The organism is Maritimimonas sp. 2405UD52-3 (assembly GCF_056591715.1).
The window spans coordinates 346,029-461,371 of sequence record NZ_JBWQOL010000003.1 but is presented as its reverse complement, the minus strand read 5'-3'; the positions used below and the strand labels follow the sequence as shown (position 1 = coordinate 461,371).

Annotated in this window: 111 protein-coding genes and 2 pseudogenes (2 of these 113 cut by a window edge); 44 read left to right on the top strand and 69 right to left on the bottom strand. The window is 33.7% G+C overall.

What is annotated here, in order from left to right; genetic code table 11:
- Nucleotides 1-636, bottom strand: the 5' portion of a protein-coding gene (locus AC1EU5_RS10115; RefSeq protein ID WP_480192265.1) for an Atg14 domain-containing protein. 702 nt of this gene lie to the left of the window's left edge; only the first 636 of its 1,338 coding nucleotides appear in the window; it begins with the start codon at nt 634-636; its stop codon lies beyond the left edge, outside the window.
- Between the two features lie 175 nt (nt 637-811).
- Here AC1EU5_RS10115 and AC1EU5_RS10110 point away from each other — a divergent pair, with 175 nt between their 5' ends.
- Nucleotides 812-2,455, top strand: coding sequence for an acyl-CoA carboxylase subunit beta (locus AC1EU5_RS10110; RefSeq protein WP_480192264.1), 1,644 nt, complete (start codon nt 812-814; stop codon nt 2,453-2,455).
- On the opposite strand, the gene AC1EU5_RS10105 is transcribed toward AC1EU5_RS10110, so the two are convergent.
- The gene (locus AC1EU5_RS10105; protein ID WP_480192263.1) at nt 2,452-4,569 is read right to left on the bottom strand and encodes a TonB-dependent receptor plug domain-containing protein; all 2,118 of its coding nucleotides are present in this window, start codon (nt 4,567-4,569) and stop codon (nt 2,452-2,454) included. The two genes, AC1EU5_RS10110 and AC1EU5_RS10105, sit on opposite strands and share 4 nt — an antisense overlap.
- Before the next feature lie 114 nt (nt 4,570-4,683).
- Here AC1EU5_RS10105 and AC1EU5_RS10100 point away from each other — a divergent pair, with 114 nt between their 5' ends.
- The 6 genes from AC1EU5_RS10100 to AC1EU5_RS10075 all read left to right on the top strand — a co-directional run bounded on the left by AC1EU5_RS10100 (nt 4,684) and on the right by AC1EU5_RS10075 (nt 9,319).
- Nucleotides 4,684-5,592 carry a DUF2167 domain-containing protein gene (locus AC1EU5_RS10100; RefSeq protein WP_480192262.1) on the top strand — a complete coding sequence of 303 codons (909 nt, stop codon included), beginning with the start codon at nt 4,684-4,686 and terminating at the stop codon, nt 5,590-5,592.
- Nucleotides 5,593-5,723: 131 nt separating this feature from the next.
- A complete protein-coding gene (locus AC1EU5_RS10095; protein ID WP_480192261.1) occupies nt 5,724-6,443 on the top strand; it encodes a YebC/PmpR family DNA-binding transcriptional regulator in 720 nt (239 codons plus the stop codon).
- A 2-nt stretch (nt 6,444-6,445) separates the two neighbouring features.
- Nucleotides 6,446-6,853 carry a tRNA (adenosine(37)-N6)-threonylcarbamoyltransferase complex ATPase subunit type 1 TsaE gene (gene tsaE / locus AC1EU5_RS10090; RefSeq protein WP_480192260.1) on the top strand — a complete coding sequence of 136 codons (408 nt, stop codon included), beginning with the start codon at nt 6,446-6,448 and terminating at the stop codon, nt 6,851-6,853.
- Nucleotides 6,854-6,864: 11 nt separating this feature from the next.
- Nucleotides 6,865-8,067: an alanine dehydrogenase gene (locus AC1EU5_RS10085; RefSeq protein ID WP_480192259.1), complete on the top strand. Its 1,203-nt coding sequence runs from the start codon at nt 6,865-6,867 to the stop codon at nt 8,065-8,067.
- Nucleotides 8,067-8,441, top strand: coding sequence for a hypothetical protein (locus tag AC1EU5_RS10080; protein WP_480192258.1), 375 nt, complete (start codon nt 8,067-8,069; stop codon nt 8,439-8,441). Before AC1EU5_RS10085 ends, AC1EU5_RS10080 begins: the two co-directional genes overlap by 1 nt.
- A 143-nt stretch (nt 8,442-8,584) precedes the next feature.
- On the top strand, nt 8,585-9,319 hold the full coding sequence (locus AC1EU5_RS10075; RefSeq protein WP_480192257.1) for an energy transducer TonB: 735 nt from the start codon (nt 8,585-8,587) through the stop codon (nt 9,317-9,319).
- 188 nt (nt 9,320-9,507) lie between these two features.
- Here AC1EU5_RS10075 and AC1EU5_RS10070 read toward each other — a convergent pair whose 3' ends face one another.
- Complete coding sequence (locus AC1EU5_RS10070; protein ID WP_480192256.1) at nt 9,508-10,182, bottom strand: DUF2490 domain-containing protein; 675 nt, start codon at nt 10,180-10,182, stop codon at nt 9,508-9,510.
- A 63-nt stretch (nt 10,183-10,245) separates the two neighbouring features.
- Entirely contained in the window at nt 10,246-11,199 is a 954-nt protein-coding gene (locus tag AC1EU5_RS10065; protein ID WP_480192255.1) for an ROK family protein, read from the bottom strand.
- Nucleotides 11,200-11,386: 187 nt separating this feature from the next.
- On the opposite strand from AC1EU5_RS10065, the gene AC1EU5_RS10060 reads away from it, so the two are divergent.
- From AC1EU5_RS10060 to AC1EU5_RS10035, 6 genes are all read left to right on the top strand, one after another.
- Complete coding sequence (locus AC1EU5_RS10060; protein ID WP_480192254.1) at nt 11,387-12,169, top strand: universal stress protein; 783 nt, start codon at nt 11,387-11,389, stop codon at nt 12,167-12,169.
- A 19-nt stretch (nt 12,170-12,188) separates the two neighbouring features.
- The gene (locus AC1EU5_RS10055; RefSeq protein ID WP_480192253.1) at nt 12,189-14,027 is read left to right on the top strand and encodes an SLC13 family permease; all 1,839 of its coding nucleotides are present in this window, start codon (nt 12,189-12,191) and stop codon (nt 14,025-14,027) included.
- 32 nt (nt 14,028-14,059) lie between these two features.
- On the top strand, nt 14,060-15,688 hold the full coding sequence (pckA, locus tag AC1EU5_RS10050; protein WP_480192252.1) for a phosphoenolpyruvate carboxykinase (ATP): 1,629 nt from the start codon (nt 14,060-14,062) through the stop codon (nt 15,686-15,688).
- A 59-nt stretch (nt 15,689-15,747) separates the two neighbouring features.
- The gene (locus AC1EU5_RS10045) at nt 15,748-17,022 is read left to right on the top strand and encodes an acetyl-CoA hydrolase/transferase family protein (RefSeq protein WP_480192251.1); all 1,275 of its coding nucleotides are present in this window, start codon (nt 15,748-15,750) and stop codon (nt 17,020-17,022) included.
- A gap of 76 nt (nt 17,023-17,098) precedes the next feature.
- The gene (locus AC1EU5_RS10040; RefSeq protein WP_480192250.1) at nt 17,099-18,982 is read left to right on the top strand and encodes a CBS domain-containing protein; all 1,884 of its coding nucleotides are present in this window, start codon (nt 17,099-17,101) and stop codon (nt 18,980-18,982) included.
- Nucleotides 18,982-20,151 carry an aspartoacylase gene (locus AC1EU5_RS10035; protein ID WP_480192249.1) on the top strand — a complete coding sequence of 390 codons (1,170 nt, stop codon included), beginning with the start codon at nt 18,982-18,984 and terminating at the stop codon, nt 20,149-20,151. The genes AC1EU5_RS10040 and AC1EU5_RS10035 overlap by 1 nt, the downstream gene beginning before the upstream one ends.
- 5 nt (nt 20,152-20,156) lie before the next feature.
- On the opposite strand, the gene AC1EU5_RS10030 is transcribed toward AC1EU5_RS10035, so the two are convergent.
- A complete protein-coding gene (locus tag AC1EU5_RS10030; protein ID WP_480192248.1) occupies nt 20,157-20,891 on the bottom strand; it encodes a VIT1/CCC1 transporter family protein in 735 nt (244 codons plus the stop codon).
- 115 nt (nt 20,892-21,006) lie between these two features.
- Between AC1EU5_RS10030 and hemN the strand changes: the two genes are divergently transcribed.
- Nucleotides 21,007-22,371: an oxygen-independent coproporphyrinogen III oxidase gene (hemN, locus tag AC1EU5_RS10025; RefSeq protein ID WP_480192247.1), complete on the top strand. Its 1,365-nt coding sequence runs from the start codon at nt 21,007-21,009 to the stop codon at nt 22,369-22,371.
- Between the two features lie 71 nt (nt 22,372-22,442).
- Here the strand turns inward: hemN and AC1EU5_RS10020 are convergent, their stop codons facing one another.
- The 4 genes from AC1EU5_RS10020 to AC1EU5_RS10005 all read right to left on the bottom strand — a co-directional run bounded on the left by AC1EU5_RS10020 (nt 22,443) and on the right by AC1EU5_RS10005 (nt 24,446).
- Nucleotides 22,443-22,874 carry an antibiotic biosynthesis monooxygenase family protein gene (locus AC1EU5_RS10020; protein ID WP_480192246.1) on the bottom strand — a complete coding sequence of 144 codons (432 nt, stop codon included), beginning with the start codon at nt 22,872-22,874 and terminating at the stop codon, nt 22,443-22,445.
- An 11-nt stretch (nt 22,875-22,885) separates the two neighbouring features.
- Nucleotides 22,886-23,419, bottom strand: a complete 534-nt coding sequence (locus tag AC1EU5_RS10015; protein ID WP_480192245.1) for a cytochrome b — start codon at nt 23,417-23,419, stop codon at nt 22,886-22,888.
- 57 nt (nt 23,420-23,476) lie between these two features.
- A complete protein-coding gene (locus AC1EU5_RS10010) occupies nt 23,477-23,911 on the bottom strand; it encodes a MarR family winged helix-turn-helix transcriptional regulator (RefSeq protein WP_480192244.1) in 435 nt (144 codons plus the stop codon).
- A 94-nt stretch (nt 23,912-24,005) separates the two neighbouring features.
- Entirely contained in the window at nt 24,006-24,446 is a 441-nt protein-coding gene (locus tag AC1EU5_RS10005; RefSeq protein WP_480192243.1) for an RrF2 family transcriptional regulator, read from the bottom strand.
- Nucleotides 24,447-24,559: 113 nt separating this feature from the next.
- Between AC1EU5_RS10005 and AC1EU5_RS10000 the strand changes: the two genes are divergently transcribed.
- The 10 genes from AC1EU5_RS10000 to AC1EU5_RS09955 all read left to right on the top strand — a co-directional run bounded on the left by AC1EU5_RS10000 (nt 24,560) and on the right by AC1EU5_RS09955 (nt 33,289).
- Nucleotides 24,560-25,135: a fasciclin domain-containing protein gene (locus AC1EU5_RS10000; RefSeq protein ID WP_480192242.1), complete on the top strand. Its 576-nt coding sequence runs from the start codon at nt 24,560-24,562 to the stop codon at nt 25,133-25,135.
- Between the two features lie 30 nt (nt 25,136-25,165).
- The gene (locus AC1EU5_RS09995) at nt 25,166-25,690 is read left to right on the top strand and encodes a c-type cytochrome (protein WP_480192241.1); all 525 of its coding nucleotides are present in this window, start codon (nt 25,166-25,168) and stop codon (nt 25,688-25,690) included.
- Between the two features lie 17 nt (nt 25,691-25,707).
- Nucleotides 25,708-27,675, top strand: coding sequence for a Sec-dependent nitrous-oxide reductase (gene nosZ, locus AC1EU5_RS09990; protein ID WP_480192240.1), 1,968 nt, complete (start codon nt 25,708-25,710; stop codon nt 27,673-27,675).
- 100 nt (nt 27,676-27,775) lie between these two features.
- Nucleotides 27,776-28,369: a hypothetical protein gene (locus AC1EU5_RS09985; protein WP_480192239.1), complete on the top strand. Its 594-nt coding sequence runs from the start codon at nt 27,776-27,778 to the stop codon at nt 28,367-28,369.
- A 2-nt stretch (nt 28,370-28,371) separates the two neighbouring features.
- On the top strand, nt 28,372-28,821 hold the full coding sequence (locus AC1EU5_RS09980; protein ID WP_480192238.1) for a nitrous oxide reductase accessory protein NosL: 450 nt from the start codon (nt 28,372-28,374) through the stop codon (nt 28,819-28,821).
- Complete coding sequence (locus AC1EU5_RS09975; protein ID WP_480192237.1) at nt 28,811-29,098, top strand: cupin domain-containing protein; 288 nt, start codon at nt 28,811-28,813, stop codon at nt 29,096-29,098. The genes AC1EU5_RS09980 and AC1EU5_RS09975 overlap by 11 nt, the downstream gene beginning before the upstream one ends.
- Nucleotides 29,099-29,119: 21 nt before the next feature.
- Nucleotides 29,120-30,544 carry a nitrous oxide reductase accessory protein NosL gene (locus AC1EU5_RS09970; RefSeq protein ID WP_480192236.1) on the top strand — a complete coding sequence of 475 codons (1,425 nt, stop codon included), beginning with the start codon at nt 29,120-29,122 and terminating at the stop codon, nt 30,542-30,544.
- A gap of 27 nt (nt 30,545-30,571) precedes the next feature.
- Nucleotides 30,572-31,810 carry a nitrous oxide reductase family maturation protein NosD gene (locus AC1EU5_RS09965; protein WP_480192235.1) on the top strand — a complete coding sequence of 413 codons (1,239 nt, stop codon included), beginning with the start codon at nt 30,572-30,574 and terminating at the stop codon, nt 31,808-31,810.
- The gene (locus tag AC1EU5_RS09960; RefSeq protein WP_480192234.1) at nt 31,807-32,514 is read left to right on the top strand and encodes an ABC transporter ATP-binding protein; all 708 of its coding nucleotides are present in this window, start codon (nt 31,807-31,809) and stop codon (nt 32,512-32,514) included. Before AC1EU5_RS09965 ends, AC1EU5_RS09960 begins: the two co-directional genes overlap by 4 nt.
- The gene (locus AC1EU5_RS09955; RefSeq protein ID WP_480192233.1) at nt 32,507-33,289 is read left to right on the top strand and encodes an ABC transporter permease; all 783 of its coding nucleotides are present in this window, start codon (nt 32,507-32,509) and stop codon (nt 33,287-33,289) included. Before AC1EU5_RS09960 ends, AC1EU5_RS09955 begins: the two co-directional genes overlap by 8 nt.
- Before the next feature lie 23 nt (nt 33,290-33,312).
- Here the strand turns inward: AC1EU5_RS09955 and AC1EU5_RS09950 are convergent, their stop codons facing one another.
- From AC1EU5_RS09950 to AC1EU5_RS09920, 7 genes are all read right to left on the bottom strand, one after another.
- The gene (locus tag AC1EU5_RS09950; RefSeq protein WP_480192232.1) at nt 33,313-34,149 is read right to left on the bottom strand and encodes a universal stress protein; all 837 of its coding nucleotides are present in this window, start codon (nt 34,147-34,149) and stop codon (nt 33,313-33,315) included.
- Nucleotides 34,150-34,162: 13 nt separating this feature from the next.
- Nucleotides 34,163-35,005, bottom strand: a complete 843-nt coding sequence (locus tag AC1EU5_RS09945; RefSeq protein WP_480192231.1) for a universal stress protein — start codon at nt 35,003-35,005, stop codon at nt 34,163-34,165.
- 163 nt (nt 35,006-35,168) lie between these two features.
- A complete protein-coding gene (locus AC1EU5_RS09940; protein ID WP_480192230.1) occupies nt 35,169-36,005 on the bottom strand; it encodes a universal stress protein in 837 nt (278 codons plus the stop codon).
- Between the two features lie 16 nt (nt 36,006-36,021).
- Nucleotides 36,022-36,324, bottom strand: a complete 303-nt coding sequence (locus AC1EU5_RS09935) for an HPF/RaiA family ribosome-associated protein (RefSeq protein ID WP_480192229.1) — start codon at nt 36,322-36,324, stop codon at nt 36,022-36,024.
- A 22-nt stretch (nt 36,325-36,346) separates the two neighbouring features.
- A complete protein-coding gene (locus AC1EU5_RS09930) occupies nt 36,347-37,186 on the bottom strand; it encodes a universal stress protein (protein ID WP_480192228.1) in 840 nt (279 codons plus the stop codon).
- A 79-nt stretch (nt 37,187-37,265) separates the two neighbouring features.
- Nucleotides 37,266-38,315 carry a response regulator gene (locus AC1EU5_RS09925; RefSeq protein ID WP_480192227.1) on the bottom strand — a complete coding sequence of 350 codons (1,050 nt, stop codon included), beginning with the start codon at nt 38,313-38,315 and terminating at the stop codon, nt 37,266-37,268.
- Nucleotides 38,293-39,555: a PAS domain-containing sensor histidine kinase gene (locus AC1EU5_RS09920; protein ID WP_480192226.1), complete on the bottom strand. Its 1,263-nt coding sequence runs from the start codon at nt 39,553-39,555 to the stop codon at nt 38,293-38,295. Before AC1EU5_RS09920 ends, AC1EU5_RS09925 begins: the two co-directional genes overlap by 23 nt.
- Nucleotides 39,556-39,671: 116 nt before the next feature.
- On the opposite strand from AC1EU5_RS09920, the gene AC1EU5_RS09915 reads away from it, so the two are divergent.
- The 4 genes from AC1EU5_RS09915 to AC1EU5_RS09900 all read left to right on the top strand — a co-directional run bounded on the left by AC1EU5_RS09915 (nt 39,672) and on the right by AC1EU5_RS09900 (nt 41,861).
- A complete protein-coding gene (locus AC1EU5_RS09915) occupies nt 39,672-40,076 on the top strand; it encodes a hypothetical protein (protein ID WP_480192225.1) in 405 nt (134 codons plus the stop codon).
- A 16-nt stretch (nt 40,077-40,092) separates the two neighbouring features.
- Nucleotides 40,093-40,392: a thioredoxin gene (gene trxA / locus AC1EU5_RS09910; protein ID WP_480192224.1), complete on the top strand. Its 300-nt coding sequence runs from the start codon at nt 40,093-40,095 to the stop codon at nt 40,390-40,392.
- 3 nt (nt 40,393-40,395) lie between these two features.
- On the top strand, nt 40,396-41,097 hold the full coding sequence (deoD, locus tag AC1EU5_RS09905) for a purine-nucleoside phosphorylase (RefSeq protein ID WP_480192223.1): 702 nt from the start codon (nt 40,396-40,398) through the stop codon (nt 41,095-41,097).
- A 131-nt stretch (nt 41,098-41,228) separates the two neighbouring features.
- On the top strand, nt 41,229-41,861 hold the full coding sequence (locus tag AC1EU5_RS09900; RefSeq protein WP_480192222.1) for a universal stress protein: 633 nt from the start codon (nt 41,229-41,231) through the stop codon (nt 41,859-41,861).
- 204 nt (nt 41,862-42,065) lie between these two features.
- Here AC1EU5_RS09900 and AC1EU5_RS09895 read toward each other — a convergent pair whose 3' ends face one another.
- From AC1EU5_RS09895 to AC1EU5_RS09865, 7 genes are all read right to left on the bottom strand, one after another.
- Nucleotides 42,066-43,763 (bottom strand): glycosyl hydrolase, encoded by a 1,698-nt coding sequence (locus AC1EU5_RS09895; RefSeq protein WP_480192221.1) that lies wholly within the window; start codon nt 43,761-43,763, stop codon nt 42,066-42,068.
- A 260-nt stretch (nt 43,764-44,023) separates the two neighbouring features.
- The gene (locus tag AC1EU5_RS09890; RefSeq protein ID WP_480192220.1) at nt 44,024-44,281 is read right to left on the bottom strand and encodes an acyl-CoA-binding protein; all 258 of its coding nucleotides are present in this window, start codon (nt 44,279-44,281) and stop codon (nt 44,024-44,026) included.
- A gap of 393 nt (nt 44,282-44,674) precedes the next feature.
- Entirely contained in the window at nt 44,675-45,103 is a 429-nt protein-coding gene (locus tag AC1EU5_RS09885) for a hypothetical protein (RefSeq protein ID WP_480192219.1), read from the bottom strand.
- A 154-nt stretch (nt 45,104-45,257) separates the two neighbouring features.
- On the bottom strand, nt 45,258-46,055 hold the full coding sequence (locus AC1EU5_RS09880; protein ID WP_480192218.1) for a nucleotidyltransferase family protein: 798 nt from the start codon (nt 46,053-46,055) through the stop codon (nt 45,258-45,260).
- Nucleotides 46,056-46,233: 178 nt separating this feature from the next.
- Complete coding sequence (locus AC1EU5_RS09875) at nt 46,234-46,668, bottom strand: DUF1801 domain-containing protein (protein ID WP_480192217.1); 435 nt, start codon at nt 46,666-46,668, stop codon at nt 46,234-46,236.
- Nucleotides 46,669-46,839: 171 nt separating this feature from the next.
- Nucleotides 46,840-47,631, bottom strand: coding sequence for a hypothetical protein (locus AC1EU5_RS09870; RefSeq protein ID WP_480192216.1), 792 nt, complete (start codon nt 47,629-47,631; stop codon nt 46,840-46,842).
- Between the two features lie 103 nt (nt 47,632-47,734).
- Nucleotides 47,735-48,193 (bottom strand): winged helix-turn-helix transcriptional regulator, encoded by a 459-nt coding sequence (locus AC1EU5_RS09865; protein WP_480192215.1) that lies wholly within the window; start codon nt 48,191-48,193, stop codon nt 47,735-47,737.
- A gap of 151 nt (nt 48,194-48,344) precedes the next feature.
- On the opposite strand from AC1EU5_RS09865, the gene AC1EU5_RS09860 reads away from it, so the two are divergent.
- On the top strand, nt 48,345-48,878 hold the full coding sequence (locus tag AC1EU5_RS09860) for a hypothetical protein (protein ID WP_480192214.1): 534 nt from the start codon (nt 48,345-48,347) through the stop codon (nt 48,876-48,878).
- A 199-nt stretch (nt 48,879-49,077) separates the two neighbouring features.
- On the opposite strand, the gene AC1EU5_RS09855 is transcribed toward AC1EU5_RS09860, so the two are convergent.
- The 10 genes from AC1EU5_RS09855 to AC1EU5_RS09810 all read right to left on the bottom strand — a co-directional run bounded on the left by AC1EU5_RS09855 (nt 49,078) and on the right by AC1EU5_RS09810 (nt 59,264).
- On the bottom strand, nt 49,078-49,785 hold the full coding sequence (locus tag AC1EU5_RS09855) for a sulfite exporter TauE/SafE family protein (protein WP_480192213.1): 708 nt from the start codon (nt 49,783-49,785) through the stop codon (nt 49,078-49,080).
- 198 nt (nt 49,786-49,983) lie between these two features.
- Nucleotides 49,984-50,433 (bottom strand): FixH family protein, encoded by a 450-nt coding sequence (locus AC1EU5_RS09850; protein WP_480192212.1) that lies wholly within the window; start codon nt 50,431-50,433, stop codon nt 49,984-49,986.
- Between the two features lie 172 nt (nt 50,434-50,605).
- Complete coding sequence (ccoG, locus tag AC1EU5_RS09845) at nt 50,606-52,024, bottom strand: cytochrome c oxidase accessory protein CcoG (protein ID WP_480192211.1); 1,419 nt, start codon at nt 52,022-52,024, stop codon at nt 50,606-50,608.
- Nucleotides 52,025-52,142: 118 nt separating this feature from the next.
- On the bottom strand, nt 52,143-52,988 hold the full coding sequence (locus tag AC1EU5_RS09840) for a cbb3-type cytochrome c oxidase N-terminal domain-containing protein (protein WP_480192210.1): 846 nt from the start codon (nt 52,986-52,988) through the stop codon (nt 52,143-52,145).
- Nucleotides 52,978-53,169: a CcoQ/FixQ family Cbb3-type cytochrome c oxidase assembly chaperone gene (locus tag AC1EU5_RS09835; protein ID WP_480192209.1), complete on the bottom strand. Its 192-nt coding sequence runs from the start codon at nt 53,167-53,169 to the stop codon at nt 52,978-52,980. Before AC1EU5_RS09835 ends, AC1EU5_RS09840 begins: the two co-directional genes overlap by 11 nt.
- A 5-nt stretch (nt 53,170-53,174) precedes the next feature.
- Nucleotides 53,175-55,367, bottom strand: coding sequence for a cytochrome-c oxidase, cbb3-type subunit I (gene ccoN, locus AC1EU5_RS09830; RefSeq protein ID WP_480192208.1), 2,193 nt, complete (start codon nt 55,365-55,367; stop codon nt 53,175-53,177).
- A 2-nt stretch (nt 55,368-55,369) separates the two neighbouring features.
- The gene (gene ccoS / locus AC1EU5_RS09825; protein ID WP_480192207.1) at nt 55,370-55,549 is read right to left on the bottom strand and encodes a cbb3-type cytochrome oxidase assembly protein CcoS; all 180 of its coding nucleotides are present in this window, start codon (nt 55,547-55,549) and stop codon (nt 55,370-55,372) included.
- Nucleotides 55,550-55,613: 64 nt separating this feature from the next.
- Complete coding sequence (locus tag AC1EU5_RS09820) at nt 55,614-57,986, bottom strand: heavy metal translocating P-type ATPase (protein ID WP_480192206.1); 2,373 nt, start codon at nt 57,984-57,986, stop codon at nt 55,614-55,616.
- 156 nt (nt 57,987-58,142) lie between these two features.
- Nucleotides 58,143-58,556 carry a VOC family protein gene (locus AC1EU5_RS09815; protein ID WP_480192205.1) on the bottom strand — a complete coding sequence of 138 codons (414 nt, stop codon included), beginning with the start codon at nt 58,554-58,556 and terminating at the stop codon, nt 58,143-58,145.
- Between the two features lie 36 nt (nt 58,557-58,592).
- Nucleotides 58,593-59,264, bottom strand: a complete 672-nt coding sequence (locus AC1EU5_RS09810; protein ID WP_480192204.1) for a TrmH family RNA methyltransferase — start codon at nt 59,262-59,264, stop codon at nt 58,593-58,595.
- Nucleotides 59,265-59,318: 54 nt separating this feature from the next.
- Here AC1EU5_RS09810 and AC1EU5_RS09805 point away from each other — a divergent pair, with 54 nt between their 5' ends.
- Both AC1EU5_RS09805 and AC1EU5_RS09800 read left to right on the top strand, forming a co-directional pair.
- The gene (locus tag AC1EU5_RS09805; protein WP_480192203.1) at nt 59,319-60,005 is read left to right on the top strand and encodes an SIR2 family NAD-dependent protein deacylase; all 687 of its coding nucleotides are present in this window, start codon (nt 59,319-59,321) and stop codon (nt 60,003-60,005) included.
- A complete protein-coding gene (locus AC1EU5_RS09800) occupies nt 59,998-60,582 on the top strand; it encodes a hypothetical protein (protein WP_480192202.1) in 585 nt (194 codons plus the stop codon). The genes AC1EU5_RS09805 and AC1EU5_RS09800 overlap by 8 nt, the downstream gene beginning before the upstream one ends.
- Before the next feature lie 17 nt (nt 60,583-60,599).
- On the opposite strand, the gene AC1EU5_RS09795 is transcribed toward AC1EU5_RS09800, so the two are convergent.
- From AC1EU5_RS09795 to rpsF, 5 genes are all read right to left on the bottom strand, one after another.
- Nucleotides 60,600-61,076 carry a DUF6495 family protein gene (locus AC1EU5_RS09795; RefSeq protein ID WP_480192201.1) on the bottom strand — a complete coding sequence of 159 codons (477 nt, stop codon included), beginning with the start codon at nt 61,074-61,076 and terminating at the stop codon, nt 60,600-60,602.
- Nucleotides 61,077-61,159: 83 nt separating this feature from the next.
- Nucleotides 61,160-64,324: a TonB-dependent receptor gene (locus tag AC1EU5_RS09790; RefSeq protein ID WP_480192200.1), complete on the bottom strand. Its 3,165-nt coding sequence runs from the start codon at nt 64,322-64,324 to the stop codon at nt 61,160-61,162.
- A 129-nt stretch (nt 64,325-64,453) separates the two neighbouring features.
- Nucleotides 64,454-64,909: a 50S ribosomal protein L9 gene (rplI, locus tag AC1EU5_RS09785; RefSeq protein ID WP_480192199.1), complete on the bottom strand. Its 456-nt coding sequence runs from the start codon at nt 64,907-64,909 to the stop codon at nt 64,454-64,456.
- A 14-nt stretch (nt 64,910-64,923) separates the two neighbouring features.
- On the bottom strand, nt 64,924-65,220 hold the full coding sequence (rpsR, locus tag AC1EU5_RS09780; RefSeq protein WP_480192198.1) for a 30S ribosomal protein S18: 297 nt from the start codon (nt 65,218-65,220) through the stop codon (nt 64,924-64,926).
- Nucleotides 65,221-65,223: 3 nt separating this feature from the next.
- Nucleotides 65,224-65,562 (bottom strand): 30S ribosomal protein S6, encoded by a 339-nt coding sequence (gene rpsF, locus AC1EU5_RS09775; RefSeq protein WP_480192197.1) that lies wholly within the window; start codon nt 65,560-65,562, stop codon nt 65,224-65,226.
- 116 nt (nt 65,563-65,678) lie between these two features.
- Between rpsF and AC1EU5_RS09770 the strand changes: the two genes are divergently transcribed.
- A complete protein-coding gene (locus AC1EU5_RS09770; protein ID WP_480192196.1) occupies nt 65,679-66,566 on the top strand; it encodes a sterol desaturase family protein in 888 nt (295 codons plus the stop codon).
- Between the two features lie 40 nt (nt 66,567-66,606).
- Here AC1EU5_RS09770 and AC1EU5_RS09765 read toward each other — a convergent pair whose 3' ends face one another.
- The 3 genes and pseudogenes from AC1EU5_RS09765 to priA form a co-directional block, all read right to left on the bottom strand.
- Nucleotides 66,607-69,840, bottom strand: coding sequence for a T9SS type B sorting domain-containing protein (locus tag AC1EU5_RS09765; RefSeq protein WP_480192195.1), 3,234 nt, complete (start codon nt 69,838-69,840; stop codon nt 66,607-66,609).
- A gap of 1 nt (nt 69,841) precedes the next feature.
- A pseudogene (locus tag AC1EU5_RS09760) lies at nt 69,842-70,789 on the bottom strand (PorP/SprF family type IX secretion system membrane protein).
- Between the two features lie 85 nt (nt 70,790-70,874).
- Nucleotides 70,875-73,325 (bottom strand): replication restart helicase PriA, encoded by a 2,451-nt coding sequence (gene priA / locus AC1EU5_RS09755; protein WP_480192194.1) that lies wholly within the window; start codon nt 73,323-73,325, stop codon nt 70,875-70,877.
- Between the two features lie 268 nt (nt 73,326-73,593).
- Between priA and AC1EU5_RS09750 the strand changes: the two genes are divergently transcribed.
- From AC1EU5_RS09750 to AC1EU5_RS09740, 3 genes are all read left to right on the top strand, one after another.
- Entirely contained in the window at nt 73,594-74,907 is a 1,314-nt protein-coding gene (locus tag AC1EU5_RS09750; RefSeq protein ID WP_480192193.1) for a hypothetical protein, read from the top strand.
- Between the two features lie 197 nt (nt 74,908-75,104).
- Complete coding sequence (locus AC1EU5_RS09745; protein ID WP_480192192.1) at nt 75,105-76,097, top strand: hypothetical protein; 993 nt, start codon at nt 75,105-75,107, stop codon at nt 76,095-76,097.
- Nucleotides 76,098-76,272: 175 nt separating this feature from the next.
- Complete coding sequence (locus tag AC1EU5_RS09740; RefSeq protein WP_480192191.1) at nt 76,273-76,788, top strand: DUF4468 domain-containing protein; 516 nt, start codon at nt 76,273-76,275, stop codon at nt 76,786-76,788.
- Between the two features lie 48 nt (nt 76,789-76,836).
- On the opposite strand, the gene AC1EU5_RS09735 is transcribed toward AC1EU5_RS09740, so the two are convergent.
- On the bottom strand, nt 76,837-77,244 hold the full coding sequence (locus AC1EU5_RS09735; protein ID WP_480192190.1) for a DUF2177 family protein: 408 nt from the start codon (nt 77,242-77,244) through the stop codon (nt 76,837-76,839).
- Nucleotides 77,245-77,376: 132 nt separating this feature from the next.
- Between AC1EU5_RS09735 and AC1EU5_RS09730 the strand changes: the two genes are divergently transcribed.
- The 5 genes from AC1EU5_RS09730 (at nt 77,377) to AC1EU5_RS09710 (ending at nt 80,422) form a co-directional block, all read left to right on the top strand.
- On the top strand, nt 77,377-77,820 hold the full coding sequence (locus AC1EU5_RS09730; protein ID WP_480192189.1) for an SRPBCC family protein: 444 nt from the start codon (nt 77,377-77,379) through the stop codon (nt 77,818-77,820).
- Between the two features lie 3 nt (nt 77,821-77,823).
- On the top strand, nt 77,824-78,435 hold the full coding sequence (locus tag AC1EU5_RS09725) for an alpha-ketoglutarate-dependent dioxygenase AlkB family protein (RefSeq protein ID WP_480192188.1): 612 nt from the start codon (nt 77,824-77,826) through the stop codon (nt 78,433-78,435).
- A 173-nt stretch (nt 78,436-78,608) separates the two neighbouring features.
- On the top strand, nt 78,609-78,980 hold the full coding sequence (locus AC1EU5_RS09720; RefSeq protein WP_480192187.1) for a VOC family protein: 372 nt from the start codon (nt 78,609-78,611) through the stop codon (nt 78,978-78,980).
- Between the two features lie 18 nt (nt 78,981-78,998).
- Entirely contained in the window at nt 78,999-79,898 is a 900-nt protein-coding gene (locus tag AC1EU5_RS09715; RefSeq protein ID WP_480192186.1) for a haloalkane dehalogenase, read from the top strand.
- The gene (locus AC1EU5_RS09710; RefSeq protein WP_480192185.1) at nt 79,895-80,422 is read left to right on the top strand and encodes a hypothetical protein; all 528 of its coding nucleotides are present in this window, start codon (nt 79,895-79,897) and stop codon (nt 80,420-80,422) included. The genes AC1EU5_RS09715 and AC1EU5_RS09710 overlap by 4 nt, the downstream gene beginning before the upstream one ends.
- Here AC1EU5_RS09710 and AC1EU5_RS09705 read toward each other — a convergent pair.
- On the bottom strand, nt 80,419-81,066 hold the full coding sequence (locus tag AC1EU5_RS09705; protein WP_480192184.1) for a rhomboid family intramembrane serine protease: 648 nt from the start codon (nt 81,064-81,066) through the stop codon (nt 80,419-80,421). The genes AC1EU5_RS09710 and AC1EU5_RS09705 overlap by 4 nt on opposite strands.
- A gap of 63 nt (nt 81,067-81,129) precedes the next feature.
- Here AC1EU5_RS09705 and AC1EU5_RS09700 point away from each other — a divergent pair, with 63 nt between their 5' ends.
- On the top strand, nt 81,130-82,011 hold the full coding sequence (locus tag AC1EU5_RS09700) for a lysophospholipid acyltransferase family protein (RefSeq protein ID WP_480192183.1): 882 nt from the start codon (nt 81,130-81,132) through the stop codon (nt 82,009-82,011).
- A 9-nt stretch (nt 82,012-82,020) separates the two neighbouring features.
- Here AC1EU5_RS09700 and AC1EU5_RS09695 read toward each other — a convergent pair whose 3' ends face one another.
- The 4 genes from AC1EU5_RS09695 to AC1EU5_RS09680 form a co-directional block, all read right to left on the bottom strand.
- On the bottom strand, nt 82,021-82,332 hold the full coding sequence (locus AC1EU5_RS09695; RefSeq protein ID WP_480192182.1) for a hypothetical protein: 312 nt from the start codon (nt 82,330-82,332) through the stop codon (nt 82,021-82,023).
- Between the two features lie 36 nt (nt 82,333-82,368).
- A complete protein-coding gene (locus AC1EU5_RS09690; protein WP_480192181.1) occupies nt 82,369-83,337 on the bottom strand; it encodes a PorP/SprF family type IX secretion system membrane protein in 969 nt (322 codons plus the stop codon).
- A 30-nt stretch (nt 83,338-83,367) separates the two neighbouring features.
- A complete protein-coding gene (locus AC1EU5_RS09685) occupies nt 83,368-86,664 on the bottom strand; it encodes a T9SS type B sorting domain-containing protein (protein ID WP_480192180.1) in 3,297 nt (1,098 codons plus the stop codon).
- 114 nt (nt 86,665-86,778) lie between these two features.
- Nucleotides 86,779-87,489, bottom strand: coding sequence for a CDP-alcohol phosphatidyltransferase family protein (locus AC1EU5_RS09680; RefSeq protein WP_480192295.1), 711 nt, complete (start codon nt 87,487-87,489; stop codon nt 86,779-86,781).
- A 167-nt stretch (nt 87,490-87,656) separates the two neighbouring features.
- On the opposite strand from AC1EU5_RS09680, the gene AC1EU5_RS09675 reads away from it, so the two are divergent.
- The gene (locus AC1EU5_RS09675; protein ID WP_480192179.1) at nt 87,657-89,516 is read left to right on the top strand and encodes a DNA topoisomerase IV subunit B; all 1,860 of its coding nucleotides are present in this window, start codon (nt 87,657-87,659) and stop codon (nt 89,514-89,516) included.
- On the top strand, nt 89,513-92,155 hold the full coding sequence (locus tag AC1EU5_RS09670) for a DNA gyrase/topoisomerase IV subunit A (RefSeq protein WP_480192178.1): 2,643 nt from the start codon (nt 89,513-89,515) through the stop codon (nt 92,153-92,155). The genes AC1EU5_RS09675 and AC1EU5_RS09670 overlap by 4 nt, the downstream gene beginning before the upstream one ends.
- Before the next feature lie 108 nt (nt 92,156-92,263).
- Here the strand turns inward: AC1EU5_RS09670 and AC1EU5_RS09665 are convergent, their stop codons facing one another.
- From AC1EU5_RS09665 to AC1EU5_RS09635, 7 genes and pseudogenes are all read right to left on the bottom strand, one after another.
- On the bottom strand, nt 92,264-92,668 hold the full coding sequence (locus tag AC1EU5_RS09665; RefSeq protein ID WP_480192177.1) for a 3D domain-containing protein: 405 nt from the start codon (nt 92,666-92,668) through the stop codon (nt 92,264-92,266).
- Nucleotides 92,665-93,519: a 5-oxoprolinase subunit C family protein gene (locus AC1EU5_RS09660; RefSeq protein ID WP_480192176.1), complete on the bottom strand. Its 855-nt coding sequence runs from the start codon at nt 93,517-93,519 to the stop codon at nt 92,665-92,667. Before AC1EU5_RS09660 ends, AC1EU5_RS09665 begins: the two co-directional genes overlap by 4 nt.
- The gene (gene pxpB, locus AC1EU5_RS09655; protein WP_480192175.1) at nt 93,512-94,246 is read right to left on the bottom strand and encodes a 5-oxoprolinase subunit PxpB; all 735 of its coding nucleotides are present in this window, start codon (nt 94,244-94,246) and stop codon (nt 93,512-93,514) included. Before pxpB ends, AC1EU5_RS09660 begins: the two co-directional genes overlap by 8 nt.
- Before the next feature lies 1 nt (nt 94,247).
- Nucleotides 94,248-94,967 (bottom strand): 5-oxoprolinase subunit PxpA, encoded by a 720-nt coding sequence (gene pxpA / locus AC1EU5_RS09650; protein ID WP_480192294.1) that lies wholly within the window; start codon nt 94,965-94,967, stop codon nt 94,248-94,250.
- A 57-nt stretch (nt 94,968-95,024) separates the two neighbouring features.
- Entirely contained in the window at nt 95,025-96,245 is a 1,221-nt protein-coding gene (locus AC1EU5_RS09645; RefSeq protein ID WP_480192174.1) for an Nramp family divalent metal transporter, read from the bottom strand.
- A gap of 14 nt (nt 96,246-96,259) precedes the next feature.
- The gene (locus tag AC1EU5_RS09640; RefSeq protein ID WP_480192173.1) at nt 96,260-97,120 is read right to left on the bottom strand and encodes a DUF6438 domain-containing protein; all 861 of its coding nucleotides are present in this window, start codon (nt 97,118-97,120) and stop codon (nt 96,260-96,262) included.
- A 78-nt stretch (nt 97,121-97,198) separates the two neighbouring features.
- Nucleotides 97,199-97,309, bottom strand: a pseudogene (locus AC1EU5_RS09635) (magnesium chelatase subunit ChlI family protein); the annotation flags it as partial.
- Nucleotides 97,310-97,518: 209 nt separating this feature from the next.
- On the opposite strand from AC1EU5_RS09635, the gene AC1EU5_RS09630 reads away from it, so the two are divergent.
- Entirely contained in the window at nt 97,519-98,355 is an 837-nt protein-coding gene (locus tag AC1EU5_RS09630) for a hypothetical protein (RefSeq protein ID WP_480192172.1), read from the top strand.
- Nucleotides 98,356-98,386: 31 nt separating this feature from the next.
- On the opposite strand, the gene AC1EU5_RS09625 is transcribed toward AC1EU5_RS09630, so the two are convergent.
- The 15 genes from AC1EU5_RS09625 to AC1EU5_RS09555 form a co-directional block, all read right to left on the bottom strand.
- Nucleotides 98,387-99,925, bottom strand: a complete 1,539-nt coding sequence (locus tag AC1EU5_RS09625) for a YifB family Mg chelatase-like AAA ATPase (protein ID WP_480192171.1) — start codon at nt 99,923-99,925, stop codon at nt 98,387-98,389.
- On the bottom strand, nt 99,926-100,996 hold the full coding sequence (locus AC1EU5_RS09620; RefSeq protein WP_480192170.1) for an MFS transporter: 1,071 nt from the start codon (nt 100,994-100,996) through the stop codon (nt 99,926-99,928).
- A 91-nt stretch (nt 100,997-101,087) separates the two neighbouring features.
- On the bottom strand, nt 101,088-102,185 hold the full coding sequence (locus AC1EU5_RS09615; RefSeq protein WP_480192169.1) for a hypothetical protein: 1,098 nt from the start codon (nt 102,183-102,185) through the stop codon (nt 101,088-101,090).
- 29 nt (nt 102,186-102,214) lie between these two features.
- A complete protein-coding gene (gene flxY, locus AC1EU5_RS09610; RefSeq protein ID WP_480192168.1) occupies nt 102,215-103,501 on the bottom strand; it encodes a flexirubin biosynthesis putative acyl-CoA ligase FlxY in 1,287 nt (428 codons plus the stop codon).
- Nucleotides 103,491-105,161: a C45 family autoproteolytic acyltransferase/hydolase gene (locus AC1EU5_RS09605; protein WP_480192167.1), complete on the bottom strand. Its 1,671-nt coding sequence runs from the start codon at nt 105,159-105,161 to the stop codon at nt 103,491-103,493. Before AC1EU5_RS09605 ends, flxY begins: the two co-directional genes overlap by 11 nt.
- Nucleotides 105,155-106,687 (bottom strand): phytoene desaturase family protein, encoded by a 1,533-nt coding sequence (locus AC1EU5_RS09600; protein WP_480192166.1) that lies wholly within the window; start codon nt 106,685-106,687, stop codon nt 105,155-105,157. The genes AC1EU5_RS09605 and AC1EU5_RS09600 overlap by 7 nt, the downstream gene beginning before the upstream one ends.
- Entirely contained in the window at nt 106,684-110,379 is a 3,696-nt protein-coding gene (locus tag AC1EU5_RS09595; RefSeq protein ID WP_480192165.1) for an MMPL family transporter, read from the bottom strand. The genes AC1EU5_RS09600 and AC1EU5_RS09595 overlap by 4 nt, the downstream gene beginning before the upstream one ends.
- Nucleotides 110,372-111,574, bottom strand: a complete 1,203-nt coding sequence (locus tag AC1EU5_RS09590) for a DUF2062 domain-containing protein (protein ID WP_480192164.1) — start codon at nt 111,572-111,574, stop codon at nt 110,372-110,374. Before AC1EU5_RS09590 ends, AC1EU5_RS09595 begins: the two co-directional genes overlap by 8 nt.
- Nucleotides 111,575-111,591: 17 nt before the next feature.
- Nucleotides 111,592-112,047, bottom strand: coding sequence for a hypothetical protein (locus AC1EU5_RS09585; RefSeq protein ID WP_480192163.1), 456 nt, complete (start codon nt 112,045-112,047; stop codon nt 111,592-111,594).
- Nucleotides 112,048-112,088: 41 nt separating this feature from the next.
- Nucleotides 112,089-112,448 carry an ApeI family dehydratase gene (locus AC1EU5_RS09580; protein WP_480192162.1) on the bottom strand — a complete coding sequence of 120 codons (360 nt, stop codon included), beginning with the start codon at nt 112,446-112,448 and terminating at the stop codon, nt 112,089-112,091.
- A 12-nt stretch (nt 112,449-112,460) separates the two neighbouring features.
- A complete protein-coding gene (locus AC1EU5_RS09575; protein ID WP_480192161.1) occupies nt 112,461-113,021 on the bottom strand; it encodes an outer membrane beta-barrel protein in 561 nt (186 codons plus the stop codon).
- A 57-nt stretch (nt 113,022-113,078) separates the two neighbouring features.
- The gene (gene lolB2, locus AC1EU5_RS09570) at nt 113,079-113,645 is read right to left on the bottom strand and encodes a flexirubin biosynthesis protein LolB2 (RefSeq protein WP_480192160.1); all 567 of its coding nucleotides are present in this window, start codon (nt 113,643-113,645) and stop codon (nt 113,079-113,081) included.
- A 34-nt stretch (nt 113,646-113,679) separates the two neighbouring features.
- Nucleotides 113,680-114,306 (bottom strand): flexirubin biosynthesis/transport protein LolA2, encoded by a 627-nt coding sequence (lolA2, locus tag AC1EU5_RS09565; RefSeq protein WP_480192159.1) that lies wholly within the window; start codon nt 114,304-114,306, stop codon nt 113,680-113,682.
- Complete coding sequence (locus tag AC1EU5_RS09560) at nt 114,299-115,075, bottom strand: polysaccharide deacetylase family protein (RefSeq protein ID WP_480192158.1); 777 nt, start codon at nt 115,073-115,075, stop codon at nt 114,299-114,301. The genes lolA2 and AC1EU5_RS09560 overlap by 8 nt, the downstream gene beginning before the upstream one ends.
- A protein-coding gene (locus AC1EU5_RS09555; RefSeq protein WP_480192157.1) for a beta-ketoacyl synthase N-terminal-like domain-containing protein crosses the window boundary here: on the bottom strand, nt 115,069-115,343 show its end. It continues 790 nt past the right edge of the window; the window shows 275 of its 1,065 coding nt (coding positions 791-1,065); its start codon lies off the right edge, out of view; it ends in the stop codon at nt 115,069-115,071. Before AC1EU5_RS09555 ends, AC1EU5_RS09560 begins: the two co-directional genes overlap by 7 nt.

Below are 115,343 nucleotides of genomic sequence, written 5' to 3'. Positions count from 1 at the left end.
TGCTTTAGTATGATTATTACTAGCTTCAACAATGGCCGTCTTAAGGCTTTCTTCTACTTCTTTTATCTCAAGCTCCCTATCTTTTAAGCGTTTAATTGCTGCTTGACTTTTAAAAGACAACTCATTCAAAAGTGTTTGCACATCTGCAGTCTCTATACGTTGCTGAAACATTGCCTTTGCTTTATTGTCGGCAGCATCGCGCTCTTTTTGTGCACTATTTAATTCTTCTTCAGCTTTTCTAATTTTACTTTTTCTACCCCAAAGGTTATTCCACCAAGTATCAGGCTTGTTATTTGCGTCTTCCAGTTCAACTTTAGCACGTTCTAAACGCTTAATAGCATCATCTATCACCTTTTGTTCTTCAGCATTTAAAGCTGAAAAACCTTCAAACATAATACCTACTTCATCTTGATAATCGGTAAGATCTTTAATGGCATCTAGTAGTGTTGATCTATCTTTCTCAGCCATATCAACAACATTGTCTAATGTTGCATTCAAGATTTTCTGACGACTTTCAGGATCGTCTTCTTGTGCTAATTTAGACTTCATTTGGTCTATGGCTTTCCCCCAATTAACATCTACTTTTTCGGTTTTTTCGTTAGAACTTGTTTCTAGTAAGTCAAAATCATCAGACATATTGTGAATTTTATTTGGTTGAACATTTTAAGATTAAGTGAAGCAATTTCGCTAAAAAAATGGAATTAAAAAACAGAATCGCTTTAAATATATGTATATCATACTGCTAAATTGTTACAAGTATATTCTTTGGCTTTTCGTATTTTAGCCACAATATAAAACACCATTCAACTTCATGGATATCAACTTCAATAAAAACGAAGATCACAATAAATTGCTTGTTTCAGAATTACGGAAGAGATTAGCTAAGGTAAAATTGGGCGGAGGCCAAAAGCGAATTGAAAAGCATCATGAAAAAGGAAAATTGACAGCACGTGAACGCATTGATTTTTTATTGGATGATCAAAAACCTTCTATTGAAATAGGTGCTTTTGCCGGTGAGGGTATGTATAAAGAACATGGCGGATGCCCTTCGGGAGGTGTAGTAGTGAAAATTGGATACGTACAAGGAAAACAATGTGTGGTAGTTGCCAATGATGCTACTGTAAAAGCAGGTGCCTGGTTTCCCATTACTGGAAAGAAAAATTTACGCGCTCAAGAAATTTCAATAGAAAATAGATTACCTATTATCTATTTAGTTGATTCTGCCGGCGTATATCTCCCCATGCAGGATGAAATATTTCCTGACAAAGAGCATTTCGGACGTATTTTTAGAAATAATGCAGTCATGAGTAGTATGGGTATTACGCAAATTGCTGCTGTAATGGGCAGTTGTGTAGCGGGCGGTGCTTACTTACCTATTATGAGTGATGAGGCTTTGATTGTAGATAAAACAGGAAGTATTTTCCTTGCCGGAAGTTATTTAGTAAAAGCCGCTATAGGTGAAGATATTGACAATGAAACCTTAGGTGGTGCCACAACACATTGCGAAGTATCTGGCGTTACCGACTATAAAGCTTTAGATGATAAAGATGCTTTAACTACCATACAGAACATCATGAGTAAGATGGGTGATTTTGAAAGGGCAGGGTATAACCGCATTGTTTCAACCAAACCATCAGAAGATGAAAAAGAAATCTATGGAATCTTGCCAAAAGAGCGCCATGAGCAGTATGACATGTATGAGATCATCAAGCGATTGGTTGATAATTCAGAATTTGATGAATATAAGGCAGGTTATGGTCAAAGTATTATAACCGCATATGCACGCATTGATGGCTGGGCCGTTGGTATTGTAGCAAATCAGCGTAAAATTGTAAAAACTACGAAGGCTAAAACCAAACCTAGCGAGATGCAGTTTGGTGGTGTTATCTATTCAGATTCTGCTGATAAAGCAACACGATTTATTGCAAACTGTAATCAGAAGAAAATCCCATTGGTGTTCCTACAAGATGTTACTGGTTTTATGGTAGGTAGCAAATCAGAACATGGAGGTATTATAAAAGATGGGGCAAAAATGGTAAATGCCGTTAGCAACTCTGTAGTCCCTAAGTTCACGGTGGTTATTGGTAATTCCTATGGCGCCGGAAATTATGCCATGTGTGGAAAGGCGTATGATCCTAGATTAATTGTTGCATGGCCTAGTGCTGAGTTGGCAGTTATGAGCGGAAATTCCGCAGCTAAAGTTCTGCTGCAAATAGAAACGGCGGCATTGAAGAAAAAAGGAGAACAAATCACTAAAAAAAAGGAAGAAGAACTCTTCAATAAAATTAAATCCCGGTACGATGCTCAGGTTTCCCCCTACTATGCAGCGGCCAGAATCTGGACTGACGCAGTTATAGATCCATTAGATACACGTACTTGGATCTCTATGGGAATAGAAGCTGCTAATCATGCCCCTATTGAGAAACCATTTAACTTAGGGGTACTACAAGTCTAATCTACATTAAATGCTAATACATTTTCATTCTCTCCTATTTTCTTAGAAGAAAATAACACATTTTTTTCGGTTTGATTAGGTCTTCCAAAATTAGAATACAAAGTTATCTGAAAGTAATTAGGAATATTGCTCTTATTACCTAAATCTTTAATATTCATTAACCATTTCCCTTTAAGTTCTTTTATATCACCATCTATGTGAAATTCTTCAGTGAAATAACCCTTAGAAATTTCATCTTTCAAGCGTTCTGAATTCTCACTTTGTGTATGATTCCAAGTAATAAACCTTTTTAATGGGTTTACAAATTGGATTATAAATTCGGCATTCGGGTTGTTCCATTTTATTACTATTCGTGCATCGTACTCTGTATTATGTAAATATTTGGGGTTTACTTTCTCTAAATCTAAATATGGTTTGTTTTTTCTAATAAAAGATCTAAAATCATTACTAACCGTTTTATTTAATCCTATGAAATTTAGGTTTGTAGGAAGTGCATTATTGGTGATCTTTTTAAATAGATCTAATGATTCTTTATATTTTCCATTCTTAGCAAAAGAAAGTGTTAAGTCTAAATATGATTGAGGATCACGAGTTTTTAAATTTGATATTCTGTTATATATTTTTAACGCCTTTTCATACTCTTCTAAATCATCATATGTATATGCCAATAATCTAAGTGAAGGAATATCCTCAGGAAATAGTTCAATTATATTTGAAGCAATTCTATCTGCAATACCTTTATTTTTTCGTTCAAAATAAACATAAGCATTCACAAAATAAACAGGATTATTTAAATATAATAATCTTTGATTCAAATAATGCTTATAGGCCTCAGATGTTTTTTTTATTTTTTTTAGTTCTTTAATGTATCCCATATCTTGGGCCTTAGGTAAACTAACAACTTCTTCATTATAAATATTGTCGTTAGAAATGTTAATTTTCGATTTATTGTTTTTATCATCAAATGAAGCTGTTTTAGTGGTAATTAGTAGAACTCCATTATTTCCCAGACTACCATATCTATTGGTAGCAGCCAATCCTTTCAAAACAGTTACACTCGCTATATTATTAGGGTCTAAATAACTTGTACCTCTTATGCCTAGACTTCCTTCACTTGAATTTGACCTTGGCATTGGTACACCATCTAAAACAATAAGTCCGAAATTACTTGAAAGCATTGAACTTGGTCCTCTCATTATTACTTGACTTAAATCATCATTTTGCCCTAGGGTTATACCTGAAAATTTTCCCTGTACTGTCTGTGTTGCATTCGTAGCAATTGGTGAAAAATCTTTATCATATATTGTTTGTATAGCATATCCTATGTTTTTTTTATTTTTTTCACCAAAAGGCGTTATCACTTTTTCATCATAATCAAACCTACCCTTAGCAATGACGGTAACCTCATCTAGAGCTTCAGCTTTACTAAAAAATGTAACAAGAATATTTTTAGTATCCTCTACTAAATATTCAACAATATCAAAACCTACGTATTCAAATAACAATTTATCACCTTTCTTGGCATCAATTATAAACCTCCCTGAAATATCTGTAGTTACAGATATTTGTTTGCTAACTTCAGTAACTTTAACATTTTTCAAAGGAGTTTCATCATTATATACGAATCCGGAAATTTTATTTTCACTATTAACTTTTCTGGTTACCGGTGTTTCAACAGAATTAATTACAAAATCATTTGAATCTAATACTATTGATGATTTAAATGCATCACTTTGTCCATCCGTAAAAAATAATATCTCGTCTTCTTTGTTTATAAAAGAACTTAAGCCTTTATAATTAGTAGAACCATCATAAATTACGTTTCTCAAATAATCTTTGAGTTTTTCCCATGAGCCATTAATTATATTGAAGTCTTTTTTATCTATAACTGTATTATTAAAAACGGTAACCTTTATAGTAACGTTTGGAAAATCTTTAAAATAATCAGATAAAAAAATAAAATCTTTTTCAGTATTTCTATTCATCATAGACAAAGATGCATCCCAAAAAATTCGAACTTTTTTAACACTCTTATCCATTTCTTGACTACCACCCAAACTAGTAAAAAAACTAAGGCACATAAAAATGATTAACTTCTTATATAGAGTGTTCATACTCGCTCGAATTAAAATTTACCTAAATTTAAAAATAGATTTAAAAAAAACAACACTTCATGTACTCAAAATGAAGTAAGGGCGTTATATACTAATCAAAAATCAAAACCAATTATGAAAAAAATTGCAGTATTACTTATTGTATTGTCTTCTTGTATAGCAATAGCTCAAACAGAAGAAGAACCTATTCTTAGTGAAAAAGTCTTAAAAGAATATCAGCGGGTCATGGATAGCATAGAAAAAACCTTTACCTATGAGCATGGCATCATTAACTTAGATAATGGATTAGCTACATTAAATGTTCCTGAAGGTTATAAATTCTTAGATGGCCCTCAAAGTAAACGTGTTATTGAAGATATTTGGGGAAATCCTCCAGGGTCTAGCCCTTTAGGCTTATTATTACCCGAAAACACATCACCTGTAAGTGATAATTTTACCTATGCTGTAGAAATTGAATATCTAGAAGAAGGTTATATTGAAGATGAAGATGCTGAAGATTTAGACTACGATGAGCTTTTAGAAGAAATGCAAAAAGAAGCAGAAGCTTCTAATGAAGAACGACAAAAATTAGGTTATGGCTCTATAGAACTCGTAGGATGGGCAGCCGAGCCTTTTTATGATACTGAAAATAAAAAACTACACTGGGCCAAAGAATTGAATTTTGATGAGAGTGAGATCAATACTCTGAATTATAATATTAGAGTTTTAGGTAGAAAGGGGTATCTAAATTTAAATGCTATTGGAGACATAAATGTATTACCACAATTTCAAAAGGACGTCAATGGTATTTTAGCGAGTGTAAACTTTAATGATGGTTATAAATACAGTGATTTTGATGCCAGTATAGATAAAGTTGCAGCATATGGTATTGGCGGACTAATTGTAGGTAAAGTTTTAGCGAAGGCTGGTTTTTTTGCATTACTCCTAAAATTCTGGAAGTTTATTGCTATTGGGGCAGTTGCAGCTTTTGCAGGAGTACGTAAATTCTTTTTTAACAATAAAGATGAAAAGCAAACATCTTAATCCGTTTTAAAAATATAAGGTAAAAGCATACTCATTTGAGTGTGCTTTTTTGTTTTTGACAACTTGGGGTAAATAAGTATTTTTGCCAAACTCATAAAATTTTAAACAAAAAAAGACTTACAAATAAATATATGGGAAGAGCATTTGAATTTAGAAAAGCACGTAAAATGAAGCGTTGGTCTGCTATGGCCAAAACCTTTACCAGAATAGGTAAAGATATTGTTATGGCGGTGAAAGAAGGTGGCCCAAACCCAGAAACCAATTCTCGTTTGCGTGTAGTGATTCAAAATGCTAAGGCTGCCAATATGCCTAAGGATAATATTGAGCGTGCTATTAAAAAAGCGTCTGATAAAAACACAGAGAATTTTAAAGAAGTACTTTTTGAAGGATATGCACCTCATGGAATTGCTGTATTGGTAGAAACGGCAACTGATAATAATAATAGAACCGTTGCCAATGTGCGTGCTGCATTTAATAAATGTGAGGGTAATTTAGGAACTTCGGGCTCCGTAGCGTTTATGTTTGATCATACAGTGAACTTTCGCATTGATGAAGATTCATTAAATATGGATTTAGAAGAGTTTGAACTAGAGATGATTGATTATGAAGTTGAGGAAGTCTTTAAAGATGAAGACGGTATCTTGATCTATGCACCCTTTGAACAATTTGGTGCTATTCAAAAATATCTTGAGGATAGTAATATTGAGATCTTATCCTCAGAATTTGAGCGTATTCCAACTACTACTAGCAAACTTTCGGAAGAACATCAGGCCGACGTAGAAAAACTTTTAGAAAGATTAGAAGAAGAGGATGATGTGAACAATGTCTATCATTCAATGGAAATCAGCTAATAATGCACGCTTCCTACACATTAGAACGGCTTTCTAATATTGCTGATCTTATAATTCAAGACGTTTCGGATAAAACATTACTATTTTATGGCGAAATGGGCGTTGGTAAAACTACACTTATAAAAGAACTGGTAAAACAATTAGGTTCTAAAGATATCGTCTCCTCTCCTACCTTCTCTTTAGTTAACGAATACCAAACTCTCCAAAATAAGACAATTTACCATTTTGATTTTTATAGAATTGAGAATGAAGAAGAAGCTTTAGACATGGGCATAGAGGATTATTTCTACGATGATGACTGGTGTTTGATAGAATGGCCTGATAAAATCAAAAATTTACTACCTTTAAATGCTGTTGCTATTCATTTATCAATTAATGAAGATGGAACGCGCTCAATTTCAATCAAGTAATCAACAACTTTATGAGTAAACGACAATTTTCGCCTTTCAGTAAAGAGGAGCTAATGCCCAAACCTGAAATGTTAGAGGTGAAAAAGCAAAAAGGTGAATTGTTTATAGGTATTCCAAAAGAAACACATTTACAAGAAAAACGTATTTGTCTCACACCAGATGCAGTTGCAGCACTTACAAATCACGGACATAGAATTGTAGTAGAATCTGGTGCAGGTGAAGGCACTAATTACTCTGATAATGAGTACTCTGAAGCCGGTGCAAAAATATCTTATAGCCCTGAAGAAGTTTTTGGGTGCAACATTATTTTAAAAGTTGAGCCTCCTTCTTTAAAGGAAATAGAGTGGATAAATCCGCAAAGTGTATTATTTTCTGCATTGCAATTAAAAACACAGAACAAAAAATACTTTGAAACACTCGCCAAAAAAAGAATCACAGCAATAGCATTTGATTTTATTACTGATGAGCACGGGGTATATCCTGTGGTAAAATCATTGAGCGAAATTGCGGGGATTTCATCAGTGCTGATTGCTGCTGAATTAATGAATAATACTAATGATGGTAACGGCTTACTTTTCGGTAACATAGGAGGCGTGCCACCTTCTGATGTAGTGATATTAGGAGCAGGTACTGTGGGTGAATTTGCGGCACGTTCGGCCATAGGATTAGGAGCTCGTGTAAAGGTATTTGACAATTCTATTACTAAATTGAGACGCTTACAAGAAAGCCTAAGCCATCCTGTATACACATCAACAGTACAGCCAAAAACCTTACAAAAAGCATTAATGCGCTGTGATGTAGCTATAGGCGCTGTTCGAGGAAAGACAAGAACACCTGTTTTAGTCAGTGAGGAAATGGTGGAACAAATGAAAGACGGTGCCATTATAGTTGATGTGAGTATTGATAGTGGAGGTTGTTTTGAAACATCAGAAATTACTACGCATAATAATCCAACATTTTTAAAGCATGGTGTTATTCACTATTGTGTGCCTAATATTCCCTCAAGATATGCAAGAACGGCATCACTTTCTATAAGTAATATTTTCACGCCATACCTCTTACATATTGCTGAAGAGGGTGGGATTGAAAACGCAGCCAGATTTGATAAAAGCCTACGAAAAGGGATGTATTTTTACCATGGTATTTTAACGAATAGAGCTGTAGCTGATTGGTTTGGACTTCCTTACAGAGATATTAACCTACTTATTATTTGATGGATATAAAACGGCGCTTTGCCTTTTTTGGATTTGGTTTTGTTTTGGGAATTATTGCACTTATGTTCTTCTTAAATGGAAAGAACGCCTCGTGTAATTACCTGCCGAATGCTAGAATGCTAGAAATTCTCAGAAATAAAGAACGTTCTTATACCGATGAAGCTCAAAAAATAATGTTGCAACAAAAAATAGATTCTACAGAAATTGCACTATTCCTAAGTCATGGTGATATTGATTTTTCAAAGAGTAAACCCAGACAAGAACCCTGCAGGTATTATTGGATAGATGGTTTCATTAAAGAAAAAGAAGCATCTATCTACGTGGAGAACTGTGATTCGTTAGTCACTATTCAACAGATAAATTACACTCCTTAAAATTACTTATCAGTTTTACTTTTTATTGCCTTTACTATATACTTAGTTATGAGGGTAATGATATGACAATTGTCATTCTTTTTGGTTAAAACACAACATACCTTTACTATGTAAAATGAGATTTTAACCTAAAACTTAAAGTCATGGACATTAAGAAAAGTGACAAAGCTAGACTAGAGAATTTCAGTACACTCTTTTTTCAGTTAGGCTTAGTATTATCCTTGTCAATAGTCTATTTTTCAATGGAACATAAGGTACAAGAGCGTAGCTTAGAAAAATTGATGAAAATTACCACGCAACAAGAAGTAATTGAAGAAATACCCATCACAAAAAGAGTTGAAGTATTAAATCAAACGCCACCTCCCTCACCACCGGCTCCCGAGCGCATTGAAATAGTTGATGATCAGCAAGATGTGGAAGAAACCGTTCTAGAAGCTACAGAAATTGATCAAAATCAAGCCGTGAATATTACTAAGATTGAAGAAATTACTGAAGAAGTTGAAGAGGAAGTCATTGAAGAAGATATAACATTTCTAAAAATAGAAGATGCTCCTATCTTCCCTGGTTGTAAAGGAACTAGAAGTGAAATGAAGCAATGTTTGAAAGATAACATCACAAAATTGGTAAATAAAAATTTCAACAATGAACTATCACAAGAATTAGGATTAACACCTGGTATTAAACGAATTTTTGTGCAATTTAGAATTGATAAGACAGGTAGCATATCTGATATAAAAGTTCGTGGACCACATGTACGGTTAGAAAAAGAAGCGGTTCGAGTTGTAAAAATGATTCCAAAGATGACGCCAGGTAAACAACGCGGAGTACCTGTTGGTGTTCGCTATATGTTGCCTATAACGTTTAAAGTACTAGAATAATGGAGCGCATAAATTTTACAATAAGAACAATCGAAAAATAAATTGCCGTTAAGTTTTACAGCAAGGTAATTGGTCTGCATGAAACTCAAAACTCTAAAGATAAAACCCTGTTTAAAGGAATAAACTACAATATAGAGATTAACTCATAGTTTTCGGCAAGGTTAGGTTAATTTTAAGAGCAGATAGACTTATTTTTGTTTATCTGCTCTTCTTCGTAGATCTGTTTTAAAGATCAGTGCTATTCTAAAACGATCATAGTACTTTGGGTTAAAATGATTTTTTAAATAACCTGCCTCCAACTTCACATTCTTGGCAATAGATGTTCCTAAACCTATAAAAAACCTATTTTGATCAAATAGTTTTGATTCATTAAGATCAAAAAACAGCTCATTAAATATTTTAGTATATAGTTTGACATTGTAAATTGGAACGGTAAATTGTAATCTGTGACGTATTCTCAAATTAAAATCATTAGAATTCAATCTGTCTATCCAACGGTTTTCTAAACGCAACCTATTTGCCATGGTTATTGATGACAACTTTGTTTTTAAAGCAGCTTGCTGATATATCCAAAACTGTGTATTTGCTCTAGATTCTTTCGTTTCCTTGAAACCCTTAAAGTCTAGAAAAGCCACTCCAAGGGTAAAATTTATCGCTTTCTTGTTGGTATAGGTAATGCCAGTTCTAAAAAAACCAAATTCATAGTGATCAAAAAGCTCGTAATTCCTTAAAATACCAATGGTGGGTATACTCCATTGGTCAGCAATCTTATGATTACCACTTACAACCAACCATGAACCCAAACCTTGTTCTCTTTCCGTTTGTGAAAAACCCAAATGACTGTTAAGTATTCCAATAGACATTAGTAAAAGCCAGAAATAGAACCTCTTATGTTTCATAGTAGCTATAAAAATGTGAATGAGAAACTATTGCTGTTCCCAGATAAGAGCAGCAGCGCCGCAAATGGCTGCTGTTTTATTAGATAAACCTGAAGTCATCAGTTTTACTTTTCCTTTATAAATGTCTAGCAAATATTGATTAAAGTATTTTTCGAGTGGATCTAATATCCATTTACCGCTGTTGGTAAGACCTCCCATTAGAATAAAGGCTTCTGGTTGTGTAAAAGTTGTGAAATTAGCCAATGCTAAGCCCATAATGTTTGCTGTAAAGTCAAACGCTTTTATTGCTATTGCATCACCTTCTTCAGCAGCTTGTGTAATTTCTTCTCCATGCAAATCATTGTAAGCAATGCCCCTGAACCTGCTATCATTCATATGTTTGCTCATCATAAATAAGATAGTACGTTTTAGGCCAGTAGCAGATACATATGCCTCTAACCCACCTCTAACACCCAATCCGGTTAAACGACCATCGCCTATAGTCATATCTACATGCCCTAATTCACCTGCAAAACCTGTATGACCATCTATCAATTGACCATTAGCTACAATGCCGGCCCCAAATCCAGTACCTAAGGTAACCACGATAAAATCTTTCATTTTCTTTGCATTACCAAAGAGCATTTCGCCTAAGGCTGCAGCACTGGCATCATTCATAATGCGCATAGGCATAGGTAGTTTTTTTTGTAATCTTTCTAGAATAGGTACAGTACCTTTCCAAAGCAGATTACTAGCATTTTCAATTGTACCATTTTTGCTTGATGCATTTGGAGCTCCTATCCCACATCCAATAATAGTAGGATTATGATCTAACCCTTTTACCAAGTTATCAATACTATTTACTATTTTATCTAAATAGTCATCAAGATCTGGATATTCCTTTGTTCTGAAGAAAGTTTTAGTAAGGCATTTTCCTTGTTGATTTACCAAACCAATTTTTGTTTTGGTTCCACCTATATCTATACCAATTACTAAATCCATACTTTAAAATTTATGCGCTCAAAAATACGAGGGCAACCTACTTCTTTTTATGATAAAAATCATAAAGCTAAGACACAATTATTTTTTTTAAAACTGACATATATCATCATAATATTAAGCTTTAGTATAGACCTTTGTAAAGTAATGATTAGTTGTTAACTCGCTTTAAGTATAAAACTTATTAGTTATGAACATTGTTAAGAAAATTTTAATTCCATTCAACTTTTCTGAAACTTCTTTAAATGCATTGCAATATGCTGTCAACTTCGCAAATGATGAAGATACTATTGAAATGACAGTACTACATGTGGTTTCAGATAATCTTGAATCAAGAAGAGAAGCTATTGAGGAAAATATCGAAAATCAGATAGCTCCTTTTAAAGAGGCTTCTGGAAGTTCTATTAGTTATAAGATAGATCAAGGTGAATTGGTAGATACTATTGTAAAACATCAGAAAGAACTTGAGGTTGATCTTATTATCATGGGTACACATGGTACCAATGAAGAAGAAAGTACCAATACTTCTAAACTGATTAAGATGGCACATTGTTCTATGATAGTAGTGCCCAAAACGCATAATGGTAAATTCAAATTGAAAAGAATTGCTGTCACTTTAGATAAGAAACGGATAGAGGATTCTAAAGTGTTAAATATTCTATTAGATACCACTAGAAGGTTTGGCTCACAAGTACATGCTCTTACTGTACTAACAGATGAAAGTAGTTATTCTGAAGCTGATGAAAGTAATGAGAGTACTTTAGAGTATTATTTAGAGAGTTTTTACTCGCACCATTCATTTCCGAAAGGTACAGATATAGAGAAAAGCATTTTTAACTATGTAAAAAAGCATAAAATTGATATGTTATCGATTCTTCCGAGGCATCATTCTGAAAAAAGCGAACCTTCAAAAGGTAAGTTGGTAAGCGCGCTTGCAAAGCATGCTAAACTTCCATTGCTAATATTAGATTGATCTTGTAAATAGAATAGCGATGACTGTACTTTTGGTTATACTAACCGTTACTATTGGTTTATTCATTTGGGGAAAACTTCCACCAGACGTGGTAGCATTATTATCGATGATCTCTTTATATCTTTTTGGTATTCTTGACTTACCGGAAACCCTCAGCGGTTTTAGCAATTCAACAGTAATTATGATTGCAGCACTATTTATTATAGGTGAGGGCCTCTCAAGAACGGGCTGGACAGCCCAGGCCGGTAAAAAATTTATTGAATGGTCTGCTAATAGTGTGCCTAAGTTGCTTGTTCTGGTAACTCTTGGCTCAGGATTTTTATCTGGATTTGTAAGTAATACAGGTACGGTTGCTACCTTGTTACCTGTAACCATTTCAGCTGCCTGGAATATGGGAACCTTACCTTCTAAATTACTAATGCCAGTGGCATTTGGATCTAATACGGGGGGGCTTCTTACACTTACGGGTACACCCCCAAATATTATTGTAAGTAATGAGCTAACACAGCAAGGATTTGAGGGGTTTTCTTTCTTTGAGTTCGGTTATATAGGTTTGCCGCTTTTAATTATAGCATTGCTTTATTTTAAGTATGTTGGTTTTAAATTACTTCCATCGCATAGAACAAAAAACAGACCTATAAATATAGATTCAGAAATGCATGATTGGATCAAGAATTATAGTATAGATAAAAACTACTTTAAGCTGCGCATACGTTCTCTTTCACCTTTAATTAATACCACTATTGGTGAATGGAACTTTGAGAAAGAATTTAACGTTTCTATTATTCGCCTAAAGCGGAGACGCCCGAAACCCTTTAAAGGCGTTATGCCTTATATAGAATTTCCTGAACCTGAAACGATTATGCAATATCACGATATCATAACAGTCAAAGGAGATACCGCAGCTATTAATAAACTAATGATCAAGTTTAGGTTAGGTCTTTGGAGGTTAGATCCTATGGAAGAAGAACTGAAAAGCAACCTAATTACTCAAGAGGTGGGAATGGCAGAAGCTATTGTAACCCCAAAATCACTGATGGTAGGAAGAACCATTAAACTAGGTGAATTCTTAGAAAGGTTTGACATTCAATTACTGGCCGCTTCAAGAAATAACAAACCTATAGAAAATAAAGAGATTAGAGTCAAGGCTGGCGATGCTTTTTTGATCAGAGGAACCTGGGAAAATATTGGTGAGTTGAAAAATCTCTATAAAAATATTGTAATTCTTGGTAGCCCTGAAGGGATGGCAAAAGATGTAGATGAGTTAACACCTAAATCATACATAGCTCTAGGTTCATTGCTATTAATGATTGCCTTTTTAGTTTTCGGATGGTTACCAGGGCCCATCGCAGCACTTATTAGTGCAGGTATTATTTTAGTAACAGGTTGTGTACCTATATCAAAAGCATACAATGGCATAAGTTGGACGAGCGTAGTAATGATTGCGGCTATGATACCTATGGGGATTGCATTACAAAAAACAGGTGCAGCTCAAATGGCGGCCAATGGTTTGGTAGAATATCTAGGGAGTTATCACCCAATCGCCTTGCTTGGTGGTATTTTTTTACTCACAGCTGGTTTTAGTCAAACGATTAATAATTCAGCAACCGCTGTATTAATGGCCCCTATTGCAATTCTAGCTGCCACAACATTGGGAATAGATCCAAAACCATTATTGATATGCGTGGCGATCAGTGCTTCTACAGCATTTTTAACTCCTGTGGGTACTACTACTAATGCCATGGTGATGACCGCAGGTGGATATAAATTCATGGATTATGTAAAAGTAGGAGGACCGTTATTACTGCTCTTCTTCATAACAACATTAATACTAGTGCCATTATTATGGCCATTTTAATAAAAAGATAAGTAAAACTAAAATTTAAAATTATGAGTGACATTGCAACTTCAAATTCTATGAGTCTTAAAAAGTACGGGCTTACAGATGTAACCGCTAATTGGAATCTTTCTTCAAAAAGGTTACAGGAAATTACCCTTGAAAAAGGGATGGGACGAGAAACAACTAATGGTACGCTGGCTATAAACACCGGTAAGTTTACAGGAAGGTCGCCTCAAGATAGATTTTTGGTGAAAGATGAGTATACTAAAGATAAGATCTGGTGGGGTAAAATCAATAAGCCTATCTCTCCAGAGAATTTTGATAAACTACAAGAGGAAATAGTAAATTATATGTCTGGAAAAGAATTATATGTTCATGACGGGTATGTATGTGCTGCTCCTGAATATAGAACCAATATTAGGACAATTACAGAGTATCCTTGGTCTAACTTGTTCGTTCATAATATGTTCCTACGTTTAAATAAGTCTGAATTGGCTGATTTTGATGAAGACTGGTTGATTTTATGTGCTCCAGGGTATGAAACGCCTCATCCAAAAGAGGTAGGCATCCGTCAAGGAAACTTCTCTATATTGAATTTTGCTAAAAAGATTGCCTTAGTAGGTGGTTCAGCCTATGCTGGTGAAATGAAAAAAGGTGTTTTCACAGCATTGAATCTAATTCTTCCGATTGAACGAAATGTATTACCAATGCACTGTTCAGCTAACGTAGGTGAAAAAGGAGATACAGCTATTTTCTTCGGCCTTTCAGGTACCGGCAAAACAACCTTATCAGCTGATCCAGATAGAAAATTAATTGGTGATGATGAGCATGGCTGGACAGCAGATAACTTAATTTTTAACTTTGAAGGAGGATGTTACGCCAAAGTAATTGATCTTACCGAAGAAAAAGAGCCAGATATCTACAGAGCTATTAGACCTGGAGCTATGTTAGAAAATGTGATCTTTAAAGAAGACGGTGATATAGATTACACAGATAGTAGCATTACTCAAAATACACGCGTAAGCTACCCTATTGATCATATAGATAATATTCAAATACCTTCTTACGCTAAAAATCCTAAGAATATATTCTTTTTAACTTGTGATGCTTTTGGTGTATTACCTCCGGTTTCTAAATTAACACCAGGTCAGGCAGCATATCATTTCATTTCTGGTTATACAGCTAAAGTTGCAGGTACAGAAGCTGGAATTACAGAACCAGTACCTTCGTTCTCTGCTTGTTTTGGTGAACCATTTATGCCTTTACATCCGGCAGAATATGCTGAAATGTTAAGTAAAAAGATGGAAGAGGCGGGTGTAAATGTATGGTTGATTAATACTGGATGGAGCGGCGGTCCTTATGGTGTAGGTAGCCGTATAAAACTAAAATATACACGCGCCATGATCACAGCTATTTTAGAAGGTCAACTTGAAAGTGTAGATTATGAGCAACATCCTATATTTGGGTTATTCATGCCTAAATATTGTCCTGGTGTTCCTACAGAAATTTTAGACCCAATGAACACATGGTTACAAAAAGGTGTGTACATCAGTAAGTCTATCAACTTAGCACATTCATTCCATCTAAACTTTGAGAAATATGCAAATCAAGCATCACAGCATATCATAGAAGGTGGACCATTAATAGATGAGCACCATCACCTAGAAGAGCATATATAATTGTTTCACAAAAAAGGTATGTCTTAAGACATACCTTTTTTAATATTATTCAAAATAATATGTTGAAAATAAATGATATACATGAGGCCGTTTCTCATGTAAAGTCAGGAGACCGTGTTTTTATTCAAGGCGCGGCCATGACTCCAAATGAATTAATAGATGCGTTATGTAACCGATATCAAGAGTTACAAAATGTTGAATTACTTTCTATTCATACAGAAGGAGATGCTAAATATACGCAAGAGCCTTATAGTAATGCTTTTCGGCTGAGTTCTTGCTTCGTTGGTGGCAATGTCCGAAAAAGTGTAAATACACCCAGCGCTGATTACATTCCTATTTTTTTAAGTGATATACATCGTCTTTTTTACCAAGGTGTATTCCCATTGGATGTGGCTATTGTACAAGTGTCGCCACCAGACAAACATGGGTTTTGTTCGTTAGGCGTTTCTATAGATATTGCTTTACCTGCCGTTCGTACTGCTAAAATGATTATTGCTCAAATCAATCCACAAGTGCCAAGGTCACATGGTACAGGTATCGTTCATATAAGTCAGATTGCATATGCTTGCCAGGTAGACCGTCCTATACACCAACATAATCCTAATGGTATTTCAGACATAGAAAATAAAATTGGGGCTAATGTGGCTTCTTTAATTGAAGACGGTGCTACCCTTCAAATGGGTATAGGTAATATACCTGATGCCGTTCTTGCCAATCTCTATAATCATAAACGATTAGGTGTACATACTGAAATGTTTTCTGATGGTATTCTACCCTTATTGGAGAAAGGTGTTCTTACCGGTGAAGACAAAGTAGTAAAACGCGGTAAAATTGTAAGTTGTTTTGCAGTAGGATCACAAAAATTATACGATTTTATTGATGACAATCCAATGTGTGATTTCAGGGATGCTGCATACACAAATGACACTGCAAGAATCAGGAGAAATCCCAAGGTGACTGCTCTTAATAGTGCCATCGAAATTGACATTACAGGGCAGGTATGTGCAGATACTATAGGAAGCTACCAGTTTTCTGGTGTGGGTGGGCAAATGGATTTTATTAGAGGTGCCGCATTATCAGATGGTGGTAAACCTATCTTTGCTTTTCCATCTATTACCAATAAAGGTGTTTCTAAAATCGTTCCTTTTTTAAAGAAAGGAGCAGGAGTAACTACAACGCGTGCACATGTGCATTATGTAGCTACTGAGCATGGCGTGGTAAATCTCTTTGGTAAAAGCTTAAAACAACGCGCTAAGGCATTAATATCTATAGCACATAAAGATTTTCAGGAAGAATTGGAAAAGGCTGCATTTGAACGGTTTAATTGTTTATAATGAATTAAGAAGCTGATAATTATCATTTTAAAAATTCATGCTGATTAATAAATTTGTTTAACTAGAACAACAATTTATGGGATCTCAATCAGTAAAACCTATTGTAACCAAAGAGGAAAGAAAAGAATTCATTTACCACTTACTGGAAGACATCAAGGCCTTAGAATTGATGATCGAAAATGATGCTTTTGAAAAAGGTATCCAACGCATTGGTGCCGAGCAAGAGCTTTGTATTATTAATAAGAACTACAGGCCATCATTAAATGCATTAAAGATTCTTGATGAAGTAAATGATCCTCATTATACAACTGAATTAGGTTTGTTTAATCTCGAAATCAATCTCGACCCAATTGTACTTCAGAACAAATGTTTTTCTCAACTGGAAGATAATCTCGTCAGTTTACTAGATAAAGGCCATATAGCAGCAAAGAAATTTGATGATAAAATACTGTTGACAGGTATTTTACCCTCATTAAAGAAGAAGGACTTAATCTTTGAAAATATGACCCCTTATAAGCGCTACAAAGCGTTGAATGATGTTATAAAGAATATTAAGGGAGGGGATTTTAAGTTGCGCATTAGAGGGGTTGATGAACTCATATTAAACCATGAATCTATACTTTTTGAAGCTTGTAACACAAGCTTTCAAGTCCATTTACAAGTAGGTTTGGACGAAATCATTGATAAATTCAATTGGTCACAAGCTATTGCAGGACCTGTGCTTGCCCTTATGACCAATTCACCTTTACTATTAGGTAGAGAACTATGGAGTGAAACGCGTATTGCACTTTTTCAGCAAAGTATTGATATGCGCAATGTTTCCCATCTGCTTAGAGAGCAAAAACCACGAGTATCTTTTGGTAGTGAATGGGTCAAAGATTCGATTTTAGAGCTTTTTACCGATGACGTTTCGAGGTATACACCCTTGGTTACTTCAGATTTTGAAGAATCTTCTACTGAGAGTCTTGCTAAAGGAATAAAACCAAAGCTTAAGGCTCTAAATCTTCACAATGGTACACTATACAAATGGAATAGAGTCTGCTATGGCGTACATAAAAATATTGCACATTTACGTATTGAAAATCGTTATATCCCTGCTGGACCAAGCATTAAAGATGAAATAGCAAATGCCTTATTCTGGGTTGGGGTAATGCAAGGAATGCCTGACCAATACAAGGATATCTGGAAACGTATGCCTTTTAAAGATGCTAGAGGTAATTTTATCAATGCCGCAAGAACAGGCATGGATACCTATTTTAATTGGTTTGGACAAGGTATCTCTGCAAAAAAGTTAGCGAGAAATGTTTTAATACCTATGGCACGCGAAGGACTGAAAGAAAGTAATGTAGATGTACATGATATTGACTATTATTTGAATATCATTGAAAAAAGAATAGAAACAAACGTTACAGGAAGTAAATGGCTCGTTCGCAGTAGTCGGCAACTTAAAAATAATGTTTCGCGTGATGAAGCCAATATTCTGCTCACCTACCATACACATAAAAACCAAATAGAAAATTTACCCATATATCAGTGGAAATTGGCAAATGTTGTCAATCCTGAGAAAGTCAATTCTCGTGACAAAGTATATAAAGTTATGACTACTGCCATATATGTGGTTAACGAAAATGATTTGGTAGAATTGATAGCTAAAATTATGGAATGGAAAAACATTCACCATCTTCCTGTCGTTGACAAGAATGGTAAAGTGAGTGGTATCATATCAAATACCAATTTAGTGGAAATTCAAGATGATAAAGAACAAAAAGCCTTTTTAACAGCTAAAGATATTATGACATCAGAAGTTGTTGTTGGTCATCCCGATATGACCATAGATGAAGCTGAAAAAACAATGTCAAAACATCAAATTAGTTGCCTGCCTATTATTAAAAATGATGAATTGGCAGGTATGTTCACAAAAAATGATCTATTAAAAATAGAACAACCCACCACTATTTAATGGAAACTATATCAATTGACTTTTTTGGGTCTGAAATGACCATACAACGCATTTTATGTAAAAAGCAACTTCATAAGAATCTACCTACTACTGTTTTCTTTGCCGGTATACATGGTAATGAACCCGCTGGTATTTTCGGTCTTCAAAGAGTTATTGATCGTATAGAAAAAGAAGAAATAGCACTCAAAGGAAATTTTTACGCTTTTAGCGGAAATCTAAATGCTTTACAACAGAAAATACGCTTTGAAAAAGCTGATTTAAATAGGCTCTGGACCAAAGAAAATATTCAAAAGTTAGAAAATAATGAGTTCGACCATCAGGAAACAAAAGAACAAGTAGAGCTCTTCAAGAACATTAAACAACTCTTAGATGAAAATGATGGCCCCTTTTTCTTTATTGACCTGCATACAACTTCATCTGAAACGATACCGTTTATTACCATTAGTGACTCCCTAAACAATAGAGAATTTGCCTCAAATTTCACCATTCCAATTATTTTGGGTATTGAAGAATACCTAGATGGGCCGCTTCTTACTTATATTAATGAATATGGCCATATATCCTTAGGGTTTGAAGCAGGACAGCATGAAAGTTTGGAGGCTATTGACAATTGCGAAGCATTTGTTTGGCTCGCCCTACAATTGGCAAACTGTATAGAAAAAAATGCTATTGATACTACTCAATATAAAGAGCAGTTAAATAAATACAAGAAATTACATCACTTTTTTGAAATCACTTACAGACATTTACTGCATGACAATGACACATTTAAAATGCTCAATGGTTTTAGTAATTTTGAAAAAGTTCACCATGGACAGAAAATAGCAAAACATAACAAAGAAACAATTCTTGCTTCAGAAGATGGCCTGATATTTATGCCACTTTATCAGAAACAAGGATATGAAGGCTTCTTTATTATTCAAAGAGTATCAGAATTCTGGCTTCAGTTATCATCCTCCTTTAGAAAAATGAAATTTCATCATGTATTAAGAGCCTTACCTGGTATTAAGCAACATCCTGAAAATAAGCATACCTTAATCGCCAACCCTAAAGTTGCGAAGTATTTAACAAATGAGGTTTTTCATTTATTTGGTTATCGAAAAAAAGTTCGAGCAGGTAATAAATTACACTTTATCAAAAGAGATCGAAAAATTACCAGGTTTTCTTAGAGCTATTATCTGTTCACAATAATTCCTTCTAACACGTCACCAACTAAGTAGGCAACCACAGCGGCCAGAACACCTAAAGCAAGAGTTTCCAAAATTCCTTTGATCTTGCTAGTTTCAGTTACATAAGTTTTTAATAAACCAATAAATATAAAAGCAATTGATGTAAAAATAGCTGTCCATATAAAAAGATCTCCAGGAAAATTGCCAAAATAATCCCAGACATATATCACAAGTGGTATGAGCCCTATTAAAATGAAAGATATATAAGTAACCAAACCCATTTTAAATGGCGATTTGGTAGGTTCAGGCATCTTTAGCTCATCATTCATCATCACCTCTACCCATCGGTCTCTATCTGAAGTAATAACATCAACTACCTTTTGTAATAAGTCACCGTCAAAGCCTTTTTCTTTAAAAATGATTTCAACCTCTTTGCGCTCTGTTTCTGGTATGTTATCTACCTCCCAATACTCAATTTTCTTATGCTTATTATAATTATCCCTTTCTGATTTAGCAGAAAGATAGGCACCAACAGACATAGAAAATCCGTCTGCCAGTAAATTGGCAAAACCCAAAATAATTATAATAGTACTATCTAATCCGGCACCAACGGCTCCGGCTACTACAGCAAAGGTGGTAACAGCACCATCTATACCACCATAGACAAATTCACCTAAATACTCCTGAAATGTATTGTACCTGCTTTTGGTATGATGTAATTGTTCTTCAGTATAATTCATAATGCGCCTATTTACAAGAGGAAAATATACTGATTAAAATACTTATGAATTTATGATATTAATCATAAAAGCTAAGTAGTTACATCTATAGCTTTGCATTTGAAAATATTTACCAATGAAAAGTACACTCCTTCAGAAATACAATGTACCTGGCCCCAGATATACAAGTTACCCAACCGTTCCTTATTGGGATAAAGAAGGTATTTCAATTGACAATTGGAGGCACACGATAAAACAATCATTCGATGAGAGCAATAAAGAAAAAGGGATAAGTATTTACATTCACCTGCCCTTTTGCGAAAGCCTTTGTACTTTTTGTGCTTGTCATAAACACATTACCAAACGTCATGAAATAGAGCTACCCTATCTAGAAACTGTACTAAAAGAATGGAAGTTGTATCTCGATGTATTTGAAGAGAAACCTCTTTTACGCGAATTACATTTGGGAGGTGGAACGCCTACTTTTTTTAAGCCTGAACATTTGGAGTTCTTAATTCAAGGTATTTTAAATTCTGTAGATCTTCATCATGATTATGAGTTTAGTTTTGAAGGGCACCCAAATAATACAACTAAAGAACACCTACAGGCATTGTACAATGTTGGATTTACAAGAGTGAGTTTTGGTGTACAAGATTATAATGAGAAAGTACAGAAGGCTATTCATAGAATTCAGCCCTATCAAAATGTAAAAAATGTGACACTATGGGCGCGAGAAATAGGTTATACCTCAGTAAGTCATGACCTTGTTTTTGGCCTGCCTTTTCAAACTAAAAACAATATTATAGATACCATTGAAAAGACAAAAGAATTGAAGCCTGATAGAATATCATTTTATAGCTATGCGCATGTACCCTGGATCAAAGGGGTGGGACAACGTGGATTTGAGGATAATGATATTCCAAATGGCGAAGAAAAACGAGTACTTTATGAAACAGGTAAAGACTATTTATTAGACTTAGGGTATATAGAAACGGGTATGGATCATTTTGCTCTTGAAACAGATTCACTTTATAAAGCCTATGATAAAGTTAAGATGCATCGTAATTTTATGGGCTACACAACCAACCCTACAAAGTTAATGATAGGACTTGGGATGTCTGCTATCAGTGATTCATGGAATAGTTTTGCTCAAAATGAAAAAAGTGTAAAAGCATATCAAGAACGAGTAAATAATGAAGAGTTACCACTCATTAAAGGGCATCTACTTACACAAGAAGATCTCATTATAAGAAAACATATATTGAATATGATGTGCCATTTTACAACATCTTGGCAAGATGATGCCCTAAAATTTGAGGAAATGCCCGAAGTATTACATCGATTGAAGGAAATGCAAGATGATGGATTAATTTACATTTCAAACAACAGACTATACATACCTGAAGATGCTAGAGGGTTTGTACGAAATGTCTGTATGGCTTTTGATTTACGGTTAGTTAGAAGCAAACCTGAAACGCGTTTATTTTCTATGACCATATGAGCTATTAACATATAATTCTCAGCTGCTCACCTAAACCAAAATTTTATGAGGTAAAAAAGACAATCGCATGTCTATTCATTAATTACAGTATAGAGTGATGGATTAGCCTTAAGTCCCTCCGTAGGTGGCACTCCTAATTCTTTAGCCATTTTTTGACTTGCAGCCATAAATGCTTTTGAGCTTTCCCAAACCGCAACATTTACGAGTTCAAATTTTGCTCCATCTTTTATTGATTTATGCAATTTTGTAGAAATATAACCAGGTTCTTTTTTAAGAAAATCTCTACAGGCTTCCCAATAAACTATTGATTCTTTCAATTTACCTTCTGGAACTTCAAATGGGTTAATAAGGATAATATGTTCTGATTTAGTAGTTTCCATATTAGATTTATTATTAGATTTTTCTTCATTATTACATGAAATTATACTTGAGATTAAGACTACTGTAAAAGCTATTCTTGAGGTTTTTAGGACAAATTTTTTTAATCTTTTAGATGTATTCATAATTTAATTTTTTAAGACATTCTTTTTAAAGTATTTTCTTTAGTCATTATATAATGTTTTACTACGCCTACTAAATGAAACACCAATAATATAATCATGATTGTGGCTAACAAGCCATGAGCCTTAAGAGGCGTAATATTCTCTTTTGATAGTATTAAATCTGAATTTCCAGATTTTAATGCATCAACATATCCACCACTAAACAAAGTTGCTAATCCTGCTATTGAAATAGCAATTAATAAAAAATAAAATGCATTGTGAATCCACACAGCTAACTTATCGTTAAATTTAGAACCAGTTCTTATATCATCTGGACGTTTAGACTTGAAAAAAATATAGCTTCTAATAATAGTTAATATAAAAACAGCTATACCAAGTATTGTATGAACTTTTATTAAATCTAGCTTTTCTGAAACTGTCATATCTTCCATATATTTTCCCATAGGAAATAATGCCAAAATAAAGACTGCTGTTAACCAATGAATAATGATATTTCCTTTACTATACTTTTGAGTTAAGTCATTATTGATACTTCTGTCGTTCATACTTTTAAAAATGAAATGTATAACAATATTTGTCATGACAAATATATAATAAAAAAACTATTTAGCCAGATTATCTAATAATTTTTTTAAAGTAGTGTTCAACAATTGAACCTCTTTTTCACTTAAACCAATAGTAGCTTTATTTAAAACGTCAATAGCTAATGGTTCAACAGAATTTCGTATTTCTATGCCTTTTTTAGTGATTGATATTTTCCAAGCTCTTCTGTCCTTAGAATCTGGTTGTCTCTTTACTAAGCCTTTATTTTCAAGTTTATCTACTATTCGGGTAATATTAGCATTGTCTTTAAAAGTGAGCTTAGCAACTTCATTTTGTGTCAAACCTGATATTTCATTAAGTCTATTTAAAATCGCCCACTGTTCAGGTGTTACTTCTATCTTATTACTCTTTATAATTGCACTAAATTCCCTTTTTAATAAGAGTGCGGTCATATTAATAAGGTATCCAGCAGATTGATCTAAAAAGGAATCCATTCTATTTATTTGTTATTTTATTAGTTAACATGACAAATATATCAATTCTAATATTTACGACCATTTAAGATAAGTTTAAACAAAATCAAGTTGTTTACAAAACCTTATGAATTATATGCGTTTTACCAGATCTAATATCATTGGCAAACTCCTCTATTGATTTTTGTGATAATTCTTCTATTAACTTACTTCTTAGTGGAGCTAATTTATGATGCATTGGGCAAGGATTATCATTACTACACACTGGTAAACCCATCATGCAATCTTGAAATTTTTCTAGACCATCTATAGAATCAACAATCGCTATTAACGCTTGCTTTTTATTGGTGGCCGTAAGATAAAAACCTCCATTTCTACCCTTGGTTGAAGAAATAAGATTTCTTTTAGCCAATAGCTGCAATGTCTTGGCTAAAAAAGGTGCCGGTACATCAATCTCCTTGGCAATTACACGAGGGCTAAATTTTTTATTCTCATTAGAATAAAGTGCTAAGTATAGCACTCCCCTTATACCATATTTGCTTGACTTAGATAACATAGTACAAAGTTAAATAATTATAAAAAGATAAAAATATCTTTTTATATGATAAATATCATATTATAAGGATGTAGTCATCAATACATTTGTGCAATAACTTAAAATTCAAACTAATGAAATCAAATTTAACCCTAACTATTATACTGATTTTGTTCATGGTTGTTGCTTGTAAAAAAGCAGAACAACCTACAGAACAGAAAAGTACAACAAGTACCACTGTTATAGAAGGTAAAGGTCAATCAGCAGTTGTTGATGAAGAATCTGGTGCAAATGCACTACAGGTTGCAAAGTCACTAGATGATTTTACAACGCTGGTCACTGCAATAGAAACTGCTGGCGTTGAAGATGCCGTTGTAAATGTAGGACCGCTAACTGTTTTTGCACCTACCAATGACGCTTTTGGAAAGCTACCGGAAGGAACAGTTGAAACTTTATTAAAACCTGAAAGCAAATCACAGTTGGCGTTCATTCTGACCAATCACGTTGCCCCAGCAAACTATCCCGATACACAGCTAGAAAAAGAAGCCAAAAAAGGGCGCAAACTCTATATGGCTTCTGGTAAATACCTAGATGTTATCAAAAAAGATGATGGTATTTATGTTGGTGGCACCAAAGTTTTAAAAACTGTAAAAGTAAGTAATGGTTGGATACATGTTATTGGTGATGTGTTAGTACCTGCCGAGGAATAATAATTTAAAAATAACAATAAAACTAAAATAATGACAAAAAGAGCAGTAGTACTCATGACATTTACACTAATGTTATTGATTGGTTGTGGTGGTGATAAATCTAAAAAAGATACCCCCACTAAAACTACCCAGCCTAAAGAGGTGAAAAAAGAAGTAAAAAAGGAAGATCCTAAAACTGAAACAACCTCAACGGAAATAAAGGCTTCAGAAAAGGTTGACTTGAAAAACAAAGGTATAGGCCCAATTAAATCTTTAAAGCTTGACACAGAAATAAATCAGGAAATGGCTACCAAAGGTGCTGATGTATTCAAGAGAATGTGTACTGCTTGTCACAGAGCGAATAAACGATTTATTGGTCCATCTCCACAAAAAATCTTAGAAAGACGTTCTCCTGAATGGGTAATGAATATGATATTAAACCCAGAAGAAATGGTAAAAAAAGATCCTTTGGCCAAAGAACTTCTTATTGAATTTAACGGATCACCAATGGCAAATCAAAACCTCTCTGAAGAGGATGCCAGAGCAGTATTAGAATATTTCAGAACATTAAAATAAACTAAATATAAATAACAATGAAATCAATATTTAAACTTATTGCTGTTCTTACCACAACCGTTTTCTTAGTTGGCTGTGGTAACAATGGTAAGTCAAATAATGGTGCTAATCAAGGTGCCTTATCTGGCAATGTAGCAGAAAAGGTATATGTAGCACCTGGAGAGCATGATGAGTATTATGCTTTTCTTTCTGGAGGATATAGCGGTAATGTAACAGTCTATGGCTTGCCTTCAGGTAGAATGTTCAAAGAAATACCTGTGTTTTCACAGTTTCCAACATCAGGATATGGGTATTCTGAAGAAACAAAACCTATGCTCAATACATCTCATGGTTTTGTTCCATGGGATGATTCGCACCACCCAGATATCTCACAAACGAATGGAGAATTAGATGGGAAATTTATTTTTATAAATGGTAATAATACTCCCAGAATTGCAAAGATAGATTTAAGTGTATTTGAAACAACAGAAATAATTGAGATACCCAATAGTGCCGGTAATCATAGTTCTTCTTTCGTTACCGAAAATACAGAATATGTAGTGGCGGGTACCCGTTTCTCAGTTCCTGTACCTCAAGTTGATATGCCAATTAATGAGTACAAAGGTAAATTTAAAGGAGCTTTATCGTTTATAAGTGTTGATCCTGAAGATGGTCACATGGATCTAAAATTTCAAATCATCATGCCAGGTTTCAACTATGACCTGTCACATCCAGGTAGAGACAAATCTCATGACTGGTTTTTCTTTAGCACCTATAATACAGAGGAGGCAAGTACTTTATTAGAAGTGAATGCTTCACAGAATGATAAAGATTTTATTGCTGCTATAAACTGGAAAAAGATTGAAGAATACGTAAACAATGGTGGTGGCAAAAAAATGCCTGCGAACTATGCGCACAATGTATATGATGAAAATACGCATACTGCCACTTCAACATTAAAAAAAGAAGTATTGGTAGTGAATCCAACTGAAGTGCCAGGAGCTGTTTATCTATTACCAACACCTAAATCGCCTCACGGTTGTGACGTAAGTCCTGATGGTGAGTATATTATTGGTAGCGGCAAACTTTCAGCTGACTTAACAATACACTCATTTACGAACATGCTAGATGCCATTGAAAATAAAAAATTTGATGGTGATGCCTATGGTATTCCAATTATAAAATATGATGATGTTGTTGCTGGTGTAGTTAAATCTGGTGGATTAGGCCCATTACATACTGAGTTTGATGGTAAAGGTAATGCCTATACTACCTTCTTTATCTCATCAGAAGTAGTAAAATGGAGACTAGGAACTTGGGAGGTAGTTGATAGAAAACCCACATATTATTCGGTAGGGCACCTTATGATTCCAGGTGGTAACTCTAGAAAACCTTTTGGTAAATATTTAATTGCAATGAATAAAATCACAAAAGATAGATATTTACCCACGGGCCCCGAATTAGAACATTCAGTACAGTTATATGATATCTCAGGTGAGAAGATGGAATTGCTATCAGACTTCCCTTCACATGGTGAGCCTCATTATGCCGCTGGATGCCCTGCTGATCTTTTAAAGCCTAGATCTAAGAAGTTTTATAAAATGGAAGAGAACAAGCATCCTTTCGCAATTAAGACTCCAGCAGATGGGAAAGTGGTAAGAGATGGTAATAACGTGCATGTTTATATGAGTATGATTAGAAGTCATTTTACCCCTGATAATATTGAAGGTATTAAAGTAGGTGATAATGTATATTTTCATGTAACCAATCATGAACAGGATTTTGACGTACCTCATGGATTTGCCATGATTGGAGCAAATACATCTGAGATTTTAGTGATGCCTGGTCAAACGAAAACGATTACTTGGCAACCAAAAGAAGTGGGTGTATGGCCATTTTACTGTACGGACTTCTGCTCTGCACTGCACCAAGAAATGCAAGGTTATATTAGAGTATCTCCTAAAGGTTCAAGTATTGAACTATCATGGTCATTAGATGATGAATAAGTCCTTGATAATTTGATTATTTTAGTTTTGAAAGGGCTGCAAACATATACGTTAACTTCATGTATTGCAGCCCTTTCTATGAAAATTTAAAAATCTAACAATGAAAAAATCAAAATTATTAATGTTCTTAGCGGCTTTGTTACCACTAGGTTTGTTTTTATTCCCTCTCTGGAATATTACGCTTGAAGCTCCACAATATCCTACTCCATTGGGAATGAATATTCATATCAATGATTTTTCTGATGCAAACCCACATGACATTAAGAATATCAATCTTATGAATCATTATGTAGGTATGAAGTACATTCCAGAAGCTATTCCTGAGTTTAAAATATTTCCAGCAGGCATTATCATAACAACAATCATAGGATTAATTATAGCATTTAAATTTAATCATAAATGGTATTTATACTGGTTCATCCTAATGGTTTTATTAAGCGCAGCTGGATTGTATGATTTTTATTTGTGGGAACATGACTACGGTCATAATCTAGACCCAAAAGCTATTATGAAATTTACAAATCCAGATGGAACACAAATGGGTTTTCAACCGCCATTGTTTGGCACAAAGAATATCTTGAATTTTACAGCACACTCCTACCCTAGATTAGGTGCCTATTTTTTAGGCTTAGGTATCATAACAGCTTTGGTAGCATACCTATTTGGCAGAAAAGAGAAAAAAACAAATTCATAATTATGAAAAGCTTCGTTTTTATTTTACTAGTATTTATAATGGTTTCATGTACTATAAAACCAGCTAAAATAGAATACGGAAAAGATGCCTGTCATTTTTGTAAAATGAACATCGTTGAAAAAACTCATGCAGCGCAACTGGTTACTAAAAAAGGAAAAGCTTTTAAATATGATGCCATTGAATGCATGTTGAATGATCTTGAAACCAAAGATCAAAATACTATAGGCTTGTTTCTTGTAACAGATTATGATAATCCAACAGCGTTAGTAGATGCAACAAAAGCCACTTTTCTTATTTCTGATGCAATACAAAGCCCTATGGGTGCTAATCTATCTGGTTTCAAGGAAAAAGATCAGGTTACCAGTTTACTAAAGGAAAATGGTAATAATGGTACCATCTATGATTGGATTAGTATTCAAGACCATTTTTACAATGCACAAAATGAAAACTGAAATTATAAATAAGACAGCTTTTAATGGACTTCAGGTCTTAAAACTTTTTAAGACAACATCTGCCGAAGTATTGCTAATCATTATGGAGGAAAACACCACTTTCCCAAAGCATACTTCCCCTAAAGATGCCATGCTAATTGTATTAGAAGGCAGTATCAATTTTTATATAGAAAATGAAATAGTACCATTAGAAAAAAATGAGACACACTCCTTTCAAAAGGATGTAGAACATTATGTTGTAGCCAACAAAAATACCAAGTTCTTAATCATTAGATAGACACTCTAAAACACTTAAAAAATGAATATAAAATATATTTTATACTGTACGATTATTGCCTTATTTTTTGTCAATACAGGTATTTCACAAGAAAAAATTAACTATGGTAAAAGTCAATGTCTACATTGTAACATGGTCATAAAAGAAGATCGATTCTCAGCACAGGCTATTACAATAAAAGGAAGAATTTTAAACTTTGATGCCATAGAATGTTTGGTTAATCATCTAAAAGTGAATGAAGAAAGTAACTTCAAACAACTTTGGATAGCCGATTACAACAATCCAGGAAGTTTCGTAACTGCCCAAAACGCCATTTACTTAAAGAGTAAAGCTATAATAAGCCCTATGGGCGCAAATTTAGCAGCTTTTAAAGATCTTGAAAGTGCTGAACATGTACTTAAAAATAAAGGAGGTGATCTATACACCTGGACTGCGCTTAAATCAAAATTTAGTGACTCTAAATTTGGTAGCACTAGTCATGAACATCACAATCATTTTAGACCAGATGCACATGCTCCTATTGGTGTTATGAGAGATCACTTACATGAGAAAAATGGACTCATGGTTTCATTACGTACTATGAATATGTTCATGGATGGCAATAGACGCGGATCAGAAAGCATAAACAACGAGTCTATCTATGCAAACTATATGATTGCACCACAAGAAATGGATATGCAAATGTATATGCTAGGTGTTATGTATGCACCTTCAGATCGCCTTACCCTCATGATCATGCAAAATGTTATAAAAAAAGATATGGATTTAACGGCAAGGATGATGATGAATGGTATGACCATGTTACGTAATTTTTCAACCAGCTCTTCAGGTTTTGGTGATATGAGTATTGCGGCACTTTACGGAATATATAATAATGAAAGAACATCATTACACCTTAACGGAAGTGTGAATATACCCATTGGAAATATTACCCAACGTGATAATACTCCAATGATAAACGATGCAAAATTGCCTTATGCCATGCAGCTAGGCAGTGGTACCTTTGATACCTCATTTGGTTTTACCTTCAAAGGCGCGAGTGAGACCATTTCTTGGGGGATACAACCTGTAGCCACTATTAGAACAGGAAAAAATGATCAAGAATATAGATTTGGCAATCAATTAAGTTTAAATCTTTGGGGCGCATACAAACTATCTGATGTATTTAGTTTTTCATCACGACTACAAGGGGTCACAGAAGGAGAAATTAATGGGCAAGACATGCAATTAAACCCTATGATGGTTACTACTGCAAACACAACAAATTATGGATACAATACAATTAGAGGCTTCATTGGTTCTAATATTGCTTTTTCTCAAACATCAATTTTTAAAGATCTACGTCTAGGTATAGAAGCTGGCATACCTGTTTATAGAGACTATAACGGTATTCAAATGGACGAAAAACTGACGGTGAATATAGGGCTTAGATACGATGTCTTATAGCTCTAATTATTCTATATTTACGTAGAGGTGTACAAACTATATAGAAATAGCATATTTTTCCTGTTATTAATCATTTCCCAAATTGGATTTTCCCAAATTCAAGTTTGTAATACATGTGATATAAAATCTTTATCTGAAGCAATTGAAAAGGCTGATAAACATGAAACAATTATTCTAAAAAAAGGCACTTATAAAGAATATGGGTTAATAATAGATAAACCTATACACATTATAGGGGAAAACAATCCCATACTTGATGGACAAAAGAAAGGATACATTTTAGTTATAAAGTCAGACAGTGTTACTATTTCTGGTTTAACTTTAAAAAATGTAGGGCAAAGTTATACAAAAGATTATGCAGCTCTATACATTTCAAAAAGCAAGCACTTTACCATTAATAATTTAACCTTAGAAAATGTCTTCTTTGGTATGCTGATAGAAAAATCGCATCATGGTATTATTAGAAACAATTTAATATCAAGTGAAGCTAAAGAGCAAGCCAGTTCAGGTAATGGTATACATCTGTGGCATTGTTCAGATATTTTGGTCGAAGATAATGAAGTTCATCATCTTCGTGATGGTATATACCTTGAGTTTGTGACGCAGAGCAAAGTACTAAAAAATAATAGTCATGATAACTTACGATATGGTCTACATTTTATGTTTTCTAATAATGATGAATATCATAATAATACATTTACCAATAATGGTTCTGGCGTAGCCGTGATGTTCTCAAAGTTTATTAAAATGTCTAAAAATAGATTTGAGAAAAACTGGGGCACTGCTTCCTATGGCTTGCTTCTTAAAGAAATATATGATGCTGAAATAGACAGCAATACTTTTGAACAGAACACAATTGCCGTTTTTACTGAAGGTTCCACCAGAATAAACTACCTAAACAATAACTTTATTAGAAATGGTTGGGGTATCAAAATTTCAGGAGCTTGTTATACCAATGTGTTTAAGCAGAATAATTTTATGCATAATGCTTTTGACCTCTCCTATAACAGTAAACTAAATGACAATACATTTAATGAAAACTACTGGAGTTCATATACTGGTTATGACCTTGACAAAAATGGATATGGTGATGTACCATATAGACCGGTAAAATTATTTTCATATGTGGTTAATAAAACTCCTGAAACATTGGTTTTATTAAGAAGTTTATTTGTTGATCTTATTAATTTTTCAGAAAAAGTTTCTCCTGTATTCACCCCAGACAATCTATTGGACAATAATCCTTTAATGAAGCCTGTAAAATGATAGTCATAGAAAATTTGCATAAAAAATTTGGAAAAGTTGAAGTTCTTAAAGAACTGAATCTAAGCATTAAGAATGGTGGTATTTTTGCAGTATTAGGACCCAATGGTTCTGGTAAAACCACACTTATTAAGAGCATTCTTGGTATGGTGATCCCAAATAAAGGATCTATTCATATTGATGCTAAAAATATTCTAGGAAAGCATCTTTATAGAAATGAGATTGATTACCTAACACAGATAGCGAATTTCCCAGGTAACTTAACGGTAAAGGAATTGGTCAAAATGATTAAAAATCTTCGACCAAAGCCAACAACTGATAAAGAACTAATTGAGATATTTGGCCTAAATACTTTTTTAGATCAAAAATTGGGAAATTTATCAGGTGGTACACGTCAAAAAGTAAATCTTGTACTAACATTCATGTTTGACAGTCCATTGATCATATTAGATGAGCCAACAACAGGGCTTGACCCTATTTCATTACTTCGTTTAAAGGAAATCATTCAAAAGGAAAAAGAAAATGGTAAAACCATTTTAATAACATCTCACATCATGAGTTTTGTTGAAGAAGTAGCTGATGAAATTGTGTTTTTATTGGATGGAAGAATTTATTTTAAAGGAAGCATTCAAGCATTACAAGAAGAAACAAAACAACAAAATCTTGAACAGGCCATAGCCACCATTTTATCTAAAAAACATGCTTAAAATATTAAAATATAGTTTTTACGATCTAATGCGTAGTCGTTGGAGTTATGTCTATTTTGCCTTTTATTTACTTTTAGGTTTTGTACTACTATTTTTGAATAATGATACTTCAAAGGCGGTCATTACATTGCTAAATATTATTATTGTTCTAACCCCATTAATAGGAACCATTTTTGGAGTGATGTACTATTATAACTCCAGAGAGTTTACAGAATTATTGTTAGCACAACCTTTAAAACGATCGACCATATTTTTAGGTCAATATATTGGAGTTGCCCTTTCATTATCAATGAGCTTAGTTATTGGTCTGGGTATTCCATTTTTAGCTTATGGCATTTTACAATCTTCAGCTATATTTAACTTTTTATCGCTATTACTGGTTGGAGCCTTTTTGACATTTATTTTTGTTGCATTAGCATTTAATATAGCCTTATCAAATGAAAATAAGATTAAAGGTTTTGGTTATGCTATCTTATTATGGCTGTTTCTAGCTGTTATTTATGATGGCTTATTCCTAATTTCTTTAGTGCTTTTACAGGAATATCCATTAGATAAATTTTCCTTAGCAGCTACAATGTTTAACCCCATTGATCTTTCAAGAATACTGATTCTGCTGAAATTAGATATTTCTGCTTTACTAGGTTATACCGGAGCTGTATTTCAAAAATTCTTTGGTACCGGTTTAGGTATGCTTACCTCCTTCTCCGTTTTAATTTTATGGGTTCTATTTCCTGTTTGGAGAATTGTCCGAATATCTAAAAAGAAGGATTTTTAATTTTTTGAAATTGATGAGTTAAACTAAACGGATATAACCATTAAAGGTACTGTACTTTGAAAACTCATTTTCTTAATGATAGGCTCATGCGTAAGCTTCTCAATAAAACTATGTTCATAATTCAACAAGCAGACTAAGCTAATTGCATTTTCTTCGGCATAATGGTTAATAGCTTCGGTTATACTTTTACCATTATCAATTATATGTACAGTTGTATTCTTAAAAATTGATAATAATTGACTCAGATTAGTTCGTTGTAAGTCAGAGAGTAGCTCTTCTCTATCAACATGAACAATATGCAAATTGAAATCATGAATTAGCTGTAGCTCTTTAAGTGCACCTAGCTCAGCCTCATTAAATTTTCTTTTGAAATCAGTTGCAAATACAACATTCTCCGGTTCTACATATTCAAATTTTCTAGGTACAGAAACAATAGGGCAATCATCTATTTGCTTTATTGTTTTTACCGTATTACTACCCATAAATATCTCTTTGGCACCAGTAGCTCCAGTGGTACCCATAATAATGAGATCAATGTTCTCTTTGGCTACTACACCCTTTAAAATATGGATCAGTCCGCCTGATTTAGATATAGTAATGTATTCATGTTTATCATTTAGTAGATATTCTTGTAAGTGATCATCTATCCTTTTTAACTCTTGCAAAGATTCTTCTTTAAGGATATTAAAAAACCTAGTATCTTGCCTCTTTTGCCGCATATTAGCCAAACGTGAGCCACTTACCTCATAAGTGTTCAGAATATAGAATCTACAAGGAATATCGTCATATAACCGGATGGCATACATCAGTGCATCCCATGCATTATCAGAAAAATCAGTTGGTACTACTATTTTTTTCATAAAGGTTACTTTTTCATTTAGACGGAATCACTAAAAACGGAATGGTTAAATGAAAACCTATTTGGTTGATGGTTTTCCTAAAGAACAAATTTTCAAAGAAAGAATGTTTGTTATTGATCATCATCAATAGTTGCACATAAATGTCTTTTTGAAAAGCATTAATAGCTGCAGGAATCTCATTATCTCCTACTCTATAAAAGATATGCTTTTCATCAGCTAAACGTTTCTGCAGTGTTGCCTGATTTTTGAGTTCGCCTTTATCTAAATTTCTGCCATGAGAAACGTTCAGAATATGTATTTTAGAGTCAAAATTCTTGGCAATTTTCTTCAAAATTGCAAGTTGCTTTGCAGTATAATCTATTTTATAGTCGGTTGGAAAAAGGATGTCAATTGGCTGCTCAAAGAAATAACCATCAGGAGCTGCTAGGATAGGACACTTTACTTTTTGTATAGTGTGAATGGTATTGGTACCAAATAGAACTTCTTTAACGCCACTGGCTCCTTTAGTGCCCATAACTATAAGATCTATATCTTCAGATTTTACAATATCTTTAATTTCATCAGTTAACTGATTAAATGAAGATATGGTTTCAAATTGATGATGCTCTGCGGCATGCTTATCTATTAATTTTGCTTTTAATTCATTTAATTGTTCTTCTGAATTATCCCTAATAATATCTACTACATCACCTAGGTAACCACCACTTTGCATTTGAAAATCATAGTTATAAATGATAGGTGTGTAAGTATTTAATAAATAAAAAGTACACTGCTCATTGTTGAAAAGCTTTAAGGCATATCTAATGGCATTGAATGCATTTTCTGAAAAATCGGTAGGAAGTAATATATTTTTCATGACAGTAGTTTTTACAGGTGTTATAAAGGTACCTCATCTACCATCAAAAAACTATGATAAATGTCAATCTGAAAAGTTAAATCAAGTTGTTTAGAAATACTAAATTTACTTTTTTTTGATAAAGCAACTACTTCCTAAACAACCCCATAAAAACAAAAAAGGGTTAGATTTTAAATGTAATGACCGGTCTTTTTGCATGGTTGGCAACATCTTCACCAATACTTCCATTAAAGAAATGCGCAAGACCTCTTCTACCATGTGTTGGCATGGCAATAACATTCGCTCCTATTTCTTCACTATAGTGAAAAATTCCTTCTTCTACAGAGTAATCACTATAACGCACCACATCTTTTGAAGTCTTATTTTCGCCAACCTCCTTAAAGAATTTATTGATACGCTCGTAAATTTGTAAGGTACTTCTAAATCTATCTAACACATTTACATACAATAAGTGAACATCAGCATCAAATGCATCGAACAACTTCATCGCCTTTTTATAGACCTTAGCATTTTCAGTTTTAAAATCACAAGCAAAGACTATTTTGTTCAACTTAAAATCATCTCTTTTTTCTTTGATAACCATAACAGGAACCTCAGCAGTTCTTACTACCTTTTCGGTATTTGATCCTACAAAAATATCCTCATTGGCACCGCTAGTCCCATGGGAACCCATAACTATTAAATCAACATCCTTTTCCTTGGCCACTTCGTTTATTTCGCTAAATATCTTAAAGTTCTGAACTAATTGCTCTACATTAAGACCTTTCAAAAAGTCTTTGTCTAAATAATTTTTAAAACCCTTTTCCGCCAACTTCATATGAAAGATGGCCTCATTGGCAGTGGTGTTACTGGTTTTGTTTAATCCAGTACTGCTGCCTCCTAGCATATGCAGAGCAATAATTTCTGCATCTTTTTGTTTTGCAATATTAGCTGCTACTTTAAGTGCATATTCTGAATGTGGGGAGAAATCTGTTGGTACTAATATTCTATTTATTCCCATTGTTTTGGTTTTTAGGTTACATATATGGTTTTAAATCGGCTTTTCGCTTTTTAAGCCTCTTATCCAAATCACTAATAGTCTCTTTTACCGCCATCTCATAATTTTTTTCATTTGATGAAGCAAATATGCGTGGACCGTTTAGACTTAATTCTATTTCGCATATCTTTCCTTTTCCTTTAGGGTCATGTTCATCTTTAAATATGACATTAGCTCGTATAAGCCAAGGATATTTATTATATAACGATTTTAATTTATTCTCTGTATACGCCTTCATCGTTTCGCTGGTCTGCATATGTACAAATTGAATATGTGTGTTCATAAATTATTGGTTTTAATTATTATTAATCATGTAATACTAAAAAAGGAACGTCAGTGTGATAACTGATCTTTTCTACTTTCGAGTGAAATAAAATTTGCTGAAAGTAGTTCAGATTTTTAGCTACCATAGCAATCATATCTACATCCCTACTTTCAACAAAACATTGCACGGCATCTTCAACATTGGTATTGGTCAAGTAATGAAAACTATAATTGCATTCTGTAAAGAAGTCTTCAAATAACTCTTTATTTTTCTTCTGATCTGTATTTAATTCAACCTTATTTTTACTGATATGAAGTATACGCAGTGCCGCCTTAGTTGCATAAAGAATATTGGAAATAGGCACTAAGGTTTTTATACTGTAGAATAATGAAAAATCTGTTGGAAAAGCAATCTCTTTTATAGGTTTATATGTTGCATTTTCAGGAACTACCAAGGTAGTACATTGCACTTTAGTTATAACATCTCCAGTATTGCTACCTACAATTAACTCTTTTAAACCAGTAGCACCTTTGGTACCCATCACTATAATATCTATCTCCTTTTCACGAATATGTTTTCTAATAGATTCAATAAAAAAGCTATGATCAGTTAATGTATAAAACCTATTTTTCTTAGTCTCAGGATACTCCTTCAGAATACGTTTCAAAAACTTTCGCAATTTGGCTTTTGCAGGTTTAGTATAAGCTTCTTCTATAACATTTTGATCTATTATATAAGGTGTATCATTTACCACCATATTACTCACTGTATTTACATGTAGTAAATAAAAATTACAAGACGTGTTTTTATAAAATTTTAGTGCATATTTAATGGCATTCCACGAATTTTCCGAAAAATCTGTGGGTAATAAAATATTCATAACTGTGCATTTTAAAACAAATGTAGCAGTCATATATGGCAGAAAACATGATATAAATCATGCTTACAAAAATTATATGCTAGTGAATTTGATGTAGTCCTTCCAAATCCAGAATTCTAATATTGCGCCCTTCTATTTCTATGAGTCTTTGTTTTTTGAATGCAGACATGGTTCTGATCAATGATTCTGTGGCAATACCAGCAACGCTGGCTAGATCATTTCTTGATATTTTAATCGGATCCTCTGGCTTTCTATTCAGTTTTTCGGCAAACTTTAAGATGGTATCTGCAGTCTTTTTATGTACTGAACTATAAGCCATTTGTAGTAATTGTTCTTTTATTTGCGAAATATCTTCAGACAATAACTCAATCAATTCAAGGGTCACCTTATGGTTTTTATTTAATACATCTCTTAAGGTGTTCTTTGGCAAGCCTACTAATTCAGAATCCTCCATTGCCGTAGCAGTTTCCTGATAGGCTATATTATGTGTAAAGGAAGTATAACCAAACAGATCGTCCTCCTTATAAAGTGCTGTGGTCAATTCCTTGCCCTGCTCATCCAGTTTATGGCATTTTACTACACCTTTGCTTATCAAATAGATCAAACTTGAATTTCTACCTTCTTCGTAGATGATTTCTCCTTTCTTTATAATGTATGTTTGTCCGTTATCATCAAAAAAGTTTTTTAAGTCATTTAGTGACCTTAACTCACCCTCATTAACAGTATCAACAATTGTAGTATGGTTTCTTTCCTGCAAAATGGCAATTTTAGCCAATCTACTTTCTATGGCATTAATGAGTTCATCCTCAGAAAATGGTTTGGTAATATAATCATCAGCACCTAAATCCATTCCTTTCCTAATATCCTGACGTTCTGTTTTTGCAGATAGAAAAATAAAAGGAATAAGTCTAGTGGTTTCTCCTTGTGCCAATGTTTCAATCACACCATAACCATCTAATTCAGGCATCATAATATCACATACAATAATATCTGGTAGAGTTTGTTTTGCTGCTTCTACCCCCAACATACCATTCGCAGCTGTTACCACCTCATACCCTGCTAATTCAAGTAGTTCGGTGGTATTCTCTCTTAAGGTAGCATCATCTTCAATTAATAATACTTTTTTCATGATTGGCTTTATTTGGTATGCTTATTTTAAAGATAGAACCTTTTCCTTCTTTACTTGTAAATTCAATAGAGCCTCCAAGGTTTTCTACATGGCTCTTTACAATATTGAGCCCTATACCCGTTCCTTGTGTCAATAGTGCATTTTCGGCTCTAAAATAACGATTAAAAATGTTTTTTTGATCCTTTTCAGGGATGCCCATTCCTTGATCAATAATGGTAAAGTGTGTCATCTCATCATCCTGTAGAATCTTGATAGCAACTTCAGAATGTTCTGGTGAGTATTTAATAGCGTTATGTACCAGATTAGATAGGGCGAGTTCCACTATTTTCTCATCCTGATACAAAGAAATACCATCAATATCTTCAGGATATTTAATATGCTGCCCTTCTTTAAGAAGCATATTTGCATTATAAATCACTTCATTTATAACCTTACTCAATTTAAAATTTTGAAAATTATAATTGATCTTCCCTTTTTCTAATCGTTCAACCGATAAGAAATCATTTAAAATATTATTTAAATAGTGTACTTTGCTCGTAATCGTTTTTAAGTGCTTATCACGCTTTTGTTGCTGCTCAGTTAATTTATATTTACCCAAAAGCACTGTGGACGTTAAGATACCACTTAGTGGAGTTTTAAATTCATGAGACACTAGAGACAAAAACTTAGTTTTTAGCTCATTCAATTCTATTTCGCGTTTTAAAGCCTCATTGGTTTTAGCTTCTGCCTCTATACGCTTTTTATTCTCCTGATCAAGTTCAAGATTTACTTTTTGCAATTCATCAATAGCCGAAGTTAATTCTTTGGTACGCTCTTCAACTTTTCTTTCAAGTTCCTTATTTAGATTTTGTATTCTTACCTCCTGTTCTTTTCGTAAAGAAATATCAACCACTAAGGCCATGACAAGATTCTTATCATTCATTTTAAAGGGATTTAACCCTACTTCTAATGGAAAGGAAACGCCATCTTTCTTGGCACCATAAAGATCTCGTCCACTGCCCATTTGACGGCGTTCTTTTTTCTTCATAAACCCTTTAAAGTGCTGCCCGTGACCTGATTTATATTTCTGTGGAATTAAAATCTCCAATTGTTCACCTAAAAGTTCTTGCTTATTATAACCAAACATTTCACCAGCAGCAGTATTGGCCAAGACTATCTGTTGATTATGGTCAACAACAAGTACACCTTCAGAAACAGCTTCAAAAAGTGTATTGAAAAAATCCTTGTCGTCATGCAACATGGTAAAGTGAAATTAAATTCGGCAATCAAAAATAAAAAATGTTTTACTGAATACTGATGAATGTCATACTTAAAAAGAGGAAGTACAATTATTTTTACTATCTAAATTGTACTATTATGATGACAAAACAATTAAATACAGCATTTTATCAAGGCATAGCCAAGTTGTTTTATGCCATTGCTGCAGCAGATAATAATGTGCGAAAGAGCGAAATTAATACACTAAAGCAAATTGTAAAAGATAAATGGTTAGATGTAGATGAAACGGTTGATGAATTTGATACAGATGCAGCTTTTCAAATTGAAATTGTATTTGACTGGCTGGTAGATAACGAAGCCAATGCGAATACTTGTTTCAAAGAGTTCATTAACTATAAAAATGAGCATGCCTATTTTTTTACAGAAAATGTAAAACAATTAACTTTAAAAACTGCACATGCTATTGCAGGAGCATTTTCAGGCAAAAACAAATCTGAATTGATCTTATTGGCCAAATTAGATATAGCTTTGAAGAAAACATGAGTATCTTTACCAAATCATGAAAAGTAGTTTTAATACAATTATCAATGCAGATGCACCTGTATTAATTGATTTTTATGCAGACTGGTGTGGACCGTGCAAAACTTTAGCTCCTATTTTAAAGGAAGTTAAAAGTGAGTTAGGTAATAAAATAAAGATTATTAAGATTGATGTAGACAAGAATCAGCCTTTAGCTTCTAAATACCAGGTACGGGGTGTACCTACTATGCTTTTATTCAAAAAAGGGAGGCAGGTTTGGCGGCAATCTGGTGTTTTACAGAAAAATGACATTTTAACTATAATTGAATCTAATTTATAATCTATGAGCATTCATATTGCTGCCCAGAAAGGAGATATTGCTGAAACCGTTCTATTGCCAGGTGACCCACTACGCGCTAAATGGATTGCTGAAACCTTTTTGGAAGATGCCCATTGTTATAATGAAGTACGAGGAATGCTGGGCTATACTGGAACCTATAATGGCAAGCGCGTATCAGTGCAAGGCACTGGAATGGGCATACCTTCTGCACTAATTTATTGCCATGAACTTATCAATGAATATGGTGTGAAGAATTTGATCAGAGTGGGCTCATCAGGATCTTATCAAAAAGATGTGCGTATACGAGATATAGTCTTGGCCATGGCGGCTTCTTCTACTTCTGGTATTAATAATTCAAGGTTCATCAATTCCGATTATTCACCCACTGCCGACTTTGAACTTTTTATGAAAGCCGCATTGTATGCCAAAGAGCATAATATTTCTATTAAAGCCGGTAATGTATTGTCTGCCGATGAGTTTTATGAAGACGATTTTGATTCCTATAAAAAATGGGCGAAGTTTGGTGTATTATGCGTTGAAATGGAAACAGCCGGACTCTATACCATTGCTGCAAAATTTAAGGTAAGGGCTTTATCCATCTTGACTATTTCAGACTCACTAGTCACTAAAGAAACTACTTCATCTAAAGACCGAGAAAATACATTTAATAAAATGATAGAAATCGCCTTAAGTACTTTGGATTAATTTTTCGTATAAAGTATTTAGTAAAGAGATATTGTTGACTTTATTAAATACTGATAAATATCATTACTCTACCCTTCAAAATACTATAGCTTTATACAAAACAGTGTATAACCATAGTATTTCATTTCATTATGAAAAAAATTATAATTTCTACCGATTTCTCTCAGAATGCCATTCATGCTTTTCATTACGCAATTAAACTTTTTAAAGGTGTAAATGCTCATTTTTATATCTTGAATACATTTGAAGAACAACCACCTGTAGATATTTTTGATAAAAGCAATGCTGTTAATGCAGATTTATATAAAATGTTGCAGGTTAATTCTGAAGAGGAGTTTAAGGAATTGAAAAAAAATGATTTAAAAGAGCATAAATTCGAAGTTATTTCTAAAATGGGGAGTTTATCTCATGTTATTAAAGAACTTGTTGAAAAAGAGAATATAGAACTTATTGTAATGGGTGCTAAAGGGGCTTCTAAAACAAGCAACACCTTTGGTTCTCATACTCTTCAGGTCATCAATAAAAGACTATGTCCTGTACTTGCGGTACCTGAAGACTACAAAATAAAGAGGCCAAAAAATATTTTATTTCCCACTGATTTATATGTGGATTTTTCGGATAAACATTTAGGCCTATTAAAAGAGATTGCCAAACATTCAGTGAGTTCAATTACTATTTTGCATAGGGTTTTTAGAGGGTTAAATGTACATCAGCGCGCATCCAAAGAAAAAAGAGAATCTCTTTTTTACACCTGTTGTCTCTAAAATTGTAAAAGAGTCAGATATACCCTTTTTAGTTATTCCTTCCTAATTATTCGAAATTTGGAAAACTACCTTATCTAAGGATTCTTCCATTAAAAAGCGACTCGGGTTAAAAAACTAGTTTCACATTATATGAGTTTACTTTCTTCTAATTGTTGAATGACATTTTTAGTAAAAGCTCTCATTTAATTTAGGTATTAAAGTTACTTACTCAAAAACTACTTCATCAATAAAAATTTCATGACCTACTTGAAAACCAGTTGAAAAAATAACGAACCCAGATCTAATACGACTTAAATCTTCTTTTTTAAGTTTGAATGTATATTTCTTCCATTTAGTTGATAGCTTGATTTCTTTTGTTTTTATCGCAGTGTCAGGGTACGGCTTGTCATTTTTTATCAACCCAAAACCAATTGTGGCCTTACGTTCATCTTGACTACATTTTGCCCAAAAACTAAATGTTTTTGCTCCAGATATATCATAACCACCTAAAGTGTCTCCCCAATCATTTGCGGGCTGTACTAACCCTAAACCATACCAATTTGATTTTGCATCGTATTTAATTTTTAATGCATGTGACCCGCTGTGGACGTCATCGGTACTTTTAAGGTCAACTGAAAGGGCTTTATAATTACCCATAAATGCTGAGGGAGCATAAGGATTGTTGTCACCATCTTTATAAACATAAAAAGGTAAGTCTACCTTAAGTATTTCGTTTTTTGTTTCTTTCGGCTTTTGTTCATTAGCTTCTGGTTTACTGGAATTGGTAATTATGTTTTCAAGTGGCTCAAACCCTAACAGGTTAAACAATTCAGACGATTGTTTCAAATAACGATCTTTATTTGTTTCTAAGAACCAAGCCTTCGCAACTTGTTCATTATTATAAAGGCGACTATCTTTCCATTCAGAAATACCATCTATTGCAGCCTTTGACCAATCTGCAGTAATAAAGCTAAGTGCTTTTATATTTTTCCTATAAATGAAGTTGAAATAATTCACGAACCATTGACTCCATACCTCATTATTTTCTTTACTAATACCATTAATAGGACTTGATTCGGCTATCATTACTGGCTTTTTATGTTGCTTGGCTAAATCAAGAACATCATCACAATACGTTCCAAAGCTATCGCCTCCATAAGCATGACCAAACACAGATATGGCAACCCAGTCTACATAGTCATCTCCAGGATACCATGCAGATAAAGGATAGTCTTTATAGGGCTTAGATGCATATGAATGCCAAACAAATGCAACATTATTAGCTCCTTCTGCTCGCATCAAGTCAACAATTCGTTTGTATGCTTTTACATAGTCCTTTGGTTCAAGCTCGTTATGATGTCCGTCAAACTCATACCCTATTCTTAAGTAAATTGGTCTATTTACTGATTTAGCCCAAGTACTATATTTCTTTATTACTTCATCATATGCTCCATTACCTGCTTTTTTTGCAACATCCCATTTCCCTACCATCCACATTGCACTTTGTACAATAGCATTAGGAAACTTGTCAACTATCATTTGATGGTTTTGTGAACTGCCCGTATCATTTTTATGAGAATCTTTTATACCGTTAAATTCTGGTATTCCCCAATAGGCGGACCAACCTCCGGGGATCTCTTCGCTGGCATAGTGATCCATATAGGCATTAATATCCTCAACCGTTTGCCCCATGATGAGTAAGGTTTTTCCCTTTGGAGGAACATATTTCGTTTTTTCATAATCATATACAAACTTAGGATCAGTCTTGCTATCTATCTTAGCTACCATTTCTTCTATTACTTGATTAGATTCCATTGCTTCTTGGGCGAAAAACTGTTGATTCATTAGGCTAGTTGTGGCAACTATAATCAGAACTAAAAGACATTTGATAATAGGTCCATCAGTGTTTAAAATTTTTGGCATTTTTCTAAAATTAAGTTTCGTTTGTTAAGGTATTACAATCTTTTCTATTTGAATTAATACAATGAACTTTCCACAAGGCTTTTAAACGAAATTTCATTGGGTTTCCTTTATATTCTTGGTTGAAGAAACTAATAAACTACACACTTTGTAGGCTGCTGACATTCTTTAAAATTTACACTCACAGGTTCAATAAGTATAAAATGTTTACAGTACCCAATACAAGCTTAGATAAAATTGTGCAGCTTATATATTAAAATCGTTTAAGAGTTTTGAAGTGCTTTCACCAAGTCTATATAGCTTTGCTTTGCCTCTTCAGATGACATCCCTTTTATTTTTGCCCACGCATCATATTTAGATCTAGCTGACATGTTTAGCATTCCAGGTCTTTTACCTTCAACATCTCCTGAAGTTGCTTGTTTATAAAAAGAATATAGATTCAGAAGATTTTCAACAGAAGGTTTTGATTCCAAATCCTTGACATCTTGAGTTGCTTTTTCAAATTGTTTAGTTAAATCCATAATTGACGTGTTTAATATTTTTTATTTGGTTTGATGTTTACTCTTTTTTTCTCAAGTTATACTTTTATTTTCAAATCTATCTATTTGTTTTATTACTCTCGACCATTTTAAGTCAACCATAATTACATCCTTTTAATTTAAAATTATTCGAATTTTTGGAACTCAATTTTTCTATATGTTGAATCATATTTCTAGCCCATGGCTTGCATATGGTTTCATTGTGAATTATTCTTGAGAGCTATTTCGAGATAATCAAGCCATCATTGCAAGATAAGAATTTTCGAGTAGGAAATTCCGTCGCTACTATTAAAACAAAGAGATACTTTATTGGCATTTATATCAAATACCGTTGTAAAATATGAACTTTAGAAAATAATCAGCCGAGCTAATGAATTATAAACATTGTTGTGTTCTGGCTTTGTTTATTCTTCTTCCCACTTTAAATTCAATTATCGCAAGGGTTAACACTATTCCAATTTCGATTAAGATATATATCCAACCTAAAATCGTAATCGTATCGAAATGATGAATCATCAGACCTATTGATATTAAACAATATATTAAATTCAGTATTGCTATTCCTTTTAATAATATCCCAGCTTTTTTATGTCTTTTCCGATAACCATATAAGTCATACACTGCAAAAAATATCGGTATTATGGCAAGGAAGTATAGTGTTTCGGAAGGAATTCCAAATATTCGTTCAAATCTAACTAGCACAACTCCAAGTAAAAAAGCTGATAAAATTGCACCAAACCCATCTATTAGAAAGAGCTTTTGTGGATTTAATTCAACTTTACTTATTAGGTTTTTGAGTGTCAATTTTCAATTACTTTTTCTGGTTTTTATGCTTGCACACAACGGTCTGCATAAATGGTGTGCCCGCATGGGGCGGATGACCATTTTATGCTTTTTTGGCACTTCGTTATTCTTTCTTTTTTCATCTTTCTAACTCAAATTCTTTTTTTCTTATGTACTACCAATCCTCAAGGGGTGATTTATTATCTCTCCATGACCATTCTACATCTTCCATAAACCAATGAAAAGCTTCAATGTCAGTTACATTCCAATTCCTAAACCCTTGGACGTTTTCAAACAACCGACTTGCATTTTCCACAGTAGGCTGGTTTAAAACCTGATTCATTTCTTTGATCAGGTTCTTGGGTTTGGCATTGCATCTTGACAAATATTCATAAAACCACTTATGATATGGAAAAAATACACGATTGTATGTGAGAATCAACCTCCCAGCAAACAGGACAAGCTGCGATGCGGCGCGGCTTTTCGTATAAATGTTACCATGTCGCTCTGCTTCACCCATTAGCCAATTTTGAATAAAGGTCATTGAATAGAATTTTCGTATTTTTTGGTCCCGTTCAGTTTCTGGGTATTGCTGGATAGAATGGACGATGCTAGCTAGGTCATGTGCTTTTGAAAAAGCTATGATCGCTCGATCAAATGCTGCACGGGTGGGTTCATTTCCTCTGTCAACGACTTGCCTGAGGTAATGCATGTCGATGATTTTTCCATCCACAAAACCACCAGGATAATCTGTCAAGTCCGTTCGGTTGATAAAAAAGTCTCCTGCCTTTTGTCGGTTTTTAAATTCTTCATCTGTAGCAACCAACATAAAATCGATATCTGAATCTGGCCTCGCGCATCCTTTGGCAACAGACCCGCCGATGATTAAAGCCTCAAACCGCTTATCGTTCTGATATTCTTTCACAAGGTTATTGATTGCACGCTGGTGATGAGGTAAGATATTAGTGTTCATAGCTTTTCAAATTTATAGTACTCTATTTTCTCTCGCTTGCAGTGAATGCTAACGTATTTGTGTATGGCTCGTGGCTAATTGCGTCCGAGTGAGTTACACAAGATTTATATAAATTAAAGATAGATAAATAGTGTGTATGCCAAAACCATGAGCTATACATGCTGTTGGCTGGTCCTAGTTAATTTCTACAAGCACACTCATGATGCTCATTGAGATACGCGATTGTTTCCATGCTAAGTTTTTCTACAATTGGAATATTTATGTCAGCAAGTTTCTTAAAGTAAATACAAGCTTTGCCCATTTTGAATTTGCCTAAATCTTTCAAAAGTTTATCGCTTTTTTCTGTTTTCGAATAAACATAGAGTGAAAACTGTGTTTTTCGTGGCGAGAAACCCAGCAAAGGAGCGTCACCTTCATGACCACTAGCATATTTATAATGATAGCTCCCAAAACCTATAATTGTCGGTCCCCACATTTTTGGTTCAAATCCTGACCATTCACTCATTAATTCTATTAATTTATAACTATCAGCTTTCTTTTGATCATTGTCTACATATGATTCAATAAAATCAAAGACGTCAACTTCGGTTTCGGTGGTTTTATTTTTAGCCATTTCTTATTCTTTTAAGTTGTTTTGCAATGCCTGCCAACGGTTTGTATATGGTTTCGTTACGGAATGTTACGCGGGGACTATTCCGAGAGAACCAAGCGTTCATTGCACGATAAGAATTTCCGTTTAGGAAATTCTGCCACAATGAACTTTAGCTGTTGTTACCACCAGTTTTTATTCTTCCACTATTTCTTTTTCATTTATGAATTCTGAATTTTTCTTATTGTTCAGTTTCCATAGCCAATATAATCCACCAAGTGGTAGTCCAAAAGCCCAGGCCGAACCAAGATATCCCATATATTCTAATCCAACACCAAACAAAAATTGAAAACTTAATAAACCAAAGGAAAGTCCGTAAACTGCATTGTAAGTTATTGAAGGAACATTAAGGAATATCACTGCAATATATTTCAGCCATTTCTTACTTAAATCACTTTTTCTAATTTTTCTGATTACCCATATGTTGAAAATAGGGATACAAATGGCCAAAATTCCAAATAACCAAAATATTATCATATTGGGTATTCTCTCTTTAATATCAAGGGTTCTAATATGTAGAATTTTATTCGAATTGTCGTCAAAAGTAATTTCAAAAACACCGAATTCTTCTTTATTTGTAAACTGAATTTGCGCCTTAGTTGTATTTGGGGCAGTGCTTTCGCCTTCTATAGTTGAGAAAGTTTTATTAGCTGTCATAAACTTATATTCCAATTCGTTTCCAAAATTGTTTACTATTAGTTTTTGAAAGTTGACGAGTCCTAATTTCAGCGTATCAAGATTTGTATTTTCAAACCCTTCATGATCTAACGACATATAGGTCAGGCTTTTTTCATAATCTTCTTCTAAAAGGCTTTCCACGAACCCTTGAGTTGTATTCTTGTAAGCAAAAGTGTTATTAATAAAATCACAGCTTGTCAAAAATGATATGCTAAATATCAATAATAAAGTTTGTTTGAGTTTGGTCATTTTTTCAAATTGGCGGTAACGGTCTTGTATATGAAAAGTAGCGGATTTTAAGCACTAATTTTTCGGTTTATAACAGACCATTAATTTATTCATTTTCTTTCGTTTAAGCGATTAAACCACTATTTTTTATATACGTTGTTGTAGCCAGTTTTTCTCTATATTTCTGTTCAATTACTTTTCCGAATTCTGTTTTATCAGTTCTCAATAACTCCATTCTTTTGCCATTTACAATAGTTGGATTCAAACCCCTTAAATGGTTGTCACTCCAAATTCCTAATTCCACAATTATTGGTATTAATGCCAATCCTTTCTCTGTTAAAAGATAAATGTTAGACTTTTTATTATTAGGAAGTTTGGTTTTGATAATAATCCCAAATTCTTCCAACTGTTTAAGCTTTGTTGTTAATATATTGGTTGCAATCGCTTCGTCACTTTCTGTAAAGTCTTTAAAAGTTTGCTTGTTCTCTATGAGAATCTGCTTCACAATAACCAACATCCATTTATCGCCTATGATATCTAAAGCCGATGTAAATGGGCAATTGCATCTAAATTTTGTTTTCATTCTCTTTTGCTCGTTCATCGGTTACAAAGATAACAAAATATGTTTTTTACTTGCAAAATGAAATTAAAACATATAATTGCTAGCGTAATGAAAGTTATTTTGTAATATTGCTTGTATAACACAAGTAATAATTTTTAAACGGTTAATAAAAATGAGCACAGAAACAATTTCAATTTTAGGGTTAGCCCTATCTTTAGCTCCAGCAGCCGTACATGCTGTAGAGGTCATCAAGCCCACTTGGGTACGTTGGGTAGTGAATTTAGTGTTGCCCTTGTTTGCACCTGGCTTGCCAAACAAACAGAAGTCCATCAATGAAAAGGATCAGTTAAATATGCTAGATGCCGCTATTGCTGCCGCTCCAGAAGCCAAAAAAACTGCTGCTAAAGATTACATTTTTATCATGCTGTTTGAGCAAAGACAAGGTGCTTTAGCGTTCATTTCTATGTCTGTAGCTTCTATTTATGCAATGGGTTTGTCTTTACCTGAACGGCATACTATTCACCTCATGTTTATGGTAATGTCCGCACTATTTCTATTGGTTGATGCCAATCAAGCAGGGATTCCATTCTTTGGGCATCATCCTAAAGTATCCAAAAACGGGCGTAATGTATGTATTGTGTTTTGTCTTTTGTGGATTGCATCTACCGTACTGAATTATATAGCATTCAATGCGTCATGGATTTAATTAAAATTTTTAGTGGTACTTCTGCATAATCATTAAGATTAATCTCAATGTATCAAAATCATAAAGGTTTCGGTTCTTGTGATTTTTTTTGATTTCTGGGTTTCTCAAATTGGCTACAACTATGATATAAGTGTATTGCACTTATATACCATATGGTTTATATTTTAAATTTAATCTAAAAATAAGAAAATAAAGTGTGCTAATCTACACATTCAACAGGCGTATTTTGAACTTGTAACTTTACATCTTTAGGCGACACATACGGTATACCTAAACCCATACCACGAAGAATAAATAACAAACCAATAATAACTACAAATACAGGAATAGCTTTTTGAATTCTTTGACGTAAGTTCAATGAGAAGATATGTTTAGAATAAACCGCAACTGTCATGATGGGTATGGTTCCTAAACCAAATAGTAGCATGTACAAACCGCCTAAATAAAACTCTGAAGTAGCCATGGCACCTACCAAGGCCATATATACCATTCCGCATGGTAAAAAACCATTAAAAAAACCAATGCTAAAAATGGCCTTATCAGATCGTTTTTTCAAATAGAGCCCTAACTTAGATTTTACCTTCCCTATAAAATGATATAAGGGTTTAGAAAAATTATATTTATTGAAAACCTGAACCGGTATTAATACGATAGCTATCATAGCTATTCCCAATAAAATGGAGAGTCGCTGTTGAAAACCTGCCAGATACAAGCCCTTACCTAAAAACCCGAACAGCATGCCTATACTTCCATAGGCCAATAAGCGCCCCAAATGATATAACAAGGTTTGATACCCACCTTTGAGTTTATTCTGCCTGTCAACAGGCAATACAAAGGCAATAGGGCCGCACATGCCTACACAATGAAAGCTACTTAGTAAACCTAATATGACTGCTGATAGTAACATTCTTTTATCTTATAGACCCTTCGGCTGCGCTCAGGGTGACAATTCATTTTTCTTCGTCTGTTCGAGTTTGCGAAGCGAGTATCGAGAACTGACCATATTTATCTCGATACCATCCGCCATCCCTGGAAACCTAATTGAACAGATTCCTTCAATTCCATTTCGACTGCGCTCAATGTGACAGCTCGTAATGACGACTATTTAATACACCAATTGCTTTTTATACAAATATTCTTTTTCTTTATGCTTCCAATAAATTTTGATGTTCCAACGGCCATCAACCAACATGCTTTTAGGTATAAGTAATGTAGTAGCATTAGACAGGGTAAATGGGATTTCCTGATCTAATTGTTGGTTTGATGGCCGATATAGGAACATCTTTCCCTTTATATTTTCTGTTTTAAATGTTTCAGGGAAATCAATTTCAATACCAGTTTCTGTTTTTTCAAATTCTAGGGTAACACCTAATTGCTTTGTATTTTTATATTGATCAATTTCTTTTTGATAATTGAGCTCATCTTTATAATATTCATCTGACACCAAATTGTAATCATACTTCTTATTGGTAGTAGCTTTTACAACAAAAAAGAGTATAAACCCTATAAAGAGTATAAACGCTATGATGATTCCTGTTCCCCAGTTTATTTTCATATTCTTTCTTTAGTGGATTCCTGCCTTGCGCCACCGCTAAAGCTCTTGGCGACACGCGGTCGCAGGAATGACAATTTTATATTTTTCTGTTCGAGTTTGCCGAACACGAATCGAGAACTTGCCAGCTACTTCTCGATACAATCCGCTCTTGGCGGATTACTCAAAGTGACAGTTAGTATTTTTTAGGTCCTAAAAAATTGGTAGTGGTGGTTTCAATGAGTTCATCATTTGAATACACTCCAATTTTTATTTTTTCCTTACTGCTTTTTAATTCACTGCCGGGTATCTCAATAAATAAAGTACCTTCTGACAATTCTTGCTTAGGCACAGAAAGTTCTTCTTTACCCACTAATCTGATCTCTCCGTTATGAGAAATTAATTTAATATCTACATCACTAATTTCCTCAGTGGTTTTATTGATTAGTTTATACGTATATACATTGCTAATATCACCATCTTCTTTTGAAGTATACAATTGGCCTGGCAACCTTAAAATAGTGGCCTCAACTGCATTTCTTAAGAATAGCATTCCAATCAGCACACCTATCAAAATTATTAAAACCCCTGTGTATGCTTTTATCCTAACTGTGAACTTAGGTTTTTCATTTTTAGCAATATTATCTTCAGAAGCAAACCGTATCAACTGTTTAGGTAAATTTACTTTCTCCATCATAAAGTCACAGGCATCAATACAAGCAGTACAATTCACGCACTCCAGTTGTGTTCCGTTTCTAATGTCTATACCGGTTGGACAAACATCTACACACTGCCCACAATCAATACAATCTCCTTTTCCTGAGGTCGCCCTGTCTTCTCTTTTATTGAACTTGGCCCTCCCCTTTTCTTTTTCACCGCGCTTGTAGTCATAAGCTACCACAATAGATTTATTATCAAGTAACACACTCTGCAGTCGTCCATATGGACAGGCAATCACACATACTTGTTCTCTAAACCAGGAAAATACAAAGTAGAACACCAAAGTGAAAATGAGAATAGAAATCAATCCCGTAAGGTGATTTAAAGGATTGTCAGTAATAATCTCAAAAAGAGCATCACTACCTATTATATATGCTAAAAATACATTGGCGATTAAAAAAGAAATGATGAAAAATATAGTATGCTTCAGCACTCTTTTTCTGATCTTTTCTGGAGTCCACGCTGCTTTTTTTAACCGTATTTGAGCCCCTCTGTCACCATCTATAGCAAACTCTATCTTTCTAAAGAGCATTTCCATAAAAATAGTTTGCGGACATACCCACCCGCAAAATACTCTACCATATACTACCGTAAATAGGGTTATAAAGACTACCCCAATAATCATAGAGATAACTAACAAGTGAAAATCTTGAGGCCAAAAAGGAAAACCAAAAATATTAAAACGTCTTTCTAAGACATTAAATAGTAAGAACTGATTTCCGTTTATCTTAATGAATGGTGCTGCAAATAAAAAAACCAGTAAAAACCAACTGACATACGTTCTATATTTATAGAATTTACCACTAGGTTTTTTTGGGAATATCCATGCCCGCTTACCACTGTCATCAATGGTGCCTATGGAGTCTCTAAAAGTTTCTTTTGTTTGCTCTCCCATTATTTACAAACTTGTTTATTTTCGTCAGTTCGAGTTTGCGAAGCAAGTATCGCGAACTTGCTAATTACTTCTTGATACAATCCGTCAAAAGCGGATCACTCGAAGTGACATAATTATCCTATTCTTCTTTCCAGAGTTCTCCTTCCTTTTCTTTTGGGTTTTCAGAGGTTGTACCCTGCAGGCTTAACACATAACTGGTTACTTGCTGCATTTTCTCAGCGTTCAAACTGTTTTTCCAAGCAATCATACCTTTACCGTCTCGCCCTCCTTCAGCAATGGTATTATAAATATTTTCAGCTCCTCCGCCAAGAATCCAATATTCATCTGTTAGATTGGGGCCAATGCCTCCTCCTCCATCAAATGCATGACAAGCGGCACAATTGGCTTTGAATATCTTTTTCCCTGCATCTGAACTACCTTCAGCTGACAAATTACCTAAGTCAACAGGATTATCGCGTTTGTATTGTTCAACCTCAAGTCTGGCAATTTCCATTTCTTCCTGAAAGGTTTCCGCATTTGTATTACCTCCAAAAATATGGTAATACCCCAGATACAGAACAGCAAATACAATAGAAGCATAAAAGGAATACAACCACCATGGTGGTAACGAATTGTCTAATTCTTTAATACCATCATAATCATGATCTAATAATATATCCTTTTCTTGTTCTATAGGTTTAGAACCCCATAAGCCTTTTAATATTCCTTTAAAACCAGCTTCCTCTTGTATGGCATCAGTTTCAGTTTCTGATTCATTTTCAGATTTTCCCAAATCATTGGTAGCCGTTTGTATGGCTTCAAAACCAATTAAAGAAAAGAGCACCGTCACCAAAAACAATGCAACTGATGGATTGTTCATAAAAGCAGGCTCAGAACCTGTTTTGTAAAAGAACTCGGTAAATGCAAATACAATTGCAAAAACCACAAAAACACGTATATATGCTAAGGTTGATTTATTCTTCATAGTGTTGATTATTATCGTTTTCTAAAGGCAGATTACTTACTTTTTCTATATACTCTTTCTTTGCGGTGAATACCCATAAAAACAGGATGGCAAAAAAGATAAAGAATACCAGCAATGAGATCATAGGATATATGGCCACATTATCAATGCTTTCCATATGATGTTTTACAAATTTCAACATGGCTATTAGTTTTGTGCTGTTTGTTCGTCTTTTACTTTAATATCAGTACCCAAGCGCTGCAGGTAGGCAATCATTGCCACAATTTCTCGCTCACTCATAGGTGTGAAACTGGCCCCACTTGCCTGTGCTTGTTTCTTTGATGCCTCGTAGCTATCAGCAAAAGCAGGATCTTGATATAGATTTTTTTCTATCTGCTCACCTTGCTCTTTGATGCTAGTACGCGCATTTGCAATGTCTTCTTCACTATATGGCACGCCCAGAGAAACCATTGTTCTCATCTTAGCTTCTATTTGAGAAATATCAAGCTTACGTTTGCTTAACCACTCATAATTAGGCATAATAGAACCCGGGGATGTACTCTGAGGGTCGTTCATATGATTCAAATGCCAACTATCAGAATATTTTCCACCAACGCGATGTAAATCAGGCCCCGTACGCTTTGACCCCCATAAGAATGGGTGATCATATACAAACTCACCGGCCTTAGAATACTCACCATAACGCTCTACTTCACTTCTAAACGGCCTGATCATTTGTGAGTGACAACCCACACAACCTTCACGAATGTAAATATCTCGACCCTCTAATTCTAATGGTGTATAGGGTTGTACACTAGAAATAGTTGGAATATTTGATTTCACCATAATGGTAGGAACAATTTGTATGATACCTCCGATAAGAATAGCTACAGTAGCCAAAATGGTTAACTGTACAGGTTTTCTCTCTAAAGCATGGTGCCATGTTTCTCCTGCTAAACGTCCTTTAGTGACCTTAACCAGTTCCGGTGCTTCAGCATGTTCATCTTCTACCGCACTACCGGCTTTAATTGTCTTTACAATATTATACAACAGGATAAACATCCCTATAATGTACATAGTACCACCAATAGCGCGCATCCAATACATTGGGATGATCTGAGATACTGTTTCTAAAAAGTTACCATATACTAAAGTTCCGTCTGCGTTGAACTGCTTCCACATAGAAGCCTGAACAAAACCGGCCACGTACATAGGTAGCGCATAGATTATAATACCTAATGTGCCTATCCAGAAATGTGTGTTTGCTAGCTTTACAGAATGCAGTTTTGTTTTGAACATTCTAGGCACTAACCAATAGATCATACCAAAGGTTAAGAAGCCATTCCATGCCAATGCTCCAACATGCACATGAGCAATAATCCAGTCAGAAAAGTGTGCTATGGCATTAACACTTTTAAGTGATAGCATAGGCCCTTCAAAAGTGGCCATACCGTAACCTGTTATGGCTACTACCATAAATTTTAATACCGGGTCTGTTCTAACTTTATCCCAAGCACCACGTAGGGTCAAGAGTCCGTTAATCATCCCACCCCAAGAAGGCATTAGTAACATAATTGAGAATACTACACCAAGGTTCTGTGCCCAATCAGGTAATGATGTATATAGTAAATGGTGTGGGCCGGCCCAGATATAAATAAATATTAAGGACCAGAAGTGTACGATGGATAATTTATACGAATAAATTGGTCTATTTGATGCTTTAGGAATGAAATAATACATCAATCCTAAAAATGGCGTTGTTAAGAAAAATGCTACGGCATTATGCCCATACCACCATTGTACCAAGGCATCCTGAACTCCTGCATATACAGAGTAACTTTTCAAAGCGCTCACAGGTAATTCTAAACTATTAAAAATATGGAGTACTGCAACTGTTACAAACGTAGCCAAGTAAAACCAAATAGCCACATATAAATGGCGTTCACGTCTTCTTAAGATGGTACCAATCATATTAATACCAAAAATGACCCAGACCAATGCAATTGCAATATCAATAGGCCATTCTAATTCGGCATATTCTTTACTTGTAGTATACCCAAGTGGCAAAGTAATAGCAGCAGACACTATGATAAGCTGCCACCCCCAGAAGTTTAACTTACTCAAGAGATCACTAAACATACGTGCTTTGAGTAGTCGTTGCAGCGAATAATAAACTCCTGCAAAAATGGCATTACCCACAAAGGCAAAAATCACTGCATTGGTATGTAAAGGCCTTAAGCGACCAAAACTAAGCCAAGAGATACCACTTGTAATATCAGGGAATAAAAACATGAAAGCCAATAGTAAGCCTACCAGCATTCCTATAATCCCCCAAAAGATAGTAACATACAAAAAGTTTTTAACGATCTTATTGTCGTAATAGAATTGTTGCATTTCCATAGTTATGATTTATCTAAAGGTTTTGAAGTTTTTCTTTTAGTTGATTTATCTTCGAAAAGCATGCGAATGGATGGTGTAACTGAGTCATCATACTGCCCTTTTTTTACAGCCAACACAAAGGCAATAAAAAAAATGATAGCAATTACAAAACTTACAGTAATTAATATATAGATGACTCCCATACCTAATTTAAGTTGAACAAAAGTAGCTGAGGCTATTTTTTAAAAACATGATATTTGTCATGTTTTAAAATTTATATTGATTAGCTATATAATTTGTAGTTATGGTTACAAAGGCAACTACAGTAATAGAGCTTAATGGCATTAAAATGGCAGCAATGATAGGCGACAATAATCCTGCAATAGCAAAATACATTCCTATCAAATTATATAGCAATGAAATTACAAAACTTATCTTGATAACACGCATGGTTTTCTTTGAAAGTTGCAAAAGTTTATAGAGATCAGAAAACTTACTGGCATCTATAATTCCGTCAGAAGCCGGAGAAAACACATTAATGTTTTCTGAAATGACTAGTCCCACATCACTCTGCGCTAATGCCCCGGCATCATTCAATCCATCACCTATCATTAGTACTCGTTTTTTTTCATTTTGCAGACCTTTAATGTGCTTTAGTTTATCTTCAGGTTTTTGATTAAAAATTAGTTGTGAAGTGTCAGGAAGTTGTTTTTCAAGATACTCCTTTTCACTATCATTATCACCCGATAAAATGCCCAACTCATAATTACTATTTAGCTGCTTCATTAGACGATCAAGATGCTTTCTGTATGCAGCCTTAAACAAGAACACTCCTTTTACTACTCCCTCTATACAGACAAAGACACTCGTGTCTTTTAAGTTGCGTTTGTTAGCACCAACATAGTGAGGAGCACCAAGTTTTATAGTTTTACCCAATACTACTCCTTCCAAACCTTTACCAATTGTTTCTTTAAAGTCATTAACTTGTAACAACTCTACCTCACCCAAGTGGTTATATAACATTCTACTCAATGGGTGATTAGACATACGTAAAACACTTTTTACTGCTCGTTTTTCATTTTCATTTAAAGGATTTCCGTCATAGCTTATAAGGGCTTTATTCGTCGTGATGGTTCCGGTTTTATCAAAAATTACGGTATTGACATGTGATAAATTTTCAATAGTATCTGTATTCTTCAAATACATTTTACGCTTTCCGAAGATCCTTAGCATGTTTCCTAAAGCAAATGGTGCAGATAAAGCCAACGCGCAAGGGCATGCTACAATCAGTACAGCAGTTACTACATTAGCCACCATAGACGGATCTTTATAATACCAAACAATACCGGCAACAAGTGCAATAGCAATTACCGTTAATGTGAAACGCTGACTGATGGCATCTGTAATATTTTTAATACCACCTACTTTACCATTAGTGAATACTTCATTATTCCAGAGTTGAGTTAGCTTACTCTGTGATATTGTTGCGAGTACTTCCATTTCCAAAGTACCGGAAAGTTGTTTGCCTCCTGCAAAGAGTTTATCTCCTGATTGCTTATGTACAGGTATAGATTCGCCTGTTACAAAGCTATAATCTACCATGGCATCTTTAGAGATTAGAATACCATCAATTGGGATTAGTTCATTATTACGTATTAATAGTTTATCGCCTTGCTTAACATCGTATACAGAGGTATTTTTTTCATTTCCGTTTTTCTCTAATTTGGTTACTGCAATGGGGAAATAAGATTTATAATCACGCTCAAAAGATAAAAAACTGTAGGTCTGTTTCTGAAAAATGCGTCCTAATAATAAGAAAAATACAAAGCCCGCAAGACTGTCAAAATACCCTTGCCCCGTGTTTGAAAATATTTCATAGGTGCTTCGTAAAAATAATACAGAAATACCCAGAGCGATAGGCACATCAATATTTAGAAATTTATGTTTTAAGCCTTTGTAAGCCGAAATAAAATAATCATTGGCAGCGTAAAAAACCACTGGTAGAATAGTCAGAAAAATGATAGTTCTGAATAGCGGTTTGTATTTGTCTAGCCAAAAGCCTTCACTTTGAAAATATTCTGGAAATGACATGAGCATTACATTACCAAATGCAAATCCGGCAACCGCCAATTTATAAATGAGCGACCTGTCAATAGTGGTCTTCTTTTCAGAAGTATCTTCAAGGCTGATATGTGGCATATACCCTAACTTGCTTAATAATTCAGCAATATCTTTTAGCGTAGTTTGCTTATTATCAAAAGTAATCCGAATTTGCTTTTTCGGAAAATTCACCTCAGTATTGACTACTGCGGTATTCAAGGTATTCAAATGTTCTAAAACCCAAATGCAGGCACTGCAATGAATACTGGGTATGTAGAGCGTGGTCATACTTATTGAACCATCATTAAATTCCAATAGTTTTTCGGTGATCTGCTGATTCTCTAAAAAATCAAATGCTCCTTTTGAAATTTCGGGGGTAATACCTGGAGATTCTTCAAGGTCATAATACGCTTGCAAGTCATTCTCATTAAGAATTTCATATACCGTCTTGCAGCCATTACAGCAAAAAGAATGATCATTAAAAACAATAGTTGTATTCGTACAATTATCACCACAGTGATAACATTGTGTTAGGCTCATACATTACTCAATTACCAAAAGCAAAGGTATTATAAAAGCTTTTCTAAGTAATATGATTTTTGTCATGCTTTATGCGGCACATATGAATTAAAATATTTGGTTAATACTTTATAAGAAAGACCAAGTATGCATTTAAAAAATGACTATAGAAAATGACTACGTTGTTTTGGTATGCTCAGTACTTATCATCCAGTGTACACCAAATTTATCGACTAAACTACCAAACTTACCACCCCAAAATACTTCTTCAAATGGCATTTCTACAGTACCTTCGTCCTTAAGACTATTAAAAATTGTTGCGGCTTCAGCTTCGCCGTTAACACTTAAGCTAAGATAATTACTATTGCCTTTAATAACTTTATCACCCATAGTATCAGATGCTAATAATTCAATCCCTCGAAATTTCATTGTAACATGCATAATTTGATTTTCATTTTGAGGATTTGAATATTCTGGTGGGCCATCTTTATAGCGCATTAACATAACAAATTCACCATCAAAAATATTTTTGTAATAGTTCAAGGCTTCTTCACAATTACCATCAAACATAAGGTATGAGTTTAGTTTCATAAAAATTAAGTTTAGTGTTGAGTCTTTAATTTACAATTAATTTTGCTCTTTATAAAAACGTTCTATGATTTGATCAACATTATTGATTGATTTTTTTGTCCAATCTAATCTTAGTATGTTCTTTTCTTCATCGGTTAAACGCCAACTCACATTAGAGTTCCTCAATCTTGAGGTTATATCATTTAGAATTATGGCTGTAGCTACTGAGATATTTAAACTTTCTGTAAAACCAACCATTGGTATTTTTAAGTAACCATCTGTTTGACTCATAATATCATCTGATACGCCTTCCTTCTCTACGCCCATTACAAAAGCGGACTTCTTGGTAATATCAAAATTCTGTAATAAACAAGAGTCGTTATGAGGTGTGGTAGCTATAATTTGATATCCTTTAGAACGGACTACATCCAAACATTCTTGAGTATTATGTTGTAATTTATTGAACTTATAAATATTCGTCCATTTTTGTGCTCCCTTAGCAACCTGGTTCGAGACATAGCTTTTATATTTATTTTCAATGGCATATACATCTTGCAATCCAAATACGTCACAACTTCTAACAACTGCGCTTGTATTATGCTTTTGGTAAATATCTTCTAATATCACCGTAAAATGCCTTGTACGCATATTCAGCACTTCCTCAAAAGTGACTTTTCTATTTTCGGTTAAAAATGATTGTAAGTATCTTAAAAGTTTTAAGTCAGTCACAAGTAATTCTTTTGGCAAATATATAATAACTGTAAATTAGCAAAAAAGCATGATATGCAAAAACTAGTTGTATTAACAGGCGCCGGTATGAGTGCAGAAAGTGGTGTAAGTACCTTTAGGGATTCAGGCGGACTCTGGGAAGGGCATGATGTAATGGAAGTGGCATCACCTCAAGGGTTTGCCGCGAACCCTGAGTTAGTATTAGATTTTTATAATCAAAGACGAAGACAATTATTTGAAGTTGCTCCTAATAGTGCCCATAAAGCTCTAGTCGGTTTAGAGAAAAACTATAATATTACCATTATTACTCAAAATGTAGATGATTTACATGAACGTGCAGGAAGCTCAGATGTACTACACTTGCATGGTGAATTATTGAAAGCCCGAAGCACTCAAAACGAACACTTAGTTTTTGACTGGGAAAAAGATATTATGTTAGGAGATTTAGCGGAGGACGGTGCCCAAATACGACCGCATATCGTCTGGTTTGGAGAAGCTGTTCCTATGTTAGAACCTGCCATTCAAATTACGGAGCAGGCTGATATTTTGTTAATTATTGGTACTTCTATGCAAGTATACCCAGCGGCAAGCCTTGTAAATTATGCGAACTCAAATACTCCTATCTATTTTATTGACCCTAGGCCATCAGTATCAGAACATGATTTTTATAATTTGACTATTATTCCTGAAAAGGCCTCATTAGGTATGGAGATATTAATCAATCAGTACTTGAATGGATAAACAGCATTTTACTGAGTTAATTGTTAAAGGAAAGTATCGATGGAAACATAGAGAACTACTAGTTGGTTCCGCAATAGCCAATCAAGATTTAATCTTGACCTTACTAGAAAATATGGCGCAAGTAGATGAGAAAAATTCGGCTTATTCAGCTAGGATATTAGAACTTGCTGTTAAGAAAAACAACAAGATTTTATTACCATTTATTAATGAATTTTGTCAACTCTTAACCTTATTAAAATTTGATGGCTCAGTTAGAGCGAGTGCTAAACTTATTGAAATTTTCTGTATTGAGTACTTTATAAAATTTAACCCCGTTTTCATAGAAAAACTAACTGATGAAATTCTTGAACGTTTTACCGAGGTTTGTTTCGACTGGATGATTACGGATAAAGCCATTGCCATTCAAGCACATTCTATGTATGCCTTGTATTTATTAGGTCAAAAATTTGAATGGATTCACCCTGAATTGATTCAAGTAATTGATAAAAATTTACCTAATGGAAGTACAGGCTATCAAAATAGAGGTAAGAAAATTATTAATGCTATTAAGTCTGATGTATTATTGAAGTTGTATTAAAAAACGAAGAAAGCTAACTACTTACTTGAAATCAGTTTTTTTAAACCTTCAAAAAGTTTTCCATCAGATATAACACTTCCTTTTTCTATGAGATCAAATAACTCCTGATTACGTTCTTTATTATATTTTTTTTCTCCTTGCATAAATTCAATGGATGAATCATTTGTATGATCTATGAACCATTGATAATCTTTTTTATTAAAAAAGTCAAACTCAGGCTTATTTATCTGAACTACCAATCTTGAAATGGATGTTTTTTCACATTTAAATAAGTTGACCGTTTGTTTTGAAAAGTGTTCTAAATAATTGGTTTTTGTCAATGCGTCATCCCAAACCACATCACTAAACAGATTTAGCTCCTCTTGTGCCATTTCAGGTTTCGTAGCTTTCATCTCATTCCACTCATTCACATCAATCTGCTGCGTCGCTAAAAATTGTGCGAACTCTTTATGCAGTGCCTCAAACTGTTCTTTACTTAATTGTCTATACTTCATATCTCTTTTCTAATAGGGCTGCAAAAATAAAAAACCGCTCTATAACAGAGCGGTTTTTTCACAGTAAATAGCGTTAATTTCTATTAGAAAATATACCTCAATCCTAATTGCATTTGCCACCTGGATTGTAAACTAGTATCAGAACCAAAAGTCTCTGTTAAAGATGTATCAAATGTATAGGTTGGAACATTGTTGGCATCTACATTTACAGAAAGTGGGAATTGATTATTGGGCACTTCAACAACACCCCAATCAGAGTTTATCAAGTTACCAAAGTTTAAGATATCAACACTTAATTGAATCGTATTTGTTTTTTCTCCTACATTAAAATTAAAATCTTGAAGGAGTTTCACATCCCAACGACTTCTCCAAGGTGCCAAGGCACCATATCTCTCCATGTAACCGCCTCTATTATCACTTAGGTAATCGTCTTGTTGAATATATGCTTCAAAAGCTTCAGCCTGGCCTGTACCTGAAAATTGCATTTGTTGCACTTCTGAGGTAGTAGGGATATAAATTAAATCATTATTTTGGAATGATGAATCTCCATTAATGTTACCTGCATACGTATAATTGAATCTACCACCTTGGGCATATTCTGCAAAAGTTGAGATAGTAGTAGCAAATTTATCGTTGCCATACGAGAATTTCTTTGAAGCTAACCCAATAATTCTATGCGTATCACCATATCTAGAATATGACAAAACATCATCATTAGCATTACCTGAAATAGGATTGAAGTCAAACGCATCACCAGTAATTTCTGCTTCAATTGAATTTACATCTTTTGCATTTAAGTAGTTATAAGCTACACTTGCAAATAATCCGTTCTCAAAATTCTTTTGTAGTTTTAATGAAGCGTTCCAAATACGTCCTTCATCAGAATTTGTAAATACATAAGCGTTGTTTCCTCTATCCGCTGCGGTATAAATAGGTCTATTATCACCTGGTGCGTTCAAAGTAGCTGAAGGATTCCGTAGTCCCCAATTCTGAACATGCGCTCCATTAATATCTTTTGTATATGAAACATCTGTAGTAACAACTAATCCATTGTTAAATTTGTGATCGAAACCTAGATTTGTTCTCCACACTTGTGGCCATTGGAAGTCAGGATCTACCACTTGGTAGAAGAAAAAGTCTAATCCTTGTACCTGATTACCTAACCATACAAATGGGAATCGACCTGTAAATAAACCTGTACCTCCACGTATTTGCGTTGTATCATCTCCTTTTACATCCCAATTGATTCCTAACCTAGGAGAAATTAACCAATCATTATCTGGCAATGTTCTAGAATCAATAAGTGTAGTTTCGTTTGTATTTGGATTGAAATATTCAATATTTGGAGAGAATGTAAAAGGTTTTCTTGCAATGTTTTCATCAATTTTCTCTTTCGTATCAAAATATAAAGGTTTGTCAAAACGAACTCCATACGTCAACTTAAAGTTATCTGAAACATTCCATTCATCTTGTGCATAAAATGCTAACTGACCAACATTAGTTTCAGCTAAAGACCAACCAAATAAGGTACCATCTGGCACTGCATTATTAGCTGTATTGATTGCTTGGGCATTTGCTAATGCAGCAGCCAAGGTGCCATCATTAACATCTGTAAAAAAATCTGCTAAACTTCCGTAAGCTGCAAAAGCTCCAACTTCTTGTACAAAATCACCATTTTCATCATAACCAAAAGCTCCTAAATTAAATGAATTGTCAAACTGAAAACGTTCATAAGAAAAACCAACTGTAAATGTATGATCACCACTAAAAATATTCAAATTATTAGTCATTTGAAATACTTTTTGGTCTAATCTATTGTTGATAGAAAAAGGCTCATGACCTGCTATAATATAATTGGAGCCAGCTCCATCCTGAATTGTGATTGCAGGTGCTGGGGTAGAAAGTGCATCTCTAAAATCATCAAAATGTGTATAACCAACTTGTAATTTATTAGTCATATTGTCACTTAAACTAGAATTCAATTCTAACTGAACTGATTGAATTTGGTTATTGATTTCATAACCTGAATTTTCAAACTGTAGCACTTGAAAGTTTGGTCCTCTTACACCTAATGCAGTTGGATGTGCAGGCTTTTCTTTAGAAGCGTCTAAGAAATTATAGATTAATGCTAATCGATTTTTATCATTAATATTCCAGTCGAGTTTAAAAATACCTTTAGTTGACTCAGCTCCATATGTAAATCCTTGATACCTTCCAGTATTATAGCCTAAAGAACCCAATGCATCACTCACTGCCATTAAATCACTTTCTAGCACTCTAGACTCGTTAATAGCTGTAGTGGCATCTCCATTATTTGGCACAAAACCATTCGTACCAAGGTCATCTCTTTCATCTTTTTCAAAGTTAGCAAAGAAGAATAACTTATCTTTTACAATAGGTCCTCCTAAACTAAATCCGAATTGTCGTTGTAAAAGATCTGGTCTCACAACGGTTTCTCCTTTAATCTTGTCACCTGTAAAGCTTTCATCTCTATAAAATAAGTAAGCAGTACCATGAAACTCATTGGTCCCGCTTTTTGTCACTGCATTTACTGAGGCTCCAGTAAAACCAGATTGCGTTACATCATAAGGTGCTGTAGCAACAGAAATTTGATCTATCGCATCCAATGAAATTGGTTGTGAATCTGTCTGACCTCCTGGAGTTGGCGCGTCCAATCCAAATGGGTTGTTAAAAATAGCACCATCTAATGAGAAATTATTGAATTGGTCATTGCGCCCTCCAAACGAATTTCCGCTTGAAGAAGGTTCTAAACGTGTAAAGTCAGAAGCCGAACGCGAAATAGTTGGCAAGCGTGTAATTTCTCTTCGTCCAACACTTGTTTCAGCTCCAGTTCTATCACTACCAAATACGTTACCTCCACCTGTAGATTGGATGACAACCTCATCAAGCTGTTGACTATCATCAGCTAATTGCACATCTAATGACAGTGTTTTACCTAATGTTAAGAATAGATCTTTAAATTCTCTCGTTTGATAACCTACAAAACTTACCGTAACGGTATATGGGCCACCTACACGAAGGTTTAACAAGTTGTAACGTCCGTCAAGGTTTGAAGTACCTCCATATTTGGTACCTGTTGGGGTGTGCACTGCAACAATATTAGCCCCTGGTAAGGACTCATTACTACTGTCAGTAATTAAACCTCTAATATTAGAAGTTGTTACCTGCGCAAATGCACTAAAAGCAATACTAAAAATGAGTACAACTAATAGATAATTTTTCTTCATAATGATTTGAATTTATTTGAATTAGTAAATGTTAATGGTTTATTGTTTTGTGATGTGAAGGTATAAAAAAAAGACCGCCCATTAAAAGGACGGTCTTAAAACTTAACACCTGATTTTATTCACAAATGTTTATTTCTTTGCTTCAGCAATTACATCAAATGGTACTTCTACAATTACCTCTCTATGTAAACGTACTTTAGCATTATACTTACCTAATCTCTTTACTAATCCTCCGGCAACAGCGATGAATTTTTTATCTATATCATGTCCTGCCTTTGCAAAAGCTTCAGCAACATTAGCATTACTTACTGAACCAAATAATTTATCTCCTGAACCAACTTTAGCAGCAATTTTTACTTCTAAGCCTTTTAAAGCTTCAACTGTTTTATTTGCTTCAGCAATAATATTTGCCTCTCTATGTGCTCTCTGTTTTAAATTCTCAGCCAATACTTTTTTAGCAGAAGTTGTTGCCAACACCGCATAGCCCTGAGGAATTAAAAAGTTACGACCATAACCATTCTTAACAGTTACGATATCATCTGCAAAACCTAAGTTTGCAACATCTTTTTTTAATATCAATTCCATAATCGTACTGTTTTTTATTTTAACATATCACCTACATAAGGCATTAAAGCCAAATGACGTGCTCTTTTTATTGCTTGTGATACTTTACGCTGGTATTTCAATGATGTGCCAGTTAAACGACGAGGTAAAATCTTACCTTGCTCATTTACTAAATACATTAAGAAATCTGCATCTTTATAGTCTATATACTTAATACCGTTTTTCTTAAAACGACAGTATTTTTCTTTCTTTTGAGTTTCAATATCCAGCGGAGTCAAATATCTGATCTCTGCTTTGTTTCCTTCTTTAGCTTGTTGATCTATTGATGCCATAGCTTATTTTTTTGCAGTTTGACGTTCTTTTCTCTTCACAGCCCAGTCAGCAGCATGCTTATCTAATTTTACAGTTAAATAACGCATAATACTATCATCTCTTCTAAATTCTAATTCAAAAGGTGCAATGGCTTCTCCGGCTACCTTATATTCAAATAAGTGATAAAAACCGGTTTTTTTCTTTTGGATTGGATACGCTAACTTCTTTAAGCCCCAATCTTCTTTGTGTATCATTTCGGCACCTTTAGAAACCAAGTAGTCCTCAAACTTCTTTACTGTTTCCTTTACCTGAGTATCAGATAAAACGGGATTCAAAATGAAAACAGTTTCGTAATGATTCATAATTAAGTATTTAATGTTTAATTTTTGAGCGTGCAAATATATGATTTTATTTTCGTTATCATACTACGCATAACTCAAAAAAATGTAGTTTTGATTTCTGGCTAAACAACCTACCTATGCAAGTACCAGAAATACCAAATCTTATTCATTATGCCATTCCATTTTTTGTAGTCACATTGATCATAGAAATCATAGTGGATACACGTGAAAGGTCAAAAGCGTATGAAACCAAAGATGCACTTACATCACTTGCCATGGGGTTAGGTAATGTATTTATTGGGTTATTTAGTAAAGCTATGGTTTTTGCCATATTTTTCTACATCTATAGTAGCTATAGGTTATTCACCGTTCCTTTTACTTGGTGGGGGTGGTTGCTTATTCTCTTTGCAGATGATTTTCTGTATTACTGGTTTCACAGGATCAGCCATGAAAGCCGGTTCTTCTGGGCAAGTCATGTGGTACATCATTCTTCACAAAAATATAATTTGAGTACTGCATTGAGGCAAACTTGGAGTGGGAGTTTTTTATCTTTTGTGTTTTGGTTACCCTTACCCTTATTGGGATTTCACCCAGTTATGATCTTAGCGCAAATGTCAATTAGTTTGATCTACCAATATTGGATACATACTGAGTTTATCAAGAAATTGCCCTCGTGGTTTGAAGCTATCTTTAATACACCATCACATCATAGGGTGCACCATGCTATAAATCCACAGTACTTGGATAGAAATCATGCCGGTATTTTTATTATTTGGGACAGGTGGTTTGGTACTTTTGAACCAGAGGTTGAAAAACCAACATATGGGTTGGTAAAGAATATCAATTCTTTCAATCCATTGTACGTAGCCTTTCACGAATGGATAGGCATGTTTTCTGATATTTTAAAGGCAAAAACTTCATTAGGCAAGCGCTTACTTTATTTAATCAAACCTCCCGGGTGGAAACATGATGGCACAGGAACTATTTCGTCTGATTTGAGAGAGGAATGGGAAAAATCCGAATAACTTTCTATATATGTTTTTTCAACTTTTAAAATTAGTTTATTTATTGAAGTCTAAGTGAGAAATGACCTGTTTTTATCGTGCCATCTTCAAAATTGACTTTAAACCAATAATCATCTTGAGGTAAAAGCTTACCATTATAAAGGCCATTCCATTCATCATGATTTCTGGTTAACCTTTTTAAAGATTTACCATATCTATCAAAAATATAGAGTTCATAATTTTGAGATGTTGTTCCTAATAAGCTCCATGTATCATTAATACCATCATTATTTGGACTAAAAAACCTAGGATAATCTAAGATTGTAATTTTTTTGGAATCAGATCCACAACCTTTTTTATCTCTAACATATACTATATAATCACCTCCAAAAATATTGTCAAATAAATTATTGTCCTGATAATTCAATCCATCAATTGAATATTCGAAATTACCATCACCAGAAGTAATAATTTCTAAGTAATTATTCCCAAAATTTCCAGATCTTACTTCTTCAATCCTAGGTAACACTGACCTCACCAATTCAAATGAAAAAGAATTTTCGCAAGTAATTCCATTTTCTAATTTATCAACAGAGACAGTATAGGTTCCTTCTTTTATTAATTGTACATTATTATTATTGGACACTATTGTACCATCCTGATATTCCCAATTATAATTATTAAAATTTGCGGGCAAACTAAGCTCTAAATATGGCTCTAAATCACATAGAAAATAACTTTTTTCTAATTCAATTAATGGGAGTTCATTAACAATCAAATCAAAACTAACTTCAGAAAAACATATCTTATTTAATGAATTTTCTACTTTTACTGTAATAGTTTCTCTGAAAGCGTTAGAAATCTGATAATTTGAAAGCTGACCCTCTAAGATTTGAGTAGAGCCATTAAAATAGGATACTTCTAATCCCGTTTGGTTACCAATAGTTATATTTTCAATCATACTCAAATCAAACTGAGCATATCCATTACCTTGATCACATTTATACTGATTTTGTGGTTGATTAATTTGTGGTTTAGCAGATGTTTGCAATACTAAATCAGCTTCTGAAAAACATTGTGTATTAGGGTTCGTTACTCGAACCTTGATTATTTCATTATTTGGAGTTGTATTTGTATAAGGGTTCGGTAGACTTATTTGACTATCATTTGAATTATAGTAAGTTACTACTAATCCATTCTGCCCATTTAAAACTTGAGTCTCAACATTGGAGGTGTCAAAATACTCAGAGATACCATCGTTATTATCATCACAACCAATTAAAACATCTAAGGAGTTAGCAATAGGTGGGCTATTCACGTGTATATCGAAAGTGGCTTCGTTGTAACAGTTTGTATTAGTATTGGTTACTCTTGCAGTAATTGTCTCTTTATTAATGATTACATTCGTATAGTTTGTCAACTCTGAATTTGGTATTAAATCACCACTTTGGTTATAATAACTTATAGCCACATTCGATTGACTTGCCATTAGTATATCACTTTGAGTAGTTAAATCAAAACTAGCAAATCCATTCGTTGCACTTTGACATTCATAGATATCTTCAACTGAATTGATCTGAGGCAAAGGTTGGACTATGAGATCGAAAGTTGTTTCTGAGTAGCAACATAAGATATCTTTATGGGCTATTCTCACTCTTATAGTTTCTCTATACTGTACTGAATTGGTAAATAAATTGGGAAGAGTATCATATTCATTGCCACTACCATCTATAAAAGTAACTACCTTGTCTAATTGCCCTCCTAAAACTTGAGATTCTACATGAGAAACATCGAAAGATGAAGAAATACCAGTATTAAAGTTATCTTCACATGCATATACATTATTAATTCCATATGCATTTGGCGGCTCTTTGACATCAACGGTTTCATTAATTACTTCTATACTTCCGTCATTACCTGTGACCGTGGCTACTACTGTATAAATACCATCCGTTGAAAAATCATGAAAAGGTGATAAATCGGTAGAAGTATTATCAGTTCCAGAAGCGGGATCACCAAAATTCCAAATAACAGTAGCTACATTTATACTATCTTCAATATTAAATTCCTTCAAAAATTCAGAACATATGTTTGATACACTCATTTGAAAATTATTAATTACATGTCTAACATTCCCATTAATATTAATGTAAAATCGTGCGTCGGGATAACCTAAATCTTCAGTAGTAGTATAGGTTGGTGTATTTATACCTCCAGGACATCCTCTAAACCAAGAAAAATCATTGTCCTGCGCTGTTCCAGATATAAATGCAACACCTGAAGCATCATTTATAAGCCCTTTTTTAACTTCAACAAGTATCCTTTCTACATTAACTGGAACGGTGACCGGAGTATCAAAATCGATATTCACAATTTGTTGTGCATTAACCGCCCATAATTGAACCTCTTGACTACTTCCAATTAAGTCAGCTTCCGAAAATGAATTGGGAAAATTTGAATCAATCTTATAAATATTAAATTGAACTGTTGCTCCCCAACTTACACTATTAACTGCAACCTGACCAGAGTTTATAATATACTCCTCGTCTGTAGATATACCAAAATCACTGAGGTTGAATGTCCTTCCCCAGAATAAGAATGATGTAGAGCAAGAAAATATCGAGGTTTTTATAGCTTCATCACAAACATTATGAGATAATCTGGTGTTAGACCCAAAACTTTGTGTACTTATTGTTTCACCAGTAACATTTATAAAAAAATTAGCTTCTGGAACTGGAATATTAAGGTTTTCTGTTGGAGTGTAAGTATATAACTCTCTGCAGCCTTTAAACCAAGATATATCATTATCCATGGTTGTACCGGCTATAAGAACTTTTTTATAATTGTCATTATAAATATCATCCATTTGGGTTACCTCTACTAAAATTCTTTCAACTCCAGCGGGAATAACAACAGGTCTATTAAAATCAACCTGAACTATTTCAGGAGTATCTCCTATTTCTTGAGCTAACACCAAATTACCATAGCTAATTCTTTTAGGCTCTGAATTCGGAAAACCTGAATCAATACTATAGAAATTAAAAATCAATCTTGCACCATCGTAAGAGTTACTAACAGCAACCTGAGCAGATTTAATAATAAATTGATCATTTGGTGATATCCCAAAATCAGCTAGAGTAAAAGTTCTTGCCCAATACTCCTCGTATTCACAATTAGTTATACTAGTTTTTACTGGAGTATTTCCAACATTATGTGTTAAAGTTATTTGTGCATAAATATTTAAACTAAGAACAATCGAAGCAACACCTAATAATATATATTTTTTTTTGAGCATATTAAAATATAGAATTTAGATTAGGGCAAGCCGTGGCACGAGGTTTTTTGCAGAATAAATTAACTCCTAAAGTAAATTGGTGAAAACCACTATTCTTTAAAACTACATTGTTCAATTGATTTGTATAGGTATATGAAATCATATAGCGTTGGTAATTAAACCCTAAAATTGGTGAAAGTTGTTTTAAGTTCTTAATAGAATTATTTTCTAAGCTTTGTCTATAAGATATTGCTCCCCAAAGTTATTTATCTTCAGCTATAATTTTATAAGCTTTAAAGTTTAAGTCTACAGAAAATTCACCAGTTCGTTCAACAAATTGTCCCATAATTGATGGCTCAAATTGCAAACTGTTTTCTCTGCCAAAATAATAACCCAAAGTCAGTAAATACCTTCTCAAGTTAAGTGATTGAAAACTATTAATATTATCACTTGCATTCAACAATAAATTTTTCACTGTGAGGTATGCATGTGCATCCATATAGTGATAGGCAAATCCAAATTCAACATTATAATAGTTATTTGATTCAACAAGTTGGGAATTAACTGGGTCAGGAATCAAAGACGTAAAACTAGTTTCATCTACAGAATTTTGAACAAACATAAATGACAAACCAAAAGATAATTGGTTCATCGCTTCTTCCCTACCGAAATTTAGATGATATGCATAACTCGCCTGCACACCTTTTTGAGAGTGAAAACCATTTTTATCATTAAATAGTATACCTCCTAAAGCTGCCTTTTCCGAAATTCTTGAGTGGAAACTTAAAGATTGTAAAGAAGGAGCATCAGTAAAATCGGACCATTGCTGTCTGTGTGTTAATCTCAGCTTAGCACAATTACCTATTCCTGCAGCACTTGGATGTACTAAATAGACATTATCAGATAAATAATCACTATAAATAGGGAATGTTCCTTGAGCAAAGGAAATATTAACAAATAAAAGGATCAACAAATAACTATAGTATTTCTCTAGCAATTTTTAAATGTTTAGCAGTGACAAATATAAAATAATTGATCTGAACAAAAATTTTAAATTAATAACAATCCACATCAATATTTATGCGTACTGCTCCAAACTCAGCAATACTTTGAAAGCTATTCTTTATTTTTTGAATGATTGCTTTTGATTGTTTTATCGGTCTATCCTTTGGTAGTTTTATTAAAATAGTTTTGATATGCTGATTTCTGATTCTGGAAATAGCAGGGCTTGTAGGCCCTAAAACATTATTTCCAAAGGAATTTATAAGTGACCTACCTAACCAATCAGCAGCTGAACTCACTTTGATAAAATCTTTATGTTTTAAGGTAATTCTTGTTAACCTGATAACAGGTGGATATTTTAATTGATGCCTATCATGCAACTGTTCCTTATACATGGTAGAATAATCATTTGTAGTGACTTGTTGTAAAATCTGATGATATGGATTAAAGGTTTGTATAACTACCCTACCTCTTTTTTTTGCACGTCCTGCCCTACCCGAAACTTGCGTTAACATCTGAAAACTCTTTTCATGTGCCCTAAAATCAGGAAAATTGAGCATATTATCGGCGTTAAGAACACCTACTAGAGAAACATTACTAAAATCTAACCCTTTACTCAACATCTGTGTACCTACCAAAATATCGATTTCTTGCGATTGAAAGGCATTAATGATCTTTTCATAGCCGTACTTTCCTCGTGTTGTGTCTAAGTCCATCCTTCCAACACTATGTTCCGGAAACAACTCTTTTAATTCCAGTTCAATCTGTTCAGTGCCAAAACCTTTAGTATCAAGTGTGGCATTCCCGCAGGCAGTGCAGGTTTGAGGCATAGCCCTGTTATAACCGCAATAATGACATCGCAATTCGTCTTTAAACTTATGGAAAGTCAAGCTTACATCGCAATTTGGGCATTGCGGTGCTACACCACAGGTAACACATTCAACAATTGGCGAATATCCTCTGCGATTTTGAAACAATATAATTTGCTCTTTTTCTTCTAAGGCTTCCGTCATTAATTCTAAGAGTCGTTCTGAAAAATGACCTTTCATTCGTTTTTTTCGATACCCCTCTTTAATATCTACTAACTCAATTTCAGGGAGTAGTACATTGCCATAGCGCCTATTTAGCTCTACAAAACCATATTTATTTTCTTTGGTATTGTGATAGCTCTCTAAGGATGGAGTTGCACTGCCTAGCAGCACTTTAGCTTTGTGAATATTGGCTAGAACGATTGCCGCATCTCGTGCATGATAGCGCGGTGCAGGGTCAAATTGCTTATAAGATGTTTCATGCTCTTCATCTATAATAATTAAATCAAGGTCAGCAAAAGGTAAGAATACAGCGGAACGTGCCCCAAGAATTAATTGCGTTTTTTCTTTTTTCTCAAGGAGATTATTCCACACCTCCACACGTTCATTCAATGAATATTTAGAATGAAATACTGAGATTTGATCTCCAAAATAATTGCGTAATCTTGAAATTAATTGTGTGGTTAATGCAATTTCTGGCAACAAATACAAAACCTGTTTCCCTTTTTCTAAAACCTCCTCAATGAGTTTGGCATAAATTTCTGTCTTCCCACTAGATGTGATTCCATGCAATAGAATTACATCTTTTTCTTTCATCTCAACTTTTATTTTTAAATAGACATCATCTTGAAAATGAGATAACTCAGGCAATTTATTTTTTTCTTTACTTAAATCAACTCTATCAACTTGTAAGTGATAAAAATCTAGAATATTCTTATCAACCAAAGCTTTTAAAACCGCTTCTGAAACATTACTTTGTCGCAACAAATCTTTCGCCTTAATGCGCTTTTTTGATGTATGCATAGAGAAATAATGTAACAATACCTCACGCTGCTTTTTAGCACGTGATAAACCATCCAACAATTCATTAAGCTTGGTTTCTTCTTTATAGTCGTTATTCAATCGTACATATTTCACCAATTTGGGCTTGTACTGTTCGTAGATTTCTTCTTTTAATTGCACAGCACCCTTATCCAGCAATTTATGTAGGATTGGCAATACCCGCTTTTTATCTAATATCTTACCGATCTCATCTACTTTTAATAAAGATTGATGCTGTAATGCTTCTACAATCAAAAATTCATCGTCATTGAGTTGAGATTCATCCTCTATAGCATCCGTTAGAGAAACTAGTGTTTCACTTTCTAACAACAGAGCAGAAGGTAATGCCGAACGCACTACCTCCCCCAGCGAACACATGTAATAATCAGCTATCCATTGCCAATGCTGTAATTGCTTTTTATTTATAATTGGGGTATCATCTAAAATCTGGTGGATTTCCTTAGCATCGTAGGCCGTTGGTACGTTATTATGAATCTTATAAGCTATTCCGGTATAAATCTTTGACCTCCCGAAAGGGACGGCCACACGCATACCTGTTTTTAAAAAGCCGACTTCAGCTTCTGTAATGGCATAGGTAAAAGAGCGCTGAAGCGGAATGGGTAAAATAACGTCTATGAAGTAGCTAGTTTTCAAAACAAGCGTAAAAATATTACTTGAAAAGGAATTAAATTAATTAAACCCAAGAATGTTTTTAACACCTTTATTACTTCATGAAGTAGCCCGTCTAAATTTATGAATTAGTGAGCACAAAAAAGGTGTGGATTCCTGTATTCGCTAGAATGAAAAATTATATTTTTTAAGACAAGCTAAAAAGATCATTTTCAATTTTGGCACGCTGTTTGGTATTCTTTGGATAATAATGCTAACCAAAAGCAATTATTAATTATTTAAGACAATCAAAATGAAAAAAACAGCATTATTTGTAGCAGCACTTTTTTTAGCCCTTTCTCCTCTCGCTGCTGCTGAGAGTAAAGAGAACACAGCAAGTTATAGATATTATAATGGCAACGGAGAGATGTTCACTTTTGTAGAAAGAGGGATTACATTTTCAGTTTTTCAAAATGGTGAATTTGATTTTTACATAAACCCTAGACGTGGTAGAGCGATTCATGCAGGTGTAAATCTAGGTGCTGTTAGCATTAGCTTCAATTCTGGTTACAATTATGATGCTTATGTGCAATATGACGACTATGGCGCTATTGTACAAATAGAAGATGTGCCTATATACTATGATTATCATGGCCGTATCAGTCAAGCTGGAGATGTTAGAATTCATTATAATAATGGGCGTTTATATCGCGTAGGAGGCTTATATATTCACTATAACAGATTTGGTGCCTACTCACACTATACCGGATTCATCAATAGATGGAATAGAAACTATGTATTTCACCCTTACCATAATTACTTTGTAAGACCTGTTTTTAACCGTTGTATAGTAAGTTATCGTCCGTATAGAAGATTTTACAATCCTATAAGATATGATTATTATAGAGGTCGTGGATATGCACGAGGTTATAGATATAAAAACTATAGACGTACTGGTAGAAGTTTTAGGAATATTAATTCTAGAGTAAGAACAAATAATGACGACAGACGCGTTGCAAGACGTTATAGTGATGCCAGAAGGTCTAATGATCGTATTGCAAGACGTAACGAAGGTGTAAGAAGAAGTACACAACAAAGAAGTGTCCAAAGAAACAGGAACCAGTCTGTTGAACGAAGGTCTCAAGGCATAAGAAGAAATGACAGTAGAATTACACAAAGAAGGAATTCTGGAATACAAAGAAATAACTCAGCCAGAACCCAAAGTAACAGGTCTGCTGAAAGGAGATCTCAAGGATTACAAAGAAGTGATAGTAGAATTGCACAAAGAAGAAATACGGGAGTTCAGCGAAACAATTCGGCTAGAACGCAACAGAACAGATCGATTCAAAGAAGGTCTTCTACGCCAAGAGTAGCTGAGCAGCGTAGAACTGTGGAACGTAGGACTTCAAAACCAAGAGCAAGCCAACAACGTCAAACAGTGCAGAGACGTTCGCAATCTCAGACAAGAACACAAAGTAGAAAAGCGCCGCAAAGACGTGTGGCTCAAAATAGAACAAATACTTCAAGAAAGTATAGCACAAAAAAAAGTACTGCTAGAAAACAAAGTTCTAGCAGATCAACGCAAAGAAACGGCAATCGTAGAACAGCTTCTAGAAGAAGTTTGTAATCACGGTTAAGTTCGTGGATAAGATAAAGGCTTGACCCTATTTTTAGGAACAGGCCTTTATCTATTACTATAATTAACTTGATTTTTAATTATTTTCGGGTAAATTCGCTTACCAGTGCTGAATGAGTTTAACTTTCATCAAGTATAAATCGTTAAAACGAATATATACCTTATAGTTACCACCATATGAAGAAACAATGAGAACACTTACAAACATTGTGATATTATTAATATCAGTTTCTGTTTTCGGTCAGGAGACATCAGAAATAAATTTAAACGAAACCCTTTTAAAAAACCTCGACAAAAATTCAATTGACATTATCGATGATACTCATTTGTATATAAATGACAACACTTCCAACGAACTTTTCTATTATGCTATAAAGCCTAAAGGGAAAATTAAAGGAACTTTAATTCTATTACCACCAACTGCACAAAATGTAGAAGATGTAATAAATAACAATATCAAACTATCCGAACTTGCATTCGAAAATGGAATTTTATTAATAATCCCTTCAATTAATTACAATCTTTATCTTGATGAGATTACAATGGGCTTTTTGAATACTACTTTTAAAAAAGCTACATCTAAATATAAAGTACCAAAAGACAAAATAGTAATCGGAGGTTTCTCTTTGGGAGGAATGAACGCTATTAGATATGTAGAACTCTCAAGAGAAAATCCTGATTTAACATCAGTTCACCCTATTGCAGTGTATGGAATAGACCCACCATTGGACTGGACAAGAATTTACTATTCATTTCAACGAACTAAAGATTTAGACTTTTCAGAAGTAGCAGTAAATGAGGCTACAGATTATTTAGCCAAACTTGATGAACAATTTGGAGGCTCACCAGAAAAAGTACCAAATACATATATTAAACATTCAATGTATTCAAAAACTGAAAAAAATGGAGGGAATGCGAAGTTTCTAATTGATTTACCCATTAGAATCTACTCTGACCCAGATATTGATTGGCATTTAAAAGAAAGACAAACTGACTTTTATGATATCAATGCCTTAGACCAAACAGCAATGATTAATGAATTAAGGATCATGGGTAATAAAAATGCGGAATTTATTAATGTATTAGGAAAAGGGTATCGCTTAAATGGAATGAGACATCCTCACTCTTGGTCAATCGCTGAACCCTATGGATTAATAGAATGGATAATCAACAGATTTTAATAAAAATGTGGGTAACAACGTATAACCGTAATTAATAGTGGAATAATTCTAACGAACCATCCCGCTACTAACCATACATAAGCAAACCGATAAGCGAAACCTCTACTTTTTATCTATAAATTTTCATGTTGTATCTTTGAGAAAATTGCCTTTTCCAAAAGTTTATTAAAATAAAATGAAAAGCATCCTTTTTTGTATATCATTAGTTTCTTCAATACTAGCTTATAGCCAAACTAAATTTGAATATAATGACACTGGTTTGGAACCACAATATGCAATAGTTCAAATTGATACCAAGTCCAAATTTGAATTATATAAAAAAACACTTGAATGGATTAAAACCAACGATGGGAATCAAAATGTTGTAATAAATACTAAAAATGAAAATGATTTTATACAACTCTGTGGAATTAAACAGAATATTATAAATGTGGGTAAGCAATACTATCACATGAAATACACCATTGAAATTAACTTTGAGGAAGGAAAGTATACATTTACACCTATGGCAATTCAAACGAAGTTAAATAGTAAATATGACATGGGTTGGCAAGCTATCAATCTTAAAGATGGTGCTTCATTTTTTAAAAAAGGTAAAGTCATAAAAAAAACTAAATCATATGTTACGGATATTCCTACTGCTTTAAACGAAATTAATTCTAGCTTAAGTAGCTATTTAACTTCAAATTAGGTAAGTTAAACTGGCAAATTTTATATTAATTACGTATAAGAGTGAATGCTAAAGCAACCATCTACCAATAAAATAAGAAATAGTTGCCACAGTACTACATAAAAATGCTCCCCATAAAACATCAACAAAAACTACTGATGCTGGCCAATCTTTTAATGTTGCCCAATTAGTAAAATCATAGGTTGCATAGGTAATAAAACCAAACAAAGCCCCTTTAAACATAGCTTGTTGCCAATTGCCAACTTCTAATGCAGGAACAACCGTAAAATATAAAATACCTCCTATAAAAATAAGATAGAAGATTATTGCTGCAAACCAATTCACTTCATCAGCCAAAAGATGACCCAACTGATTATTATAAAATTTCTTTGCAACGATACCTAACCACAATAAATCAACTAAGAAAAAAACTGGGATCGTTAGTAGGTATAGTTTGAAATAGAAAGAAATATTCATTATTACCTAGTTGGATATAATTTGAGTTAATTGAATCAAATTTACAAAAAACCAAGTGAAAAAGGACGACCATACTAAAAGCAATAAAAATATTTAAACAATCGTATCTTTGATAAACTTATTTTTTAAGTAATGAAATTCAAAGCCCACATAGACATCAATCAATCACAGGATATCGTCACCCAATTATTTGCTGACCCCAACTATTTAAAAGATTACCAAGACGGTTTTATAAAGAAAGAATTGATTAGTGGTGAAGCAGGTCAAAAAGGTGCCATTTCAAAAATGTATTACAAACATGGCAAACGTGAAATGCTATTAACCGAAACTATTAAAGCTAATAACTTACCTGATACTTTTGAAGCCTTTTATCATCATAAACATATGGATAATACTTTTTTAGCCACTTTTACTAAACTGAGCGAAAACAAAACGCGCTATACTATGGAAGTGGACTATGTACGCATGACATTTTTACCGAAACTAATGGGTATTCTATTCCCTAGTATGTATAGAAAACAAGGTGAGAAATGGATGAATAACTTTAAAAATCTGGCAGAAAATTATTCAGAATAAGTTGTGGATCTTTTCAGTAATACTTTAGATGAACCCAGAAACCTACTTCATAAAGATGGCATCGTAAACTATTATGGAAAAGTATTTTCTTATAAGGATGCTACCAAGTATTATGAGGCACTTTTAAATACTATTGAATGGCGTAATGATGAAGCCAAGATGTTTGGGAAGCTTTATATCACGAAGCGCAAAGTTGCTTGGTATGGTGACAGACCTTTTGAATACGCATACTCCAATAGAGTGAAATTAGCATTACCTTGGACAACAGAATTATTAGAATTAAAAGCGATTACTGAAGAAAAAACAAAGGAAACCTACAATTCTTGTTTACTGAACCTATACCATGATGGTTCAGAAGGAATGGCATGGCATTCTGACGGAGAAAAAGACCTTAAAAATAATGGTGCTATAGGATCGCTTAGTTTTGGTGCCGAGCGTAAATTTGCTTTTAAACACAAAGAAACCAAACAAAAAGTAGATTTGGTTTTAGAGCACGGTTCTTTATTGGTAATGAAAGGTGAAACCCAAACGCATTGGCTGCACCGCCTACCTCCTACCAAAAAAGTGCATAGACCACGTATTAATCTTACTTTCAGAACTATTGTAGAGAAGTAGTGACTATTTCATATCAAATGCCCAACAATGATCTTGTATAAATATTTTACAATACAAACTGTTCTCGCTACTTTACTATGGAAAACTCGAACTGACGCAGCATTTTTAAAATTAATATCTTTAAAGAACTAAAATACTAACAACTATTTCCTAACCTCTAAAAACTATATACTATGCAATTAGGTGCTTTTTCAATAAGTCTTTCTGTGAAGGATATATATGCCTCTAAAGAATTTTATGAAAATTTAGGCTTTACTGTCTTTGCAGGAGACATTTCTATGAACTATCTCATTATGAAAAATGGCAATGCACTGGTTGGTCTTTTTCAAGGAATGTTTGAAAAAAATATACTCACGTTTAATCCTGGATGGGATGAAAATGCGCAAAAATTAAATGATTTTACAGATGTTAGAGACATCCAAAAACACCTAAGAAAGAAAGGCATAAAACTGGAAAAAGAAGCAGACGAATCAACTTCGGGACCCGCTAGTTTTGTGGTAGTTGACCCTGATGGTAATCCTGTATTAATTGATCAGCATGTTTAATTCTTTAGCTTATAAACAATGAAACGTATCATCAGAACACCCGAAAACAGGTTTGAAGATTTACCGGGCTACAACTTTCAAAGTAATTATATAGAAATTGAAGAAGGCTTACAACTTCATTATGTAGATGAAGGCAAAAAGGACGACCCAATAGTTTTACTCTTACATGGTGAGCCCAGTTGGTCATATTTATATCGAAAGATGATTCCTGGTTTAGTTTCCAATAACTTCAGAACTATCGCACCGGACCTTATTGGTTTTGGCAAATCAGATAAACTAACAAATGCAAATGACTATTCGTATCAAAAGCATCTAGATTGGCTCACAACATTTGTTGAAAAACTAGATCTTCATAATGTGATTCTTTTTTGCCAGGATTGGGGTGGTCTTCTTGGCTTAAGAATGATCACTGAAATACAAGAACGATTTTCTATGGTTATAGCATCTAATACGTTCTTGCCTACAGCAGATCGTCCTGCTCCGGAAAGCTTCTTAAAATGGCGCGCCTATTCTCAGCACTCCTCTTCTTTTGATATTGGAAAGGTTATTGAGATGGGTACGAGTAGAGAACTTACTGACGCTATTATTGCGGCATATAATGCTCCTTTTCCATCTGAAGACTATAAAGCAGGCGCACGTATGTTCCCTATGTTAGTGCCCATTGAAGAAACTGACCCTGAGGCCATAAAGAATCGTAAAGCTTGGGAGCACTTAATGAAATGGAAGAAGCCTTTCTTAACCATTTTTGGAGATAAAGATGATATTATGAAAGGGGCGGAAAAAGTATTTCAAAAATTGGTTCCCGGTGCAAAAGGGCAAAACCACGCCCTCCTTGATGCCGGACATTTTATTCAAGAAGAAAAAGGCGAAGAACTTGCTGAATTAATTACTAAATTTTATTTAGCAAATACCAAATGAAAAATACAATTATACTAATCTTATCTCTTTCATTTATGATGCTTAATTGTAAGCCTAACAGAACTTCAGATCATTTATCAGTATCTGACGAAGCTCAAATAGAAAAATCTATTCAGAATGAAATTGATGAAGGTGTTGAAGCTACCAGAACAAAAAATATTGATCTCTATATGAGTCAGATGCCTGACGATCTGAAAATAGTTGATCAACGTGGAGAAGTGATTTCAAAACAAAAACAAAGAGAATACACCTTAAGAGATTGGGCAATCATAGATACCACACTAGCTATTCATGTGCATATTGACAGTATGCAATATGCAACTAAAGACAGTATAATTGTATTTACCTCGCAACGATGGAAGCGCATGATGTTTCAACGTGATGGTAAGACTACTGATACCGTTCTTACTACTCAAAGACATCGTGAGACCTGGAAGAAAACCAAAAAAGGTTGGTTTGGTTATGAAATTGAAGAATTAGGAGGAGAAGTATATGTTAATGGAAATAAATTTATAATAGACTAATTACGTTCTAATTTATCTTTAAAAACAAACATGAGTACAATGGGCAATGCCAAAATCAAGATTATACGCTTATTTTCTAAGAATATTTGAGGGTATAAGGCAAGTGTTAAGACAAATCCACCAATAGCACCTCCCATATGAGCACCATGACCAATATTACCCAGCTGTGTTTTCATTCCATATATAGAATAAAGAAAATAACCCACACCAAATACCCAGCCAGGAAAACCAAATACAGGAAAGAATATGAATGACAGCTGCATAGAAGGATTCAACATGATTGCAGCATATACAACACCCATAACAGCTCCTGAAGCACCAACGGCACTATAATAAGGTTCACGTTTATGAAAACTCAAGGCTAGGGTACTACCTGCAATTAAACTACCAAAATAGATCAATAGGAATTTTGGAACTCCCACGACACTCAGAACCGCATCAGCAAAAATATACAAGGCAAACATATTAAAGAACAAATGTGCTTGATCTACATGTAAAAACCCGGAAGTAAACATACGCTTCTGATCTCCTTGTAAAATTGGCCCTACCTGAAATTTGTACTTCTCTAAAAATAAACGATCAGAAAACCCTTTGATAGAAACCAAAACATTTGCTGCAATTAAGCCCATTATAACAGGATTCATTCTTTAAATAGTATTTTGCCAAAGATAAAATTATATACCGATATTTGCCTAAATTTTTAGAGCGTGAAGCTAATCATTTTTGTACTTGTATATCCAGTCATATGGCTATTATCAATTTTACCATTTAGGATACTCCATATACTGTCAGATATCTTTTATTACATCACCTACTATATAGTTGGCTATAGAAAGGAAACCGTTTTCGGAAATTTAAAAATTGCCTTTCCCGAGAAGTCTGACTCCGAAATAACAAGAATTGCAAAGAAGTCATACAGGCATTTTATAGATGTTTTTGTAGAGATGATCAAATCATTTACCATATCTAAAAAACAAATTACAAAACGATTTAAATTGGTAAATACAGATGTTATATATCAGTTAGAAAAACAAGGGAAAAGTGCTATTCTGTTGGGCTTTCACTATGGCAATTGGGAATGGATTTTTAGTCTAAACCTTGTTGTGAAATATAATGGATATGCAGTATACAAGAGGATACGTAATCGTTTTTTTGACAAAAAAATACAAGAAACACGTGGGCGCTACAATACTACTTTAGTACCTACTAAAGAAATTTTTGATGTCATTAGAGAAAATAAAAAAAATAATATCTTGTCTTTATATGGTTTTTTAGGAGACCAATCACCAAAACCAAAAAAAGTGCATTATTGGGGTGACTTTTTTGGAGCTCATGTACCAATTCATACGGGTGTTGAAGCGCTCGCCAAAAAGCACAACCTACCTATTATTTATTTTGAAGTAACTAGACTTAAAAGAGGTTATTATCAGGCAGAATTTAAACTTTTAACTGATACTCCAAATAGTTTTAAAGATTACGATATTACAGATATTTATTTGCAGATGGTAGAAAAACATATAAAAGAAGCGCCTGCGTATTACTTTTGGACACACAAGCGCTTTAAACATAAGGATAAACAACTCACCTAGTAAGAGCGTCTATTCCTGTGTTTCTAGAATCTTCCCTTTTTCATTTACCAATACACTAAAGATCATACTACCTTTAGCAATTTGCACCTTATATATTTTTGTTTCTTTTTCCTCCGTAATAAAAGCATGTCTTGCCTTATAGCCTTTGTATTGTGAAACCGATTCTATTACAGCTTCTGGCAGGTTTTTTACTTCTACCTTTTTTAATCTTGCTTGATCTAATTTAACAGATTTTACTTCTCTTACCTGGCTATAAGATTCTTGCGAATAAAACAGAAATGTAATGGCGGCTAAAACGGTTAAAAATTTTAAATTCTTCATAGTCAAAATTGTTATTAGTTGGTTTGGTTGGTTCGTTTATCTATTACTCCAGCTAGTACCTTGTCTATTCTTCTCTAAATCATACCCTAAGGTAATTAAATGTGTACCACTAGAATTCAAATCGCTGGCCTCATTGATATTCCACTGAAAAGCATAGCCTACATAAAATTCTTTCTTTTTCATACCCAACATAGGAGCAATTGAAAGTGGTTCAAAGCTTTGGTCATTAATAAACCTACTATTAATACCTGCCCATAAATAGCCGTCATCATTATCATTCATTCTTCGTGCTTTAAAGTTTAAATCTGAAACAGACCTTCTATCACCTTCAAAATACTTCAAATAAATGGATGGTTCATATTCATACTGCTCACTCTTACTTATAAAGGTATAGCCAGTATATACATAATAGTTTCTTAACTTCTCAGGCTCATTTGGTGAAAAAATATCAATCTTTTTATTTAAAATATTTGATGCATTTATAGAAAAGAAAAAATTCTCATATCTATACAAAGCCCCAAATTCAAAGTTATGATTTGTAGTAGATTCGGCAGCACCCACGGCCTGATCCGTAGTGCCTTCCCCATCGCCTTCGTCAAAATCTGATGTATTAATCTTAAAATGATTGAACTTGTAGGATATCCCTAATGACAAATATTGTTCTGAAGGATCATCTAAGATTAAGTGATAAGCATATGACAACTGCGCTCCCATTTGTCTAGTAGCACCATTCTTGTCATTATAAATTAGAATTCCACCACCTGACTTCTCACCAAAACGCAGGTCATAAGATAAATTCTGAGTGCTTGGAGCATTATCAAGCCCTAACCACTGTGAAACACCACTCAATCTAATTCTATTATATTCCTCATCAATACCAGCATATACTGGTGATATTGCAAACGGATTTTCAGCTAAATACTGTGTATATGGAGATAGCTTAAACTCCTGAGAGTGTGCAGTGAGCCCACATATAATTACGATTATATAAATAACTTTTTTCATTGGTTTGATTGCTGTTTTGTGATTAATGAATTATCTATATAATGTTACATTTCCTTTAAATACCCGATCATCTGTAGGCTCATTTAACTTAACGATATACCAGTAGTCTCCTGATGGCAGCATTCTACCATCATAAGTACCATCCCATGACCTAGTATTGCCTTGATAGGTAGCTAGCAATCGTTGATATCTGTCAAATATTTGTACTGATATGTTTGGATATAATTCAATATTTCTTGGATACCATACTTCATTATCAGAATCACCATTAGGTGTAAAGAAATTAGGTATCTCTATATCTTTAAATTCAACTATTTCTTCTACAATACAACCTCTAGAATCTTTCACGAAAAATGTATAGAACCCGGCACTTGGTACTGTAAATACATTATCTGAGCCAAAATCTTCATCAGTAACTTCTACAGGTACATTTTCAGCAGGATTTTTTAGCATTGCATATTCATAACCAGGCGTTCCATTGTCTGCTAATACTATATAATCTCGTAATTCAGCTGAACTTGTATTTTCCTCAACTTCAAATGTTACAGGAATGTAGTCTTCTATAACCACTTCTATTGGGTCTACAGTACATCCAGTAGAGTTTTGAACTACGCGCACAGAATGACTTCCGCTTGATACACCTTCAAAAATTCCTGTTGAATTACTTTGTGAACCATCTAAGGTATAGGTAACATCGTTTTGATATTGCTCAGCTACAGTAGCAACAATAGTATTTGTAGTGCCTTCACAGGCAAAACCTCCTGATACTTCAAATTCTAAAAACACTAACTGCTCAACTGTTCTTGTTACCATTGTTTCACAAGTATTAGGTCCTTTTACTTTGCGAATTATGATCTCATAATCGCCCTTGGCTAGACCATTAAATGTTGGGTTAGATTGGAAGTTAGCACCATTATCAATACTAAATGTGATAGCATTACCTGCATTGTTCTGCGTAACATCTACTGTAATGCTACCATCTGAATCTCCAAAACAAACTACATCTTCATGTGATAACTCATATTCAATTTCTTCATCAAAGTCAATATTAGCAATTGTAGTTGTTGTACAGTTATTGGCATCCCTTACTGTAATGGTATGATCCCCCTCTACGGTAGTTTCAAATATGTTAGACGTTTGAAAAGCACCACCATCCATACTGTATTCATATTCATTATCTCCTCCAGTAAACTGAGTACCTCCTGTACCAGTCACTTCTATTCTTCCACTTAAAGCATTACCATTACAAGGCATAATATTATCTAATACTTGATTTGTTGCTTGCAATAATGTAGGCTCTGCCACTTGAAAAGAGAACGTATCAAAGCAGCCATCTGTGTTGGTAACTCGTACGTCATAAGTACCAATATCTAATCCGTTAAAAGTATGAGACTTAGCACCTATAAGGCCAGTACTTTCAATTGGATTTCCTCCTTGCGAAAGTTGATAATTAAACGTAGCGGCATCATCAGTAACGTTAATAGTAATCCCTCCGTCAGCACTATCTTTACATTGATTATCAAAAGGAGTAAAATCTACTTCTAACCCAAGCACGGTTACTGTTCTTGTGGTTACAGTACACCCTACTTTTGTTTGTGTACAAGTATATATACCAGGACCTGTTACGGTAATAGTTTTTGAATTAATGGCTAATACATTACCGTCTTCATCTGTCCATCTATAGATATTATATCCATCATCACCGGTAATGGTTAAGTTGTTATTACAAAACTGTAATGTAGTATCAAACTGACAAGAGCTTGTATCAACAAACAAGTCCATAGAACCTTCTCTAGGCAATCCGCACCCACTAATACCATTTAATCCTGGCTGTGCAGTAATGTTGGCTCCAGATGTTTCACCATCATAATACGATTCTAAACTATTTTCTAATAAATTAGTACAAGCATCAGTATAATCAAAACAATTATCTGAAGCAGTTACCTGGTATCTAATATCGTATGCAGCGTTCGCAGGATCAGATTCTCTAAGAACAAGATTGTTAGGTATTGAAAAATCTAAAACCACCAATCCATTTGCATTCGTACTTCTTGAATAAGTCACTCCAGCTGGTAAGCTTATAGAGCTCTCATCTAATATTACATTAAATGGTAAAGTGTTTCTAATAGTTGTATTTAAAGCATTATCTGTTCCAGTATTTTGAAAGTTTAAATTGTACCAAACGGTAGCTCCTAATGGCACAGGTGAATTTAATGTAATCTGATTACCATTGGTATCTTCTACACTTGTTAATACTTGCAATACAGGTTCAATAATATTTACGGAAAATGTATTTAAAAATGGAAAAATTCTATCACCATCTGTATCAATTCTTACGGTTGCTTCTGTTGCACCATTTGCAAGAATAGTGTTCCCAGGATTCAATGGATTTAAATCAACAATAGCGGCATCCCAACCCAATGTATTGGTATGAGCCGGATTATTAGAAGCTATTTGAGCCCCGTCAATTGTAATCTTACTATTAAAGAAATTATCGGCAGGGTTTTCTGCATCAAAAAGTGTTGTAAAACTACCATTAGGTTCTGCAGTATTGAAGAATTCATCGGCAAACAATAATTGCTCTCCTGTTAAATTTCTATCACCCTCTAAAGCAGCAACACCAATCTTACCTTCAACTGGACCAGATGGTGGTGTTACAAAGCCTGAGTACTGAAATTGTTCAGCATTGGTAGGTGCAACTTCTGTTAATCCGTCAAATGTTGAAATATATTTTCTTGGTTCAGCAGGATCTTCATATACTATAACCAATGTCCATCCAGCCGCCATGTTATTGTTATTTGTAGTAGTATCATTGTCTACATCGCAAGGTATGTCTGCAACAAAATAAGTACCATTAGGGTTTGATAATCCTGAAACAATACTAGTCACGTCTTTATAAAATACTAAATTACCAAAATCAACATCTGCCGTAATATTTTGATAACTCCCTCCGGGTGTTCTAAATCTAATGTTCTCTGGAGTTTGAGTGTCTAATGTAAAACGAGTACCCCAGTATAAACCAGCGTAAACAATTTTACTACATGTTGTTAGGTTTAAATCTGCACTACTAGAACTAAATGTGCTTGATACATTGTCTACATCAATGTAGACCATATCAAAATTATTGTTGTTCTGATTACCTGTGTAAGGATCTGTAGGATGATTTCCTACTATAGAGTTACCAATCATGGTTAACTCACCGTTAATACCAGTATTTTCATACCTTTTTGCAAAAGGTTCAATACTTTGAGCGCTTAAATAAAAGGGAGAGATTAAAATGGCTACGCAGAGCATAAATACCCTGGTAAGATTACTAGGTGATCTCATATTATAAATGATTAGCGATTCGTAAGCTTAAACGCCTACTTTTTTAGTTTAGTATATCAATATAACAACTTAATGAGGTGTTTTCCCAAACTGGGAGCCTTAATTTTTTGAAAATTAGTCTACTAACTTTCTCTTAAAAAAAATAGAAAATAAAATATAAAGAAGTATTATCAATGGAATTGCCGTTACCTTGAATACCACCAGAAGAAACAAAGATAAAGTCAAAAATAAGATATGAAGCCAATTTTTCTGTAAAGAGAAATTTTTGAATTTTAAGGCAAATAAAGGGAGCTCTAAATTCATCACAAGTGATAAGACCAACGTTATAAACACTAAGAAATAAGTGTTATTTACTAGTTCAATAGCAAATTCATGTTGGCCAAATTTCAAAATGGAAGGTAATGAAATTACAAACAACGCCATAGCCGGTGTTGGTAAGCCTAAAAATGAACTACTTTGTCGTTCATCAATATTAAATTTTGCCAAGCGATAGGCAGCAGCTAAGGGCAAAAGGAATCCTATAAAAGGAATAAAATCTATTGTATCAAAACTTGAAAACCAATCATGATCAGCCCAGTCACCTAAACTTTTCCTAAGCAATTGAAACATCACAATACCTGGAACCACTCCAGAGGTAACCATATCGGCCAATGAATCCAACTGAACACCTAACTCACTTTGCACTTTTAACAAACGGGCAGCTAAGCCATCAAAAAAATCAAAAAAGATGCCTAGAAGCACAAAAAAAGCCGCTTCAACCAATCTATCTGAAGCAGCAAGCATAACAGCAATTACACCAGAGAGCAAATTCAATAGCGTAATAATATTTGGTATCTTTCTTTTTATGATTTTTAGGTTTAGTTACGGGTAAATTTAAAGAAATTAATCGGATTCAATATTCTTAACGTAGTTGTTGATAAATTCTCTGTAATCCATTTCATTTTTTGACACTAAATAGTATTTTAGCAAATCTTCACAATGCATGTATTTTAATGGCTAAACAGACTACTTATACCGAAGACAATATACGCTCGCTTGATTGGAAAGAACATATCAGGATGCGTCCAGGTATGTATATTGGTAAATTAGGAGACGGATCTTCGCCTGATGATGGTATCTATATCTTGATTAAGGAAGTCATTGACAATTCCATTGACGAGTTTGTTATGGGTGCTGGTAAGACCATAGAAATTTCTGTGAAGGATAAATCAGTTACCATTCGTGATTATGGACGTGGTATTCCTTTAGGAAAAGTTATAGATGTGGTATCAAAAATGAATACAGGTGGTAAATATGATTCACGTGCATTTAAGAAATCAGTAGGACTGAATGGTGTTGGTACCAAGGCAGTAAACGCTTTGTCTACGCATTTTAGAGTACAATCTGTACGCGAAGAAAAAACTAATATAGCCGAATTTGAAAAAGGTGAATTAACGGTGAATGAAGGTATTCAGCCTTCTTCACTAAGAAAAGGAACTAAGGTTACATTTACACCAGATGAAACCATCTTCAGCAATTATAAGTACCGAAACGAGTACATCATAAAAATGATCAAAAATTATGTGTACTTAAATCCCGGACTTACCATTCTCTTTAACGGAGAAAAATACTTTTCAGAAAACGGATTGAAAGACCTGCTTGAAGAGAATATTACTGAAACAGATATGCTCTACCCTATTATTCACTTGAAAGGTGATGATATAGAGCTGGCTCTTACCCATAGCAGAACACAATACAGCGAAGAATATCATTCCTTTGTAAACGGTCAGCATACTACGCAAGGAGGTACACATCAAAACGCATTTAGGGAAGCTGTTGTAAAGACAGTAAGGGAATTTTTTGGGAAAAATTATGAAGCTTCAGATATCAGAAAATCAATAGTTTCTGCTATTTCAGTTAAAGTAATGGAACCAGTTTTTGAAAGTCAAACAAAAACAAAATTAGGCTCAACAGAAATGGGAGGTGGTCTTCCCACCGTACGCACTTTTATTAATGATTTTATTAAAACAAACCTAGATAACTACCTTCATAAAAATACAGAAACTACTGAGTTACTTCAGCGTAAAATACTACAAGCTGAACGTGAGCGAAAAGAGCTATCTGGCATAAGAAAGCTAGCTAGAGAGCGTGCGAAAAAAGCAAGTTTGCATAATAAAAAATTACGTGACTGCAGGGTACACTTGGGAGATATGAAAAAGGACAATCGCTTAGATAGTACCTTATTTATTACTGAAGGTGACTCGGCTAGTGGTTCTATCACCAAATCTCGTGATGTGAATACTCAAGCAGTGTTTAGCTTACGCGGAAAGCCTTTGAATTCTTTTGGTATGTCTAAAAAAATCGTTTATGAAAACGAAGAGTTCAATTTATTACAGGCGGCATTAAATATTGAAGATGGCATGGAGAATTTGCGCTATAACAACATCGTAATTGCTACGGACGCGGATGTTGATGGTATGCATATTCGGCTACTGCTGATTACTTTCTTTTTACAATTCTTTCCAGAACTCATAAAAGAAGGGCATTTATACATACTGGAAACCCCTTTATTCAGAGTACGTGACAAAAATGAAACACATTATTGCTATTCTGAAACTGAAAAGCAAACAGCTATGAAGAAATTAAAAGGCAAACTTGAAGTAACTCGATTTAAAGGGCTTGGAGAAATATCACCCGATGAATTCAAACATTTTATAGGCGAAAATATGCGTTTAGATCCCGTAATGCTAGATAAAGAAATGTCTATTGAGCAGTTACTTACATTTTACATGGGCAAAAACACACCTGATCGCCAAAAGTTTATCATTGAGAACCTAAAAGTTGAATTAGACCTAGTTGAGGAAGCAGTATGATGCAAGACGACAATAACTCAGAAGAGCATTTAGAACATAGCGAAGATATTCATCAAGAAGAAACAGAATCACAAGAAACGATTACCCGGGTTACGGGTATGTATAAAGACTGGTTTTTAGATTATGCTTCTTATGTAATCTTAGAGCGTGCAGTACCTGCCATAGATGATGGCTTTAAGCCCGTACAGCGCCGTATTATGCAATCTATGAAAGACCTTGATGACGGCCGCTATAATAAGGTGGCTAATCTAGTAGGTCATACCATGCAATATCACCCTCATGGAGATGCCAGTATTGCTGATGCCATGGTACAATTAGGGCAGAAAGAGCTCCTCATTGATATGCAAGGAAACTGGGGAAATATTCTCACAGGTGACCGTGCGGCAGCTTCAAGGTATATAGAAGCACGTTTATCAAAGTTTGCGTTGGAAGTTGTCTTTAATCCTAAAACTACAGAATGGCAAGCTTCTTATGATGGTAGAAGAAAAGAACCTGTTGATTTGCCTGTTAAGTTTCCGTTATTGCTTGCACAGGGTGCGGAAGGTATTGCCGTAGGACTTTCTACAAAGATATTGCCTCATAATTTTAATGAACTGATTGATGCATCTATAAAATATCTAAAGGGACGCAGTTTTAAGATCATTCCTGATTTTCTTACTGGAGGTATTGCTGACTTTACAAACTATAATGATGGAAAGCGTGGTGGTAAGGTTAGAGTACGTTCTAAGATTTCTCAATTAGATAAAAAGACATTAGTAATCAATGAATTACCATACGGAACAACAACGTCCTCTTTAATAGATTCCGTCTTAAAAGCTAATGATAAAGGCAAGATAAAAATCAAGCGTATTGAGGATAATACCGCTGCTGAAGTAGAAATTTTAGTCCATTTACCAAGTGGTGTTTCGCCTGATAAAACCATTGATGCTCTCTATGCTTTTACCAATTGCGAGCAGTCAATTTCACCGCTATGTTGTGTAATTGAAGATCATAAACCCGTCTTTATTGGTGTTTCTGAGATTCTAAAGCGCTCTACAGATCATACGGTTGACCTTTTAAAGCTTGAGCTTGAAATTCAATTGAATGAATTAGAAGAGCAATGGCATTTTGCTTCTCTAGAACGTATCTTTATTGAAAATAGGATCTACCGTGATATTGAAGAAGAAGAAACCTGGGAAGGCGTTATTTTCGCTATTGACAAGGGCTTAAAACCACACACTAAACATCTGAAACGCGCGGTTACTAAAGAAGATATTGTCCGTCTAACGGAAATACGCATTAAAAAGATCTCAAAATTTGATATTGACAAAGCCAAACAGCATATTGAGTCACTTGAAGAAAAGATTGCTGAAGTTAAGTATCAGCTTGAAAATTTGATTGAATATGCAATTGACTACTTTAAAAACTTAAAGACCAAATACGGCAAGGGTAAAGAACGTAAAACAGAAATTCGCGTGTTTGAAGATATTGTAGCTAGTAAGGTAGCTATGAAAAATGCCAAGCTATATGTAAACCGAGAAGAAGGCTTTGTGGGTACCTCTATGCGCAGGGATGAATTTGTTGCTGATTGCTCAGATATTGACGATATTATTGTGTTTCGTGAAGATGGAAAAATGATTATTACAAAGCTTGATAGCAAAACCTTTGTAGGAAAAGGCATTATTCATGTAGCTGTCTTTAAAAAGAAAGATAAGCGCACAGTGTACAATATGATCTATCGAGATGGAAGGTCTGGACCAACCTACATGAAACGCTTTGCTGTAACTGCTATTACGCGCGATAAAGAGTATGACCTTACCGCAGGTAATAAGAGTTCAAAAGTTTTGTATTTCTCTGCCAACCCTAATGGCGAAGCAGAAGTTGTTACAGTACTTTTAAGAGCTGTAGGTAGTATTAAGAAGCTAAAATGGGATATAGATTTTGCAGAACTTGCCATTAAAGGTCGCGGTAGTAGAGGAAATACTGTCACTAAATATTCAGTAAAGCGTATAGAACTCAAAGAGAGAGGCATTTCTACATTAAAACCTCGAAAAATATGGTTTGATGATACTGTTCAACGTTTAAATGTAGAAGAACGAGGCGAGTTACTAGGTGAGTTTACTGCTGAGGATAGATTGTTAGTTGTTAATCAATCTGGAGTGGTAAAGACCATTGTACCTGAACTAACAACGCATTTTGACAGCAATATGATTGTATTAGAAAAATGGATTCCTAACAAGCCTATTTCTGCGGTGCATTATGATGGTGAAAAAGAACGCTATTTTGTAAAGCGATTTATGATTGACAATCCTAATAAGGAAGAAACAATTATTACCGACCATCCAAAATCTCAATTAGAGATTATAGCTACAGATTTTAGACCAATGGCAGAAGTCATCTTCTCAAAGCGTAGCTTAGATGCAATCCAATTAAATTTTGAAGAATTTATCTCAGTCAAAGGCATTAAAGCAATTGGAAATCAATTAACTACAGAAAAAATAAAACAAGTAAATTTATTAAATCCATTACCTTATGAAGCTCCTGAAGAGGAAAACATAGAAGTAGTTGGCGAGGAAGAGATAAACTCAGATACACAGGTCAAATCTGATAATGAAAAAACGGAAGATCAAGATGGGGAAGGCCAAACTACCTTGTTTTAGAAAGTCATTGCTATAAAGATTGCAATTCAATAACTGTTTTTGATTATATTCATTAGTATTATACCATTTAAGTTTTCATACAATCTTTTGACTATAACCAAGGCAACTCTAATCGTTGAGGCTATCTTTCAAAACACCATACCAGATTTTTAATCGCTTTACCCCCCACTCTTTTGCTTTTTTAATATCTCTACCCATATAAATATCTATTTGCTTACGCTTACGGCGATGCATTTTATCCTTCACTAAATAGATACTATCTAAGCCTTCAATTTTTATAGGAGTATTGTATTCCAAGCCCAGCTTTATCAAATCCCTGGAAACAGCAATACATTTCATTCCTGGTTTTAGAGTATCACCCCAAGCAGCTATACTTGGATTTCCTATTGTCTGAGCTTTTGTAGAATTGTACGCAGTTACTTTTACCTCTATTTCTTTCCAGATATAAGGGTCACTTTGCTTCTTTTTACATGAAAAAGTTGAGAGGATAAGTATAAAAAGGGCTAATCTCATATTTTTAAATCCTTTAACTTAAACTGTATTTTACTGTTTGTTGCCCTCTGTGCTAATCTATTAATAGCTTCATCTGTTAACTGTAACACGCGAGGGTAACCGCCAGTAACCCCACAATCGCGCATTAAAATAATTAAAGTTCCTGACGGAGTTAACTGCACTGTGCCTGGCATAACAGATGAAGTGAGCATTGAATCTAAATCGTTTTGTAAGTTCTCAAACAATTTATAACCCATTCTGTTATGTTCTTTAGAAATAGTAAATTCAGTTTGCTCCAAAAATTTTTGCTGGTCTTCATCTAGCAGATCATATTCCGGCCCTTTGTAGGTTTCAATATGTTGGTCATTAAAATGATCTGGACGAATCTTAACATGAGAAAAAGTAAGACTTCCCTCAGAAATATAGGGCTCATAAAAGATCTCATCTCCTTTATGTAATATAAATTTCTTTGTGATCTCATTAAAAAAACTTCTACTACCCAGGACAGGCTTATTCAAAAAACCTCCTTTAACCGCTAAATATACTCGCACACCATAATTTCTATGATAAAATTTTAAAATACTGTCTTTCTTAACTTTAACAGGATGATTACATAACAATGGCATACGATCAAGCTTAGCATCTAGATCAGCACCTGTAATACATAGTATAGTTTCTCTAGTGAATTGAAAAGTACCATTCAACGTTACTTCTAAGACCCCATCATTTTCATCATTACCGATTAATAAGTTCGCCAATCGTGCTGAATACTGATCCATGGCCCCAGAAATTGGCACTCCATATTCTCTATAACCAAAACGCCCTAAGTCTTGAACGCTAGTATACACTCCCTGCTGTAAAACTCTAAGCAATGATCACCTCGCTTTCTATATGATAACGTTTATATGCAATTAACTTTGTGATCTCTTGATGTTCTTTAAGACTAATAGAAAAAAATTGAACAGAATCTCCTGGCTTTGCAAAACAGGGAATCTTACTTTTTCTATCAAAAAATGAAATAGGCGAATTTCCAATAATATTCCAACCACCAGAACTTTGCTGTGGATATACTCCAGTTTGTGATCCGCCTATACCCACAGCACCTTTTTTTACTGAAATTCTAGGGTTCATTTTACGTCTAGAATGAAGTGCTTTGGGTAAGCCACCTAGGTATAAAAACCCTGGTAAAAAGCCAATGAAAAAAACAGTATATTTTCGTCCTGTATGAAGCTGAATTATTTTTGATTTTGACAACTTATTTTTTTTAGAAATTTCTTCTAAATCAATACTAAATCTTTCATCATAACATACAGGGATTTTCCAAAGTTTAGATTCTTTATTTTTTTGTACATTTTGCTCCTTATATATTGATTTTAGTACCGAAAACTCATCATAGATATTTTCTATAATACAATTATAAAAAATTGTTAATGAGTTATATGTAATGATCATTTCAACTTTTGGTTTAATATAAATTTTTGAAAGTGTTTTTTTGAAATTTAAAACATCATTTAGGATATTTTCATCAATTTTTGATGGCCATTCAATCAAAATTGCACTGTTCCCAAGAGGTTTATATGTAAGGTCAAATTGGCTCAAATTATCTCATCTTTACTTCCTTTTTTTGAAGTGCTTTTGAAGTGTGTTTCAAGAGCTCAATTGCCTTGGGATTATCACTATGAAAACAGAAGGTTTCAGCTTCTAAATCTACCTCTACTCCATCAACAGTTTTTACCTTTTTATGTTTGATTATTTTAAACAAATGTTCTAGCAATTCTTCTTCATTGGTAATTACTGCATTTTCAAATTTTCTAGATACTAAGGTAAGATCAGTATTATAATTTCTATCCGCGAAAGCTTCTATCATAGTTTTCAACCCTGCTTTTTCAGCTATTGTTTTAATTACCGAATTATATGGTACATATAAAATAGCATTTGGAGCAACATTTTTAACAGCTCTCACCACTATTTCTGAATGCGAACTATCAATTGCCACCAAATTATACAAAGCACCATGCGGTTTTACATGATGAAATTCAATATTTTTTTCATTGCAACAATCAATAACCAATTGAATTTGTTGCTCTAAGCTTTGCTGCAACTCATTTAATGACATCTCAAGACGTATTCTACCAAAATTAGCTTTATCTGGAAACGAAGGATGTGCTCCTACTTTAACTTCATACATCAAAGCTAGATCTATTACCTTTCTAACGGTTCGTTTGCTACCTGCATGACCACCACAAGCTATAGAACAAGAAGAAATATAAGGCATTAATTGAGCCTCATTATTTAGCCCTTCACCAAGATCACAGTTTATGTCTATTATTTCTATCAGAAAGTAAATTTTAAGATTTCTGTATTTTCAGGAATAACACTAAATGATATCAAAGACCTTAAAGATACTTTTTAATCCTAAAAAAATAGTTATTGCTAGAATTGCAAATCCTATTATATTTTGTTTGAAGCTATTTTTATATGCTCCTAATACAGATTCTTTGTTCATGATCCATAATAAGAACCCTGCAATAACCGGTAACAAAATACCATTGGCCACCTGTGCAAACTTGATGATTTCAATAGATTTGAACCCAACTGAAGAAAAGAATACACCTAACAACAAGATGAAAATCCAAACAGCTCTAAATTTCTTTGATTTTAAATTGTTTTCCCATCCAAAGCAGCCTTTAGCAACAAATGCAGCCGCCAACGGCGCTGTAATAGCACTAGTAATACCTGCAGCAAACAAACCTATAGCCAAGAAATATTTTGCATAATTGCCAAACAAAGGTGCTAATCCTTTAGCGAGATCAGCTGCATTATTTACTTCGGAAGATTGTATGGCAGACGCAGAAATGATAATTGCCATAGAAACAATACCACCAAGGACAACAGCAACTATGGTGTCCTTTCTAGCAAAGTGTAAGTCATTTTTATCATGCCACTTTTCTTTTACCAAAGATGCATGTAAAAACAAGTTATACGGAACCACAGTAGTACCGATTAAACCTACAATCATCAAAATACTATCGTCAGGAAACGACGGTATAAAACCTTTAAAAACTAAAGATAAATCTGGTTTGGTGAGCACAGCTGTAACTAGAAAGGCTAGACTCATTAAAATAACAAGTACAACCAAACCTTGTTCTAACACTTTATAATTGCCAATATAAAGTAGTGTAAAAGCAATTGCCCCCAAAAGCAAACTGTATACGTTGAGATTCAAACTACCAATACTTATAGATTGTTTTTCAAAAATAGTTTCCAAACCCAGCACACCTCCACTAATATTGCCAGCTTCATAAGCCGCATTACCAATAACTATAGCAGATAGTATCAGTAAAACAGTGAGCATTTTAAAAATAGGATTGCTAACCTCTGAACGAATGATTTCTGACAGCCCTTTTTGAGATATTATGCCTAATCTGGCAGCCATTTCTTGTAAAATTATGGTTGCTATAATTGATAATACCATTGCCCATATTAAGGCATATCCATAATTGACGCCGGCCAGAGTGCAAAGTGTAACAGTTCCAGGGCCTATAAATGCAGCTGCAACTAATGGTCCTGGGCCAATATTTTTGAAAAATTTAAACACAGAATAAAGTCAGGCTAGTCTTCTATACCTACAATAGCGTAAGCACTCACCTTTGGTTTTTCGTAGTTGTGAATTTTAGTCGTTTTCTTTAATTCTGCAACTTCAGGTACATTTTTTAAATACTCAGAAAGCCTATCTAGAAGAGGATGCTGATCGTTTGTACTAATCTCTAAAACTTCACCATTTTTCAACTCAACTATGTAGTTATATCTTGGGTTATCGTTTGGTTTAGAACTCTGTTTCCAATTGGTTGCTATTTTTCGAACCAGACTTCTGTTTAATAACTTATGAAGTTTTAACCTTTCTTTTTTATTTATAGTTCCTTTGAAATTTCCTTTAAATTCTCCTGTATATAATCGCCCTTGATAGAACACTTGCCCATCTCGATTAATTTCTAAAGAAAAAGAAGGACATGTGCCAAAACAGGTAGTTGCTAAAAAGGTTATTTTTTTGAAATCAACAGGTATAACTACCTCTTCACGATTATAAAAAACGTATCTATTTCTTTCAAAAAATGGTCCATAGTCGAGTCGTAAAAACCCTTCCTGATCTAAACTCATTTTATCATCTAAAGGTTCTAAAATAAGCTTTTCTTTGCTTAAACTTTTGATTTTAAAATTTACTTGTTCCTTTTTTAAACTAGTTCCTCCTCTGTAATAGCGCTCTTCAAAAGTTATTTTTCGTTTCCCTAAGTCAAAATAAAGATCATGCCTTTTGTTGGCTAAATTATAGGTAACTGTATCTACATTAAACCGCAGATAATCCAAGTTTTTATTGATCCACTCCGTTTGCGTAAGTAATAGGGAATCTGTTTTTGATTGCGCAAAAACAGAAAGCGTACAAAATATTATGAGTGCTTTTAATATTAGCTTCATAAAGGTCAGGCTTCAAGGGGATGCTAAAGTTACTAATTATTTAGTAAACTTTAAATACTGATTTACAAATTATTATACTCAACCTAACCACCCTTCTCTATAAAGGCTTCTATATTGAATAGCTTCAGAAATATGGCTAGATTCTACATTTTCTGATGCATCTAAGTCGGCAATTGTTTTGACTACCTTCACTACTTTTTATGTGTATAACAGTTGATAGATTGTTTTTATAAATTAAATAGAAAATTAAATGAAAACATAAAATTTTTAATTCCTTCAAATAAATATATGTTGATAAGTTGAGAAAATTTCGCAACTTGCTTTATTTCCAATACCCTAATAAACAGTTACATTTGTATAGTGAAGCATTGTCGCATTTGTTTAACTAAGAGATATACATGTATAAAATTGTTATTTTTCTACTTTCTTTTGTAGTCTTGATCGGTTGTTTTATATGGTGGTATAAAGAAGGGGGATGGGAGCCTAAAGTAGCGTCTCTAACAGCACTAATCACTTTAATTTCTCTAGGAAATAGTCTTGTAAACAATGAAACAGATAGTAAAAATATTATATCTAGTGAAAATGTGTCTAAAAGCCCAATAACTGGAAGTGTTGAAACACAAAACAATTATTATTTTGATTCCGAAACAAAAGATGAGAAGATAAAAACTCGTTCCTCTATAGATACCGTTCCTAAAACGGATACTATCAAAAAAACATCTTATAGCAAAAAGAATATAAAAAAAGGAGTAAAAAAGAAACGGGTTAAGATTCAAAACGAAGCTGAATCTAAAGGGCAAAAAGAAGGAATAACTGCCAATACAGTAAACAGGAATGTGATAAATAAACAAGAGGAAGGTAATGTTATTAATAAAGTTTCAAGCACGAATCAACAAGGTGGCATAACAGCAAATACTGTTAATATTTCTGCTAAAACACCTGCCATTGATTTACTTTATCAAACACTTAATTCAATAAATCCGAAGGCAGTTGAATTTTTGAATAAAAACAAAAGAGTTTGTGTTCTTGCTCAGCAAATTAAAATGCAAGAAATATGGTTAAGAAGAAAAGAGTTAGAGGGAATTGTATCTATAGATTCTAATAACAGTAGTATAAACATTAATGGAAGTGGTAGTTCTCACCAAGCCATTTCTTGGGGTGATTGTTTTCATGACACAGAATTAATGGAGAGAAATTATGTTGTTTCTGACTATGAAATTACACTGTTAAAATGAGTTATTGTAAAAAAGCAAAAAGAAGTATTAATTAACCCAACCACCCTTCTCTATCGAGGCTTCTATATTGAATAGCTTCAGAAATATGTCTAGATTCTACATTTTCTGATGCATCTAAATCACTTATGGTTCTAGCTACTTTTAAAATTCTGTCATAAGCTCTGGCCGAAAGATTTAATCGTTCCATAGCAGTCTTTAATAGATTCTTTGAAACTTCATTTAAAACGCAATACTTCCGTATCTGTTTTACAGACATTTGCGCATTATAATGTATGTTTTCATCTTCAGCAAAACGTTTTGTTTGGGTTTCGCGCGCTTTGGTAACCCGCTCTCTAATAGCTTTACTAGATTCACCTTTACGTTCTTCAGACAATTTTTCAAAAGGTACAGGTTGTACTTCTATGTGAATATCAATTCTATCTAACAAAGGGCCTGAAACCTTACTTAAATAACGTTGCATTTCTGCTGGACTAGAAGTTACATGACCTTCTGTATCATTAAAATAACCGCTAGGGCTTGGGTTCATACTCGCTACCAGCATAAATGAAGACGGATATGTTACCGTAAACTTAGCTCTTGAAATTGTAACTTCCCTATCTTCCAAAGGCTGACGCATAACTTCTAAAACGCTACGTTTAAATTCAGGCAGTTCATCAAGAAATAGAACACCGTTATGCGAAAGTGATATTTCACCAGGTTGAGGATACGCACCACCACCAACTAATGCTACATCAGAAATTGTATGATGAGGCGAACGAAAAGGACGCTGACCCATAAGCCCTGAATGTTCCTTGATTCGCCCAACCACAGAATGAATCTTAGTTGTCTCTAAAGCTTCATGTAAGGTCATAGGTGGTAGTATACTGGGTAGTCTTTTCGCTAACATCGTCTTCCCTGAACCAGGTGGTCCTATCAAAATAAGATTATGACCACCAGCTGCCGCAATTTCCATACAGCGCTTGATAGATTCTTGCCCTTTTACATCTGAAAAATCAAATTCTGGATTTTCAAGGTTCTCATAGAATTCCTTTCGCGTATCAACCACAATAGGCTTTAATTCGGAATGTCCTTCAAAAAAATCAATAACTTCTTTGATATTTTCTACACCATACACATCCAAATCATTCACAATCGCAGCTTCTTTTGCATTTTGTTGTGGTAGAATAAATCCTTTAAAACCCTCTTCTCGTGCTTTAATAGCAATAGGCAATGCTCCCTTTATTGGTTGCAAACTTCCATCAAGTGAAAGCTCACCCATAATCAAATAATCTTCAATTCCCAGACCTTGTATCTGAGACGATGCTTGCAAAATGCCAATCGCTATTCCCAAATCATATGCTGAGCCTTCCTTACGAAGATCTGCTGGGGCCATGTTGATAGTGATTTTCTTTCCAGGAATTTTATAGCCATTATTTTGCAAAGCAGCTGCAATTCGGTAGTTACTTTCTTTTATGGCATTATCAGGTAAGCCCACTAAATGGTAACCAATACCTTTGTCTACATTTACCTCAACAGTAATTGTAGTAGCCTCAACACCAAAAACAGCACTTCCATATACTTTTACGAGCATTTATTGTTTGCTTTTTAATTGTAATCCCAAAAGGAAAGATATAAAAATAAAGCACAACAATGCTATGAAACTTAGTTTTAAACTAGAGATGTCTGCTAAAAAACCTAGAAGTACTGGACCTACTAAAAAACCAAAAAAACCAACACCCGAAACAAAAGATATACTTTGCGAAGAAGGAATGTTTTTTGATTTACCAGCTAACCTGAATAATTCGGGAATGATAACTGAGAGTCCCAAACCAACAAACGCAAAACCTGAAATAACAAGTACGGGTTTTACCAATAAAATCAATGAAAAACCTATAACACCAATAATACTACCAATTAAAATAATGGCTTTAGAGCCAAGGTTTTTACTGATTCCATCGCCAAAAAAACGTCCCAGAGCCATGGTGGCCGAAAATGCCGTAAACCCAAGACCAATCCAAGATAATTTGGCTAATGATACTTTTTCTAGATATAAGGCACTCCAATCTACAATAGCTCCTTCACTAGCCATTACAAAAAAAGCAATCAGTGCTAATCCGATAAGGGGCTTGAAATTCTTAAATTGAAAACTGTCCTTTTCACCTGTACCAGCCTTGATATGATAATAATACTTTACAAAGATCAAATTGATGACTAGAACAATAGTCATTACTATAAACAAATGATAGATAGGTACATTACTTTCTTTTAAGAAAAGACCTCCTATACCACCGCTTAAAAGCCCGCCTAAACTAAAAAAACCGTGATTAGCAGACATAATATGAACACCATCTTCTTTTTCTAATTCTGTAACCAAGGTATTCATAGCAACATCGGTAAAACCAAAGAGTGCACCAACTAAAAACATACCTATGCACAACCAAGCATATTGTTCAGCAATAAAGGGAACTATAAATGTAAAAATAGCAATGAACACTCCCCATGCTGTAGCTTTTCCCACGCCTATTTTCTCCATTATTTTAGGTGCCATGGCAATTAAAATTAAAGTACCTAATGCCATGCAAAAAATAGCAACACCTAATTGACCTTCATCTATACCCAATCTAGATTTTATTCTTGGTATATAAATGGCCCAGGTACCCATTAATATATTTAGAGTTGCAAATACAAAAGCCGGTGCAAAATAGCGACGGTTTGAAAAAATTAAGCGCAGGGCTTCCATAGTACTATTAGCTCTAGATAAGCTTTTTATTAACAATAGGGTTTACATACATTTTCAAAAGACGTACTATTATCTTTTTATCCGTACTCTGAGATCGAATATAGAACTCAAAGTCTTTTTTATCTTTCTTAGTGTATTTATCTTGAAAACTATTGGTATTAAACAATAAATCATGCGCTATATAATTAGTCTTAAAAAGTGCATAGTTTTTGTGCACTACACTGTCAATTTTATCTGCAATTGCTTTTATTGATTCCTTATTATTTATAGAGAAATCAATATCATTTACATTTAATTTTTCAAAGTGCAAACACACATTTCCTTTTGGATCTTTAATTCCTTTTATGATACTGTTGATGTTTTCATATTTTGTTTTAGAATACGTACCAGTTTCCTCACGTGTTTGTAATTCTATAGCTTTCTCTAGCGCACAGGGTTCATATTCATAAGAAACAGAGGAAACCACAACATTTAAATCTTCAATAGACTTTTTTAAATCCTTGTTGCCACTCATTAATAGCATATTGATCAACCCTGGGAAGGTTCTGTCATTACCATCTTTTGCACGTCCGTTTCCTTGTGCTATCCATGCCGAAGCATTTTTCTCAGTAATGGCGTATCTTAAATAAGCTGACAAATTCTTGGCATTTTTCAAACGTTGAATCTTTGAACCTCCTCTAAAAACCGTGAACATATTATTGAGTTTTGCCACCCGCTCAATAACTTCATCTATAATTAAATTATCGCCTAATGAAATCTCTGTAAAATCATATCCTCTGTGATACAAGGTATATTGCAATAGTCCAGAGTCTAGAAAAATATCTCTATGGTTAGATATGTATAAATGACTATCACTTTTATTAATAGTTTCTAATCCCTTGATAGATAACTCATTTATTGAATCTTCTATCAATGAACGAATCATGGGTTCTATGAATGCTACTTGAAAGTCTGCACAACTAGTGCAGCCTCTCAGCTTGTTTACTATCATTTCATCTGGCCAGCTAGGATAAAAGAAATCAACTCCTTTTTTAAATATATCACTTGTAGTGAGCCAATCTAATGCCTCTAATATTTGCTGTTCATTATATGGAGCAATGTCTTCAAACAATTTTTTTAAGATTTGGGTCGTAATTAATTCTAGCGTTTATCGATAAATAATACCGGTTTCCTACTCATTTTAGGAAAGCGTAATTTATGGATAGTTTCTATACTTTCAAATTCTATATTAGGGAGTACTCTTAATTTAGCCCTAAAATGATCTTTTACTTTTCTTAGTAAGTCATTTGACATTGATTTTGAGCCTATCTTAATTAATATTTCATCTGTACCTATGGCATTGTGTGATATTTCTATGATATAATTTTCAATAGACTCGAAATCATTAAGCAAATCATACATTGCGGGAGGATACAAGGTTGTACCTTTGTATTTCACCATTTGCTTTTTTCTGCCTATTACTGAACTTAGCCTTTTGGTATTTCTACCACATTCACAAGGTTCATTATAAGAACGAACAATGTCACCTGTTTTAAAACGTAATAATGGCATAGCTTCTACACCTAAAGTTGTAATAGAAAGTTCTCCATATTCTCCTTCTTCAACAGGATGATCATTATCGTCTAAAATTTCGGTGATAATCAACTCAGGATGCTCATGCCCTCCTTTATGAAATTTGCACTCTGTAAATGCGGTACTCATCTCGGTTGAAGCATAGGTAGAAAATAATTCAATATTCCATTTAGAAGTAATCTTTGATGCTAATAAGTTCAATGAAAAATCTTCATTATGCAATGATTCGCCTATACAAACAGCACCTTTTACTCCTGAATTGTTATAATCAATATCATTTTTGTCAGCATACTCGATCAATTTCAACAAAAAAGAAGGTACAGTAATTAAGTATGTAGGTTTGAATTTTAGAATTGAATCCCATTGCAATTCAGGGATACCCGCACCTACACGTATAATTCCTGCTCCAAGTTTTCTTACGCCTAAAAAATATGCAAGCCCGGCCATAAAACGACGGTCCATTGTGGTCATTAATTGTAATACATCATCATCACCTATTCCAGCGCAGGCAAAGGAGATCGCTTCATTGTAAGCCAACCTATCCAAATCTTTATCTGTTAAAGCAAAGGTAACAGGACTACCCAAGGTGCCAGAGGTGGTTACATAATCAACAATTTTATCTTTGGTTACGCAAATAAAATCATCATTGTATTGCTGCAAGTCGTCTTTGGTTGTAACAGGAAATTTTTGTAAATCTTCTAACGAGGAAATAGATTTAAGATCAATCTTATAATCCTTAAAAACTCTTTGATAGAATTTAGAGTGCTTTTGCAAATAGAAAAGCATCTCTTGTAATTTTTCTTCTTGAAAAGTCTTTATGATTGATTTTGGCTGTAACTCAATTTCAGGAATCATGAATTTTCCTCTTTATTTTCTTAATATATTTTTCTATTAAAACCTTGTCTGGAATGGTAGTAATCTCTTTCGAAAGAGCTACCTCAAATTCTTTTAACGCTGCCTTTAAGTAACCTTTATCATAAAAGTATTTCCCAATCAAAAAATAAGGCTCCCAATAATGCTCATTTAAGGCTTTAAATTTTACTATTTTGTCTTTTGTTATAATCTGCGAATCAACATCTTTTAAAAAATTTTTTCGCAATACACGATACGCTTCATAATTTTTATAGGCTTCTGTATTCAGAAATGGATCTTTACCAATGGTGAATTTTGATTCATAAATAGGTTGATTAAATTCTTGCTTTTCAAATTTTTGAAAAACTTTATTCAAATCATACATTACAAAATTACCCAATTGATAAGGATTAGAAGAAACCCAAACTTTTAAGTCTTCTGGTTGAAATACAATGGCATGATGCGCCAGCAATTGATTCAAAGCTTTTTCATTGCCATAACCTATTTGCTTTTCGTTCAAACCTTCCCGGTCTCGCAGAATATTTACCGCTTTTTTTGGGGTTATTCTTTCACTTTCATTTAACAATTCTGCTAATCTTTCAAATCTGTACGCTGAATGACTTTCTTCTTTGTGTTGAATATTATTTTTATCATTAGTATAAGCATCACTTTGAAAATGATTCGAACAAATTAATCTTGGAGCATTATTTACTTCATAAACACCAAAATTATTAGGCGATACTTCTATGCTCACAGCCTTTTTATCTTTTGCACTTCCAACCAAAATAGCTTCAGAAACAAACACTTGTTTGTTTTTAGCAATTGCAATCGCTTCTTCTATAGTAGAAGCATATTGCAAAATTTCTCTAGTTACAATAGAAATAGGTGTCTTGGCAACCAATGGAACATCTGATTTTCCTGCATTAATTGTGACAGTAATACCTTGATCATTCATACCTGAAACAACTCCTATCATGCCTCCCCATCCCACTGACATAAATTTGTAGCCTTTAGAAGGATTCACAAAATTTACAATCTTCTCTTGTGCAAAATCATCACCGGCATAAAAATCAAAATTCCTACCAATCAACAGTTTACCATCTTGAGTTTGATCTCCCCAAACAGCAAAAGAAGTACAGCCAACTAAGGCTAAGTCCTTTAATGCATGGCCAATATCATGCGCACCATGCAAATACAGGCTTCTTAAATAATCTGTAGCTATATAATCATAATTATCAGCCGCATATTGAGATACTCCATATATCTCAGCTTTAAACTCATTATCAATATGTAAGTATGATTTTCTATTAAACCAGGCCAAAAATTTTCGTAATAAATATTGTTTGAATTTTGAAGGAACAAACTCTTCAATCTTAGAAAAGAAAATGGCTTCCTGTTTTTGAAGTAACTCTTTTGCTAAGCTTCCATAAGCAAGTCCCCTTTCTAATGGGTCTCCTTGAATATATAGCTCCCAAAGCCCATATTGATTCTTTCTAAGCTGATTCTTGCCGACTGTAAAAATAGTATCTGCAATTTCAACTCTTTCTGCTACAGTAGTATTAAATGAAGTAAGATTGGGTTTATCTTTTAAAGATTTCGAAACTCCGCAAGAAGAGAGAACGATACAAGCTAAAAGAAAAAAAAAACGTAATGATCTTAGCATTCCAATACCTGATTTGCCGCTACAATTTTATCCATTAAATATTCTCTACCCAATATTTCTGAGCAAGTTACCACACCACTAATGGTCACTCCCAAAATACCATGCATATTCAGGCTTTGCCCTGTAAATAGAAGGTTCTTCAACTTGGTTTTAGGTGATAAAAAAGATTTCATTGGATTATTAGCATCTTTTACAAAACCGTACATAGCGCCTCTATTAATACCAATATAATCTCTGTAGGACAATGGTGTTGAAGTATACATGGTGTTTATGCACTCACGAATATTAGGAAACTTTTTCTCTACCTCGCTCAGTAATTTTTCAGTTTTTCTTGCTTTGAAAGCTTCATAACTTTCACCTCTTTCATTTTCATCAACTACCGTGTTGAATGTATCTTCCCATTGCTTTACATCATCATAATTCATATACGTAATAATGGTCATGTTTTCTGCCCATTCTTCTGTATTATTCTTAATGCTCAAAGAGATCATATAAGCCCCTGGCCAGTTTTCTTCAGTATAATGCTGTGCATTCCAAACCTTCTCTCCATCCTTAAAATGATAATAGTTATAATTTAAATATTCAAAGGTGTTTGGCTTAAACACAATGTAAATACAAAATGCAGAAATAATACTTTCAATATTCTCTACGCGTTTAACATATGATTTTCGTAAGCCCTTTCCGCTCAACATTCTCACGGCCTGCTTAGGATCAATATTAGAAATAAACCAATCTGCTTCAATGCTATGACCATCTTTTGTAGTTACAGAGCTTATTTTTTCACCATCGTAACCAAAGTCAACTACTTCCTTATATTTATAAGCTTCCCCTCCATTTTCTTTAAGCCTTCGTATCAATAATTTTGCTATCTGACTACCACCATTAATACATCTATAAGAACTTTCAATATATGAGCTGACTGCAAGGGCGTGTACATAAAAAGGTGTTTTCTCTCCATCTCCTGCATAAAGTAAATTAGACCCTGCTAATACTGATCTTAATTTTTCGTTTTCAGTAATACTAGCTAAAAAATCTTTGGTCTTTAAAGTAAGAAGCTCCGTATCTTTAAAATAACTATTTCCAATCTTTAAATTATACATTGGAAAACTTTTGCAGGTCTCTTTAATCTTATTACAATACTCGTTTATTGCTTTTCGTTCCCCAGGAAATTGTTCAACCAGTGTTTCAATAAAATTATTGTATCCCTGACTGTACAGGTATTCAACATCATCACCGTCAAAAGTAATTTTATCATAATGAGTATCAAGTTTTTTTAGCTTGAGTTCTTCCATGATACCCAGATAATTGAAGTACTGATATAAGTTCTGCCCTTTATCTAAACCTCCTATATAATGTACCCCCGTATCAAAAATACTTTTATCACGCACAAAGATTTGTAGACATCCACCATACTGATTGTTTTTCTCTAACACGCAGACACTGTAACCTTCTTTGGCCATAATGTTTGCCGAAACCAATCCGCCAAGCCCGCTTCCAATAACAACTACATCATATTTTTTCTTCATGTATTGTTCTTTAATCGCACAATCTCTTGAGAAATTTTTTCTTGTATAAAACCTTTATCTTCAAAATAATCAGCTAACCTCTCGTTTTTAACTAAAATGATTTCTCTTGTATTCAAAAATAAAGATTCTTTTGCTGATGCTACTATTTTTTCAGAATTATCAGGAGTTACTGAAACCAAGAGTATATCAGCCTTAGTATTTAAATCAACAAGAGTATTCACATAATTTACTTTTCTTGAACTAATTGTATAACAATTTAAAGCTATTTTTCTATTAGAACCTATTAAGTTGTATGTTGTTATTTTTCTATCTAAATATTTAGAAACCAACAGAATATCCAATTGTCCAAAATCATTAGAAATATGGTTTATCTTGGTTTTAATTGGCAGTAAGTTATTTAAAGAGTGATATAACTCTTTATACTTTTCAAAATCTTTTTTTATGTTATCAATAAGTCCTTTGTAATGATAATTACTAAATAAAATACCTTTAAAATAATCAGCATCTTCTATTTTTTTCCGAACCTTTAAGAATTTATTTTTATAAAATGCTGAAATATTCTTGGTGCGTTCTCTATCATTATTACCAAATTGAATAAGATCTTGATGCTCAATTCTATGACCTACTTCAACGGTTAAACTACCATCGTAAATAATAAAATCACCTTTGGGCAACACCTCAGAATTTCCGTGTAAATAAAGTGGCAAAATATCAATGTTCAATTCATTTGCCAAGTAAAAGGCGCCTTTATGAAATCTACCAATTTTATTGGTGAAAGACCTTCTTGCTTCTGGAAAGACAACTAAGCAATAACCCTGGCGTATTTTTTCTTTTAGGTGATCCAGACTACCATCTACACCACTAGATACTGGATAAAAACCTGTGACTTTAGCCAGTAAACCAAATACTGGTGATTTATAAACCCAATCATTCACCAAATAAATAACATTAGAAGTAACCATACCTATGGTTAGTGTATCTAAAAATGAAGCATGGTTGGAAATGATTATGGCAGGCTTCTTAAAGTCCTCTTTATGAGGATTAATCACTTCTTTTTTCACAAAAGGATTTCCATATAAAACGGCAGTAACCATCTTGGCCATAGTACCATGTAGCCATTTCATTTTTTTCTTTTTTGATATAGGAATTAAAGGTAAAATAGTGATACTTATCAATGATAAAATCATTCCACCTAAGCCATAAAAAGCAAACAGCAGCATCGCATGGAAAAAGGTTCTGAGTCTTAATGGAGCTAACCCTTTTTTTGTACGCCAAGAGACAAAAAAATTAAATAAGAGAGGTTGGATGGTAAAGGCTACTAGCATAGCTGTCAATATACCTATCAGTGAAACAATAGAAATTGATTTTAATGCAGGATGCTTCGCAAAAATTAATACACCAACACCTAAAATGGTTGTAATTACCGATAAAACAATAGAGGTTTTATAGGTCTTTAGCTCATTTAGCCCGTATTTATATTCCTTTACCAAGCCATTGGTTATAAAAATACTATAGTCTACCCCAAGCCCAAAAATAAAAGTAGATATAATGATATTGAAAATATTGAATTCAATGTCAAACAGTCCCATAATTCCAACTGTTAAAAACCAGGTAAGGGCAATAGGAATTACTGTAATCAAGGTAAGTTCAAAGCTTCTGAAGAAAACTAGCAAGATAAGCACAACAGCTATCAGTGAATATTTTAAAAGTGAATTAAAATCATTTTTAAGATTTCCTAAAAAAGTCTCATTTAACTGCTGTCTATCAATCACCACTAAATCTGATTGAGCATTTAGCCTTTTTGTAACTTCATCATAATTTTTAGAGTCTACTTTCAGCATAGAAGTAGCAGTAAAAAAACTGTCGGTTTTTGATGAGATAAACTCATCAACAAAAAAAGATTTTATCTTCTTAAAGTCTGAAAGATTTTGAGGAGCAAAGTTACCATTGATCTGCTCATAAAATGTGTTAAATGTTTCGGGTTTAAAGCCAATGAGGTTACCTTGTTCAATTAGATTCTTTTGAAGTGATTCTGTCTTGTTTTTAGTCCAGAAATTTCGCCAAGTTTTTATTTTCTCCTGCTGAATAGATTCAGACATTACTAATGAACCGACAGTACTATAAGATAAAATCTTACCTTCTGTTTTTAAACCTTTAAACAATACCGCTAATGAGACATTATTGGACAATGTTTCTTCTAATGTATTTCCATAAGTAGCTGTATAAATGGATCTTGAATACGTATTGGTTAACTTATCTAGTTTCTTTTCTGTCTCTTTTAAGGCTTCTGTTTGAAAATTCATCTTCGCAATGTCTTTACTAAAAAACACTTTGTTATATGTAAAGACACTCACCAAAAACACTAAGCCTATAAGAATTATTAATACTTTATTTTTATGAAAAGAATGCCCTGAAAATCTGTCTATTGGAGTTTCTCTAACTACATTTTTTCCTGTTGCATTATAGAATAGCGGAATAAAAATCAAAGCAAACACAGAGGCAAATACTACACTCACCGCTGCGAAAACCCCTAAATCCTGTAACGCTTGTGATTTCAGAAAAAGTAAGCATAAGAAAGCCATAGCTGTTGTAATACTACTCATCAGAATGGGCTTGGTAATATCTTTATACAAGGCCGCAATGTTATTATTCTTTCTAAAATGTGTAAGTATATGTAACGAATAATCCAAGGTAATTCCAAGAAGTACAGAACCAATGCCTAATGAAATAGCAGATATTTTTCCTCTTAGTACATATAAAAATGCGATAGCAACCAAAGCACCTAGTGCAGTAGGTGTAAATAATAAGATAGGTGTCAATAGTTTTCTATAAAAGAAAACAAGTATGACCAATAATACTGTTAATGCAATACTTACCGTAAACTGAATATCATATTTAATTTGATTTGCATTAGCAACAGCTACAACTGTTGACCCATAATACTCACTTTTAACTTTGCCTTTAAAGTTTTCATTTAACTGCTTCTGTATCTCATATAGTTTTGATACGAATAATGCATTTTGATCAGTTTCATTACTAGCTAAAGAAGGCTTAATAAATAATAAGGAGTTCTTATTATCCTTAGTGACTAAAAAACCATTGTACACTTTAAAATTATCATCTACCTGAAGCTGTTCTAATTTTTTAAGCCCCAGAAATGAAATACCTAAAGGGTCCCTCAAAACGGTTTTTCGGGCAACAATGCCAGTCGGAGAAATTAAGGTCTTGTAATTTGATTGAACAATAGAAGCAATACTATCCTTTGCGAGTTTAGCTTGAATATTTTGATAGTCATTTTTATCTAAAAAGAGTGGAATATTATTATAAACAAAATCTAGCAATTCATTAACCTGCTGATCATCTACCTCACCCTGAATCTCACTAATATAGTCTTTACAATATAACTCTAAACTGTCAACCAATTGAGTGGCGTAAGCAGTTAATTCATCTTCATTACCTTCTTGTTGCGATTCTAAATAAACTACAATCTTATCAGCAAAATTTACTTGCTTAAGTACCTTGTTTGTAATAGATGAACGGTCTGTTTTCGGCAGTAATTTGGTAATATCCTCTTCAAACTGCAATCTTGAAACCAAGTAACCAGCAACCAGAAAAAAAAGTAAAAATAAAACAGCCCCTGCTATCTTGTTCTTTTTCAACCATTCATATATGTTAGAAAAGAAACTATCCATGTTTCACTGTTGACCGCTTTTGTTGATTAAACATATTAAGGGTAAGATATCCTATGAACCCAAAAAGAACAGAAAAAACAACTGCCAATGTAAAACTACCTACAATATATTGTAAAATATGTCCAGCAATATCAAAATCTTTATCTATTTGATGTAATTGCAAACTAAAGCCTTTGCCTAATAAGAATCCTCCTACTTTAAGGCTACCATAGATAATAAAAGGAATAAAAGGCGGAATGCTCACATTTGAAAAAGCAAAGCTGATTACCTTATTTAAATTGAATACTGCCGCTAAAAAAATGGATAGAAATGAGTGTAAGCCCCATAGTGGTGACAATCCTATAAAAGTGCCCAGGCTTATGGATAAGGACTTCTTTAAATTTGAATCAGCACTACCTAAAAAATCCTCATAAAAAAAACGTTTAAAGCCTTTTTTTTTAAAGCTTCTTATTAAGTCTCTGGGTTTAATATAAATCAGCGCTATAAAGACCAACCAGGTATTTAATAAACTGATCCTCAAAAAATCTTTAAAAGGTCTATAATGCGAAACGCGCTCATCCGGATCATATAAAACACGAATAGGAATATTCTTTACTTCAATACCACTCCATGAAGCTTTTACAATAACCTCAACTTCAAATTCAAATTTTGTAGTGAAAAGACTTAGCGCATTTACCGCTTTAACAGGATACATTCTAAATCCGGATTGTGTATCTAACAATTTCTTACCCGTTTCAGCCCAGTACCAAAAATTGGAAAATTTATTGGCAAAAGAGTTTTTTTTGGGCATACCATCAGCATTCAAGTTTCGTGCACCAACAATTAAAAGGTTTTTAATTTCTGAATTCTGTAATTCTTGGATGAATAAAGGAATATCATCAGGATAATGCTGCCCATCAGAGTCTATTGAAATTGCATAATCAAATTCAAGTTCTTCTGCTTTTTTTAAACCCATTCGCAAAGCATTCCCTTTTCCTTTGTTCTTTTCTAAATGAATAATTTGTAGTTGGGTAAACTTGGATAAAATTTCTCGCGTGCTATCTGTAGAACCGTCATTTATAACAATGACATTTTCTGTATACTTCAAAATTCCATTCAAAACCCGTTCTAAAGTTTCATCATTGTTATAAGTAGGTACAAGCACACAATAATTTAACTCAGAAATTGTATGTTCTAACTTTTGAGAAGTATCCACGAAATTTTTGATGCTTTTTAGAGCTTCGAAATTACAGTTTTTTCTGCGGTAGTAAAAGCCTTAGACGCTAAAAGATATTCTTTAATATAAGACTTAAGCTTTGAGTCTTTTATTGATTTAAGGTTATTTAATATAAACGACTTATCGGTTGCCATATGCTTATGATATCCAACAATTTTAGGAGCATTTTCTTGAATGGTAAATCTTATAAATCGGAATTCAATATCTGTTGGGTTCTTTGAAATTAGACTTTCTAACAATATAGCTCCTCGTTTAAAGAACTTTTTCTTGTTACCTATACCTTTTTCGTACTTAGCCTTAATTGTTAATGCTGCAGCTTTATATGCAACTAAGGTTTTGTTTTTATGATCGTCACTTAAATTTGAAAGCTTATCATAAAATTTGGTAGCTTTTTCTTTAGAAGAAGAAGCCATTTTATATGACGATCTCACCTCTGATATAGAAGGATTCATCAAAATAAATAACAAAAGAAAAGAAGTAATGCAATTAATCATCAGATAAAAATTCCGCTAAATTTTAATGCTAAGGTATCGTCAAACTTAGTGCTGTTCTTAACCTTCACCAGACCTTCACTTTGATTTAATGTGATCTCTAAATCTAAATCAGGGTTTTTATCAGGATTAATAAGTGCCATAAACTTTACATTGCTCACTTTTTGCATGAATAATTCTCTATTCAAGGCTTTTTCGATTAACTCCTTAATGATCTGCATCATGCATACACCTGGCATTACAGGATTGTTAGGAAAGTGTCCATTAAAGATATCATGATTTTTATTAATGCTTATAGAGGCATTAATAGTATCCTCACTAAATGAGAATGAATTTACCTTATATAAGTCCTCTATAAGCATAACCAAGCTTTATTAAAAATCAAATTGATATGTTGCTCCTATTTGAATAACCTTATTTGCAATCAATTCATCAAATCCAACCGAATCATTTACATTTCGCCCAAAAACATCTACAAATCCTTGTTTATAGCGTGCTTCTACACTTAAACCAAATGGAAACTCATAACCCAAACCTCCAAACAGAGCAAAATCAAAACCTTCAACATCTATTAACTCAAAATTATCATTTACCTTAATATCAAAAGATGGTCCAATAATAGCATGCAATCCTAAATCTTTAAAAGGAAAAAATTTATTGGCTATTACGACTGAAACATAGCTTATTTCAGTATCCTCTCCAAAATCTGACTTCGTTCCTTGCCTTGAGTACACAACCTCAGGTTGCAAATTGTAAAAATCAACAAATTTAACAACCCCAAACACACCAATATAAAAATCAGTTTTGATACTAGACTCTATTGAGTTCGTAAAATCAGCAAAGTTTACACCTGCCCTAACTCCCGGTTTAAATTCAATCTGCGCGTTTGAAAAAAAGAAGCAAGCAAATGCAATAATTAAAAATACTTTTTTCATCTTTTTAACGATTTTTGGTTTATTGAACGGCAAAAATAGGATAACTTTTATAATAACCTATTTTGATATATAACTTAAATCAATTTTCAATTTAATATTCTTATGTTCTAAGCTAACTTTTTTAGCAACATTATACTCAATATTACTAAAAGATATTGTTAGTTTTTCTTTTGTCTTACTAGTATGAAAGATATTTCTTAGCATATTATCATTTTGGTCTTTAAAATAAAAATTAAAGCGTTTACCTTCTACCACCTTAAATACTTTATATGTATCATTTTGAAACTGTTCTACTACCTCAGCTTCTTGCCGCAAAAGCAGTCTAAAATCTTTCTCTAGCGTATTGATAATAATTTTTTTATCAAGATCTTCTTGAACATAATTCTTTTTAAAATTATTACCAACAAACTCAAAATCAAAAATTCTACTCCCAAACTCGGTTGTGAATACAACACGATGATGATCAACACCTAGTTTCTTGATAGCCACAATACCCCCTAAATTATTTCCATAAATCTCTATATAAGATTTATACACATAATCTTGTTTGGAGTCTGAAAAATAAGGGTTTGTAATTGTATTTGATACCTTTTCAATTTTTACTAAATCCTTGGTCAGGCTCAAAGTACAAGAGCTCAACAAAAAGATTAGCAATAGATTAGTTAGAAAAGACCGCATTGTCTAATGGCGTATTCTCCTTTCTATTTTTGAAAAGGATCTTCGTATAGTCATTTGTAGGTTCAATCATCTTGACCATAACAACATCATAATTTTCTTTACTAAAGTGAATGTCAAATTGTTTGATATACTTTTTTAGCGTAACATCTTTTGTTAAAAATTGAACCTGATATACTTTTTCTGATTGAAAATATGAAATATCAAACTCATCATCATCAAACATATCACCACTGACACTATTAATGATGAGTTTATTCATTTTCTTGAAAAGGTCACTTGATCCTGCTTTGATATCACTCTTTTTACCATTGTCATTTACATAAAGTCTATCTTCTTTAAAAACAACACTATATTTAAATGGGTCAACGTATTCCCACTTCACCAAATTGGGAGTTTTAAAAGAAAGTTTACCAAATGTCTTTATATCATCCGATAAAAAATCGAGGTGCTTAAGTTGCTCAAAATCACTTACGATAGTTTGTGTTTTTTTAGCCTTCTCTTTCACATTACTTCTAATACGCTTTATAGTATTCTGATCTAGTTGATCCTTTTGAGCAAATAATAAAGAAGAAATGCTTAAAAAAGTAATAAGTAATAGTCTATGCATAGGCTTTTATTTTCAATAAGGCATCTACTGTTACTGCCTTAATTCTTTTCTTTGATAAAAATAACAACAATTGTTCCAAAACTCTTACAGTCCTTTCACTAGTATCATGTAAAAGAACAATGTCTCCTGGTTTAAGGTTTTTGGTAATTCTATTTAATATCTTTTGTTCATCTTTTATTACAGTATCTAATGAGCGAACATTCCAGCCAATGACTTTATGCCCCGTTCTATCTATTGCTTTACGAATGGAGGGATTTGTTACCCCAAATGGTGGGCGAAAAAAAACAGGTTTTATAGTTATACATTCTTGAATGGTCTGATCGGTTTGAACTAGTTCTTCTTCTACCCTTATATCATTGTAAAACCCAAAACTATTTGAATGGCTATAGGAATGATTTCCTACAGTATGTCCAGCCTCAACAATGTTTTTTAGAATATCCTTAGACTGCTCAATCTGTTTACCAATACAAAAAAAAGAAGCTTTTGCATTAAACCGTTCCAAAAGCTCTAATATTTTTGGAGTAAACTCTTTATTGGGTCCATCATCAAAAGTAATTGCTACACTTCTTTCTTCATTTTCAGGGTTTGAATTATATGCTTTCACATGATAATTCCATAATATATTGAAAGATCCAATACTTGTTAGAATCAACCAGATGAGAAAAAGCAGGAAATAATAAATTTTTGCTATTGGAAAAAAATAATTGGCAATTAGCAATGCTAAAACAGTCACTATAAAAATACTATTGACCGCTTTGAATTTTAGCATGCTTTTAAAAGAATGAAACTGTGGTTTTTACCTCTGTACTGATTGTATAATAACAAGTAGTTTATTTTTTCTGTCTGTATTGAATTTAATTTCAAAGTATCAGGAACATTATGATCTTTCAAAATTTTGCTAGCTACCCAAAAACCAAAGGCCGAAGCAGTATTGTATTCACCCGAAAGATGCTTATACCCTAGTTGAGCTGTATTTTTAAAAATCCCCTTCTGAAGTTTATAAAAATACGGATCAAAGTCAACATCTCCATTGATGC

What these genes read in the sequence shown, in the direction of transcription:
- AC1EU5_RS10005 (WP_480192243.1), bottom strand. Translation starts at nt 24,446, where the DNA reads ATGTTATCTAAGTCAAGCAAATATGGTATAAGGGGAGTGCTATACTTA.
- AC1EU5_RS10000 (WP_480192242.1), top strand. Translation starts at nt 24,560, where the DNA reads ATGAAATCAAATTTAACCCTAACTATTATACTGATTTTGTTCATGGTT.
- AC1EU5_RS09630 (WP_480192172.1), top strand. Translation starts at nt 97,519, where the DNA reads ATGTATAAAATTGTTATTTTTCTACTTTCTTTTGTAGTCTTGATCGGT.
- flxY (WP_480192168.1), bottom strand. Translation starts at nt 103,501, where the DNA reads ATGATTCCTGAAATTGAGTTACAGCCAAAATCAATCATAAAGACTTTT.
- AC1EU5_RS09575 (WP_480192161.1), bottom strand. Translation starts at nt 113,021, where the DNA reads ATGAAAAAAGTATTTTTAATTATTGCATTTGCTTGCTTCTTTTTTTCA.
- AC1EU5_RS10080 (WP_480192258.1), top strand. Translation starts at nt 8,067, where the DNA reads ATGGATATAAAACGGCGCTTTGCCTTTTTTGGATTTGGTTTTGTTTTG.
- ccoN (WP_480192208.1), bottom strand. Translation starts at nt 55,367, where the DNA reads ATGGAAATGCAACAATTCTATTACGACAATAAGATCGTTAAAAACTTT.
- AC1EU5_RS09560 (WP_480192158.1), bottom strand. Translation starts at nt 115,075, where the DNA reads ATGCTAAAATTCAAAGCGGTCAATAGTATTTTTATAGTGACTGTTTTA.
- AC1EU5_RS09715 (WP_480192186.1), top strand. Translation starts at nt 78,999, where the DNA reads ATGAAACGTATCATCAGAACACCCGAAAACAGGTTTGAAGATTTACCG.
- rpsR (WP_480192198.1), bottom strand. Translation starts at nt 65,220, where the DNA reads ATGGCATCAATAGATCAACAAGCTAAAGAAGGAAACAAAGCAGAGATC.
- rpsF (WP_480192197.1), bottom strand. Translation starts at nt 65,562, where the DNA reads ATGAATCATTACGAAACTGTTTTCATTTTGAATCCCGTTTTATCTGAT.
- AC1EU5_RS09900 (WP_480192222.1), top strand. Translation starts at nt 41,229, where the DNA reads ATGAAAAAAATTATAATTTCTACCGATTTCTCTCAGAATGCCATTCAT.
- AC1EU5_RS09595 (WP_480192165.1), bottom strand. Translation starts at nt 110,379, where the DNA reads ATGGATAGTTTCTTTTCTAACATATATGAATGGTTGAAAAAGAACAAG.
- AC1EU5_RS10055 (WP_480192253.1), top strand. Translation starts at nt 12,189, where the DNA reads ATGACTGTACTTTTGGTTATACTAACCGTTACTATTGGTTTATTCATT.
- AC1EU5_RS10060 (WP_480192254.1), top strand. Translation starts at nt 11,387, where the DNA reads ATGAACATTGTTAAGAAAATTTTAATTCCATTCAACTTTTCTGAAACT.
- AC1EU5_RS10110 (WP_480192264.1), top strand. Translation starts at nt 812, where the DNA reads ATGGATATCAACTTCAATAAAAACGAAGATCACAATAAATTGCTTGTT.
- AC1EU5_RS09735 (WP_480192190.1), bottom strand. Translation starts at nt 77,244, where the DNA reads ATGAATATTTCTTTCTATTTCAAACTATACCTACTAACGATCCCAGTT.
- AC1EU5_RS09805 (WP_480192203.1), top strand. Translation starts at nt 59,319, where the DNA reads ATGCAAAAACTAGTTGTATTAACAGGCGCCGGTATGAGTGCAGAAAGT.
- AC1EU5_RS09640 (WP_480192173.1), bottom strand. Translation starts at nt 97,120, where the DNA reads ATGAAGCTAATATTAAAAGCACTCATAATATTTTGTACGCTTTCTGTT.
- AC1EU5_RS09740 (WP_480192191.1), top strand. Translation starts at nt 76,273, where the DNA reads ATGAAAAGCATCCTTTTTTGTATATCATTAGTTTCTTCAATACTAGCT.
- AC1EU5_RS09945 (WP_480192231.1), bottom strand. Translation starts at nt 35,005, where the DNA reads ATGAAAAATATATTACTTCCTACCGATTTTTCAGAAAATGCATTCAAT.
- lolA2 (WP_480192159.1), bottom strand. Translation starts at nt 114,306, where the DNA reads ATGCATAGACTATTACTTATTACTTTTTTAAGCATTTCTTCTTTATTA.
- AC1EU5_RS09625 (WP_480192171.1), bottom strand. Translation starts at nt 99,925, where the DNA reads ATGCTCGTAAAAGTATATGGAAGTGCTGTTTTTGGTGTTGAGGCTACT.
- AC1EU5_RS09790 (WP_480192200.1), bottom strand. Translation starts at nt 64,324, where the DNA reads ATGAAGAAAAATTATCTATTAGTTGTACTCATTTTTAGTATTGCTTTT.
- AC1EU5_RS09970 (WP_480192236.1), top strand. Translation starts at nt 29,120, where the DNA reads ATGAATATAAAATATATTTTATACTGTACGATTATTGCCTTATTTTTT.
- AC1EU5_RS09620 (WP_480192170.1), bottom strand. Translation starts at nt 100,996, where the DNA reads ATGGGTACCTGGGCCATTTATATACCAAGAATAAAATCTAGATTGGGT.
- AC1EU5_RS10075 (WP_480192257.1), top strand. Translation starts at nt 8,585, where the DNA reads ATGGACATTAAGAAAAGTGACAAAGCTAGACTAGAGAATTTCAGTACA.
- AC1EU5_RS10095 (WP_480192261.1), top strand. Translation starts at nt 5,724, where the DNA reads ATGGGAAGAGCATTTGAATTTAGAAAAGCACGTAAAATGAAGCGTTGG.
- rplI (WP_480192199.1), bottom strand. Translation starts at nt 64,909, where the DNA reads ATGGAATTGATATTAAAAAAAGATGTTGCAAACTTAGGTTTTGCAGAT.
- AC1EU5_RS10020 (WP_480192246.1), bottom strand. Translation starts at nt 22,874, where the DNA reads ATGAATACATCTAAAAGATTAAAAAAATTTGTCCTAAAAACCTCAAGA.
- AC1EU5_RS09920 (WP_480192226.1), bottom strand. Translation starts at nt 39,555, where the DNA reads ATGTTGCATGACGACAAGGATTTTTTCAATACACTTTTTGAAGCTGTT.
- AC1EU5_RS09750 (WP_480192193.1), top strand. Translation starts at nt 73,594, where the DNA reads ATGAAAAAAACAGCATTATTTGTAGCAGCACTTTTTTTAGCCCTTTCT.
- AC1EU5_RS09665 (WP_480192177.1), bottom strand. Translation starts at nt 92,668, where the DNA reads ATGAGATTAGCCCTTTTTATACTTATCCTCTCAACTTTTTCATGTAAA.
- AC1EU5_RS10100 (WP_480192262.1), top strand. Translation starts at nt 4,684, where the DNA reads ATGAAAAAAATTGCAGTATTACTTATTGTATTGTCTTCTTGTATAGCA.
- AC1EU5_RS09880 (WP_480192218.1), bottom strand. Translation starts at nt 46,055, where the DNA reads ATGAACACTAATATCTTACCTCATCACCAGCGTGCAATCAATAACCTT.
- AC1EU5_RS09770 (WP_480192196.1), top strand. Translation starts at nt 65,679, where the DNA reads ATGCAAGTACCAGAAATACCAAATCTTATTCATTATGCCATTCCATTT.
- AC1EU5_RS09925 (WP_480192227.1), bottom strand. Translation starts at nt 38,315, where the DNA reads ATGAAAAAAGTATTATTAATTGAAGATGATGCTACCTTAAGAGAGAAT.
- AC1EU5_RS09765 (WP_480192195.1), bottom strand. Translation starts at nt 69,840, where the DNA reads ATGCTCAAAAAAAAATATATATTATTAGGTGTTGCTTCGATTGTTCTT.
- nosZ (WP_480192240.1), top strand. Translation starts at nt 25,708, where the DNA reads ATGAAATCAATATTTAAACTTATTGCTGTTCTTACCACAACCGTTTTC.
- AC1EU5_RS09960 (WP_480192234.1), top strand. Translation starts at nt 31,807, where the DNA reads ATGATAGTCATAGAAAATTTGCATAAAAAATTTGGAAAAGTTGAAGTT.
- AC1EU5_RS09870 (WP_480192216.1), bottom strand. Translation starts at nt 47,631, where the DNA reads ATGACCAAACTCAAACAAACTTTATTATTGATATTTAGCATATCATTT.
- AC1EU5_RS09605 (WP_480192167.1), bottom strand. Translation starts at nt 105,161, where the DNA reads ATGCTAAGATCATTACGTTTTTTTTTTCTTTTAGCTTGTATCGTTCTC.
- AC1EU5_RS09915 (WP_480192225.1), top strand. Translation starts at nt 39,672, where the DNA reads ATGATGACAAAACAATTAAATACAGCATTTTATCAAGGCATAGCCAAG.
- AC1EU5_RS09795 (WP_480192201.1), bottom strand. Translation starts at nt 61,076, where the DNA reads ATGAAGTATAGACAATTAAGTAAAGAACAGTTTGAGGCACTGCATAAA.
- trxA (WP_480192224.1), top strand. Translation starts at nt 40,093, where the DNA reads ATGAAAAGTAGTTTTAATACAATTATCAATGCAGATGCACCTGTATTA.
- AC1EU5_RS09980 (WP_480192238.1), top strand. Translation starts at nt 28,372, where the DNA reads ATGAAAAGCTTCGTTTTTATTTTACTAGTATTTATAATGGTTTCATGT.
- AC1EU5_RS09940 (WP_480192230.1), bottom strand. Translation starts at nt 36,005, where the DNA reads ATGGGAATAAATAGAATATTAGTACCAACAGATTTCTCCCCACATTCA.
- AC1EU5_RS10010 (WP_480192244.1), bottom strand. Translation starts at nt 23,911, where the DNA reads ATGGATTCCTTTTTAGATCAATCTGCTGGATACCTTATTAATATGACC.
- AC1EU5_RS10015 (WP_480192245.1), bottom strand. Translation starts at nt 23,419, where the DNA reads ATGAACGACAGAAGTATCAATAATGACTTAACTCAAAAGTATAGTAAA.
- AC1EU5_RS10070 (WP_480192256.1), bottom strand. Translation starts at nt 10,182, where the DNA reads ATGTCTATTGGAATACTTAACAGTCATTTGGGTTTTTCACAAACGGAA.
- AC1EU5_RS09850 (WP_480192212.1), bottom strand. Translation starts at nt 50,433, where the DNA reads ATGAAAATAAACTGGGGAACAGGAATCATCATAGCGTTTATACTCTTT.
- AC1EU5_RS09930 (WP_480192228.1), bottom strand. Translation starts at nt 37,186, where the DNA reads ATGAATATTTTATTACCCACAGATTTTTCGGAAAATTCGTGGAATGCC.
- AC1EU5_RS10035 (WP_480192249.1), top strand. Translation starts at nt 18,982, where the DNA reads ATGGAAACTATATCAATTGACTTTTTTGGGTCTGAAATGACCATACAA.
- AC1EU5_RS09865 (WP_480192215.1), bottom strand. Translation starts at nt 48,193, where the DNA reads ATGAAAACAAAATTTAGATGCAATTGCCCATTTACATCGGCTTTAGAT.
- AC1EU5_RS09685 (WP_480192180.1), bottom strand. Translation starts at nt 86,664, where the DNA reads ATGAGATCACCTAGTAATCTTACCAGGGTATTTATGCTCTGCGTAGCC.
- AC1EU5_RS09675 (WP_480192179.1), top strand. Translation starts at nt 87,657, where the DNA reads ATGGCTAAACAGACTACTTATACCGAAGACAATATACGCTCGCTTGAT.
- AC1EU5_RS09580 (WP_480192162.1), bottom strand. Translation starts at nt 112,448, where the DNA reads ATGCTTATAGAGGACTTATATAAGGTAAATTCATTCTCATTTAGTGAG.
- AC1EU5_RS09840 (WP_480192210.1), bottom strand. Translation starts at nt 52,988, where the DNA reads ATGAAGAATAAATCAACCTTAGCATATATACGTGTTTTTGTGGTTTTT.
- AC1EU5_RS09975 (WP_480192237.1), top strand. Translation starts at nt 28,811, where the DNA reads ATGAAAACTGAAATTATAAATAAGACAGCTTTTAATGGACTTCAGGTC.
- AC1EU5_RS10085 (WP_480192259.1), top strand. Translation starts at nt 6,865, where the DNA reads ATGAGTAAACGACAATTTTCGCCTTTCAGTAAAGAGGAGCTAATGCCC.
- AC1EU5_RS09985 (WP_480192239.1), top strand. Translation starts at nt 27,776, where the DNA reads ATGAAAAAATCAAAATTATTAATGTTCTTAGCGGCTTTGTTACCACTA.
- AC1EU5_RS09815 (WP_480192205.1), bottom strand. Translation starts at nt 58,556, where the DNA reads ATGAAACTAAACTCATACCTTATGTTTGATGGTAATTGTGAAGAAGCC.
- AC1EU5_RS09935 (WP_480192229.1), bottom strand. Translation starts at nt 36,324, where the DNA reads ATGAACACACATATTCAATTTGTACATATGCAGACCAGCGAAACGATG.
- ccoS (WP_480192207.1), bottom strand. Translation starts at nt 55,549, where the DNA reads ATGGGAGTCATCTATATATTAATTACTGTAAGTTTTGTAATTGCTATC.
- AC1EU5_RS10030 (WP_480192248.1), bottom strand. Translation starts at nt 20,891, where the DNA reads ATGAATTATACTGAAGAACAATTACATCATACCAAAAGCAGGTACAAT.
- AC1EU5_RS09670 (WP_480192178.1), top strand. Translation starts at nt 89,513, where the DNA reads ATGATGCAAGACGACAATAACTCAGAAGAGCATTTAGAACATAGCGAA.
- AC1EU5_RS09835 (WP_480192209.1), bottom strand. Translation starts at nt 53,169, where the DNA reads ATGTTGAAATTTGTAAAACATCATATGGAAAGCATTGATAATGTGGCC.
- pckA (WP_480192252.1), top strand. Translation starts at nt 14,060, where the DNA reads ATGAGTGACATTGCAACTTCAAATTCTATGAGTCTTAAAAAGTACGGG.
- AC1EU5_RS09585 (WP_480192163.1), bottom strand. Translation starts at nt 112,047, where the DNA reads ATGAATCCTTCTATATCAGAGGTGAGATCGTCATATAAAATGGCTTCT.
- AC1EU5_RS09890 (WP_480192220.1), bottom strand. Translation starts at nt 44,281, where the DNA reads ATGGATTTAACTAAACAATTTGAAAAAGCAACTCAAGATGTCAAGGAT.
- AC1EU5_RS09820 (WP_480192206.1), bottom strand. Translation starts at nt 57,986, where the DNA reads ATGAGCCTAACACAATGTTATCACTGTGGTGATAATTGTACGAATACA.
- tsaE (WP_480192260.1), top strand. Translation starts at nt 6,446, where the DNA reads ATGCACGCTTCCTACACATTAGAACGGCTTTCTAATATTGCTGATCTT.
- AC1EU5_RS10105 (WP_480192263.1), bottom strand. Translation starts at nt 4,569, where the DNA reads ATGAACACTCTATATAAGAAGTTAATCATTTTTATGTGCCTTAGTTTT.
- AC1EU5_RS09695 (WP_480192182.1), bottom strand. Translation starts at nt 82,332, where the DNA reads ATGAAGAATTTAAAATTTTTAACCGTTTTAGCCGCCATTACATTTCTG.
- AC1EU5_RS09710 (WP_480192185.1), top strand. Translation starts at nt 79,895, where the DNA reads ATGAAAAATACAATTATACTAATCTTATCTCTTTCATTTATGATGCTT.
- AC1EU5_RS09995 (WP_480192241.1), top strand. Translation starts at nt 25,166, where the DNA reads ATGACAAAAAGAGCAGTAGTACTCATGACATTTACACTAATGTTATTG.
- AC1EU5_RS09745 (WP_480192192.1), top strand. Translation starts at nt 75,105, where the DNA reads ATGAGAACACTTACAAACATTGTGATATTATTAATATCAGTTTCTGTT.
- AC1EU5_RS09860 (WP_480192214.1), top strand. Translation starts at nt 48,345, where the DNA reads ATGAGCACAGAAACAATTTCAATTTTAGGGTTAGCCCTATCTTTAGCT.
- AC1EU5_RS10065 (WP_480192255.1), bottom strand. Translation starts at nt 11,199, where the DNA reads ATGGATTTAGTAATTGGTATAGATATAGGTGGAACCAAAACAAAAATT.
- AC1EU5_RS09800 (WP_480192202.1), top strand. Translation starts at nt 59,998, where the DNA reads ATGGATAAACAGCATTTTACTGAGTTAATTGTTAAAGGAAAGTATCGA.
- AC1EU5_RS09855 (WP_480192213.1), bottom strand. Translation starts at nt 49,785, where the DNA reads ATGTTACTATCAGCAGTCATATTAGGTTTACTAAGTAGCTTTCATTGT.
- hemN (WP_480192247.1), top strand. Translation starts at nt 21,007, where the DNA reads ATGAAAAGTACACTCCTTCAGAAATACAATGTACCTGGCCCCAGATAT.
- AC1EU5_RS09875 (WP_480192217.1), bottom strand. Translation starts at nt 46,668, where the DNA reads ATGGCTAAAAATAAAACCACCGAAACCGAAGTTGACGTCTTTGATTTT.
- AC1EU5_RS09600 (WP_480192166.1), bottom strand. Translation starts at nt 106,687, where the DNA reads ATGAAGAAAAAATATGATGTAGTTGTTATTGGAAGCGGGCTTGGCGGA.
- AC1EU5_RS10040 (WP_480192250.1), top strand. Translation starts at nt 17,099, where the DNA reads ATGGGATCTCAATCAGTAAAACCTATTGTAACCAAAGAGGAAAGAAAA.
- AC1EU5_RS09690 (WP_480192181.1), bottom strand. Translation starts at nt 83,337, where the DNA reads ATGAAAAAAGTTATTTATATAATCGTAATTATATGTGGGCTCACTGCA.
- ccoG (WP_480192211.1), bottom strand. Translation starts at nt 52,024, where the DNA reads ATGGGAGAGCAAACAAAAGAAACTTTTAGAGACTCCATAGGCACCATT.
- AC1EU5_RS09955 (WP_480192233.1), top strand. Translation starts at nt 32,507, where the DNA reads ATGCTTAAAATATTAAAATATAGTTTTTACGATCTAATGCGTAGTCGT.
- AC1EU5_RS09895 (WP_480192221.1), bottom strand. Translation starts at nt 43,763, where the DNA reads ATGCCAAAAATTTTAAACACTGATGGACCTATTATCAAATGTCTTTTA.
- AC1EU5_RS10045 (WP_480192251.1), top strand. Translation starts at nt 15,748, where the DNA reads ATGTTGAAAATAAATGATATACATGAGGCCGTTTCTCATGTAAAGTCA.
- AC1EU5_RS09705 (WP_480192184.1), bottom strand. Translation starts at nt 81,066, where the DNA reads ATGAATCCTGTTATAATGGGCTTAATTGCAGCAAATGTTTTGGTTTCT.
- AC1EU5_RS09720 (WP_480192187.1), top strand. Translation starts at nt 78,609, where the DNA reads ATGCAATTAGGTGCTTTTTCAATAAGTCTTTCTGTGAAGGATATATAT.
- deoD (WP_480192223.1), top strand. Translation starts at nt 40,396, where the DNA reads ATGAGCATTCATATTGCTGCCCAGAAAGGAGATATTGCTGAAACCGTT.
- AC1EU5_RS09950 (WP_480192232.1), bottom strand. Translation starts at nt 34,149, where the DNA reads ATGAAAAAAATAGTAGTACCAACTGATTTTTCTGATAATGCATGGGAT.
- AC1EU5_RS09730 (WP_480192189.1), top strand. Translation starts at nt 77,377, where the DNA reads ATGAAATTCAAAGCCCACATAGACATCAATCAATCACAGGATATCGTC.